This is a genomic window from Wenzhouxiangella limi (assembly GCF_010499265.1).
Classification (GTDB): domain Bacteria; phylum Pseudomonadota; class Gammaproteobacteria; order Xanthomonadales; family Wenzhouxiangellaceae; genus Wenzhouxiangella; species Wenzhouxiangella limi.
Genome location: NZ_JAAGSC010000031.1, coordinates 53,856 through 165,404, shown reverse-complemented (window position 1 = coordinate 165,404; position 111,549 = coordinate 53,856). Strand labels below are relative to the sequence as shown.

The following is a 111,549-nucleotide window of genomic DNA, read 5'->3' as shown; positions in this document are numbered from 1 at the left end:
AAGCTCGATCTCGCGAGATTCCATAACGCCGGCTCGTTCGCCATCAATATGGTCAAAGCCCTGCAAATGCAAGAGCCCATGTATCACCAGATGTGCCCAGTGGGCCTCCAGGTCCTTGTCCTGCTCGGCGGCTTCGCGTTCGATGACCGGCGCGCAAAGCACGACATCGCCGAGAACGCGAACATCGTCCGCGGCGGGCATATCGGCGGGAAAACTCAGCACATTGGTTGCCGAATCCTTGCCGCGCCATTGCCGGTTCAGGGCCCAGCCCTCCGCCAGATCGACGATTCTGACATTGACCATTGCCGCACCCTGCCCGGCCAGCACGTGTTGAACCCACCTCTCGATCCGGGCGTCCTCGGGGATCTTTGGATCCTGCAGCTGACGCTGGATTTCCAGTTCGATCACGGTTTGTCCTGTCCGCCGATGTCGGCAGCTTCATAGGCTTCGACGATACGCCGCACGATGGGATGACGAACCACGTCCCGGGCATCGAAGAAAGTCTGGCTCACGCCTTCGACTTCGCGCAGCAAGCCGACCGCCTGGCGCAGGCCCGAGGTCACTTTCGGCGGCAGGTCGATCTGGGTCAGGTCCCCGGTGATGACCGCGCGCGAGCCGAAGCCGATCCGGGTCAGAAACATCTTCATCTGCTCCGGCGTGGTGTTCTGGGCCTCGTCGAGGATCACGAAGGCGTCGTTAAGGGTGCGTCCGCGCATGTAGGCCAGCGGTGCGACTTCGATCACGTTGCGCTCGGTCAGGCGGGCGGCGCGCTCGAATCCGAGCATTTCGTAGAGCGCATCGTAGAGCGGCCGCAAGTAGGGGTCGACTTTCTGGGCCAGATCGCCGGGAAGAAAGCCCAGGCGCTCACCGGCCTCCACGGCTGGGCGGACCAGCACGATTCGCTGGACCCGGTCCTTTTCCAGGGCGTCCACGGCGCAGGCCACGGCCAGAAAGGTCTTGCCGGTACCGGCCGGGCCGACGCCGAAGTTGACGTCGTTGGCGGCAATTCTCTCCAGGTAGCGCTTCTGGTTGGGTCCGCGACCGCGAATCATGCCGCGCCGGGTCTGGATACTGACTTCGGCCGCGCTCTCGTCTTCGTCCAGGCCGGCCTGCTGCAGCTGAAGATTGACCAGCGCGGGGGTGAGGATTTCGCGTTCGGCCTGCCGATACAGCTTGCGCAAAACGCGTCGCCCGGCGCGAACGGCATCAACCTCGCCTTCCAGGCTGAACAGGTTGCCGCGCGCAGCGATGGAAATGCCAAGGCGCTTTTCGATCAGCCGCAAATGGTCATCAAGCTGCCCGCACAGGTTCGCCAGCCGCTCATTGTCGGCCGGTTCAAGTTCCAGGGTCAGTGCGGTCTCGGCCGCGGAGGCTCCAGGGGTGGTCATCAGGCAGCAACGCTGCCGGATTCGGAATCCAGTCGCCCGCGAAGGGAATTGGCCATCGCCGCGGTGATGTGCACATCGACCATACGCCCGACCAGTTCGGCCGGCCCCGGGAAGTTGACCACGCGGTTGTTTTCTGTCCGTCCCGCGAGTTCGGCGGCATTCTTGCGGCTGTGGCCTTCGACCACTACCCGCTGTCGCGTTCCCACCATTTGCTCCGCGAATTGCCGGGCCTGGACATTGAGCTGGTCCTGCAAACGCTGCAGGCGCTGTTTTTTCTCCTCGAGACCCACGTTGTCCGGGTAGCTGGCCGCCGGGGTGCCCGGACGCGCCGAGTAGATGAAACTGAAGCTCTGATCAAACTCAAGCTCGCGCACCAGGTCCAGCGTGTGCTGGAAATCCTGCTCGGTCTCCCCGGGGAAGCCAACGATGAAGTCCGAAGATAGCGCGATATCCGGCCGGACCTCGCGCAGGCGGCGAATCTTTTGCTTGTACTCCAGCCGGGTGTGCCCGCGCTTCATCAGCCCAAGCACGCGATCCGATCCGGACTGCACCGGCAGGTGCAAGTAGTTGGCCAGCTTCGGCACGTCGGCAAAGGCCTCGATCAGGCTGTCCGAGAATTCGACCGGATGCGAGGTCGTGAAGCGGATGCGTTCGACCCCGTCGATATGGGCAACATACCGGATCAACAAGGCGAGATCGGCGCTGCCGCCGTCGTACATCGGACCGCGGTAGGCGTTGACGTTCTGGCCGAGCAGGTTGATCTCGCACACGCCTTGAGCGGCCAGTCCGGCAACTTCGGCAATCACGTCGTCCAGCGGGCGACTGACTTCTTCCCCACGCGTGTACGGCACCACGCAGAACGAGCAGTACTTGCTGCAGCCTTCCATGATCGAAACGAAAGCGCTGGCGCCCCGTGCACCGGCCGCCGGCAAATGATCAAACTTCTCGATCTCCGGGAAACTCACGTCGATGGCCGCACCACCCTGCTGACGGACCTGATCGACCATCTGCGGCAGGCGATGGATCGTCTGGGGCCCGAAGACCAGGTCCACGAACGGCGCCCGACGACGAATACCCTCGCCTTCCTGGCTGGCCACGCAGCCGCCCACGCCGATGACCACGCCGGGTCTGCGCTCCTTGAGCGGCCGCCATTTGCCGAGTTGGGAAAAGACCTTCTCCTGGGCTTTTTCACGGATCGAGCAGGTGTTGATCAGGATGACGTCGGCCTCTTCGGCCCGCTCGGTCAGTTCCAGGCCGTGGGAGGCGGCGAGCACGTCGGCCATCTTCTCCGAGTCGTACTCGTTCATCTGGCAGCCGTGGGTCTTGATATAGAGCTTTCCAGCCATCCGCGTATTCTAGCGCACCAGGCTGACGCGGGACATCGACGCCGCGCACGCAGAGCCTGACCGGAAGGGCAAGGCACGGTAGCGAACGCGTCGGGTAATGCGACAGACCAGCTCGTAGGGAATGGTGTCGGCGCCGTCGGCCACCGTTTCCACCGGCAGCCCCCGGCCCCACAGCACCACCCTGTCCCCGATCCGCGCTTCAGGGCAGGCCGCGAGGTCCAGCGTCACCATGTCCATCGAGACCCGGCCCACGACGCGACAGAGCTTGTCGCCGACCAGTACCGGCGTGCCGTCGGCCACGCTGCGCGGATAACCGTCGCCGTAGCCGATCCCGGCCACGCCGACGCGAAGATCACGCTCGGCGGTAAAGCGAGCGCCATAGCCGATCGACTCCCCGGCCGGTACGCGATTGATGGCCAGCAACTCCGCTTGCAGGCTCATCGCCGGCTGCAGGTCCAGATCCGGTCCGGTGCGATCGGGCAGGGGCGAAATACCGTATAGCAGAACACCCGCCCGCACCCAGTCGCGGTGCGCATCGGGATGTTCGAGGATGGCGGCCGAGTTGGCCAGGCAATGTTCACCATCCAGACCGACCACGGCTGCGTCGAAGCGCGCGATCTGCTCGCGCACGAGGCGATCGTCAGGATCCTCGGCGCTGGCAAAATGGCTGACCAGGTTGACCTGTTTCACGCCTGGCAAGGCCTTGAGTCGGCCGTGCAGCTCGGCCACCCGGGCCGGCTCGACACCCAGCCGATGCATGCCCGAATCCACCTTCAGCCACAGCCTGGGCGTGGGCGCATGCCCGTAACGAGCCAGCATCTCGACCTGATCGGGATGATGCAGAGTCAGCTCCAGGCCCAGGCTTTCGGCAACGGCCAGATCCGACGAATCCAGCACGCCTTCGAGCAACAGCACCGGCTGCCGGTTGCCCAGCCGGCGAATCGCCCGAGCCTCGTCAAGCGTGGCTACGGCAAGCATGTCGGCGGCCTCGAGAGCCGGCAGCACCAGGTCGATCCGATGACCGTAGGCATCGGCCTTGACCACGGCCATGACCCGACTGCGGGGGGCCTGCCGACGCACGACCGCCAGATTGTGGGCGACGGCATCCGGTTCGATTCGGGCGAGGGTATTGCGCGCCACGCGAGCCTCAGCCGTCCTGGCCGTAGTGGTCGTAGGTGAAGTCGCGAAAACGCAGGAACTCGCCCTGGAAACTCAATGGAAAGCTGCCGGTGGCGCCGTTGCGGTGCTTGCCGATGATGATCTCGGCCTTGCCCTTGTCGGGCGAGTCCTCGTTGTAGACCTCGTCGCGGTAAATGAACAGGATCAGATCGGCGTCCTGCTCGATGGCGCCCGACTCGCGCAGATCGGCCATCTTGGGGCGCTTGTCGGGCCGTTGCTCCAAGGCTCGGTTGAGCTGCGAAAGCGCCACAACCGGTACGTTCAGCTCCTTAGCAAGCGCTTTAAGACTACGCGATATCTCACTGATTTCATTTGTTCTATTCTCCGAACTCCCCGCAACCTTCATCAGCTGCAGGTAGTCGATGACGATCAGGCCGATATCGTGCTCGCGCTTCATCCTGCGCGCTCGCGCGCGAAGATCGATCGGAGAGAGCGACGGGGTCTGATCGATGAACATCTGCGCGCCCTTGAGCATGGTCATCGCCGAGCGCAGGTTGACCCAGTCGTGGTTGTCGAGCTTGCCGGTGCGCAGCTTGTCCTGGCCGATCTGGCCCAGCGAGGAGAACAGGCGCATCACCAGCTGGGTGTCGGACATTTCCATCGAGAAGATCGCCACGGGCACCTTGTAGCGGATCGAGGCGCGCTCGGCGATATTCATTGCCAGGGTGGTCTTGCCCATCGACGGGCGGGCGGCGACGATGATCAGGTCGGTGGGCTGAAGACCGGCCGTGCGCGAATCCAGTTCGGCAAAACCGGTCGGCACCCCGGTCAGCTCGCCCTCGTTTTCCTGAAGCTCGTTGAGCAGGTCCATGGCCTGGGCCATGACCGACTGCACCGTCACGTAACCCGAGGAGCGGTGGGCGCCTCGATCGGCAATCGCGTAAATGCGCTGCTCGGCCTCCTCCAGCAGTTCCTTGCTGTCGCGACTGCCACCCTGAAGAGCGTCTTCGGCGATTCCGGAACCGATATCGATGAGCTGGCGCAGGATGGACTTTTCGCGCACGATGCGCGCGTAGCCAATGATGTTGGCCGGCCCCGGCGTCTCGTTGGCCAGCATCGTGATGTAGGCACCAGCGTCGACCCGATCCAGCTTGCCGTGACGCTGAAACCACTCGGTGACGGTCACGGCATCCACCGGCTGGCCCTGCTGGAACAGCTCGGCCATGGCGCGGAAGATCAGGCGGTGGTTCTCGCGGTAGAAATCGTTTTCGTCGACCTGGTCGGCGATCTTGTCCCAGGCATTGGCCGAGAGCATCAATGCCCCGAGCAAGGACTGCTCCGCCTCGCCGGAATTGGGCGGGGCCTTGACGTTGCTCAACGAAGACAGTCGGGCTTCAGCGACCATGGCCGGGGATTGCTCGGGGAAGAATCACGGAAACGACCAGAGCAGTATAGGGATTCGGGCCCGGCATGACCAGCCGGGCCGGAAGGCCCCGCAACCCGATGGATTGCGGGGAGGGAGAGACCGCCCGAAGCGGAATCGCCTTCAGCTTGCCTCGCCGACCACGTTGATGCTGACTTCAGCCTGGACGTCGGCGTGAAGAATCAGGTTGACCGTGTATTCACCCGGCAAGCGAATCGGACCATCGGGCATGTCAACTTCCGATTTCTCCACCTCATAACCCATTTCGGTCAGCTTGGCGGCAATCTCGTGCGGATTGATCGAACCGTAAAGACGGCCTTCCGGGCTGACCGCGGCGAAGAATTCCACCGCTTCCAGACCGTCGATCGCCTCGCGCCGGGCTTCGGCCGCGGCGAGCTTTTCGTTGGCGTGACGCAGGAGTTCATCGCGACGCGCCTCGAAGTGTTCAACGTTTTCCGGAGTGGCCGGCACCGCCTTTCCGCCCGGCAGGAGAAAGTTGCGACCGTAGCCCGGACGCACCGTGACGGTATCACCGAGATCACCGAGGTTGTAGACTTTTTCAAGCAAAATCAGTTTCATGGCTGCTCCGTCCTCAGTGATTGTCGGAGTACGGCAGCAACGCCAGGTAGCGCGCACGCTTGACCGCGGTCGCCAGCTGACGCTGATATTTCGCCTTTGTGCCGGTAATCCGGCTGGGAACGATCTTGCCGGTTTCGCTGATGAAATCCTTGAGCAGATCCACATCCTTGTAGTCGACCTGCTCGATCCCTTCGGCGGTAAACCGGCAGTATTTGCGCCTTCTCATGAATCGGGCCATGCTCAATTCTCCCGCTTGGTGTTGTCAATCTCGGTGGCGTCGCCGTCTTCGGCATCGTCCCGATCGTCGTCTTCGTCATCGCTGTCGTCATCAGCACTGCTTTCTTCATCGACCGCTGCGCGACGACGATTATCCCGCTCGTCCTTGTTTTCCTTGCGCTTGAGCATGATCGAGGGCTCGGATTCGGCCTCTTCCTTGCGCACGATCAGATGCCGCAGAATGGCGTCGTTGAAGCGGAAAACGCCCTCCAGTTCTTCAAGGGTGGCGGCATCACACTCGATGTTGAGCATCAGGTAATGCGCCTTGTGGAGCTTGGCGATGGTGTAGGCCAACTGCAGACGGCCCCAGTCTTCGCTGCGGTGCACCTTGCCGCCGTTGGTCTCGACCAGCGACTGGTAGCGCTCCAGCATGCCGGGCACCTGCTCGCTCTGGTCCGGGTGGACCAGCAGCACGATCTCGTAGTGTCTCACGTTGTCATCTCCTTACGGTTTCTCGGGGCAGACGACAACATCGCCACCCCTCCAAAGCCCCCGGTCAGCGTTGTTACAAACGTCCGCCGTGGAGCAAGGCGCCCGCCCGCAGTGGGCTGGCCAGCCGGCAAGTATACCCGGAAATCGACCGTCAGGCCAGCTTGACGCGACCCAAGATCATCAGCCGACGGTAAAGCTTTCGCCGCAGCCGCACTCGCCGGTCACGTTGGGGTTGCGGAAGCGGAACTCCCGCACCAGACCTTCGTGGACGAAGTCGACTTCGGTGCCCATCACCATCGGCAACGCCTTGTCGGACACCACCACTTTCAGCCCACGAGCTTCGAAAACATGGTCCGACGCCTCGGCATCCCGCGCGATACCGACATCGTAAGCCCAGCCGGAACAGCCGGTCCGGCGCACGTCGACCCGCAGGCCGATACCGCCTTCGCGGGCCATGAAGTCGCGCACCCGCTCAGCTGCCGCGTCGGTCAGGGAAATCTGGTCATTGTTCATCAGCTGCCATCCGTTCGGGTTGCTCAATCCATTATTATCAGGGTTATCAATCCCTCATTCAACGACAGGACGCATTCATCACCATGCTCACTGCAAGCGTGCGCGACGTGCTGGCCGGCAAATTCGCCGCTGGCACCGAAGTACTGGTCCAGGGCTGGGTTCGCACCCGCCGGGACTCGAAAGCCGGGTTTTCTTTCATCCACGTCAACGACGGCTCCTGTTTTGCCAACCTGCAGCTGGTCGCCGACCAGAGCCTGCCCAATTACGACGACGGCATCCTGCGTCTGACCAGCGGCGCTTCGGTACGCTGCCGAGGCACGGTGGTCGAATCGAAAGGCCGCGGCCAGAGCCTGGAAATCCAGGCCGACGCCATCGAGATTCCCGGCCTGGTCGAAGATCCGGACCATTACCCCATCCAGCCCAAGCAGCATTCGTATGAATTCCTGCGCTCGGTTGCCCACTTGCGGCCGCGGACCAATACTTTCGGTGCGGTCACGCGCATCCGCCACGCGGCTGCACGCGCCATCCACGACTTCTTCGACCGCAGCGGTTACTTCTGGGTCAATACCCCGATCATCACAGCGTCCGATGCCGAGGGTGCCGGTCAGCTGTTCCGGGTCAGCACGCTGGACCTGATGAACCTGCCGCGAACAGACAACGGCCGGGTCGACTTCGGTGAGGATTTCTTCGGCCGCGAGACGTTCCTGACCGTATCCGGCCAGCTCAACGTCGAGGCCTTCTGCCTGGCGATGAGCAAGGTCTATACTTTCGGCCCGACCTTCCGGGCCGAAAACTCCAACACCAGCCGCCACCTGGCCGAGTTCTGGATGGTCGAGCCCGAGGTCGCCTTCGCCGACCTGGACGACCTGGCCACTCTGGCCGAAGAATTCCTTAAATTCGTGTTCGCACAGGTGCTGGAACGCTGCCCCGACGACATGGCATTCTTTGCCGAAGGCGTCGAGCCGGATGCCATCCAGCGCCTCGAGTCCCTGGTCGACAGCCGTTTTGTTCGCATGGATTATGGTGAGGCCGTCAAGATCCTGCAGGCCTCCGGGCGCTCGTTCGACTTCAAGCCCGAGTGGGGGGTCGATCTGCAGACCGAGCACGAACGCTTCCTGACCGAGCAGCACTGCAAGGCCCCGGTCGTGGTCATGAACTACCCGGACGAAATCAAGGCCTTCTACATGCGCTTAAACGACGACGGCAAGACCGTGGCGGCGATGGACGTGCTCGCCCCCGGCATCGGCGAAATCATCGGCGGGAGCCAGCGCGAAGAGCGCCTGGACGTGCTCACTCGCCGCATGGCTCACCACCAGCTAGACGAAAGCGAGTACGGCTGGTTCCTCGATTTGCGCCGCTACGGCACCGTACCGCACGCCGGGTTTGGTTTGGGCTTCGAACGCCTGCTGAACTACATCACTGGCCTAAGCAACATTCGCGACGTGATCCCGTACCCCAGAACACCCGGCAGCGCGCCGTTCTGAGCGACGTCATGACCGAAATCACGCTGCCCGACGGCCAGCGTCTGCTTGACGCGATTCTCGAGCAGGCTTTCAACTCGGTCGTCATTACCGACGCGCGCTTCGACCACGGTGGACCGTTGATCGAAAAGTGCAACCCGGCATTCTGCCGCATGACCGGCTACCCGGCGGCCGAACTGATCGGCCAGTCGCCGCGCATCCTGCAGGGCCCCGAGACCGATCCTGCCGTCATCGAGCGGCTTCGCAACTGCCTGCACGAGGGCCGGTTTTTCCAGGGCGCAACCGTCAACTATCGCAAGGACGGCACCCCCTACAACGTCGAGTGGAATATCTCGCCGATCCGCGACAGCCAGGGCGCGATCCGCCATTTCGTCTCGCTGCAGCAAAACATCACTGCCCGCGTGCAGGCCGAAAGCGAGCGCAACCTGATGGCGCGGGCACTCAACGTTGCCCGGGACCCGATCCTGATCACCGATGCCCACGCACGAATCGTGTTCGCCAACCAGGCTTTCGAACAGCTGACCGGCTACGAGAGCACCGAGATCCTCGGCAGAACCCCGAAGTTCCTGCAGTCCGGCCAGCAAGCCGATGATTTTTACAGCCTGCTCAAGGACGCGCTCGCCCGCGGGCAGGCCTTCCGGGCCACCTTCGCCAACCTTCGCAAGGGCGGCGACATCTACTACGCCGACCAGAGCATCACGCCGATCAATGATGCCGGTGGCACCGTCCGACATTTCGTCAGTATCAGCAAAGATGTCACCCACAAGGTCATGCAGGAACAACAGCTGTCGGAAGAAGCCAGCCGTGATCCGCTGACCGGCCTGTTCAACCGGCGAACAGGAGAGCGGATTCTCGCCCGAGCCCACCAGGCCGCGACCACCGACGATCGGCCCTTTGCCGTGCTGATCGCCGATATCGACCACTTCAAGCAGGTCAACGATCAGCATGGTCACGCCAGCGGTGACCGGGTCCTTCAGCAGGTTGCCAACGTCATGAAAAACCAGATTCGGGAGACCGACCGCGCCATCCGCTGGGGCGGCGAGGAATTTCTGGTGGTGCTGGACAACGCCTCGAAGAACGACGCCCTGTCCACGGCCGAGCGAATTCGGGCGGCGGTGGAAGCGATCAGCGATTTTGAGGTCGGACCCATCACGCTGTCGCTGGGCTGCGGCCAGTGGCAACCGGTCGAATCACCCGAAGCACTGGTACGCCGGGTCGATATCGCGCTGTATGCTGCCAAAAAGTCAGGCCGCAATCGAGTCCAGACGGCAGCAAACGGGTCGGCTACAGGACCCGGCGATGCCGTCAGCTAAACACCTGGCCGGCCAGCCAGAACCAGAAAGGCACCGTCAGGGCTGAACACAAAACGCCCCAGGCCACCATGGCGGGGGCCAGACGCAGCGCCAGTCCAGCCGAGGTCAGAAGGGCGGCGGCCGTGATCATGGGCGGCATGGCCGACTCCAGTACGGCGACCATGGCGACGTCGGGCTCGGCCCCGAACAGCAGGGCCATGATCATCGCCAGCCCCGGCAGAACCGCCAGCTTGCCGAGCAGGCCAATCACCAGCGGCCAGCGGTCCCTGCGCACCAGGCGCAAACGCAGACTCATCCCGATCGCCAGGGTGACCAGCGGCAGCAGCATGTCGGCGAAGCGTTCGATGATCTGCATCAACCAGGCCGGGAACCAGTGGTTGCCGAGCACGAGCGCAAACAACAGGGCAAGAAAAGGCGGAAAGCTCGCAATACGCCGCCCCATCGAGCGAAAGTCCGGGTTCGCGCCCTCTCCGTACCAGCCGACCACGAAAAGCACGTGCGTGCACACGATCAGAAACGAGCCGAACTGGTCGTAGACCACCGCGAGGCGAATGAACTCCTGGCCCAGAAGCGCCTCGATCAGCGGAAAACCCAGAAACGACGTATTGCCCAGCGGAATCAGCACCAGCAGCGCCGCCGTGGCTTCGCGCGACAGCGCCATTACGCGGGCCAGCGGCAGAATTACCAGTACAGTCGTCGCCAGCAGCAGCCACGGGATCAGAATCAGCGGCAGCAGCGACCAGGCCGGCTCCAGCGTGGGCACGTGGATGACGATCAGCGCCGGCAGGCAAAGGGTAATCACCACCCGGTTGAGCACGTCCGGCGTGGCCTCGGGCAGAAGGCGGGCGCGGGCAAAAAGCCATCCGGCCGCGATCAGCGTCAATATGATCAGGTAAGAGGTCACGAGCGGGCAGGATCAGCAGATGCTGATATCATAAGGCATCGTTCCTGGAGGGGATGGGAGACCGTGCCGAACTCGGCCTCGGACCGCTGCAATCATCTTCTGCCCGCGGCCTGGTTTGCCCAGGTCTTTGCCGTACTGCTGCTGATCTGGATAGCCCTGAACGGGTTCAGCGGTCTCCTGGTGGGGACCATGGCGGCGCTCGCCGGAGCAGCACTGGGCGCCTGGCTGGCGCCGGAAGAACCTTACCCCTGGCGTCCGCTGCGCTGGCTGGCCTTCGCCGGATTCTTCCTGTGGGAATCCTTCAAGGGCGGCTTTGACGTTGCCCTGCGTGCGCTCAAGCCCACCCTGCCCATCGAACCGGATTTTCACCAGCACGCCATTGCCCTGCCCCCGGGCAAACCGACCACCTTGCTGATCAGCTTCATCAGCCTGCTGCCGGGCACGCTCAGCGTCAGGTTGGACCAGTCCGGGACGGAACTGATCGTGCATTCTCTCGTCCCGGAGACCATGGCGTCGGTCGATCGACTCGAACACGAACTGAGCCGGGTATTCGAGCACGCAAGGAGCAACTCGTGATCGACATCGCGCTGCCCGCCATCGTCCTTTTTCTGATCATCAATCTGATCGCCGGAATGTTGCGGGTCTACCGCGGCCCAACCCTGGCCGACCGCATGCTGGCCGCGCTGCTGTTCAGCACCACCACGGTAGCCGCCTTGCTGGTGCTCGCCGAATGGATGCAATTGCCATCCCTGCGCAACGTGGCCTTACTGATCGTGATGCTGGCCAGTATCCTGTCGCTGGCCTTTGTGGGGCTCCCGGCCGGACGCGAAGAAGCGGCGGACGAGCAGTGACGATCGCCGACAGCATCGCGCTGATCCTGCTGCTTGCCGGCTGCGCCTTCTACCTGGCCGGCACGATCGGCCTGCTGAGATTTCCGGATGTCTACTGCCGCCTGCATGCCCTGGCCAAGGCAGACAACACCGGACTGTGTCTGATCTGCGTCGGCCTGGCCATCCTGAGCGCCGACTGGCAGGTCGCCGCCATACTCGCCCTGGTGTGGCTGGTCGGGCTGCTGGCGGCCACAGTTTCGGCGCACCTCATCGCCCGTCATGCCCACAGTGCCGGCAGAGTGCCTGCGCGCTCGGGGCCCAGCCGCAGATGATCGGCCTGGCCCTGGATCTGCTGATCATCGTCAGCCTGATCGGATTGGCCATCCAGTCAATCAACGCGGCCTCACTGTTTCGCGGCATCCTCCATTTCGTGGTCCTGGGACTGGCGATGTCGCTGGCCTGGGCCCGGCTGGACGCGCCCGACCTGGCCATGGCCGAAGCCGCCATCGGGGCCGGCGTGACCGGCGCATTGATGATGATCGCCTATCGACGACTGATCGAGATTCAGCCCGATCAGGAAAGCAGTTTGCGCCCCCCCCCATCCCGTCTTGCCGTGCCGATCGCGCTGGCCGCCGGCGCCCTGGTCGGGGTGATCGGTCTGGCCGCCATTCAGGCCGAGCCCATGCCCGCTCTTGCCGGCACTGCCGTGCTGGAAAACCTCGGATCGACCGGCCTGGGCAACCCGATCACGGGGGTACTGCTGCTGTTTCGCGGCTTCGACACCCTGCTGGAGATCACCGTGCTGCTGGCGGCACTGCTGTCGGCACAGGCAGTCACGCGTCAGGTCGACCTGGATCAATCGCTCACCACCCAGGATCCGGATACGCCGCTGGTCGGGGCGCTGCTGGCGATCGTCGTACCGCTGACGGTGCTGGTCTCGGTGCACCTGCTCAAAGCCGGCGGTCAGGAAACCGGCGGCGCCTTCCAGGCCGGCGCCGTACTGGCCGCGTGCGGGGTACTGCTGGTGCTGACCGGACGCCTCGGCGCGAGCCGGCAATACAGTCCGCTAGTCAATACCGGCCTGCTGGTCGGCCTGCTCAGCTTCATCCTCATCGGACTGGCCCCGCTGCTGTGGGGTCAGCCCCTGCTGGCGTTGCCGGGCTTGTGGGCGATCTACTGGATCGAAAGCGCGATGATGATCTCAATCGCCCTGACCCTGGTGCTGCTGTTTGCCGGTGCCGGCAGCCTGAAGCGTCGCGATCATGGATAGCGCCACGCTCTACGTCCTTGCCGCAGCCGTGCTTTTCGGAATCGGCGTTCACGGCCTGATCGTCAGCGCCCACCTGATGCGCAAGCTGTTTGCCATCAACATCATGGGAAGCTCGATCTTCATCCTGCTGGTGGCAACCGCGACGCCGATCTCCGGCCAGGCCGATCCCATTCCGCAGGCGCTGGTCCTGACGGGCATTGTCATCGCCGTCTCGGCAACGGCCTTCGGTCTGGCGCTAATGGTTCGGATGAGCCAGGAAACCGGCAAGGCGACCCTGGCCGTCGAGGACGAGCCGGAGAATGACGACTGAAGCCCTGGCGCTGATCGTCTTTCTGCCGCTGCTGGCCGCGGCCGGCGCGGTGGTACTGCCAACAGCCTGGCTGGGGCTGAGTATCCGCGTCGGGCTGATGCCGCTGCCGTTATTGCTGCTGATCCCGACGCTGGAGGTGCTGGAAAACGGAGCGTATCGAATAGCTCTGGCCGGCCATTCGGCCCCGCTGGGCATCGCATGGCAGCTGGACCCTCTGAGCCTGTTGATGCTTTGGCTCAACGTCGGCATGACCCTGCTGATCAGCCTGCATGCCAACTGCTCGTTCCGGCCCGGTCAACCCCACGCCCATCGCTTCTGGCCGCTCTGGCTGCTGTTGTTTGCCGGCATGAACGCGCTGCTTCTGTCGGCCGACCTGTTCAATATCTACGTGACCCTGGAGCTGGTCACCCTCACCGCGATCGGTCTGATTGCCCTGGAAGGCAAGCCGCCGGCCCTGCGCGCGGCGATGCGCTACCTGCTGCTGGCTCTGCTGGCCTCGTTGCTGTACCTGCTGGGCGTGGGCCTGATCTATGGTCAAACCGGGGTGCTCGATCTGTACCTGCTTGCCGAGCGTCTGGCACCCGGGTGGCTGTCGGTGACGGCCATTGCCCTGATGATCGTCGGTCTGCTGATCAAGGCGGCCATTTTCCCGCTGCACGCGTGGTTACCGGCGGCCCACGGCAACGCTCCCGGCCCGGTCAGCGCCATCCTGTCGGCCATGGTGGTCAAGGTCTCCATCTATCTCATCTGGCGGCTCTGGTTTTGGGGAGTGCCGGAATGGGACCTGGACAGGGCTGCCCTGCTGCTTGGTGTGCTGGGCGGCATGGCCATCGTCTACGGCTCGCTGGCCGCCCTGGTCCAGCAGCGCCTGAAACTGATCATCGCCTACTCCACCGTTGCGCAGTTGGGCTACCTGCTGCTGCTGTTCCCGCTGGCCAGCACGCTGGCGTTCCAGGCGGCCAGCTATCACCTGCTTTCCCACGGTATGGCCAAGGCCGCCATGTTTCTGGCCGCCGCCAACATTCTTCGAAGCCTGGGCACCGACCGCTTGCGCCATCTTGCCGGCATCGATCAGCGTCTGCCGCTGGATGTTTTCGCCCTGGCGCTGGGCGGCGTGAGCATCATGGGGCTGCCGCCGAGCGGCGGATTCCTGGCCAAATGGCTGTTTCTTGAAGCAGCCTGGAGCGCACGAGCCTGGAGTTGGCTGATCCTCATCGCCCTAGGCGGCCTGCTCGCTGCCGCCTACCTGTTCCGGGTGCTGGCCGTGGTCTGCCTGCATCCGCGACGTCGCGGCAACCATCGACACCTGAAGCGCACGCCCGACACAGCCAGTCTGGCAGCTATGCTGCTGGCCGTCGGCGCCATCATCGCGGGCTTTACCTCGGCACCGATTCTGGATCTGGTCGAGGCCGGTCTGCCGCCGGGGCTGCCGCGATGATGGACCAGCTGATGTTCTGGACGCCTTTGCTGACGGTCATCGTCTCGGCGCTGACCGGTATCGTGATCTTTGTTGCCGGCGAGCGTCATGCGCTGCTGCGCATCATCCTGAACCTGGCGGCCGCGATCGCGAAGTTGCTGCTGGTGGTGATGATCGGCCTGCTGGTGCGCAACGGGTTTACGCCGGAGTTCCGGGTCTCCCTGGTGCCAGGACTGGACCTGGTCCTGAGAGCGGACGCGTTGAGCATGCTGTTTGCCTCCTTGTCGGCGGTCCTGTGGCTGGTGACCACCGTTTATGCCATCGCCTACCTGGAACGCTCGCCCAACCGAGCCCGGTTTTTCGGTTTCTTCAGCCTGTGCGTCGCCGCGACCATGGGCATCAGCATGGCCGGCAACCTGCTGACCTTCTTCATCTTTTATGAACTTCTCACGCTCACCACCTGGCCGCTGGTGGTTCATAACGGGACCGCGACCGCGATTCGCGCCGGGGGCACGTATCTGCGCTACACGCTATCTGGCGGGGCGCTTTTTCTGGTTGGACTGGTCTGGCTGTACGGAATCAGCGGACCCCAGGCTTTCGTTGCCGGTGGCACGCTGGCCGACCATGCCGTAGACGCCCGGCTAAGCCTGCAGATCATCTTTGTCCTTTTGACCATCGGCATGGGGGTCAAGGCCGCCCTGTTCCCCCTGCACGGCTGGCTGCCCAAAGCCATGGTCGCGCCGGCGCCGGTCAGCGCATTGCTGCACGCGGTCGCGGTGGTCAAGGCCGGCGCTTTCGGCCTGATCCGGCTGGTCGAAGACGTCTACGGCGCCGATCTGGTCGCCGATCTCGGCCTGGACCTTCCGCTGCTGCTGATCGCAGCATTCACCATCCTGTACGGATCCGTACAGGCGCTGCGCCAGGTGGACCTGAAGAAACGGCTGGCCTTTTCCACCGTCAGCCAGGTCTCCTACATCATTCTGGGCATCGCCATCGGCGGCCCGGTCGCCACCGTCGGTGGCATCGTTCACCTGGTCCACCAGGGCCTGATGAAGATCATCCTGTTCTTCTGCGCGGGGATCTTTGCCAACCTGCTCGGCGTCAAGCGTATCGATCAGCTCGACGGCATCGGTCGGCGCATGCCCTGGACCAGCACCAGTTTCACCGTCGGTGCGCTGGGCATGATCGGTCTGCCGCCGGTCGCCGGTTTTGTCAGTAAATGGTATCTGGGCGCCGGCGCGGTCGAAGCCGGAAGAACATGGGTCGTGGCCATACTGGTGACCAGCAGCGTGCTCAACGCCGCCTACTTCCTGCCGGTGCTCAAGCGAATCTGGCTGCATCCGCCCCCTGATCAGTGGCCCCACGAGGCCCGGGTCAGCCGGCTCGAGACCGGCTCTCTGGTGGGCTCGGCCATCGTTGCCGCCGTGCTGTCGCTGGGCGTGGGCTTGCTGGCGGGTCATCCGCTCAGCCCCCTGAACTGGGTGGACAGCATTGTCGCGGGGTACTTCCCATGAGTGCGGTCCTCGCCGTGGTGCTGCCGCTGACGCTGATGCTGCTGTTTCCCGCGCCGGAGCGTTACCGGCGCCTGGCGATCGCGCTGACGCCCTGGTCGGGCGCGGCTTTGTTCTTGCCGCTGCTGACCCGGCCGGAAGTCGCCTTTTCGTGGCCGCTACTGGGGGTTTCTCTGCGCGTTGACGAAGTCAACCAGCCACTGATCCTGTTGACAGCAGTGGCCTGGAACCTGAGCGCCTGGTTTGCCTGGAACACCATCGAGCGCGACCGGCGCTGGTTCTGGAGCGGCTGGCTGGGCGCACTAAGCGGGATGAGCCTGCTGCTGCTGGCCGGCGATATCGCCTCGTTCTACATAGGCTATGCGCTGCTGACCCTGTCGGCCTATCTGCTGATCACCCACGAACACAATCCCCAGGCCTGGCGGGCGGCCCGGGTTTACCTGGTCATGGCCTTCGTGGGCGAAGCCGCGATTCTAAGTGGCATCCTGCTACTGGCTGGAACCATCGGAAACGCTGATTTCGCCAGCTTTACAGGTCATCATGAAACGCTTTCCGCCTCCCCGGCCCGCTGGCTGCTGCTGGCCGGCTTCGCGGTCAAGATGGGCATCATGCCGCTGCATCTGTGGCTACCGCTGGCCCATCCGGTGGCTCCCGTCCCCGCCAGCGCCATTCTGTCAGGCGTGATCGTCAAGGCTGGCCTGATGGGCTGGCTGCGTTTCGTCCCCGGCCTGCCCGAAGATCCGGCCTGGATCGGCTGGACCCTGATCTGGCTGGGCCTGTTCACGGCATTTGCCGGCGTAGTGATCGGGCTCACCCAGGAGCGCATCAAGACCGTGCTGGCCTATTCCACGATCAGCCAGATGGGCCTGATCCTTGCCGCATTCGGCCTGACCATCCTGCTGCCCGATCAGCGCAACGCCTTGCTGGCGCTGGTTGGCTTCATGGCGCTGCACCACGGTCTGAACAAGGCGGCCCTTTTCCTTGCCTGCGGCAGTTCACTCGCCCTCGGCCGCATCGGCACAGTCCTGTTCGCGCTGCCTGCGCTGTCGCTCTCGGCCTTCCCCTTCACCAGCGGCTACCTGGCCAAGAACGCGCTGAAGGCCGCCGTGCATCACACGCCGGCAGAGATCCTGGGCGTCGTCCTGGCCCTGACGTCAACGGCCACGGCACTGTTGCTTTGGCATGCCTGGCAGATCGCTCGCCATACCCGCACCCGAAACCCGTCACTACAACCATCCTGGGCCCTGCTGGTTCTCTCTGGACTGGTTCTCCCCTGGATCTGGGCCGCGGGGCATGACCTGATTGAACCCGTCAAGATCTACATGCTGTGGGCCGCTGTCTGGCCGCTGATCCTGACCGCTGTTATCGTCGCGGCAGCGGTGAGGCTGAACTGGCGTGCTTCCGGGCAGATTCCGGAAGGGGATCTCGTCGTCCTCGTCGAACAATTGGCCGGCCATCTGCCGCGACTCCTTGCCCAGCGCGAGCGCCGTCACCGGCCGCATTCGCATCTGCTGGACCGCCTGCACCAGCTGCAGGGATTTTTCGAGCATCACCAGCGCAGCGTCCAGGCCACCGGGCTGGCGGCGCTGTTGCTGATCGGACTGTTGTGGTTGACGTTGTGGAACTGACTTTGCCGAACCCTGGAGTTCGATCCCGCATTGGGGTGGTCAAAATAAAAATACCCGCGCTTTGGCGGGATTTCTGGATGGTGGCAGTACCGGCGCGCGGGATTACGGTGGCCGGGGATTGCTGATGCTTGCGCATCAGCGCTCTCCGGTCGCTGCGCGACCTCCGAGTCGAACCCTGGAGTTCGATCCCGCATTGGGGAGGTCAAAATAAAAAGGCCCGCGCTTTGGCGGGCCTTTTTATTTTGGCGTCCCCACGGGGATTCGAACCCCGGTCGCCGCCGTGAAAGGGCGGTGTCCTAGGCCTCTAGACGATGGGGACTAAAACCGTAAAACATCGTGCCTAGGTCGAATTCTGGTGGAGCCAGGCGGGATCGAACCGCCGACCTCTACAATGCCATTGTAGCGCTCTCCCAGCTGAGCTATGGCCCCAAGTCAAGCCGTGCATTGTAGCAATTTGGCACCGCTTGTCAACGATTCTATGAGCCGATTTCACCCACCAATAGATCGCGGAATTCTACTCTGCCGGCGCCCCGCTCCGTCAGCTTTCTGGCCGCCAGCAGCGCACCCCGGGCAAAAATCGAGCGGTCGGTCGCGCGATGGACAATTTCCAGGCGCTCGCCATCCCCGAAGAACTGAACGCTGTGCTCGCCGACGACGTCACCGCCGCGGCTGACCTGGAAGCCGATTTCAGCGCTCGACCGAGGCTCGCGCCTGACGCTGCGATCCATCACGGCCTGCTCCGACAACACTTGTTTGCGCGCTTGGGCAACCGCCTCGCCCAGCGCCAGTGCGGTGCCGGAGGGCGCGTCGAGTTTGCGGCGGTGATGGGCCTCGGCGATTTCGATATCAAAAGTCGTGGGCAAGGCCGAAGCCGCTCGCGCGGCCAGTTCCAGCATGACCGTTACCCCGACGCTGAAGTTGGCCGCCACGCACAGCGGAATGCGGGTTGCCGCTTGTTCAATCCGATCCCGGCACCGCTCGGTCAGGGCGGTGGTCCCGATGACCAGCGGAAGGCCGCGCTGCTCGGCCAGTTCCAGACAGCGCAGCGTCAGCGCCGGATGGGAAAAGTCGACCAGGACATCGCCCTGATCTCCAGAGCCGAAAAAGCCCGACCGGTCGGCCACACCGGCCAGTTCCAGCTCGGGATCGGCCTCGATCAGTCGCCGGAGTTCTTTTCCGACCGCCCCGCTGGCGCCACTGACCAAAACGCGCACGGGCCGACTACAAGCCCATGCGGTCGAAGAAACTCTTGACCCGATCGGTCCAGCTGCTTGACTGCGGATTGTTGTGCGAATTGTCCTCGAACGAGCGCTGGAACTCGCGCAGCAGATCTTTCTGCTCGCGGGTCAGATTGATCGGCGTTTCCACCGCTACCCGGCACAGCAGGTCGCCCGTGGCACGGCTGCGCACCGACTGCACGCCCTTGCCGCGCAGGCGAAAGAGCTTGCCCGGCTGGGTTTCGGCCGGAATCTTGAGCATCACCGATCCCTTCAGCGTCGGTACCTTGAGCTGTCCGCCCAGCGCTGCCGTGGTGATGGGTATGGGCACTTCGCAGAACAGATCGTCACCGTCGCGCTGGAACAGCGGATGCGGACGCACGTGAATGTCGACATACAGATCGCCGGATTGACCGCCCTGGGCCCCGGCGGCACCCTCGCCGCTCAGCCGAATCCGATCGCCTTCGTCCACCCCCGGCGGGATCTTGACCTGCAGCGTTCGGGTCTCGCGAACCTGGCCGTTGCCGTCGCATTCCGCGCAGGGATCCTTGATCGTTCGACCGCTGCCGCCGCAGGCCGGGCAAGTCTGCTGCACCGAGAAAATTCCCTGCTGCATGCGGACCTGGCCCTGGCCACCGCAGGTCGAACAGACATCCAGCCGACCGCTCTTGGAGCCGGTGCCGTCGCAGCTGGTGCATTTGCCCAGCGTCGGGATCCGGATTTCCTTTTCGCCGCCCTGCACGGCTTCCTCGAGTTCCAGCTCGAGTTCATAGCGCAGATCCTGACCCCGCCGCGACTGCTGTCGACGACGCCGGCTGCCGCCGAAGATATCGCCGAAAATGTCCCCGAAGATATCGTTGATATCGCCAAAGCCCGCGCCACCGGGCCCACCGCCGCCCGCTCCGTTCACCCCGGCGTGACCGAAACGATCATAAGCCGCCCGCTTCTTTTCGTCCTTGAGCACACCGTAGGCGCTCTGGATTTCCTTGAAACGCGCCTCGGCGTCGGGTTCCGAGCTCACGTCGGGGTGATACCGCCGGGCGAGCCGGCGGTAAGCTTTCTTCAGTTCATCGGGCGTAGCGGTCCGCGCCACGCCCAGCGTTTCGTAGTAATCAGCCGGCATGCCGCACCCCTTTCTCCGGGGCAAGGCCCGGACCAGTCAGACCCTGCATCACTTCTTATCGTCGTCAACCTCGGTGAACTCGGCATCTACGACCTCGTCGCCACCGTCACCCGATCCGCTGTCCTGCGACGCTTCTTCCGCGGAACCGCCACCGGTCTCGGCCTGGGCTTTTTCGGCGGCCTTCTGATACAGCTCGGCGCCGGCCTGCTGCAGCTCGTTGACCGCCGAATCGATCGCTGCCTTGTCGTCGCCCTTGATCGCTTCGTCGACCTTGGCCAGGGCATCCTCGATGCGCTTACGGGTTTCATCGTCAATGGCATCGGCATTTTCCTTCAGGCTGGTTCGCGTTGCATGCGCCACGCCATCGGCCGAATTGCGCGCCGTGACCAATTCCTGGAAGCGCTTGTCTTCTTCCCGGTGGGTCTCGGCATCCTGCACCATCTTGTCGATTTCGTCCTCGCTCAGGCCCGAACCGGCCTTGATCTCAATGCGCTGCTCGCGACCGGTGGCCTGATCCTTGGCCGACACATGCAAAATCCCGTTGGCATCGATATCGAAGGTGACTTCAATTTGCGGCATGCCCCGTGGAGCAGCCGGGATACCGGTCAGGTCGAAGCGGGCCAGGGACTTGTTCGCGGCTGCCATCTCGCGCTCGCCCTGGAGAACGTGCACGGTGACCGCGCTCTGGTTGTCCTCGGCGGTGGAAAAGACCTGCGAGGCCTTGGTCGGGATTGTGGTGTTCTTTTCGATCAGCTTGGTGAACACCCCACCCAGGGTCTCGATGCCGAGCGAGAGCGGGGTGACGTCCAGCAACAGCACGTCCTTGACGTCACCGGCCAAAACGCCCCCCTGGATCGCCGCCCCGACGGCCACGGCCTCGTCCGGGTTGACATCACGGCGGGCTTCCTTGCCGAAGAACTCGGCCACGGATTTCTGCACTTGCGGCATACGGGTCTGCCCACCGACAAGAATGACCTCGTCGACGTCGCCCACCTTGAGCCCGGCATCGTTGAGCGCGGTGCGGCACGGCTCGATTGAGCGCTTGATCAGATCCTCGACCAGCGACTCAAGCTTCGAACGCGTGACCTTGATATTCAGGTGCTTCGGGCCCGACGCGTCCGCGGTGATATAGGGCAGATTGACCTCGGTCTGCTCGGCAGACGACAGTTCGATCTTGGCCCGCTCGGCCGCCTCGCGCAGGCGCTGCAGGGCCAGCGGATCGTTTTGCAGATTTACGCCCTGGTCCTTCTTGAACTCCTGGGCCAGATAGTCGATCAGGCGCAGATCGAAGTCTTCGCCGCCGAGAAAGGTATCGCCGTTGGTTGCGAGCACCTCGAACTGCTTTTCACCGTCGACATCGGCAATCTCGATGATCGAGATATCGAACGTGCCGCCACCGAGATCGTAAACAGCGACCTTGCGGTCGGCACCCTTTTTGTCCAGACCATAGGCCAGCGCGGCCGCGGTGGGCTCGTTGATGATACGACGAACATTCAGACCAGCAATCTTGCCGGCATCCTTGGTCGCCTGACGCTGCGAATCGTTGAAATAGGCCGGAACGGTAATGACGGCTTCGGACACTTCTTCACCGAGGTATTCTTCCGCGGTCTTTTTCATCTTCATCAGCACGCGCGCCGAAATTTCCGGCGGCGCCATCTTCTTGCCGTCCACCTCGACCCAGGCGTCACCGTTGTCGGCCTCGATAATCTTGTAAGGCACCAGGCCCTTGTCCTTTTGAACCACGTCTTCGCTGTACTTGCGGCCGATCAGTCGCTTGACCGCGTAGAGCGTGCGCTCCGGATTGGTGACGGCCTGGCGCTTGGCCGGCTGGCCAACCAGCACCTCGCCATCTTTGGTGAACGCGACGGTTGACGGCGTCGTCCGATCGCCTTCAGCGTTTTCTATGACCCGTGTCTTGCCCCCTTCCATCAGGGCCACACAGGAGTTGGTTGTTCCCAAATCGATGCCGATAATCTTGCTCATTGCTTCCCGTCCTGTTTCTGCATTGCTTGAATTCATGACTGCAGCCTTGGTGCGGCTGCGCTCTTCGTTGCCGATGTTATGCGGCTCGCCGGCGCAGATTTCAATGCGCCGACGGCCAGACCGTTTCAGGGCGCGCGGGCGACGATGACGCGAGCCGGCCGAATCAAACGACCGTGCAGGGTGTAGCCGCGCTGCAGGACCAGCATCACCGAATCCGGTTCGTGCTGGGTGCTGGCCTGCATACTCATCGCCTCGTGCCAGTCCGGATCGAAAGGCTCGCCCTCCGGCTCGATCACTTCAAGACCATGCCGGCTCAGGCTCTGCAGCATCTGGCTGCGGATCATGCTCAAGCCCTCTCGAAGGGTGGCATCGTCGGGCGCCGCGTTCTCCAGGCCCTGATCCAGAGCATCGAGCACCGGCACCAGGTCTTTCATCAGCGATTCGTTGATATAGCGGCGCGAACGCTCAAGGTCGCGCTCGCTGCGCTTGCGCAGGTTGTCCATTTCGGCCCGCGTTCGCAGCAGCGCATCGCGCAGCCGCGCTACCTCTTCATCAGCCGCCGGAGCGGATTCCGGGGCGGACGCGTCCGGCGCTGACTCGTCGGTCAGGCCTTCGTCCAGAACGGGCTCTTGTTCATCCTCCGGCGCCGAATCCGGCCGGCCCGACTCGTCGTAGGTATGTGCCATTTCCATCCCACCGATTACTCATGCGTTCGTCGCGAACATGGGGCCCGGCAGGCACGATTGCAAGCGACCGATCGACTGGCGTCCCAAGCCTCCGACACCGTCCTGGCTGTCGGCGAGCCAACCATATTGCCGCCGGCGGGCAGGGGTGCTAGCTTGATAGTCTGCTTTCGCGGACTCAACAGGTCATGCTGCGGTTTCTGTCCATACGGGACTTCGCCATCATCGAGCACATCGAACTGGAATTCGATGCGGGTTTTAACGTCATTAGCGGCGAAACCGGTGCCGGCAAGTCCATCCTCATCGACGCGCTCGGACTGCTGCTTGGCGACCGAGCCAGCGCCGGTCAGGTCGCTTCCGGCGCCCGCCGCGCCGACTTGAGCGCAGAGTTCGACCTTGCGGCTCAGCCGGCCGCGCGCCAATGGCTGGAAGAACAGGCCCTGGACGAAGGCGACCACCTGCTGCTGCGGCGGGTCATGTCGGCCGAAGGCGGCTCCCGGGCGTGGATCAACGGCCGCACCGCCACCATCGGGCAGCTGGCCGAACTGGGAACCCGGCTGATCGAAATCCACGGCCAGCACGAGCATCAGCTGCTCGCCCGGCCCGGCGTACAGCGCGCGATCCTGGATCGCCAGGTCGACGCCCATGCGCTGAGCGCGGTTCGAGACGCGTTCCGCGAGTGGCATTGTGTACGCGCTGAACTGGACGAATTCGAGCGCGACTGCGGCGACTCTTCCCAGCTGGAACTGCTGCAGTTCCAGCACCGGGAACTGAAATCCCTGGATCTTCAGCCCGGGGAGTACCAGACTCTGGAGCAGGACCAGGAGCGACTGGCGCGCGGTGACGAAATCCGGGCCGGCCTGGAGCGGGCCAGGACCGCGCTGGGCGACGATAGCAGCCCCAACGCCCGCGAGCTGCTGCTGCAGGCCGGACAGGCCCTGGAGCAGGTCAGTGCCCTGGATTCGCGACTGGGCGAGATTCTTGCCCTGCTGCAGGAGGCCAGCATCAACGTTGATGAAGCCCTGGTTGGACTGGAGCGTTTTGATCAACCGGAACACGAGGATGCGCAGGCGCTGGAGCAGCTCAACCGCCGGCTCGAACAATGCCTGGACCTGGCGCGCAAGCACCGCGTCCGTCCCGAAGACCTGCCGGCGCTGGGCGATGAGCTGGCCACGCGCCTGGATCGACTTGCTCATCAGGATGAACGCCGCGAGGAACTTTCGTCTCGCCTGGATGCCGCTGCTTCACGCTGGCAGAAGGCGGCCGATCACCTATCCGAACAACGACGCCAGGCGGCCGCTGAACTGGGCCGGATCACCCGCGACAAGCTGGCCGAGCTCGGCATGACTCGGGCGAGCCTGACCGCGGAGATCAAGCCCCGCAGCCGACCCGAACCCGCCGAACACGGCCAGGACGAGGTCGAGTTCCGCTTCAGCGCCAATGCCGGACAAGCGCCCCAGGCCTTGCACAAGGTCGCCTCGGGCGGCGAGCTGTCCCGCATCAGCCTGGCCCTGATGATCGCAGCCAGGCCCGCATCTGAGCGGCCGGCCCGGGTGTTCGACGAAGTCGATGCCGGGATCGGGGGAGAAACCGCCCACGTCGTCGGCTCGTTCCTTCGCGAGGCGGCCGCGGGTAGTCAGGCCTTCTGTGTCACGCATCTGGCCCAGGTCGCCGCGCGCGCCGACCACCAGTTTCGGGTGATCAAATCCGAGCGAAACAAGCAAACGAAAATTGTCGTGGAACGGCTGGACCGCGCAGCGCGCGAAGAGGAACTGGCCCGTATGCTGGGCAACCGGCAGTCAGCCGGAAGCCTCGCCCACGCCAGGGAAATGCTGGACGAAAGCTAGGCGCTTTTTTTGGGTTTGACGTAGATGACCAGTGAGTGTTCGACGATATCGTAGCCATGGCGATTGGCGATTTCGCGCTGGCGCTCCTCGATTTCCTCGTCGACAAATTCAATCACATCACCGGTTTCCAGACAAACCATATGATCGTGGTGATCACCGTCATGGAGTTCATAGCAGGCCTGCATGGGTCGCCCGCTACCGTCGTCAAACATGTGCTTGCGCACCAGACAGGCCTGTTCGAACTGGCTGAGCACGCGGTAGACCGTCGCCAGGCCGATTTCTTCGCCCTGTTCATTGAGAAGACGGTAAATCTCGTCGGCAGTCAGGTGCTTGCGCTCAGGATCGGTTTGTTCCAGTAGACGCAAGATCTGCAGCCGAGGGTGCGTCACTTTCAGGCCGACTCTGCGCAGGTCCATTGTTTTTTCCGACATGACAAATTCCGGGGGCTCAATCTGCCCAGTGACTAGAAGAGCTCTATTGTATCATTGCGGCCTTATCATATTCCGAGGTTGAACACCCCATGCGGCTGATTGCAAGCGCTATCCTGCTGACGGTTCTGATTACGGTGCTGACCGGCTGCAACCTGGTCTACAAGCAGGACATCCAGCAGGGCAACGTGCTCGACGATGACAACGTCGCCCAGCTCGACACCGGCATGACAAAGCGCCAGGTTCTGGTATTGCTGGGTTCACCGTCGGTGCAAAGTCCTTTTCACGATGATCGATGGGACTACATGAACACCTTCGCCCCCCGCGGCGGCAAGCCGGTCAAGCGGGTACTCACCCTCCGCTTTGAAGACGAGCGCCTGTCCTCAGTCGAAGGCAGCTATCTGGAGCAGGACACCGTCGCCGCGAGGGCCTTGCGCGAATTGCAGGCACCCGACGAGGTCCCCATTCAGGATCTCGAGAGTATCCGTCGGGACGGCAACTGAATCCCGAAAGCGGGCGGCCTCTTTAGCCGCTCTTTTTACCGGCACGCTCGAGTTCGGCCAGCTGTCGGCGGATCTCTTTCGGATCGGCCTTGAGCGGACGGTAGAGTTCAACCCGATCGCCGTCCCTCAGAAGCCTGTCTGGCCGACACACGCGCCCGAAAATCCCGATTCGCCGATTATCAAACTCGAATTCGGGCAGCCTGGAATCCAGCCCGGCGGCATCGATGGCGTGCTGAACAGTCGCTCCCTCGGACAGGACCAGGGGCACCACGACCTGCCGATCCGGCAGTGCCGCGGCAACCTCAACGTGCAGTTGCTTTTCCATGCACGGCCTCGGCCCGGCGGCAGAAATCATCGACCATACGATCGGCCATGCGGCTGAAACCACGCCGAAACGGCCGCATCCAGAGGCTGCCGGCAAAACGGAAATTCAGGTCCAGACTGACCCGGCAGCCATGGCCCACGCCTGTAAAACGCCAGCATCCGTGAAGATCCTCGAATGGACCTTCTCGCAGCCGCATTTCGACCTCACGCGGCCGACTCAGCCGGTTATCAGTGGTAAATTGCGCCCGGATTCCGCCCAGGGTGACCGCCAGGCTCGCCGTCTGGCCGGTTTCGGATTGCTCGTGCACGGTCGCCTCGCGCACCCAGGTCAGAAACTCCGGGTAGCGCTGTACGTCACAGACCAGATCGAACATCTGCTCGGGACGAAATTCGACCAGAGCGAATCGGTGGACTTCAGCCATCGGGGCATGATACGCCAGGCCGCAGCGGCTTGCGGTATAGTGCTGGCCCCATGGCCAAGTCCCCCTCCAGCACCATCGCCGTAAACAAGCGCGCTCGCTTCGAGTATCACCTCGACGAGCGCATCGAGGCCGGGATTGCCCTGGAAGGCTGGGAAGTCAAGGCGTTGCGCGCCGGCAAGATCCAGTTCGGCGAAAGCTACGTGCTGCTCAAAAACGGCGAGGCCTTTCTGTTCGGCTGCCTGATCACGCCGCTGACCTCGGCCTCGACCCACGTCAAGGCCGACCCCATGCGCAATCGTCGCCTGCTGCTGCATCGTCGAGAAATCGATCGCCTGATCGGGTTCGTGGAGCGCAAGGGCCAAACCATCGTCCCGACCGCGATGTACTGGAAAAAGGGCAAGGTCAAAGTCGAAATCGCCATCGCCCGCGGCAAGCAGACCCACGACAAGCGCCGGGCCCAGAAGGACCGCGACTGGGCGCGTCAGAAAAGCCGGCTGCTCAAAAACAGCGCCTGAGCAGCTTTCTCCAAGTCAATCTTCGAGCGCACGATGTTCAAAAAGCGGCCGCGCTGATGTTACGATATAACCTTTCATATCACCGACATTGATCGTCTCCCATGAAAAAGTCTCTCCTGGTACTTTCGATCTCTTGCGCCCTGGCCACGAGCTGGGCAATGGCCGACGACGAGCGTGACGACGTTCTGCGCCACAGCGCCGATCTCGAGACCATCCGAGTCCAGGCCCTGCCGCTGCGCCGCACGGCTTTGGAATCGGCCCAGCCGGTGGACGTGCTGGCCGGCGAAGCGCTCGACGACCGGCGCGGCATGACCCTGGGCGAAACCCTGCAGAACCAGCCCGGCGTGCACTCATCGTATTACGGACCCGGCTCCGGCCGACCCATCATCCGCGGCCTTGGCGGCCCGCGCGTGCGCATCCTGGAGGACGGTCTTTCGACCGGTGACGCCTCCGCGCCCAGCGACGACCATGCGGTCTCGCTCGACCCGATGCTGATCGACCAGATCGAGATTCTGCGCGGACCGGCCACCCTGCTCTACGGATCGGGTGCTTCCGGCGGCGTGGTCAACGTCATCGACAACCGCATTCCCGAGCGCCTGCCCGGCGAGCCGATTGCCGGCCGCTTCGAAGTGCGCGGCGACACCGTCGCCGACGAACGCTCCGGCGTGCTGCGCCTGGACGGCGGTGGCGGTCAGTTCGCCTGGCACCTGGACGGCACCTGGCGCGATACCGACGACTATGAGATCCCCGGCGCCGCCCGTCGCGAGTTCGAAGACCACGACGAGCAGCACCTTGATCATGAGCACGATGATGATCATGATCTCGCCGATGACGGCATCCTGCCCAACAGCTTTGTCGACAATCGCTCCGGCACCCTCGGCGCGAGCTGGATCGGCGATCGCGGCTTCATCGGCGGGGCATTCCGGGTGTTCGAGTCCGAATACGGCATTCCGGCACCCCACAGCCACGGCGAGGACGAAGACCACGACGACGAACACGCCTCGTTTGATCAAGACCATGGCGACGAGGAAGACGAGTTCGCCTTCATCGACCTGGAACAGCGCAGCTGGAACCTGAAAGCCGGGCTGGACCAGCCCCTGCCGGGCGTGGCCCGGAGCACCTTCAGGCTGGGCTACAACGACTACACCCATCGCGAAATCGAAATGGAGGGCGAGTACGACGAGGATCACGATGGGGACGATGATCATGATCACGACCACGAACCCACCGTCTTCGACGTTCAGACCTGGCAGTCCCGCCTGGTGCTGGAGACCGTGCCGACGGCCGGCTGGGAGGGCGCCATCGGCGTGCAGTTCGACAGCGAGGAGTTCGTTGCCGTGGGCGAGGAGGCGTTCGTGGCCCCCAACGAGACCGATTCACTGGCCGCGTTCACCCTCCAGGAGCACCGCTTCGGTGATGTCACGCTGAGCCTGGGGGCCCGGATTGAACGCACCCGGGTCGAGGCCGAGCTGGATCTGCACGACGACGATCACGAAGACGAAGACCACGGCCACGATGATCACGACGACGGCCCGGAGGTGGATTTCGACACCGACCAGCGCGATTTCACCACCTTCTCGGCCAGCCTGGGCGGCATCTGGCAGATGAGCGAACTTTGGCACTCCTCGCTCAATGTCGCCCACGCCCAGCGCGCGCCGTCGGCCACCGAACTGTTCTCCAACGGCCCCCACCTGGCCACCTTCAGCTTCGAAATCGGCGACCCCGGGCTCGACCGCGAGCAGACCCTGTCCTGGGACCTGGGGCTGCATCGCCACGCCACCGCGTTCGACCTGGACGTCAATGTTTTCCACAAACAGATCGACGATTTCATCTACCTGGCCGACACCGGCATGGAAGTCGAGGGTTTCGCGGTCCGGCGCGCGGTGCAGCAGGACGCCACCTTCTACGGGCTCGAGGTGGCGGCCGCCTGGCAGCTTCACGGCACGACGCTGGGCGACTTCGACCTGCGCCTGGGCTACGACCTGGTTCGCGGCGAGCTCGACGCCGGTGGCGACCTGCCGCGTATCTCCCCCCAGCGCCTGTCCTCGGGGATCGCCTGGCACAGCGGGCCGTGGCGCGCCGGACTGGAGTGGCAGCGCGTCTTCCGCCAGGACCGCGTCGCCGACTTCGAGACCGAAACCCCGGGCTACAACCTGGTCAACGCCCGTTTCGGCTACGCCTTCAGCCTCGGCGAGCGTCCCTACGAGCTCTACCTGTCCGGCCGCAACCTGGGCAACAACGAGGCGCGCGTGCACACCTCGTTTTTGCGCGACTACGCCCCGCTACCGGGACGCAACTTCCGGCTCGGACTGCGCGGCACGTTCTGACCCAGACCGCGGAAACCTCCCCGGCCAGCGCGGCCGGGGAAGGCCGCGCCGTTACCCGCCGGCCGATCAAAACTTGCGGAACTTATCGCCGCCCTGCTACTCTTAACAACTGACTTTGGGGGCGTACCGGCTTCGACGTGGATCGGACGTACCCTGGGGCATGCCGAGGAGACAGCAATCCTCGTAAAACCTGCTGTACCAAAGTTAGTTGCCAACGACGACAACTACGCACTGGCTGCCTAAAAACCAGCCTGCTCCCCATCAGTTGAGCCTGCGCTTCTGAACCGGGGATCATCTAGCAGGATCGCACCATGTCGCGTCTCGGGGCATCGGTGTTAAACCAAACCGAGACTGGTTGCTGCACATGCCCTGCCGCTCGGGCGGTGCAGTAACGAGAAAAAATCGAGTGGCTAAGCATGTAGAACCAGGATCAGAAGGTTTGCGGACGCGGGTTCGACTCCCGCCGCCTCCACCACCCTGAAAGACGAAAAAGCCGGCCTCAGCGCCGGTTTTTTTCATGCCGGCGAGACAGGCACGATTGAACAGAGAAAAATAATGGCGACAACGCTGCACCAGGCCCGGCTCGATGCGGTGGTTGAAGCCCTGCTTGGCGCCGGGGTCAGACGCGTTGCCGATCTGGGCTGCGGGGACGGCGAGCTGTTGGAGCGTCTGCGAGCGCAGAGTCAGTTCGTTCGACTGCTCGGCATAGACGTCGATGAAAAGATCCTGGTCGCTGCCCGCGAGCGACTGGGGCTCGATCTGTTCAACCACGACGAGCGCCTGCAGCTGTGCTGCGGCTCGTTCGAGAACACCCACTGGGCCGGCGGCCCGATCGACGCGGCCGTTTTCCTGGAAACAATCGAACACATCGAACCAGGCCGACTCTCAAGGGTAGAACAAGCGATCTTCTGCCAGCTTCATCCGCAATTCGTCGTCATCACGACCCCCAACAAGGATTACAACCCCTTGCACGGGCTTGCCGCCCGGGAGCGTCGCCATCCCGGTCACCGCTTCGAATGGACGCGCGCGCAGTTCAAGGCCTGGTGCAACGGTGTGGCGCAGCGGCAGGCCTACCGGGTGGGCTTTCATAATATCGGCCCGCCCGACCCGGTCGCGGGCAGTTCAACCCAGATGGCCTGTTTTTCACGATCTCCAGGCTGAGCGCGGCGAGCGTCTTCGCGTCGATCAATCGCGGGCTCCTCGCCCGAGCCATGCGGCCAAGATTCACCGATACCACCACCACGCCCCGAGCGCACCGACCAGCCCGCCAAGCGGGGCGGTGATCAACAGGCCCAGCAGCGGACCCTGGTTGGCCTGCGGGGTAAAGATCAGCGGCCCGGCAAATCCGATCAGAAAGCCGATGAAAGCGCCGATCGCGCCCCAGGACAGCAGCCGGCGTGACAGGGTCCATGGCCGTTGTGCGGTTTTCGGCCAGGCAAGCCAGGCCGCTCCAGCCGCGACCAACCATGGCAGCGCGAAAACCGCGCCATTGGCCTGGTCGGCCATCAATACGGCCACGACCAGCCAGGCGAACAGGTAGGCCGCCACGAACACCGAAACCGCCACGAGCACCCTCATGTCCGGATTATGGTCGATCCAGCGGTCCATGAAAAGCCGCCAGCATGCCGCGCTGTCGCTACACTGGCGGCCAAGCAAGGAGGCAGGTATGGATCCCCGCGTATCACCCTCAACTTCGCATGGCGAGTTCGGCCCGGCCAAAGCCGCCACCTGCCCGGTGTGCCGCGAGGGCAGCGCCGCTGTCTTCATGACCCTAGCCCAACGCCGGTACTGGCGCTGCCCGCGCTGCCTGGCCACGTTTCTCGATCCGGACCAGCACCCCTGCCGCTCAACCGAGCGCGAAGAATACGACCGCCATCAAAACCGGGTCGACGACCCGCACTACCAGGCCTTTCTCAAGCCCGCGCTGGAGGCCGTTCGGCGGCGCGTGGCCGCGGGCTCGCGCGTGCTCGACTACGGCTGTGGTCCCGGCCCCGCCCTGGGCCGGATGCTGACCGATGCAGACTACGCGGTCGCACTCTACGACCCCCTGTATCGCGCCGATGCGGGTGTTCTGCAGCCCGGCTACGACGCCATCACCTGCACCGAAGTGGCCAAGCATTTCCACCACCCGGCGCGGGAGTTCCAACGCCTGACCGCCCTGCTCCGGCCCGGCGGCTGGCTGATCGTGATGACCCGCTTCCAGACCGACGACGCCAGGTTTGCCGGCTGGCACTACCGCCGCGACCCCACCCACGTGGTTTTCTACCGCCCCGAGACCTTCCGCCACCTGGGCCGCAGGCTGGGCTGGCAGGTCTGCTGCACGCCACCACATCTGGTCGAGATCCAGCGGATATGATTTGTTCATCCGCCCTGAGAAACCGAGCAAATGAACACTGAAAGCCGACGCAACGAAGCCCTGCTGACCATCACCCTGTTTGCCGCTTTCGCCGACGGCGACAAGCACGAAAGCGAGCGCGAGGAAATTCGCCGCATCGCCGCATCGCTGTCCGACCAGGGCGGTCCGGACTTGCGCGCGCTTTACCAGGATGTCTTGCTTAAGAAAACCTCGCTGGAAGACGCCGCCGCTCAACTGCAAGACGGCGGCGAAAAGCACCTGGCCTACGAGCTGGCGGTGGGGGTCTGCGATGCCGACGGCCGGACCACGCAGGCCGAACGCGCTTTCCTCGACCGCCTCAAGACCCTGCTGGCGCTGCCGGGCAGCGAGGCCGGCGAGATCGAACACGAGGCCGAGCAGGTCGTCGCCATGGCCGAAGCGGCCGCACCGGCCACGACCGCCGCTCCAGCCGCAGCACACGCGGCTGCAGCGCCCGACGAGTCCGCCCTCGATCAGCGCATCCTGCGCTATTCCATCCTCAACGGCGCGCTGGAAGTTCTGCCGCAGTCCTGGGCCTCGATGGCCATCATCCCGCTGCAGATCCGCCTGGTCTACAGCATCGGCCAGGACTATGGGGTCGCCCTGGATCGCGGGCATATCAAGGAGTTCCTCGCCACCCTGGGCGTGGGCATGACCTCGCAGTACGTCGAGCAGATGGGCCGCAAACTGATCGGCGGACTGCTGGGCAAGATGGCCGGTCGCGGCGTCGGCCGGCTGGGCCGCACCGCCACCGGCGCGGCGTTTTCTTTTGCCACCACCTATGCCCTGGGCCACGTCGCCCGCCGCTACTACGCCGGCGGACGCCAGATGAGCACCCAGCTGCTCAAGCAAACCTTCGACGAACAGTTCGGCTCAGCCAAACAACTGCAGGCCCGCTACGCGCCGCAGATCAGCGAGCGCGCCCAGACGCTGGACATGGGCGAGGTGCTGGCGCTGACCCGGGGTAGCGGCCAGCCCTGAGCTAGAGGGCCACGCGGCTAATTAGGGCCTCGGCTCAAGCGCCCCGGTGACGGTCTTTTTCATCGTCGTCGGGCGCCGGCTGATCGTCGGACTCGGCGTGTTTTGTCTCCGATGGCTCTTGTGACGATTCTTCAGGTTTTTCCGACTCCTCGAAATCTTCGGAGGGTTTTGGCTCTTCGGCAGAGGCGGACTGCTCCGAATCGTGCTCGGCGCCTTCTTTCCGGGCCTCGTCTGGCTGTTCGGCGTCGCTAGAACCGCCATCGGGCGTCTGCGCAGGCTCAGGTTCTTCATCCTGAACCGGATTCGACCCGGCCGCTGCGGCCTGATCGGTCTCGTCGACGGCTCTTGGCGAACCGATCCGCTTGAGACGAACCTCTTCATCGGTAACTTGCGGCATCCGATCGCGCACGACATCGGGCTCGACCAGCTTCTCGGCCCCTTCGCTCAAGTGGTCGAAAACGGCCTTGTAGCTGTCGGTCAACTGGTTGATCAACTCGGCGGTCTGGACGAAGTGCTCGTTGACTTCCTCCCGGAACTGGGCGTTCTCGCGCTTGAGCGAGGCCACCGATTCGCCAGCCCCGCCCCGCTTTTTCAGCCAGATCGCTACGGCCGTGCCGCCGATCAACAGTCCGATGATGACACCGGTAATTCCCGCCCACATGCGCGACTTCCTTCTCGATTCGAATCAATTCTTATCATAACAGCACGCCCTGTGACCGGCGTTAAAGCGCCGCTAATCCCCATCGGACGCACGCTCGCGCCAGCGCAGCTGGTACAGGTCAAGCCGCCGATCGGCCAGGTTGCGCACCGAGCCATGCGAGCGGATCTCGCGCAGGTTGTCCAGGTCCAGATCGGCAATCAGCATGGTTTCGGTATTGGCGGTCGCCTCGTGGGCGATGGCGTCGTGCGGAAAAGCAAAGTCCGAGGGGGTGAACACGGCGGCCTGCGAATACTGCATGTCCATGTTTTCTACCCGCGGCAGGTTGCCGACCGAGCCGGTGATGACCACGTAGCACTCGTTTTCGATCGCCCGGGCCTGGGCGCAGCGGCGCACCCGCAGGTAGGCGTTCTTGGTGTCGGTCCAGTAGGGCACAAAAAGGATGTGGATGCCCTCCTCGGCCAGGAGTCGCGGCAGCTCCGGGAACTCGACGTCGTAGCAGATCAGGATCCCGATCTTGCCGAAGTCAGTATCGAACACCGCCACCCGGTTGCCGCCGGTCAGGCCCCAGTAGCTTTTTTCGTCGGGGGTAACGTGAATTTTGTACTGGCGATCCCAGGTTCCGTCGCGCCTGAGCAGGTAGCAGACGTTGCGCAGCTCTTCGCCGTCGTACTCGGGCATTGAACCGGCGACGATGTTGATGTTGTAGGAGACGGCAAAGCGCAGCATCTGGTCGCGGATCTGCTCGGTGTAGCCGGCCAGCTGGCGTACCGCCTCGGCCGGGCCCTGATCGTTCCACGGCGCCATCATCGGGCCGTTGAAAAACTCGGGAAACAGGACCACGTCGGCCTGATAGCCGGAGACCGCGTCGACGAAATACTCGATCTGCGCATACAGGTCCTCGAGCGAGGCGGTCGGGCGCATCTGCCACTGCACCGCCCCGATGCGCACGTCCGACGGCCGCCCGCCGATGGCGCCGGGCGTGTCTTCCTCGAAGTACACGTTGACCCATTCCAGCAGCACCGCGTGGCCGGCCGAGGCCTGATCGTCGGGCAGGTAGCCGCGCACGATCTTGCGCACCTGGAAGTCGTTGGCCAGCTGGAAGGTGAGGATCGGGTCGGTCAGCTCGCGCGAGCGCACCTTGGCCACGTACTGCCGAGCACTCAGTTCGCCCTTGTGCTGGTGGTAGCCCGGAATACGTCCGCCGACAACAATGCCGCGCAGATTCAGGTTCTCGCACAGCTCCTTGCGCGCGTCGTACAAACGCCGGCCCAGGCGAAGATCGCGGTAATCCGGGTCGACGAACACGTCGACGCCGTAGAGCACGTCGCCCTTGGGGTCGTGGGTGGTCAGGTAGCCGTTGCCGACGATGTCCCAGTACTTGTGATCGTGACCCCAGCGGCTGTACTTGACGATCATGGAAATCGCGGCCGCGGCCACCCGACCGTTGTCCTCGATGCACAGCTGGCCTTCGGGAAAACGCTGGATCTGGGACTCGAACTGGGCCTGGGTCCAGGCACCTTCCAGCCCGCCCGGGTAGACCTTGTCCATGATCCGGGCAATGTCTTCGTAGTCCTCCGGCCGAGTCTGGCGCAGGATCAACCGGTGCTGGTCGGAAGAAAAATCGGCGGTTTCGGTCATCGGATCACGCTTTGGGAAGAGCAGGCCGCAGAGGATACCGCAGGCCTTGTTGACCAGCGGCCCTGGACGCGAAGATCGACCCGTATAATCGGGCCCATGCCTGCCACCGCTCCCGGCCCGGAAACCCCGGTCTATTCGCCTTCCGAGATCAACCGCGAGGTCCGTACGCACCTGGAGGCCGGGTTTCCGCGCCTGTGGCTGCGCGGCGAGATCTCCAATCTGGCTCGGCCGGCCTCCGGTCACCTGTACTTCAGCCTCAAAGACGCCAGGGCCCAGATTCGCTGCGCGCTGTTTCGCGGCAACTCCGCCGGGCTGGGGTTTCGCCCGGCCAACGGCGACGAGGTACTGGTGCGCGGCCGCCTGAGCCTGTACGAACCGCGCGGCGACTACCAGCTCATCGCCGACGGACTCCTGGCCGCCGGGGCCGGCGCCCTGCAGCAGGCGTTCGAGGCGCTGAAGAAAAAACTGGAAGGCGAAGGCCTGTTCGCCCCCGAACGCAAACAGGCCCTGCCGGCCTGGCCGCGCCGCATCGCGGTGGTGACCAGCCCGTCGGGCGCGGCCGTGCGCGATATCCTCGACGTGCTGGCGCGGCGCTGGCCGCTGGCGCGGGTGCGCGTCTACGCCAGCCCCGTGCAGGGCGATGCGGCCGCGCCGGGACTGCGGCGTGCCCTGCTGGCCGCCGATCGCGATGGCTTTGCCGACGTGGTCCTGCTGGCGCGCGGCGGCGGGTCGATCGAGGACTTGTGGGCGTTCAACGACGAGGCCCTGGCGCGCACCATCGCCGCGCTGGAGACGCCGCTCATCAGCGGCGTCGGGCACGAGACCGATTTCACCATCGCCGATTTCGTCGCCGATGTCCGCGCGCCGACGCCGACAGCGGCCGCCGTGGCGGCGACCCCGGACGGGCTGGAGCTCAAGCGGCGCGTTCAGGTGCTGTCAGGCCAGGTCGCCACAACGATGCAGCGCCGGATCGACGGTCTCGCGCAGGGTCTGGACCATCTCGACCGTCGCCTGCAGAGCCGTCACCCGCGCCGGCACATCGAGGAGCTGGCCCGCCGCCTCGACGTGGCTAGACTGCAGGTCGAGCGCGCCACCAGCCGCGTCATCAACACCCGCCTTCAGCATCTGAACGGGCTGGACAGGCGCTTGGCTGCCGCGGCACCGGCGCGCACCATCGCCCGTCTTGAGCAGCAGCGCATGAGTCTGAACGGCCGGCTCAGGCGGGCGGTGGATCAGCAGCTTGAGCGCGCTCAGGCCCGCCTGGGTACCGCCGGTCGCGCCCTGAACGCCGCCAGCCCGCTGAACATCCTGGAGCGCGGCTACGCGGTGGTCCGTGCCACAGACGGCACCGCCCTGACCCGTCCCGACCAGTTTCAGCCGGGCCGGGAAGTGGGGCTGCTGTTTCGCGATTTCGAAGTCCGGGCAAGCGTGCTGGACAAACCGGAATCACTCTGACGCGGAATCCTTCTAAAGCAACCCGATCTCGCGCAAGCGCTCGACCAGGTAGCCGTGTGCGGTGATCGACTCAGGATAGCGATTCGGATTGTCAGCGCTGATGCACTGCGGCAGGGTCTCGATGACGAAATCCGGATTGGGGTGCAAAAAGAACGGTATGGAGTAGCGGGACTGACGGACTGCCGCGCCCGGCGGGTTGACCACCTGGTGAGTCGTCGATGGATAGACGTGATTGGTCAGGCGCTGCAGCATGTCGCCGACATTGACCACGATACTCCCCGGCAAGGTCGTCACGGGCACCCACTGCCCCTCCCGGGTGAGGATTTCCAGGCCCTGTTCTTTGGAGCCGATCAGCAGCGTGATCAGGTTGATGTCCTCGTGGCGGGCGGCGCGAACGGCGCCCTCCGGCGCGTCGGCGATCGGCGGATAGTGGATTGCTCGCAGGATGGAATTACCCCGATCGATCTTGTCGGCAAACCAGTGCCGCTCCAGCCCCAGATCCAGTGCAATCGCCTCCAGCAGCTGGCCACCCAACTCGTCCAGGGCGCGATACAGGGCCAGCGCGGCCGCGCGAAATCCTGCAGGCTGCTGCGGCCACAGGTTCGGCAACAGAATGTCGGGTTGCGGATTTTCGCCCTCGATCTCACGACCGACGTGCCAGAACTCCTTGAGATCCGGGACCGAATGATCGCGGGCCTGCTCGACACCAAAGCCGGTATAGCCGCGCGCACCGCCCTTGCCGGGCAGGCGCAAGCCCCGCTTGGCCTCTTCCGGCAAGGCGAAGAAGGCACGGAAAGCCGCATAGGCCGACTCGATGACCTCCGGGTCAATGCCGTGGTCGCGCACGGCGACAAACCCGAACTCTCGCCACCCCTGACCGATGCGCTCGGTAAAGGCGCCGCATCGACCCTCGAAATCCGCCATCGAAAGCACGGGAATGCCGGATATCTCTGTCATGGCGTCACAGCACCTGCAACGACCTCGGCCAGCTCTTCGGCCAGGCTCTGGACGGCTTGCCGTTGGCGACCTTCCACGGTCACCCGAACCACCGGCTCGGTGCCGGAAGGCCGCAGTATGACCCGACCTTGACCGTCCAGTCTCTTTTCTGCCTCAGCTACGGCGGCAGACACGGTCGCATCGGTCTCGATCAGCTGGCGGGCATTGCCCTGCACCGGCACGTTGATCATGACCTGCGGGTACTTGTACATCCCGGTCACCAGCGCCGAGAGGGACTGGCGACCATCGGCGACAACCTCGACCACCTGCAGCGCGCTGACGATGCCGCACCCGGTCGAAGCGCGATCCAGGCACAGGATATGGCCGGAGGTCTCGCCGCCCAGCACCCAGCCGTTGCGGCACAGTTCGTCGTGGACGTGGCGATCGCCGACCTTGCTGCGCGCAAACGGGATACGCTGGCGGGCGAAGGCCTCTTCCAGCCCGAAGTTGCTCATGACCGTACCGACCACGCCGCCGAACAACTGACCGGCCGCGTGGCGTGCGGAGGCCAGCAGATAAAGGATCTGGTCGCCGTCGACCAGCTCACCGGCATGGTCGACCATCACCACCCGGTCACCGTCGCCGTCGAAGGCAATCCCCAGATCGGCTTTTTCGCTGACCACCCTGGCGGCAAGGCTGGATGGATCGGTTGATCCGCACGCTTCGTTGATGTTGAGCCCGTCGGGCTTGTGATGAATGCTGACCACTTCCGCGCCGAGCTCGCGGAAAACCTCCGGCGCAATCCGGTAGGTCGCGCCATTGGCACAGTCGAGCACGATCTTGAGACCGTCAAAGCGGGTGCCCCAGGTCACCGTGCCCTTGCAGTACTCGATGTAACGGCCGACGGCATCGTCAATCCGCGCCGCGCGCCCCAGTCGATGCGGCTCAACGTGAGCGATGGGCCGATCCAGCGCCGCCTCGATCTGTCCCTGGAGGCCATCGTCCAGCTTCAGTCCCTCGCCGGAAAAGAACTTGATGCCGTTGTCTTCATATGCATTGTGCGACGCCGAAATGACGATCCCCGCCACCGCGCCCATGCTGCGCGTGAGGTGGGCGATGGCCGGGGTCGGCATCGGCCCCAGCAAGAGCACATCGACCCCGGCGGCGGACAGGCCGGCCTCCAGCGCAGACTCGAACAGGTAACCGGAAATGCGCGTGTCCTTGCCGATGACCACCGCGCAACGCTCGTCGGACTGGGCAGCCAATACCGTACCGGCAGCCCAGCCGAGCTTGAGAATGAACTCCACCGTGATCGGCGATTCGCCGACCCGACCGCGAATGCCGTCGGTTCCGAAATACTTCATGTCGTGCTCCCGTTTTCGTCCTCGGCTTGCGCCAGTGCCCGCCAGACCTTGAGCGCATCGACCGTGGCGGCGACGTCGTGCACGCGCACGATGGCCGCGCCGCGCTGCGCCGCCAGCACCGCGGCCGTGACCGAGGCGGCGACGCGGTCCTCGGGCCGCTCGCGGCCGGTCAATGTGCCCAGCATGGACTTGCGCGACAGCCCCGCCAGGACCGGATAGCCCAGGCTGTTGAGCTCGCGAAAGCGCGCCAGCAGCACCAGGTTGTGGGCCAGCGTCTTGCCGAATCCGAAACCGGGGTCGAGGACCAGGTGTTCGCGAGCCACGCCGGCGTTCAGGCAGGCCTGCACCCGGGCGTCGAAAAACGCCAGCACTTCGGCGACCACGTCATCGTAATCGGGATTGTCCTGCATGGTGCGCGGCTGGCCCTGCATGTGCATGAGGCAGACCGGCACCGCCAGTTCAGCCACGGTCGCAAGCGCGTCCGGCGCGCGCAGGGCGTTGACGTCGTTGACCATGTCCGCGCCGGCCGCCACCGCGGCACGCATCACGGCCGGCTTGGCCGTGTCGATCGAAATCGGCGCCTCGGTGCGCGCGCGCAGTTTCTCGATCACCGGCACGACGCGGGCCAGTTCGTCGGCCTCGGACACCGGGTCGGCCCCGGGCCGCGTCGATTCGCCGCCGATATCGAGCAGATCGGCGCCTTGCTCGAGCAAGCCCAGCGCGTGCGCAACTGCCCGGTCGGGTCGGTCGAAGCGGCCGCCATCGGAGAAAGAATCGGGGGTGACGTTGACCACGCCCATCACCAGCGGCTGCTCGCTGCGATGGGCGCGGCCGATACGTTCTGCAAGAGATTCAACCATGGGCGCATTTTAGCCGCTTGCCCAGTGCCGCGAACGACTGACATAAAAACGCCGGCAGCGTGGCCGGCGTTTGTGCGTGCAACGGGCGCGTCGCGCGGTCAGCCGGCGGCGGGTTGCCCGGCCGGCTCGTCGCCGTCGTCGCCGCCGGGCGGGGACGGTGGCGGCGGCGTGTCGTTCCAGCCCTCCGGCGGATCCGGCTCGTGACCTTCCATGATCTGGTTGATCTGCTTGACGTCGATGGTCTCGTACCGCATCAAGGCCTCCGCCATCAGCTCGAGCTTGTGGCGATTGTCGTCCAGAATCTTCCGGGCGGTTTCGTAGGCATCGTCAATGATGCTGCGAACCTCCTTGTCGAGCTGACGGTGGGTCTCGTCGGAGATGTGCTTGTGCTGGGTCACTGATCGTCCCAGAAACACCTCGTCTTCGTTCTCACCATAGGCCAGGGGGCCCATGGAGTCCGACAGACCCCACTTGGTGACCATGTTGCGCGCGATCTGCGAGGCCCGCTCGATGTCGTTTGAGGCACCGGTGGTCACGTTGTCCTTGCCGTAGATCAACTCTTCGGCAACCCGGCCGCCGAACAGGCTGGCCAGCTGCGAGCGCAGCTGCTGACGGGTCATGGAGTACTTGTCCTCTTCGGGCAGAAACATGGTCACACCCAGGGCGCGGCCACGCGGAATGATGGTGACCTTGTAGACCGGGTCGTGCTCCGGCACGATCCGGCCGACGATGGCGTGGCCCGCCTCGTGGTAAGCGGTCAGGCGCTTGTCGTCTTCCGACATGACCATGGACTTGCGCTCGGCGCCCATCATGATCTTGTCCTTGGCCAGCTCAAAGTGCGACTGGCGCACGGTGCGCGAGTCCTGACGCGCGGCAAACAGCGCTGCCTCGTTGACCAGGTTGGCCAGGTCGGCGCCGGAAAAACCGGGCGTGCCACGCGCGATGACGCGCGGGTCGGCGTCGTCGCCGGCCGGAACCTTGCGCATGTGGACCTTGAGAATCTGCTCGCGGCCCTTGAGGTCGGGCAGCGGCACAACCACCTGGCGGTCGAAGCGACCGGGCCGCAGCAGGGCCTGGTCGAGCACGTCGGGCCGGTTGGTAGCGGCAATCAGGATGATGCCTTCATTGCCTTCGAACCCGTCCATTTCAACCAGCAGCTGGTTGAGGGTCTGCTCGCGCTCGTCATGTCCGCCGCCGAGACCTGCACCGCGCTGACGACCGACCGCGTCGATCTCATCGATGAAGATGATGCACGGCGCGTGCTTCTTGGCGGTCTCGAACATGTCGCGTACCCGGGAGGCACCGACGCCGACAAACATCTCAACGAAATCGGAACCGGAAATCGAGAAGAACGGCACTTTCGCCTCGCCGGCGATCGCCCGGGCCAGCAGCGTCTTGCCGGTCCCCGGCGGGCCCACCATCAGAATACCCTTCGGAATATGACCGCCGAGGCGCTGGAACTTGGCCGGCGAGCGCAGGAAATCCACCAGCTCCGTGACCTCGTCCTTGGCCTCTTCGCAACCGGCGACGTCCTGAAAGGTGACCTTGACCTGGTCCTCGCCCTGCAGCTTGGCGCGCGACTTGCCGAAACTCATCGCGCCGCCGCGGCCGCCCATGCCACCCTGCATCTGGCGCATGAAATACACCCACAGGCCGACCAGCACCAGCACCGGCAGCAGGCTGATCAGGATATCGACAACCAGCGAGCGTCCTTCCGGGGGCTCGGCCTCGATTTCGACCCGATTATCGAGCAGATCCTTGATCAGACCGTCATCCTGGGGGGCGAGCACCTGGAAATTGCGACCATCGCGGGTCACACCCGTGATCGTTTTGGCGCCGGCGCTTTCCTGGATCTGGACCCGGTCGACGGCGCCGCTGCGGACCTCCTCGAGGAACATCGAGTAGGTCATTTCATTGGGCTGTTCCTGTGGCTGCGAGTAGTAATTGAACACGCTCATCAGGACCATCGCGATAACGATCCACATCAGCAGGTTCTTGGCAAAATCACTCAACGGCTTTCTCCGGTTCTGAACTGTGATAGCGAACCCGTATTGTACGGCAGAGACGTGACGACTCCGGACAATCAGGCCAGCCCGGCGCCAACCAGGTAAACCTCCCGGCTTTCGGCCCGGGAAGCGGCAGGCTTGCGGACTTTGACGGTCGAAAAGGTTCGCCGGAAATCGGTGAGCAATTCGTCAAATCCAGCGCCCTGAAACACTTTGACCGCACAATGCCCGGAGGGATCCAGCCAGTCGCGCGCAAACGCCAGCGCGAGTTCCGCCAGGTCGATGCTGCGAGCCTGGTCCGCCGGTCCGATGCCCGATAAATTGGGGGCCATGTCGGAAAGCACAAGATCGACCTTGCGACCCTCGAGCCGGCTTTCCAGCTCGGCCAGCACCGCGTCCTCGCGAAAATCGCCTTCCAGGAAAGTGACCCCCGGCAAGGGTTCCATGGGCAGCAGGTCCAGCGCAATCACGCTTGCCCCATCTCCAAGCACTCGGCGCGCGACCTGTGACCAGCTGCCCGGCGCCGCGCCCAGGTCGACCACCACCCGGGCGCCGCGCAGCAGCCCGTCCTTTTCGTCGAGCTCCAGCAGCTTGTAGGCGGCCCTGGCCCGGTAGCCTTCCTCCCGGGCACGGCGCACGTAGGGATCATTCTGCTGCCGGTTCTTCCAGGCTTTGCTCACAGACGCAGCCTCCTTCAGCCGACGCGAACTGGTTACACTAATGCCCCCATTATCACCGGAATAGGCATGGCCCTGAGCAACACGCAGCGCAAGTATCTGCGCGGACTGACGCACGATCTCGACCCCGTGGTCATGGTGGCCGACAAGGGCCTGAGCGAAAACGTGCGCGCGGAGCTCGAACAGGCACTGGAGCACCACGAGCTGATCAAGGTCAAGGTTCGGGCCGATCGTGAACAGCGCAAGACCTGGATCGCGGAAATCGCCGCCATGACCGGCGCAGAACTGGTTCACCAGATCGGCCAGGTGGCCTGCTACTATCGGCGCCATCGCAAAAAACCCGGAATTGCCCTGCCCCGCTGAGGCGCTTCCGTTCCCATCATGCTGAACCTGACCGAGAACCGGCCCGGCAATCATCACTACATCCGCCAGATCGACGACGGTCTTGTCGTGGTCAATGATCGTGCCTTCTCCGCCAGCTTCCTGGTCGGGGCGCGGCTGCTCGAAGACCACTGGCCGGTGCGATCCCTGGCCGACCTCGACGAGGCCACGGTCGAACCGCTGGTGGCGCTGCAGCCAGAGCTGGTGTTGATCGGAATCGGCTCTCGTCCGCAGTTTCCGGATGCCCGCGTTCAAAACCTGTTCTTCCGCCACGGGATCGGCCTGGAGTGCATGACGCTGGTTGCCGCAGCGCGCACTTTCAACGTCTTGATGAGCGAGGATCGCCGCGCGCTGGCCGGCATGATTCTTCCCGACTGAACTTCTCAACCGCCTGTTTTCTGGAGACCCAAACATGCCCCAATGCCGTAGAACCCGATCTTCCCTGCACCTGTTTGGCCTGCTGGCCGGCCTGTGTCTGCTGGCACCCGCCATCGCCGACCAGGCCCCCGTGCGCGTGCAGCAGGGCAACCTGGTGATGGAGAACATCCCCGACATTCCGCCAGAGGTCCGCGAACGCCTGCGCCAGTACCAGAACGTGCGCTCGGCGTCGCTGTCGGATTTCGGCCCTGACGGCGGTATCTACATCACCACCCGCTTCGGCGAGACCAGCCAGATTCACCATGTAGCCCGGCCCATGGGCGCCCGGCGCCAGGTCACCTTCTACGACGAGCGCACCGGTGGAGCCAGCGTGCGGCCGGATGGCTCGGGCCAGTTCATGTTTTCCCGGGATGTCGGCGGTGACGAGTTCTACCAGGGCTTCCTGTTCGACCCCAAAACCGGCACTTCGATCCGTTTCACCGAAAGCGAGACCCGCAACCAGGGCTTTACCTGGTCACCCGACGGTGACCAGGTCGCGTGGGCATCGGCGACCTGGGAGCAGCCTGACTACACCATCTGGGTGGCCGACCCGTCGAAGCCGGACACGCGCCGCAGGCTGGTCCAGGCCGAAGGCGCGACCGCACCGCGCGAGTGGTCCCCGGATGGCCGCCAGCTGCTGCTCGGACGCTACATCTCGATCAACGAGTCGCGCCTGTTCCTGCTCGATCTGGAAAGCGGTGAGATGACCCGAATCCAGCCGGATCGCCAGGTCGCCTACGGCGCGGCGCGGTTTTCTGCCGACGGCTCCGAGCTTTTCGTGGTCAGCGATGCCGACGCCGAATTCCGCCGCATCCTGGCGATCGACCTGTCCTCCGGCGAAGAGCGGGTGGTGGTCGAGCACCCCTGGGACGTTCAGGCCATGGACATTTCGCCCGACGGCAAGCTGATGGCCTACACCATCAACGCCGGCGGCGTTTCCGAGCTGCACCTGCTCGATCTGGTCTCCGGTCAGCGCCGGAGCGGTCCGCAACTACCGGCCGGCCGGATCGGCAGCGTGCGCTTCAGCCCGGACGGTCAGCGCCTTGGCTTCAGCCACAGTTATGCCGGCTCCCCGGGCGATGCCTGGACCTTCGAACCGGCCTCCGGCGAACTGCTGCGCTGGACCGAATCCGAAGTCGGTGGACTGGACACGTCGCGCTTTCGCGCGCCCGAGCTGATCCAGTACACGAGCTTCGACGGTCTGGAAATCCCGGCCTTTGTCCACCGACCCGATGGCGACGGACCGCATCCGGTCATCGTCTCCATTCACGGCGGCCCGGAAAGCCAGGCCCGGCCGGGCTTCAGCTCGACCTACATGTACTGGGTGCATGAAATGGGGGCAGCGGTCGTGGTCCCCAATGTGCGTGGTTCGGCCGGCTACGGCAACGAGTACGTCAACCTCGACAACGTCCTGCTGCGCGAAAACTCGGTGTTCGATATCGGCGCCCTGCTCGACTGGATCGACCAGCAGCCCGACCTGGACGAGGACAGGGTCGTCGTCTACGGCGGCTCCTACGGCGGCTACATGGTGCTGGCCAGCCTGATGCATTACTCCGACCGCCTGGCAGGCGGTGTCAACATCGTCGGGATCTCGAACTTCGTGACCTTTCTCGAGAACACCGCCGGCTACCGGCGAGATTTGCGCCGCGTCGAATACGGCGACGAACGCGACCCGGAGGTCCGGGAACACCTCGAATCGATCTCGCCGTCGAACAACGCCGAGCGCATCACCGCCCCGCTGTTCATCATTCAGGGCGCCAATGATCCGCGCGTGCCCGCTTCGGAGGCCGAACAAATTCTCGAGGCCGTGCGCGGTGCTGGCGGCAACCCCTGGTACCTGCTGGCACTGGACGAAGGCCACGGCTTCGCCCGCCAGTCCAACCGCGAATTCCGCCGCGAAGCCGAAACGCTGTTCCTGACCGAGGTGCTGGGACTGGATCCGTAAAGCCGTCTGCCGTTGAAAAAGCGCGGCCGCCCCGATAGCCAGGCGGCGGCCGCGGTCACGGTCAGCCGCCCTGCTCGTCGATCCGCCGCCGCTGCCGTTCTGCGGCCTCGTCGAGGGCCTGCTCCACGCCCTCGGCCCGCTCCAGCGCCTCTCGCTGCGGAGCCAGGAGATCAGCCGGTTCGGAATCGCTACCGCCGCAGGCGGGCAGCAAGACCACAACGACCAGCACGAGGGCTATCCGTTTCACAAGCTCAGTCTAGCGCCTGCGGCATGCCGCGTCAGCCGGTTGTTAGACTGGAGCTTCTCCGCCCACCCCGGCAAACAACCGCAAAGAGCACGTCTGCATGGCAACCCATGAAGTCAACAACCAGCCCCTGCCCCTGGAAAACTACAACGCCTATGCCGGCGATCCGGCGCTTCAGGAGGCCGTCGCCCTGGAAGGCGGCAGCGAATGGGCGGCGCAGCTTCTGAACTACGGCGAGATTGCCGGACATGAGATTCTCAGCCTCGGCGATCTGGCCAACCGGCACAAACCCGTGCTCAGAACCCACGATCGCTACGGCCATCGCATCGATCAGGTCGACTTCCACCCCAGCTATCACCGACTGATGGAACTGGGCATCGGTCACGGCCTGGCGTCGCTGACCTGGACCGGTCAGCCAGGCGCGCGCATCGCCCGCTCAGCCCTGATGTACCTGCACAACCAATTCGAAGCCGGCACCATGTGCCCGATCACCATGACCCATGCGGTGGTTCCTTCGCTGCGTCTCCAACCCGAGATCGCCGAAGTCTGGGAGCCCCGCGTTCTCACCCAGGCCTACGATCCCCGGTTTTGCCAGGCCGGTGAAAAACGCGGCGCCACCTTCGGCATGGCCATGACCGAAAAACAGGGCGGATCGGACGTGCGCGCCAATACCACCCGCGCCAGGCCGCTGGGCGCGGCCGGGCCGGGACAGGCCTACGAACTCGTCGGCCACAAGTGGTTTTGCTCAGCGCCCATGTCCGACGCGTTTCTGAGCCTCGCCCAGACCAGCGACGGCCTGAGCTGCTTTCTGGTGCCGCGCTGGCGTCCCGACGGCAGCGTCAACCCGATCCATATCCAGCGCCTCAAAGACAAGCTTGGTAATCTCTCCAACGCCTCGTCGGAAATCGAATACCCGGGCACCTGGGCGCAGATGCTCGGCGAACCCGGCCGCGGCGTGGCCACCATCATCCGCATGGTCGGCGAGACCCGGCTGGACTGCGTGATCGGGTCGGCTTCGCTGATGCGCCAGGCCGTGGCCCAGGCCGTCCACCACTGCAGCCAGCGCGAGGCTTTCGGGCAGCGCCTGGCCAGCCAGCCGCTAATGATGAACGTCCTGGCCGATCTGGCGCTGGAGTCCGAGGCCGCCATGCGGCTGGCCCTGCACCTGGCCCGGCGTTTCGAGCTCGCCGCCCGGGGCGACCCGGAGTCCGAGTTGCTGGCGCGCATCGCCACGCCGGTTGCCAAGTACTGGGTCTGCAAACGCGCCGTCGGAGTGATCAACGAAGCCCAGGAATGCATGGGCGGGGCCGGCTACGTCGAAGAATTCATCCTGCCGCGCCTGTATCGCGAAGCCCCGGTCAACGCCATCTGGGAGGGTTCAGGCAACGTCCAGTGCCTGGACGTCTTGCGCGCTCTGGAGCGCGAACCGCGCTGTCTGGACGCCTTGATGAGCCTGCTCGAACCGCACGCAACCGCCAGCGACGCCCTGGCAAGGTGCCGGCAACGAATCCTGGACCGGCTTCGCCCCGGCAAGCCGCAGCAAGCGCAAGCCCGAATCGTGGTCGAGGACATTGCGCTGGCGCTGCAGGGCAGCATTCTGATGCAAGGCGGCAACAACCTGGTTGCTTCCGCGTTTGTCGCCAGCCGGCTGGAGCAACAACCCGGGCTGCTGTTCGGCCAGTTACCCGAGGGCGTGGACAGCGTCAGCCTGATTGCGCGCGCCCATCCGCTGAATGGGCCAAGCTGACCTGCAGCGCCACTTGATCGAGCCTGTTCACCAGCCGTGCACTCAGGACGGGTGAAAAGCCATGAAACAACCCGTCAGTAAAAAAATCCTGCCCTGGCGTAGAATGGAATCATGAACATACGGGCGATGCAGTACCTGGTTACCCTGGCTGACGTGCGCCATTTCAGCAAGGCGGCCGAGCGCTGTTTCGTCAGTCAGCCGACGCTGAGCACGCAGATCCGCAAGCTCGAGGAAGAGCTGGGTGTGCAGCTGGTCGAGCGGTCTCCCCGGCAGGTGATGCTGACCCGGGTCGGCGAAGAAGTGGTCGCGCGCTGCCGCGGCATTCTGGCGGAAGTGGAGGCCATGCGCGCCACCGCCCGCCGCGCGCTGGACCCGGAGAGCGGCCTGCTGAGAATCGGCATTTTCCCGACCCTGGCGCCGTACCTGCTGCCGCACGTGGTCCCGACCATCCGCCGCCGCTTCCCCCGTTTGACGCTGCGGCTGTTCGAGGAAAAAACCGAAGAAATTCTCGACATGCTGGCCCAGGGGCGCTTGGATGCCGGACTGCTGGCGCTGCCGGTGGGCAGCGACCAGCTGATGGCGCGCACGCTGTTCGAAGAGCCCTTCGTGGTGGCCATGCCCGACGGTCACCCGCTCAGCCGCAACCGGGAACTCACCATGGCCGACCTGGAAGACCAGGAGCTGCTGCTGCTTGAAGACGGGCACTGCCTGCGTGAGCACGCCCTCGAAGTCTGCCAGATGACCGGGGCGCACGAGAAACTCGATTTTCACGCCACCAGCATGGAAACCCTGCGGCAGATGGTGGCGGCCAATACCGGGATCACCCTGATGCCCGTGCTGTCGGTCAAACCGCCGGTTGCCCCGACCGAGAACCTGGTCACGCGGCCGTTCGACAGCAAGGGCCCCAAACGCAGCATCGCCATGGTCTGGCGAAAGAGTTCCGCGCTGGCTGATTTCCTCGAGCAGATCGCCAAAATATTCGCCAGCATCGAACCTGCCCTGCTCCGACCCTAGTGGGCCACTAGTGGGCCATGCGGCTAATTGGGTAACACTCAGAGCCACTGTGCTGGCGCGAATCAAGGCGCGTTCCGCAGGGAATGGCCAGCCCTTGCCAAGGAACGCAACGCCGAGTCGCGCCAGCACAGTGGCTCCCGCAGGGCCGCCGCACAAGCGCCGTGGGCTGCGTTCCACTCGCTTGAATTGGCGAAGGCCAGTCCTGCGCTCGCGCGCCTTGCCCACAACGCTTGTGCGACGGCTGAGTGTTACCCAATTAGCCGCATGGCCCACTAGTCGGCCGCCGGATCGGCCAGCAGGTCTTCCAGGCGGCGGGTCATGGTCTCGAACTTGGCGGTCGGCAGGGCAAACTGCCAGGGCGAGAGCCGGGCATCGACCGCCGCGGCGTCGGCCAACAGGCGATCCCGTTCCTGATTGCCAGTCTCCTCGCCGACCGGGACCGCTTCAGGCTCGGCCGAAACCGTGAAATGAGCCCACGCAACGTCCTCGTCGACGAACAGGTCGACAACAAAGTTCAGCCCATCGCGGGTGACGTAGAGCGCGCGAATGGCATCATCGGGCACCGCCTCATGACGGCGGACATCTTCCAGCGTGATATTGGCAAGGCCGTTGGCGACGGGCCGGATTTCCCACGCCGGACGGGCTTCACGACCCTCGGGCACGTCCAGCAGCACCCATTGATCACCTTCTTCGCTGCCTGGGCGCAGGCGCACCCGGTCGCCGTCTGGATGGACGATGGTGACCTCTGCCAGTTCGGTGCCCGGGATGTCCATGACGCTGCGCTCCAGCCAGCCGATTGCGGTCGGCGGCAACGCCAGGGGCTGGTCAGTCAGCCAACTCTGCCCCTGCCCGACCAGCCGCGCGTAGCGACCGCCGGTGGTCTCGTCACGATCACCCAGGATGACCGCGGGCAGATCTCTGCCCGGGAAGGAAACCCGCAGACCTCGGGCCGCTTCCGATTCCACGCCACTCAGTCCCAGGCGTGGGTACCACTCTTCCAGCGTCGTCCGCGGCTCGGCCCGGCTCGCCTCGGCCAGCTCGCGCAGCAGGTCATGAACGCGTCGGAAATCGGCGTCGTAACCGTCTCGATTCTCCACTCGCCAGCGCTCCTGGTCGCGGCGCAAACGGGCCACCACAGTCTCGCCGGCGGCCACGATATCGATCGCGTCGATCTCGTTGACGACCGGCCGCAACTCGGGCACAAGGCGCCCGGCGCGCTCCGCTTGCGGGTCATTGCGCTCGCCAGTCAACAGCAAAGCGGCGACGATCGCCATCAGGGTAGTGACGCCCAGCAAAACGATGCTGCGAGGGCTCATGCCGCATCCCCCGTGCGCGAGCGGCGAAAGGCTTTTCGTCGTCGCCAGGCCAGGACCAGGGCGAAGATCGTCACCAGCAGCGGCATCATGGCGATATTAATGACCTTGATACGCGTCCCCAGGGCCTCGATGTCGCGGTCCAGATCGCGTCGCACCTGGCGCAGCTGCTGCCGGATTTCCAGGCGGCGAGCCATGAAACGGTCGATTTCGGCTTCCTGCTCGGCGGTCAACACGTTCAGATCGGCATCGCCCCGGGCCTGCTGGAGCTCATTGATCCGACGCTCTGCCTCGGCCAGCTCGGACTCCAGGCGCTGCTCGGTGGCGCGCAGACTCTGCTCGGCCGAACGTCGAAGTTCCTCGACCATGGTAAAGGGCCGGCGCGAGGTGGCCCGGCTGCGGATACTGATCAGATCGGCATTGCCCAGCAGGTTGTCGATGGCGTTGATGACGAAATCGGCATTGTTGGCAAAAGGCTCGAGCAGGCTCGTCCCGAAAAAGCGCTGGCGCTGGACCCAGTAGCGGTCGGCGAGGAAATCGGCGTCAGCAACCAGGATGGCGTCGATTCGTCCGCTCGCCGGAACCGGCTCGGACGCATCGGTAATGCGCCCGGCTTCCAGCGGCCCGGACAATCTTCCCGCCAGGGTGTAGCGCTCTCCGGTCGGCCCGAACTCATCGGCCAGGGCCTCCGGATCATCGAGCATGCGCAGCCGCTCGGTCGGCAGCGGTCCGGCGTTGCGGCTGCTGCTGAGCAGCGGCTCAAGGCTTAAGGGGCTTTCCTCGGTCAGCTCGAACCAGCCAACCGAGGCCATGTTGATCACCTCAAGATCGCCGGTCACGACATCGTCCGGATTCATGTTGTCGGCCGTCACGCCGAGGATCGCGGGGTGGCGCACCGGCGGCTGGCCCTGCTGCAGATTAACCTGCAGCGCCTGTCCCAGGTCAGCGATGAACTCCTCAGTGGAAAACTCCACGCCCCAGGAGGCCAGCAACGGTTCCAGGGTGGAATGACGATCAGCGGTCAGCGCGCCGGCGGGGTCGGTCGGATCGGGTCCGGGATCGGTTTCGGCAAACGGATCGAGAAAAGCCAGCAGGCGGCCGCCGTCAAGCGTAAATGCCTCGATCTCGGCCAGCATGGCGTCGCTGAGCTCGCGCGGATGGACCAGGACCAGGACGTCGATGTCCTCCGGCAGCGCCTCGGCGGAAGCCTCGATTCGTTCGAGCTCGAACAGCTCGGCAATCTCCTCGTAAACCGCCCAGGCCTCCTGCTCGCGGCCGGTCCGGACATCCATGCCACCGGTCATGGGCAGGGAGCTCAGCCAACCGACCCGGGGGCGCTGCGGCTGACTGAGGATATAGATCATGCGCGCCAGTTCGTATTCCAGGAACGCCTCCCGCGCCGGCGAAATGAAAGGCAGCACCTCGCGCCCGTCGACCCGGTTGGTGCCAACGATCCCCAGGTAGAGCGATTCTTCCTGCCCGGCACCGACCGGTATGCCTTCCAGCCCCAGCAGTGCCGCGCGGTCCTCAGCCTCGCTGAACGGCTCAGGATCGATCCGTCGCACCTCCAGACCGCCATCGGCGTGCTGGGCCATTTCGTCGAGCAGCTCCTGGACCCGGCGCGCGAAGTTGCGCACCATCGGCAGCTCGCTGCTGGCCTCTTCGCTGAAGAAAAACTCCAGCTTGATCGGCTCGTTAATGGCCTCGAGCAGGTTGACTGTCCCGGGGCTGAGCGTGTAGAGCCGGTTTTCGGTTAGATCGAGCCGGGCGCCGGTCAGGAATGCCCCGGACAGCATGGTCACGGCCAGAAACAGCACGCCGAGCAGGATCAGCGCCGTCGTCGAATACCCGTATTTCATGTTCATCGCAGCTTTGATCACTCCGCCTTCTTTCGTTCCAGCACGATCCGGTTCGCGGCCAGCCAGAAGCCGATCACCAGGACGAAGTAGAGCACGTCGCGCAAATCCAGCACCCCGCGCGAGATGGAGGTGAAATGGACCAGGAAGCTCAGGTTGCCAATGCCGTCGATCACGGCCTGCGGAAGCCAGCCTCGAAACAGGTCGAGCACCATCGGCAGACCCGACAGCAGAAACACGAAGCAGGCGACGACCGAAAGGATGAAGGCAACCACCTGGTTGCGGGTGGCGGCCGACAGACAGGCGCTGATCGCCAGGAAACCGCCGGCCATCAGCCAGCTGCCCACATAGGCCGCCACGATCACGCCGTTGTCCGGGTGGCCCAGCACGTTGACCGTGATCCAGATCGGGAAAGTCAGCAGCAGCGCCAGACCGATGAACAGCCAGGCCGCCAGGAACTTGCCCAGTACGGCTTCGGTCGCCGTGATCGGCAGGGTCAGCAGCAGCTCCACGGTGCCGTACTTGCGCTCCTCGGCCCACAGACGCATGCCGATGGCCGGCACCAGGAACAGGTACAGCCACGGATGGAATCGGAAAAACGGCTCCAGGTCGGCGATTTCCCGTTCGTAGAACCCGCCGAGGTAGAAGGTGAACACCGCCGCCATGACCAGATAAATCACGATGAATACGTAGGCCACAGGCGTGGCGAAGTAGCTCGCCAGTTCACGCCTGAGGACAACGCCGAGGTTGTTCATCATGCCGCCTCCTCGCTTCCAGTCACCGTGCGAAAGACCTCGTCCAGGCGGCCCGACTCGAGCTGGATTTGCGAAACCTTCCAGCCGGCGGCCCGGACTTCACGGGTCACGGCCTCGAACAGGTCACCCTCGCCGCTGGGAAAAACGGTCAGCTGACCGCGCCGGATCTCGACTTCGCGCGACTCCTGCAGCGCGCCCAGGGACGAAGCAGCCGCCTGGAGGTCATCTAGAACCAGCGTGACGGCGTTGTGGTAGCGCGATCGAGCCAGCAGGCCGGTCGGCGTATCGTCAGCCAGCAGGCGGCCCCGGGCAATGATCATGGCCCGAGTGCACAAGGCGTCGACTTCCTCCAGGATGTGGGTGGAGATGATCATGATGCGTTCGCTGGCCATGTCGCGGATCAGTTGGCGCACTTCGTGCTTCTGGTTCGGATCCAGCCCGTCGGTCGGCTCATCGAGGATCAGCGCCGGCGGATCGTGGAGTATGGCCTGGGCAATCCCGACCCGGCGCTTGAAGCCCTTGGACAAGGTCTCGATGCTCTGACCCAGCACTTCGCCCAGGCTCAGGCGCTCGACGGCCGAGCCCACCCGCCGGATCAGTTCGTCGCCGCGAAAGCCGCGCGCCTCGCCGACGAAACGCAGAAAGCGCTCGACGCTGAGTTCACCGTACAGGGGAGCGCCTTCGGGCAGGTAGCCCAGCAGCCGGCGGGCGGCCAGACTGTCGCTGCGAATATCATGTCCGAAGATCTCGGCCGTGCCGCTGCTGGGCTCTAGAAAGCCGGTCAGCATCTTCATGGTGGTGGACTTGCCGGCCCCGTTGGGCCCGAGAAAACCCAGGATGGTCCCGGGTTCGACCTCGAACGATAGTCTGTCGACAGCGACGAGCGGGCCGTAATGACGACTCAGTGACTTGGCTTTGATCATCTCCGGGTCTCTGGCAGCGTGGTGTTTGTTCTCCGCCGCCTTGGACTGGGGGCTGAAAAGAGAGGATTCAAGCCTCGGCACGGACGCGATCAGGCTTTCAAGTCGCGACCAAAGGCGTTAGCTTATAGGGTTGCCCTGAACAGGATAGCGCATGAAACCGGTCATACTGGATCATTTGCCCGACGGACTGCTCGAGCAGCCGGCCACCGAGCTGCATCGGCACCTGGACGGCCCGACCCTGATCCATCTGCCCGGTCGACGGCCGCAGCCGCTGTTCGTCTCGGTGCTGCAGCACGGCAACGAGGTGTCCGGCTGGGAAGCGGTTCGGCGCCTGCTCAAAAGCCGCTACCGGCGCGATCCCCTGCCCCGCAGCCTGATCCTGCTGATCGGCAACGTCCGGGCCGCCGGCCGCGGCCGCCGCCACCTCGCCGACCAGCCCGATTTCAACCGCTGCTGGCCCGGCTCGGACACCGTCCCGACCATCTGGCACGACGTGTTCGGCGAGATCACCGATCACGTTCGTCTGCGCAAACCCATTGCCAGTATCGACATCCACAACAACACCGGGCTCAACCCCCATTATTCCGCGGTCAACCGCATCGAGCCCCTGCGCTTGCAGCTCGCGACCCTGTTCTCGCGGACCGTCATCTATTTCACCGAGCCACGGGGCGTGCAGTCCATGGCCTTCGGCGAGTTCTGTCCGTCCGTGACTTTGGAATGCGGCCTGTCCGGCGACAGCGACGGCACCGATCACGCGCTGGCGTATCTGGACACCGTGCTCAACTTGCCCGAGATTCCGACCGCAATGCCGTCTCCCGAAGACCTGGAGCTGTTTAGCATGTTTGCGACCGTGCGAGTGGCCGAGGACGCCGAGTTCAGTTTCCAGCCCGGGGCAGAGCTGCAGTTTTCGCCTGACCTCGACCGGATGAATTTTCGCGAACTGCCGCCCGGTACCCGGTTTGCAATCCACGCCGACGGCCAACGGCAACCGCTGCTGGCCTGTGGTCACGATGGCCGCGATGTGTCGGAAGAATGCTTCATGCTCAGCGGGCGGGAAATCCTGACCCGCAAGCCGCTGATGCCGGCCATGCTGACCACCGACGAGTTCATCGTCCGCAACGACTGCCTTTGTTATCTCATGGGTCGGGTCACCGTCGAGCCCCGCGAGGCGCCGGCCGTCGATCAGGGCGAGGAATCCAGCCTGCCGGAAACCCTGCCCTGAATCGAGCCATAATGAAACCCAAGCCCGCTCATGACAGGTCGTGTCCGTGAATGTCTTTTCTTTCCTCGTAACGCTGACCGCGCTTTACATGATTTACACCCTCGGCATCAAGTGGCTGGAGGCCAGGCGCCGGCGACCCGAGGAGGCCGAACGCATCGAGACCGATCTAAAAGACCTGCGCGAGCGCGTGGAAACACTGGAGCGGATCGTCACCGATCAGCGAGAAACACTCAGACAGAAATTCGATGAACTCTGAAAACCATCGTTTTGCGGCCCTGCTGCCGCTTTTCTTCAAGGGCCTGGCAACGATCATCCCGATCGCGCTGACCCTGATCATCGTGTTCTGGCTGGCCGGGCTGGCCGAAGGCGGGGTGGGCCGCCTGATTCAGATCGTGCTGCCGGAAAGCTGGTACATCCAGGGCATGGGCCTGGTGGGCGGCATCCTGCTGGTCCTGCTCATCGGACTGCTCAGCGAGGTCTACCTGTTTCGCAAGCTGATCGACTTCGGCGAGGGCATCCTCGATCGCATGCCGGTGGTCAAGTCGGTGTTTCGCGCCACCAAGGACTTCGTCGACTATTTTTCCGGCGACGACAAGGACAAGTTCAACCAGGTCGTGCGCGTACGCCACCCGTCCGGCTACTCCCTGCTTGGCTTCATCACCCGCGAAGACTTTTCCGGCCTGCCCTTCGGCGACGACGGTGAGGTCGCCGTCTACCTGCCGCTGAGCTACCAGATCGCCGGCTACACCCTGTTTGTGCCGCGCGAGTGGTGCGAGCCGGTCGACATGCCGTTCGAGGACGCGATCAGGCTGATCCTGACCGCGGCCATGAGCCGAAGAAAATGAGCGCCTCGCTCAGCGCTGGTCGATCGGCGGTACCGGGCGCGGGTCCGGGCCGGTGTAGTCGGCGCCGGGCCGGATGATGCGGTTGTTTTCACGCTGCTCCATCACATGAGCGCACCAGCCGGTGACGCGTGACATCACGAAGATCGGCGTGAACAGACCAGTGGGAATGCCCATGAAGTGATAGGCCGAGGCGTGGTAGAAATCAGCGTTGGCGAACAGCTTCTTTTCTTCCCACATGGTCTTTTCGACCACCTCGGAGACCGGGAACAGGACCGTATCACCGACGTCTTCGGCCAGCTTGCGCGACCACTCGCGAATGATGGCGTTGCGCGGGTCCTTCTCGCGATAGACGGCGTGACCGAAGCCCATGATCTTTTCCTTGGCCTCGAGCATGCGCAGCACGTCGGCGCGCGCTTCTTCGGGCGAACGGTATTTTTCGATCATGGCCATGGCCATTTCATTCGCCCCGCCGTGCAGCGGACCCCGGAGCGAACCGATCGCACCCGTCACGCACGAGTGCAGGTCCGAAAGCGTTGAGGCACAGACCCGCGCGGTGAAGGTCGAGGCGTTGAATTCGTGCTCGGCATACAGGATCAGCGAGACGTCCATGACGCGGGCGTGGAGTGCGTTGGGCTTTTCGCCGCGCAGCAGGTGCAGGAAATGCCCGCCAATGCCGTCATCGTCGGTCTCGACCTCGATGCGCACGCCATCGTGGCTGTAGCGGTACCAGTAGGTAATCATCGACGGGAAGGCGGCCAGCAGGCGATCGGCCACGTCCTGCTGTCGCGAGAAGTCGGCTTCGGTCTCCAGATTGCCCAGGAACGAACACCCTGTGCGCAGCACATCCATCGGGTGGGCCGATGCCGGAATCCGCTCCAGCACCTCCTTGAGCGCCGCGGGGAGGCCACGCAGGGCGCGCAGCCGCGCGCTGTAGGCGGCCAGTTCATCAGCGTCGGGCAGGTGGCCTTTCAGGATCAGGTGAGCGACTTCGTTGAAGCTGGCGTTTTCAGCCAGGTCATCAACCGCATAACCGCGATAGCGCAGGCTGTTGCCGGCCGCACCCACCGTGCAAATGGCCGTCTGTCCGGCCGACTGCCCTCTCAGGCCGGCCCCGGTGTTTTTTTTACTCATGCTGCGACTCCTTGCTGAACAGTTCATCGAGCTTTTGCTCGTAGTCGTGGTAACCCAGGATCTCGTAGAGTTCGGTGCGCGTTTGCATGGCCTCGACCACGCCGCGCTGGTGGCCGTCGCGGGCGATCGCCCCGTAGACCGCCAGGGTCGCCTTGCTCATGGCCCGGAAAGCGGATAGCGGGTACAGCACCATGGCGACGTTGACGCCGGCGAGTTCATCGACGTCGAACAGCGGCGTTTGACCGAACTCTGTGATATTGGCAAGCACCGGCACTGGCACCTGGCGGGTGAAGGTGGCAAATTCCTCCAGGGTGTGCAGCGCTTCGGCAAAAATCATGTCGGCGCCGGCCTCGACGTAGCGATTGGCGCGCTCGACCGCGGCCGTCATGCCCTCGGAAGCGTGGCCGTCGGTGCGGGCCATGAACACGAAGCTCGCGTCCGTGCGTGCATCGACGCCGGCGCGCACCCGGTCGACCATTTCCTCGATGCTCACCAGGGCCTTGTTGGGCCGATGGCCGCAGCGCTTGGCCTGGACCTGATCTTCCAGGTGGATGGCAGCGACGCCGGCGCGCTCCATTTCGCGCACGGTGCGGGCAATGTTGAACGCACTGCCCCAGCCGGTATCGACGTCGACCAGCAGCGGCAGGTCGCATACCGCCGTGATCCGGCGGGCATCCTCGGCCACGTCGGCCAGCTGGCTGATGCCCAGATCGGGCAGCCCCAGGGACGCGTTGGCGACACCGGCACCGGAGAGGTAGATGGCTTTGTGGCCGGCCTTTTGGGCCAGCAATGCGCTGTACGCATTGACCGTGCCGACAATCTGCACCGGGGCCTGTTCGGCCACCAGCGCGCGGAACCTCGAACCCGCCGCAGGCTGCGTCATCCCTGTTCTCTCCCGAAAACCCGTCCAATCCTGGATTCTAGCACGCAGTCCGCGGCGTTCCAGAGGCGGAAAGCATCGACTCAGACCCGATGAAACCTCGCCTGCTCGGCCGTCGCCAGGGCCCGGTTGGCGAGCTCGGCCGCCGGCCTTGAAGGCAGGAACGGCAGCCCGATCACGCCCTGGGGCAGCACCAGTTCGAGGCCAACAAGATCATGCCGCCGCAGATATGGACTGCTGGTCACCCGGGCCTGCTGCACCTGCTCCAGATCGAAGCCGTCGATGCGCTGCCCGAGCAGACCCCGGCGCACCCACAGCACGCCCTCTTCGAGGGCCCAGCCCCACTGGCGAAAGCGCAGGTGGAGAACCGGCAGGGCAACGAGCGCGCCGACAGAAAGCGCCAGCAGGCTCCAGTGATCGAACCCGAACAGCAGGCCGGCCAGAACAAGCGCCAGCAGCAGGCCCAGCAACAGGCGCGAGAAGGCAAAGCGCCGGTAGCGCGGGCTGATACGCTGGAATCGGCCCGGAAACACAGCGCCCGGCAGCAGCGCTTCGGCCAGCGCCAGGTCATCCTGGCGCAGGCCCGGCACCACGAAGGCATTCCCGCCGGCCGGGGTCTCGTGATCCGAGCTTCGGGTCTGGCGCAGCACCAGACTCCAGCAGCCCAGCACACGACCGACGGCCGACTGGCGCAGCTGCAGCCCAGTAACCTTCGCTCGGCGCAGGGTTTGCTCGCGCCGGTCGAACAGCCCGGCCAGAGCGATGACCCGATCGCCACGTTCGCGCAGGCGAAAGCGCCAGAAGCGCACCAGCGCCAGCAAGCCTGACAGGACAAACAGAATCAGCAGAAAAACCAGCAGCGCGCCCGCGCCAAGCGCCCAGGCAGAGACCGGCAGATCAATCGCCTGGCCGTTTTCCAGCGCGCGCTCGGCCACTTGCTCGACGCGCTCGCCAAAACGCTCAAGCAGGTTACCGCCCACGTAGAAAAACAGGCCAGCAATCACCCACACCTGGTTGCTGGAAAGACCGTGCAGGAACAAACGGCCCGACGAAGGCGCGAACACGGCCGGTTGTTCGAGCGGCTCCGGATCGGCCCCCTCTTCCGGTTCCGGCCGGGCTTCCGTCTCCTCGAGTTCACCGCGCGCCGCGCTGATGCGATCGCGCATGGTCTCGGCCAGCGACCGATCGATACCGGGGAGCTCGACTTCCTTGTCGGATGCCCCCGGGGTCTGGAGGCTGAAGCGGACCAGGTTGAACGGACGGAAATAGAACGGCTGCCCAAGCTGGATATTCTGAACCCGGGCAAAGCGCACCCGCAGTTCCTTGTGCTCGACCAGGCCGCGTCGGACACGCACCGCATCGGCTTCCATCCGGAAGCGGAAACGACGGTGGTAGAGCATCGCGCCCAGCACCGAAAAAAGCACGAACACCAGAGCGATCAACGCCAGTTCGCGCAAGCCCAGCCAGTCGGTAAAAGCCGCCCCGGCGCCAGCGCCGGCAAACAGGAACAGGTTTTCGCGGACCTGGCGCTGCAGCCCGCTGACGATGAGAAAGACCAGCGCCAGCGGGCTGAGCCGCTGCCAGTCGTCCGACTCGCTCACCCGCCCGCCTCTTCGTCCTCGCCCCGGGCCGCATCGTCCATGCCGTCCTCATCGCGGATCTGTTCGAGCAGGTGCTGGCGCACCTTGCGCGCCGAGGCCCGGTCCAGCCCTTCAACGCTGAGGTCAGCGCCCATGCCGCCGGCAGTGAAGCACTTGACCCGCATCAGTCCGAATAGCCGCTCCAGCGGCCCGGAGGCGGTTTCGACATGCTGGATGCGGGCGAATGGCAGGATGGCGGTTCGCTGCCAGATCAAACCGGAGCGATAAATCAGGTCATGCTCTCTGAGCGCCCAGCCGCGTCGACGACCATCGATCCAGGCCACGGCGACAAACCAGATCAGCGCAACCAGAGGCACCAGCACAAGTCCGGGCGGCAGGGTCACATCCGCAAACGGCAGCCGGGGTGCGATGAAGACCGCCGCGGCCAATCCCAGCCAAAGCAGGCCGGCGGTCAGGGCAGCGTAAGGCGCAAAGCGCAGCGACACCAGATCGAGCTTCGCGGCCTGGTAATCGGGAAGCTCCGCAAGAGGCACCTGCCGGTTGCTGAATACGGCCTGGCCCGGCCGCCGCGGAGTATTTGCCGAACCATTGTCCACGTCAGGCTCGATCAGCCTTGCCGATGATGCGCCGACAGCGCCACATCAGGTAATTGACCGCAAGCCAGAAGTGCCTGAACTGCGGATTGCGGGTCTGGCCCTTGTGGTAACGGTAATAGATCTGCTGGGCGATCACCGCCAGCCGGAACAGCCCGTAGACCTCGTAAAACGCCCAGTTTTCGGGCCGGAACCCGGTCTTGTCGCAGTAGTACTCGACCACCTCGGTGCGCGTCAGCATCCCGGGAACATGAGTGGGCTGGCGCCGGAAACCCTTGAAGTACTTCTCGTCGTCGGCCTGGACCCAGTAGGCCATGGAATTGCCCAGGTCCATCAGCGGGTCGCCCAGGGTGGCCAGCTCCCAGTCCAGCACGCCAATGATCTTGAGCGGATCATCCGGGTCCAGCACCAGGTTGTCGAAGCGGAAATCACCGTGGATGACGCGGATGGCGACCTCGTCGGGTACGCGCTCGGCCAGCCAGCGCATCACCGATCGCCCGGGCAGCACGTTCCACGTCTTTGCGCGCTTGAAGCGCTCCGACCAGCCCTCGATCTGGCGCCGGTTGTAGCCGGCGCCCTTGCCGAGTTTTTCCAGGCCGGCCGCCTGCACGTCGACCTGGTGCAGATCGATCAGGCGATCGACGGCGGCGGTGGAAAGGCGCCGGGCCTGCTCGGGGTCCAGCGCCAGTCCCTCGGGCAGGTTGGCGCGCAGGATGATGCCCTCGAGCTGTTCCATGACGTAGAAATCCGAGCCGATGACGCTTTCATCAGTGCACAGCGCCAGCATTTCCGGAACATACGGGTAGGCCGGCTTGAGCGCTTTCTGGACCTTGTACTCGCGCACCATGTTGTGGGCCGACTTGGCCTTGGTGCCCGGCGGCGGACGCCGCAGGATCAAGTCCCGGTCCGGGTAGCGCAGGCGATAGGTCAGGTTGGAGGCCCCGCGCGAGAACTGCTCGACCTCGGGCGCGCCCTCCAGCCCGTCGATCCGCGCCTTGAGCCACTCATCGACCGCATCGACATCGAAGCGGTCCTCCTGGCGCAAAGGCCGGGGACGATCCAGCAAACCGGAAGACGTTGAAGAAACGGACATAGCCCACGCGCGCCAAAAAACCAGCCTCAAGTGTAGCCGGGCAGGTGGCGTCTGTCAGTCATCAATCGCGTCAACTGAACCGCTTAATATCCGGCCAGCTCCAGGCGCGCGATCAGGCCGCGATGGACTTCGTCGGGCCCGTCGGCCAGGCGCAGCGATCGCGCCGCAGTCCAGGCCGCAGCCAGCGGGAAGTCGTTCGAAACGCCGGCCCCGCCGTGCAGCTGGATGGCCATGTCGATAACGTCTTGGGCCATGCGCGGCACGGCGACCTTGATCTGCGACACCTCGCTCATGGACTGGCCGATGCCCTTGTGGTCCAGGCACCAGGCAGCCTTGAGGACCAGCAAACGGGCCTGCTCGATGGCGATTCGCGCCTCGGCAATGCGCTCTGCGTTGCCGCCCAGCTTGGCCAGCGGCCGCCCGAAAGCCGTTCGCTGCAGGGCGCGTTGACAGGTCAGTTCCAGCGCCTGTTCGGCCAGCCCGATCAGGCGCATGCAGTGATGGATGCGGCCCGGCCCCAGCCGGCCCTGGGCGATCTCGAAGCCGCGGCCGGGACCGGCGATGATGTGATCGACCGGCAGCCGCACGTCGGTGAAGCTGGCCTCACCGTGGCCGTAAGGCGCATCGAGCATGTTCATGGCGGTGAGCATGCGCTCGATCTTGACGCCGGGCGCATCCAGCGGCACCAGCACCATGGAGTGACGACGATGGCGATCGGCCTGCGCATCGGTCAGCCCCATGAAGATGCCAACCTTGCAGTCCGGGTGGCCGAGGCCCGTCGACCACCATTTGCACCCGTTGAGCACGACCTCGCTGCCTTCGACAGTTGCCGTGGCTTGCATATTGGTCGCATCGGAAGACGCCACATCCGGCTCGGTCATGAAAAACGCCGAGCGGATCTCGCCGGCCAGCAGCGGCTCGAGCCAGCGTTTTTTCTGATCCTCGGAGCCGTAGTGGTAGAGCACCTCCATGTTGCCGGTATCCGGGGCGTTGCAGTTGCAGATCTCCGGGGCGATGAACGAACGCCCCATGGCCTCGGCCAGCGGCGCGTAGTCCAGGTTGCCCAGACCCTGCCCCCGCTCATGATCGGGCAGAAACAGGTTCCAGAGACCCGCCGCTTGTGCTTCGCGCTTGAGCGTTTCGATTTCCGGCAACACCTGCCAGGGATCGTCGAGTTGCGCCATGCGAGCGTGCCACTCGGGTTCCACGGGCAGAACCCGCTCACGCAAAAAGTCACGCAACTTGGCGGCCAGATCTTGAGCGTGTTCGGACGGGGTGAAATTCATGATGTTTTCCTTGCAGCAGCTTGAAAAGGTTGCCATCAGAGTACCCGGCCGCGCTTGAGCGCGCACGCCGGCAGACACCTCAAAAACTCGCGGTCCGGGAAAGCCGGCTTGATATCATTGCCCGGATGCAGCCGACCGACAGCACCGCGATTTCGTGTTCGATCTGCGATCGGTCCACTCCGTTCCCTGGCCTCAAGGGCTGATTTTCCGATGTCATCTTCCGCCCGCCACGGGTTGACCGCAACGCCGGATTTCGTCATTGCCGGGGCACCCAAGTGCGGCACCACGTCCTTGCATCACTGGCTGGATCAGCATCCAGGCGTCCACATGCTGCCGGGCGAACCGCACTTTTTTGCCCACGATCTGGCCTACAACCAGCCGGCCATGCCGGCCCGCCGCTACGCCACCCTGTGCCGGGCCGCACGGCCCGGGCAATGCTGCGGTGACCGGTCCACCTGGTATCTGTATTCACGGGTCGCGAGCAGCGCCATCCGCGCCGCCAATCCCGCGGCCCGCATTCTGATTCTGGTGCGCCAGCCGGCCGAAATGCTTTATTCCCTGCATGCTCATCTTTGCCGGCGCGGGCAACGCGAGACGATGACCGATCTGCGCCAGGCCATGGCGCTGGAAGGAGAACGAAAGCGAGGCCGCCGGCTACCGGCGCGTGGCGGTTTCCCGGAGAAATTCCAGTATTCCATGCTCGCGGACTATGCTGCGGGCGTGCAACGATTTGTTGATGATTTCGGCCCTGAACAGGTGCGCATCGTCCTGTTCGACGATCTTCGGGACCGACCCTTGGCAACCTTTTCCGACATCCTGGCCTTTCTCGGGCTTGATCCGGGCTTCCAGCCGCAGCTCGACGTCTACAACCGGTCTGCACCGGTACCGGATTCCCTCTTTCGACGACTGTGGCGTCGCGGTACCTGGCGCTACACCATCCGCAGACTCCGACCGGCCTGGTACCAGAAACTTCATCTGCAGCGAAAACAACGTGTTCGCGCAGACAGGGATCGAGACCAACCCTGGCCGGCGCTGGATCATGAACTGCGGCGCGAACTGACCGAGCGGTTCGAGCAACAGATCCTGACGCTGGAAGACCTGATCGGCAGAGACCTTGCTCACTGGCGCCAGGACGCCGGCCAATAAACGCTTCGGGCGCGGGCTGCCGCCTGGACCAGCGCTTGGGAATTATCGCGGCGCGGGCAGACAGGACTCATCCAGCACGTGGCGGTCACGCCCTTCCTGCTTGGCCTGGTACAAGGCACGATCCGCGCGCTCGCGCAAGGAATGGATGTCATCACCGGCTCGGTAGCAGCTCAGACCAAAGCTGACCGTGACAACCGGGTCGCCGTCGCGCCCGGCCGAGGGATCCGGCGCCCGAAAGCGCTCGATGCACGTCAACACGTCCTCCAGGGTCTTGCCGGCCACCAGCACGGCAAACTCCTCGCCCCCGATGCGCCCCACCAGCGCCTGTTCGGGGAAGACCTCGCGCAAACGTCGAGCGGTTCGGCCCAGCACCTCGTCACCAACGCGATGACCGTGAATATCGTTGACGTTTTTGAAGTGGTCAATATCGGCCGCGACCAGCACGGCGCGGCCATGGCGGGGTTCGGCCGCTGCATGGTCGAGCAGCGCTTGGGCCTGCTCGAAGAACCAGGTGTGATTGGCCAGACCACTGAGTCCATCGCTACGGGACAGGGCCTGGAACCGGCGACGGCTACGGAACACCCGCACCAGCAGACCGACCATGGCGAGGAAGACCAGAGCGACCAGCAGCACGCCGAAACCACGGATCTGCCGCTGCTGGGCGGCAGCCCGCGCTTCCAGCTGGGCCACGCGCGTTGACTCGCGCAACAGCCTGATTTGCTGACGCTGGAGCTGGCTGTCGAACTCGACTTCGAGATAGGCCAGGCGCATGGATCGCTCCCGGCCCAGAAACGACTCACGCGCCTTAATAAAACGACGCAGATGCAGCAGTGCGCCCGGGAAGTCTCCTTCTTCCTCGGCCAGCTCCGCTTTCAGGGCTTCCAGTCGGGCCTGCTGATCCCACAGCTCGCGCTCACCGAAATACGCCGCCAGCCGGATCAGTTCATCGCGCCCTGACGATGGCAATGAATCCATTGCATGCAGGGTCTCAGCCCGCACCAGTCGGGCTTCGAACTCACCCAGCGGATACACCGACGCTTCCAGCGCCGCGATGGCCGATTCAACCAGGGCCAGGGCTTCTTCGGGTCGGCCCTGGCGTCGCAGCAAATCGGCCAGACCATGCTGCAATACCCCCACGAACAGGGCATTGTCGATCTCGCTGCAGCGCTCGATGCCGGCCCGATAGGCCTGCTCGGCCTCTTCGGGGCGCTCGGCCCACTTGTAGACCGGCGCCAGGCGCTGCAGCGCAACGCAGACCTGCGCGGGGTCATCCATTTCACGGGCCAGAGACACGGCCTGCTCACCGTAGTCGATACCCCGCTCATGCTCGCCAACGCGGCCGAACATGTAGGCGGCCATGTTGAGGGTTGAAACACGGGGCGCCGGGTTTTCCGGATCGACCTCGATGGCAAGGGCTTCGCTTAGCGCGCCGAACGCGGCTTCGTAGCGACGCAGCAGCACGCCGATGTTGGCGCTGAACTGCAGCGCGCGCAGACGCTGGTCGTCGGGAAGATCCAGGGCCAGGAGCTCACGCGTCCGCGCCAGCGCTTCCTCGGACCGATCGGCCAGCACCCGGTGACGCGCCTGGAGCAGATGAAAATCGACGTATTCGCGCTGCCCGGCCCGATCGATCACCGGCGCCAGCTCATCCAGCAGCATCTGCGCCTGCTGCCAGTCCTGGTCGCTGACGCGGCGCGCTTCATCCAGGGTGCGACGAAAATCGGGCAGATCCGACGCCATCACAGTCGAAACCCAGAGGGCGGACGACATCAGCACGAATAGCCAGCATACCCCCTGAATTCCGCCTGCTCCGAATCCCCGATCCTCCCCGCTGAGCATGGTTTTGCGCTGCGTGTACAAAGGCCGATTATGCCATTGTTGAACCCGGACCGATCCGCGATCGCCCGACAGCGAATCCTGTTTCAGGCGGTTGCGCGTTCGGCGCGCTTGCGCTCGTGTTCCTTGAGCAGACGCTTGCGCAGGCGAATTGATTCAGGCGTGACTTCCAGCAGCTCGTCGTCGGCCAGGAACTCCAGCGCCTGTTCCAGGCTCATGCGGATCGACGGGGTCAGCAGCAGGGCGTCGTCCTTGCCGGAAGCGCGCACGTTGGTCAGTTTCTTGGTTTTGAGCGGATTGACGACCAGATCGTTTTCGCGCGCGTGGAGGCCGATGATCATGCCTTCATAAACATCTTCGCCCGGTCCCACGAACAGTTTGCCGCGATCCTGGAGATTGAACAGCGCATAGGCCACCGTCGTCCCCTGTTCCATGCTGATCAGGGTGCCGTTGATGCGACCGGCCAGTTTCTCGGTCGCCGGACCCCAGTGATCGAAGACGCGGAAAAACAGGCCGGTCCCGGCCGTCATGGTGCGATAGCTGGACTGAAAGCCGATCAGCCCGCGCGCCGGCGCGAGGTAATCCAGGCGAACGCGGCCGCGGCCGTCCGGGGTCATGTCCTTGAGCTGGCCCTTGCGTTCGCCCATGGCCTGCATTACCGCGCCCTGAAAGGACTCTTCCAGATCGAGAACCACCGATTCCCACGGTTCGTGAATCTCGCCATCGACTTCGCGCTTGCGCACCCGCGGTCGCGAAACGGACAGCTCGTATCCCTCGCGGCGCATGGACTCGATCAGCACCGACAGGTGAAGTTCGCCGCGCCCGGCGACGTCGAACTGGTCCGGATCGGCCGTGTCGGAGACCTGCAGGGCGACGTTGTGGGTGGCTTCCTGGTAGAGCCGGGCGCGCAGCTGGCGGCTGGTCAGGTATTTGCCCTCGCGACCGGCAAACGGGGAATCGTTGACCTGGAAGGTCATGTGGATGGTGGGCTCGTCGACCGTCAGCGGCGGTAGCGCTTCAACCGCCGCCGGGTCACAGATCGTGTCCGATATGCCGATATTCTCCAGGCCGGAAATACCAACGATATCCCCGGCTTCGGCCTCGGCGATTTCCTCGCGCTTGAGACCCTTGAAACCCAGGACCTGCAAAACCCGACCCGATCGCTTCTTGCCATCGCGGTCGATCACGCTGACCGGCTGGTTGGTCTTGACCTTGCCGCGACGGATGCGGCCGACGCCGATCAGACCGACGTAGGTTGAAAATGACAGCGTCGAGACCTGCATCTGGAACGGCCCGTCGGGATCGACCGGCGGGGCCGGCACGTGCTCGACCAGGGTCTCGAACAGCGGCACCAGGTCACCAGAGCGCACGCCCTCGTCGAGACCGGCATAGCCGTTGAGTCCCGAGGCATAGACCACCGGGAAATCCAGCTGCTCGTCGGTCGCGCCAAGCTTGTCGAACAGATCGAAGGTCTGGTTGAGCACCCAGTCGGGCCGCGCGCCGGGACGGTCGATCTTGTTGATGACGACAATCGGCTTGAAGCCCATGGCGAACGCTTTCTGGGTGACGAAACGGGTCTGCGGCATGGGCCCGTCGACCGCGTCAACCAGCAGCAACACCGAATCCACCATGGACAGCACCCGCTCGACCTCGCCACCGAAGTCGGCGTGCCCGGGCGTATCGACGATATTGATTCGCCAGTCACGCCAGGTAATGGCGGTATTTTTGGACAGGATGGTGATGCCGCGCTCGCGCTCCTGGTCTTCGGAATCCATCATTCGCTCGGTCAGGCGCTCGTGGGCGGCAAATTCTCCCGACTGGCGCAGCAGCTGGTCGACCAGCGTGGTCTTGCCGTGGTCGACGTGGGCGATGATGGCGATGTTGCGGAGTTTCATGGAGGGCGGGCTCAGACTAAGGCCGCGCATTATACCCGGCCGGCCCGATCGAAACGCTGTCGGCACCATCCAGGCGTTCGGCGCGCCGCGGCGCGACTTATGGCCCCTGGCCGATCCAGCGCTCGAACGGCCAGTCGCTGCCGGCGCGCATGGCCTCGAGCCCGGCACGCTCGCGCGCGCTGATGGTGTCGAGGAAATGATCGGCCGGGCCCATTTCGGCAAACGCGTCCAGACCGTCGCGCAGAAAGACCTGCAGCATCCCGAATCCCGCGACCACGGCCGGGCCGTGCATCAGGCGGATCAGGCGATGCACCAGCGGCCGCTGGACGGTCTCTCCCAGCAGTTCACCAAGTTCGCGGATCAGCACCAGCTGACGCTCGCGCCCGGCCCAGTCACCATGAGCGCGGTAGGCGCGCGCATAGTCGGGCTGGGTAATCGGATCGACTGCCACCAGCAGCTCGGCCAGCGCCAGATCGAACTGCAGACTGACGGCCTGCAGCTGCATGGCATCTCCCACCGCCGCCAGCAGGTGATCGGGAAGAAACCTTCGCATCACCGGAGCGGCCCGCATCAGCTGGCGGTCACGTTCGACGAAGTCTCGCCCGCCGTAGAGTTCGTGAAGAAAGAATTCGCAGGCCGGCAGGTAGCGCGGATCGTCGCGCAGGTCCTGGTAAGTGGCATCCAGGCGCTGCAGCTGCCAGTGCTGGAGACGCGCCAGCGACCGGGCATGCGGCACGTCAAGCGCCTGGATGCGCCGGCCCAGCTCCTGATTGAGAAGGATCTGCTCATGCAGATGCCGGTAGGACGCCGAAAGGGTCATCCCAGCTGCCGGATCGCCTCGATCAGCTCATCGCGTCGGCGCCGGAAAACGGCCACGCTTTCCACGTGGCGGTACCTAACGCGATGATTTTCGTCCAGGAGAAACACCCCTCTTTTCATTCCAATCAATGCCTTGCAGTCATACTTTCGAGCGACTTCTAGGTTGGTGTCGCTGAGTAGCGTGAAGGGGAGATCGTGCTTGTCGCGAAAAGCGCGGTGAGAGGCAGGATCGTCGGGACTGATTCCGATGACGTCCACCTCCAGCCCCGCAAAGGCGTCCAGGCCGTCGCGATAGTCGCATAGCTGGGCTGTGCAGACCGGCGTGTCATCGCCCGGATAGAACACCAGCAGCAGCCGCTTGCCGAGATGATCAGACAGTCGGAACAATGCGTCATCCTGGTCAGGCAGTTCGAAATCGGGCGCGCGATCGCCGGTCTGGATCGTCATGGGTTTTCTTCTCGTGCTGAAAAGATGATCAGGCCCTGCATTATAATCGAGCAACAGGAGGCAACTTCGATGCTCAAGCTCACCCCGGCCAGCCAGGATCGACAGCTCACGCGACCCCCGACCATCGGCCTGGCCATTGCCGGCGGTGGTCCGCTGGGCGCGATCTACGAACTCGGCGCCCTGCAAGCACTGGAGGAAGCCATCGACGGGGTTCGCATGCACGACCTGGACGTCTATGTGGGCGTCAGCTCGGGCTCGTTCCTGACGGCAAGCCTGGCCAACCGCATCACAACCAGCCAGATGAGCCGGATCTTCATGAGCTCGCCGGAGGCGGAGTTCCGGTTCCAGCCCGAACTGTTCCTGCGCCCGGCCGTGCGCGAGTATTTCGACCGCGCGATGAGCGTACCCGGCGTCGTGCTCGATATCCTGGTCGAGGCCATGCGCCACCCCGAGCGCATCGCCCACCTGGAAAGTATCGAGAGCCTGAGCCGACTGATACCGACCGGTATTTTCGATAATCACAGCATTGACGACTTCGTGGCTGGAATTCTGGCGCGTCCGGGTCGCAGCAACGATTTCCGGAACCTGAGCGCGCGCCTGCGCATCGTGGCCGTGGACCTGGAAACCGGCCAGGCGGTCCGCTTCGGAGAGAGTGGCCGTGACCACGTGCCGATATCAACCGCCGTCCAGGCCTCGGCCGCCCTGCCCGGCCTGTATCCACCGGTCGAAATCGACGGCCATTACTTCGTCGACGGCGCCCTGCGGCGAACCCTGCACGCATCGGTTGCCCTCAAGGAAGGCGCCGATCTGCTGATCGGCATCAACCCCCTGGTGCCTTACGATGCCGAGCTGGATCCGCAGGTACCCCCGGACGGGCGCAGTTCCAGCCGCATGATCAAGGGGGGGCTGCCGGTGGTGCTCTCGCAGACCTTCCGCTCGCTCATCCAGTCGCGCATGCAGGTCGGCATGGCGAAATACCAGACCGAGTTCCCGGGCTCTTCCATCCTGCTGGTCGAACCCAACCGCAACGATGAGCGCATGTTCTTTACCAACGTGTTCAGCTATTCATCGCGCAACGAACTGGTCGATCACGCCTACCGGACCACGCGCGCCGAACTGCTGGCCCGCGCCGACGCCATGGAATCGTTTCTCGAGCCCTACGAACTGGGCCTCAACCGCCAGATTCTCCGCAAAGAGCGCAGCTTCACCGAGGCCATGGCGGCGGAAAAACGCTACCTGGCGCCCATGGGCAACAGCCTGGCGCGCAGCCTCGACCAGCTCGATCGCCTGCTGCGCGGCTGAGCATTCCTGACCTGATCGATCCCGTCGCGACGGATCGTTACCAGTGAATACCCCGCATGAGCGAGGCGAACGCCACCTGTTCCTGGGTCGGCTGGTCGTCCGTGTCCGACTGCTGCCCTCGCGCGGCGGATGAGTCCGGGAACATCCGGAAAGCGGAGTTCATGATGATCTCCGAGCTCTTTGGCGCAATCGAGTGCAGCACCTGGGAGAAAATACCCAGCCGCGTGGCGATGCGCTGCGGCCGATAGATCACGGCCTGCTTGACCATGTCGGCCGCATCCTCCGGCGTGATCGTCGGCACCGACTCATACATCTTGGTCGGCGCGATCATCGGCGTGCGCACCAGCGGCATGTTGATGGTGGTAAACGACACGCCGGTGTCGTTGAACTCGGAGGCCGCGCAGCGGGCAAACGCATCCAGCGCCGCCTTGGAGGCAACGTAGGCCGAAAACCGCGGCGCGTTGGAGAGCACGCCGATAGACGAAATATTGATGACCTGGCCCTTGCGGCGCTTCTCCATGACCGGCAAGAAGCCCATGATCAGCTTCAGCGAACCGAAATAGTTCAACTGCATGCAGCGCTCGTAGTCGTGAAAACGGTCGTAGGACAGCGAGATCGAGCGCCGGATGGAACGCCCGGCGTTGTTGATCAGAATATCGACGTGACCATGATCGGACAGGACCTGCCCGATCAGGCGTTCGGCGTCGCTCAGATCGGCCAGGTCGCAGGTGTAGGCATGGGCCTGGCCGCCGGCAGCCTCGATTTCGGCTCTGGTTTCCAGCAACTGCTCTTCGCCACGGGCCACGATGATGGTTTTCGCACCGGCCTCCCCCATCATCAGCGCGGTGGCCTTGCCGATGCCCGAGGACGCCCCGGTGACCACCACCACCTTGTCGCGGACCTTGCCCGACAGGGAGCGATCGATGAACAGTTCCGGATCCAGGTGGCGCTCCCAGTAATCCCACAGCACCCAGGCGTAGTCATCGAGCGGGGGCACGCTGATGCCGGAACCCTTGAGCGCTCGCTCGGCTTCGCGGGTATCGAAGTGGGTCGGGTAATTGAAAAAAGTCAGCATGTCCTTCGGAATCCCCAGGTCCTTGAGCACCTGGTTGATGATCCGCCGCACCGGCGGCAGCATGCCCAGTCCCTGCTTGACCGGCGCCGGGATCAGCGAAAACAGGCGCGCGTCCAGGCGCATCGACATCAGCGGCGCGTGGGCCGCCTCGGCAAACAGGTTCATGACCGCGCCGATCCGCTTGGGGCTGGGATCGGTCAAGTGAAAACACTGCCCGTCCAGCTTTGGCTTGTGGGCAATGTGATCCATCGCCCTGGCAACGAAGTCGACCGGTACCAGGTTGACCCGTCCGCCTTCCAGGCCCAGCGTCGGCACCCAGGGCGGCAGCATGCGCCGCATTTTCTGGATCAGCTTGAAGAAATAGTAGGGGCCGTCGATCTTGTCGATCTCGCCGGTCTCCGAGTGTCCGACCACGATGCCGGGCCGATAGATTCGCCAGGGGATATTGCAGTGCTTGCGCACCAGCCCTTCGGAATCGTGCTTGGTCCGGAAGTAGGGATGGTTGAGGTCGCTGGCTTCTTCGAACATGTCCTCGCGGAAAGTGCCCCGGTAAAGACCGGCTGCAGCGATCGAGGAGGTGTGATGAAAGCACTTGGCCTGCAGTACTTCAGCACACTGGATGGCGTGCCGGGTGCCGTCGATGTTGGCGGCCTGGTTGTCTTCGGCGCTGGCCTTGAGATCGTAGACGGCAGCCAGGTGGAAGAAGTGCCGAACCTTGCCGGTCAGGGCTTCGCGATCGGCCGCGCTCAATCCCAGCGCGGGCTTGGTCAGGTCACCGCTCACGGCCACGAGCCGTTTCTTGTGATCGCTCCAGCGCTCCTCGACCAGGCGGTTGAATTTCTTTTTCGAACCCCTGCGCACCAGCACGTGCACGACGCCCTTGCGCGCCAGCAGCTGATCGATCAGGTTACGGCCGATGAACCCCGTGCCGCCGGTGACGAAATAGGTCATGAATACTTCTCCCTGCAGTCGTTTTTTCAAGAATGCCTCTCTGACCGCCTAAGATACCGCCTGACCCGGATTTGTGCCACCTGAGGCTTTCTTGAATCAATCGGTCCGGACGCTTGCTCGCGCCGGTCATTGACCGGAACGGGGGTGCATGCTAGAAAGTGGGTCTTCGTATTGCAATCGACCCGGAACCTACAATGAGCGATTTAGATACCCGCTTCGAGCAGGCACAAGCAGACGCCAAGCAACTGCCGGCAAGGCCCGACAACGACACCATGCTCAAGCTCTACAGCTACTACAAGCAGGCCGCAGAGGGGGATGTCAGCGGCGAAAAGCCGGGCTTTTTCGACTTTGTCGGCGTAGCCAAGTACGAGGCCTGGGAAAAGCGCAAGGGCATGCCAAGCGACGAGGCCAAGCAGAAATACATCGACCTGGTCGAATCGCTCAAAAGCTGAAAGGGCGCCCAGTGCATGGCTCGTAATACCCGCCAGCGCATCCTGGAAACCGCCCTGGTCCTTTTCAACGATGAAGGCGAACCCAACGTCACGACCAACCGGATTGCCGACGAGCTCGATATCAGTCCCGGCAACCTGCACTACCACTTCCGCACCAAGTCAGACCTGATCGAGACCCTGTTTGCGTCTTTCGAGCACCGCATGCTGGAGATTCTCGCCGCCCCGGAGGAGCGCGCGGCCAACATTGAAGACATCTGGTTCCTGCTGCACGTCGCCTTCGAAACCATCGGCGAATACCGTTTCATCTACCGCGACCTGATCGACCTGTGCCACCGCTATCGCGGGCTGCACCAGCGGTTCCGCGGCATATTGCGCCTGACCATGCAGTCGGCCCGCGGGTTGTGCGACGATCTGATCGCCGACGGTCAGATGCAGGCGTCGGCGCGCGAACTCGAAGCGCTGATTCGCAACATCGCGCTGGTCAGCACCTTCTGGCTGGCCTTCGATCAGGTCCAGGACGCCGACGGCGTGCGACCTGACCGAGCCGCCTGGCAGGTCATGAGCCTGATCAGCCCCTACCTGGTGGGCAGCTCGCGCGAACATCTGCAGGCGCTGGCCGACGCATATGGATAAGGCAAAAAAAACCCGGGCGAATCGCCCGGGTCAAAAGTAGCAGTCTGATACGGGCCGAGGGAAGCCCGGACTGCTTCGGGGTAGTCGTTTCGATCAGTCCGACTTGGCAGGCGTTTGCGGCTCGGCCGGCTTGGCTGCGGCTTTTTTGGCCACCTTTTTCGAGGCCGCCGGCTTCGGCGCCTGTTGCTTGCGGGCCAGTTCTGTGACGCGCTTGTTGAGCTCCGCGACCCGGTCGCTGAGCTCGCGGATTTCGTCGGAGGTCGGGACACCAAGACGACTCAGGGCGCGGGCAACGCGCTGCTCGAAGACTTTCTCGAGCTTGTCCCAGTTGGTCTGGGCTGACTTGCGAACTTCGTCGATCCGGGATTCTACGTCGCCGCGAACGCCGCCGACGGTATCCGATGCCATCTTGCGGCCCTTGTTTTCCATCTTGGAGCCTTCCTTGACCAGGCGTTCAAACAGCTTGGTCGATTCGCCAACCACCTTGCTGGTGGTGTCGTCGAACCGCTTGCTGCTTTCCTTGAACAATTTGCTGCCTTCGTCCTGTGCCATGGCAAAAGCACCCAGACCGGCCAGCCAGATTTCGTGCGCGTAATCCTGCGCCTGGTTGGCGACATTCTTGCGCGCTGCGGTTTTCTTGGTCACCTTTTTCTTGGCAACCTTTTTCTTTGCGGTTTTCTTGGCCACTGTGTGTGCCTCCTTGGAAATCGTTTCAGTCAAACGCTGTCTTTCGATCAGCTTTGATGGTTAAGATACGTCCGGGTTCTAGAGCAGTCACACTAATCATGGACACCAGCGCGTGGTCGGCCTTTCCGCACAGCAGCCCGAAGTTCCAGTTCGACGGTCAGGCGCTGGAGAAAACCTGGGCACGTCTGCACCAGGGCGATCTTGAACCTTTTCCCGATGCCGACCGAGTCCGTTCGCTCGATCCCGATCAACCCGACCCGGAGACCACGGCGGCGGCCTGGCAGCAGGCCTGGCGTGATTATCATGCCGGACGATTCGCCGCTGCCGTCGAAGGTGCCCTGGCCATCGGCCCTCTGGCCCATGCCGTGGCCAACAAGGCCAGCGGCATCTACGCCGACTACCTGGAAGAAGACGAAAAGACCCGGCTGGCCATCTACCAGGCCGGCATCAAGCGCGCCGATGCGGCCATCCAGGCCTATCCCGGCGACGCCAACGCGCACTATTTCCACGCCTTTCTGCTGGGGCGCTACAGCCAGTGCATCTCCGTGGCCAAAGCGCTGACCCAGGGCGTCGGCGGCAGAATTCGACAGTCGCTGGACCGGGCTCTGGAACTCGCACCCGATCACGCCGAGGCACGCACCGCTTCGGGGCTGTACCATGCCGAAATCATCGACAAGGTGGGCAAACTGGTGGGCGGCATGACCTATGGCGCAAAGGCCGACAAGGCCATTTCAGAGTGCCAGGCCGCCCTGGAGCTCACCCCGAAAGCGCCCATTGCCCACATCGAATACGGCAACGCGCTCTACCTCCTGTACGGCGACAAGCGCCTGGAGGAATCCAACCAGGCCTACGAGCAGGCCGTCGCCATCTCACCCATCGACGCCATGCAGAAACTCGATATCGAGTACGCCAGAAGCTACCTCGCGACCTGATCGCTGCCGCGAATCCACTCGTGCACCTCGTCGTAGGTATCCGGCGCAACGTGCCCGTCCTGCGGCCCGATCAGCAGCGTCAGGTGCAACAGGTTGTCGAATTCTTCGAGAAAGTGGGTCATGACCGTTTCAGGATCCGGCACCAGCTTGTTGTCGGTAATCAGGCCGCAAAAGACCTGCCCCCGGTAGCTGATGATGCTGATGCCCATGCCGATCGAGCCGGTCTGCGGGACCCAGAACATCATCTCGCGGATCGGCGCGCCGGCCATGTAGAGCGTCTGCTGAGGTCCGGGAACATTCGTCAAAACGGTGCTGGCCTTGCGGCTGAATAACTCCAGCGCCGGCTTCTGCAGCGCAGCCGGACCCATGCCGAGTACCGCCAGCAGCCCCAGCGACATGACCGCCTGCTTCGAGCGCTTGAGCTGACCCATGAACTCCGCGACCTGATACAGCCGCGCCAGCGGATTGGTCTCGTCAATCGGCAAATCCAGGAAGACCAGGCCGAAGTGGTTGCCCAGGTCGCGCGCGTGCTCCAGCGGCCGCAGGTTGACCGGCACGGTCGCACGCATCGTCAGATCCCGGGGATCATCGCCCGCGTCGACCAGGTAGCGGTGCAGCGCGCCGGTCATGACCGAGATCAGGACGTCGTTGACCGTGGCGCCCAGCGCATGGCCGACGGCCTTGACTTCCTCCAGGGGCAGCGGCCGCGCCCAGGAGACCCGCTTGCGCACGCTGAGCGAACCCTTGAATCGCGATGGCGGGTCGTCCTCGAGCAGCAACGCGGTGGCCAGTTCGGACACGATCTCGCCGGCGCCAAACAGATACTGGGCCGCCTTGTGGGGCTCACGAAGCAGGTCACCGGCCTCGTCGACCACCTTCTGGCTGACGTTCTGGATCAACCCGGCGCTCTGGCGGGCCGGCGCCGTAAGCCGATTGAAGATATTCGACTCGGCCGCGCGTTTCTGTTTCCAGGCCTCCTGCTCGACCAGGCGATTGGAAGCCTCGGCCGAGCGTTCGGTCAGCGACAGCATGACCTCGACCAGGGCAATGCCATCGGCGTAGCAGTGATGGATCCGGCTGATCGCGACCGGCCCGCCGACGTAGTTTTCGACGAAATGGAACTGCCACAGCGGTTTGGTCTTGTCCAGCGGGGTCGAGGCCAGCTCCGAGACCAGTTCCTCGAGCTCGGCCTTGCCGGCATCACCCGGAAGCGCGGTGCGCCGGATATGGCTGGACAATTCGAACTGGTCATCTTCTTCCCACCAGCAGCCCCGCGGATGATCCACCGCCTTTTGACGAAACCGCGGAAAGGCCAGGAAACGGTTGGCGACGATGCGCCGGAAATGCTCGAAATCCACCGACCCGGAGAACTCGATCACGCCGGTGATCATCATCAGGTTCGTCGGCTGCTCCATGCGCAGCCAGGCCGTATCGACCTTGGCGATCGGTTCCCTACGGGCGGTGCTCAAGGCGTTCTCCCTGCTTGTTGTTGTCGATGGCGAATGATTCTTTCACGCACCCGGCCGGGGGTCAATCGAGTCTTTCAGTGCAGCTGGCGTCCATCGCTCGGCGTATCCGGTGACTTGACCAGATCGTAGGGCAGCTTGACCTGGTCGAGACCGAACTGTTTGAACACCGGCTGCAGCTGGTGGTGCATCAGCGGGTAAAGCTGCCGCGTCAGGCTGGCATGAGCACCGGAAAACTCCTCGAAGCTCACCGCATCGCCCTGGAACTGGCGGTAGACCGTCTGCACCACCAACTCGACTTCAAACAGCGCGTGTTCTGGATCATCCGCCTCGCGGCTGCCGCGACAGGTCATGCGCGCGGTGACCTGGTACTGGTTGACGCCCTGGTCGGGCGGCATCGCGCGCGGGGTGAGCTTGAGCTCGACCTGGGCGCGGAAAGCCTGGTCCGGGGCCACGATCTCCTTGAGGTCGGCGTTCAGACGGGTGACCTGGGTGTGGGCCAGGGAAAATCGATCCAACAGGTTCAGCATCGCTTGGCGTCTTTGGGAGTAGAGAGGAGAAATGGCAGCCATCGGTCCGGCTTTCAAGCACAAAGCGCCCGCTCGAGGCGGGCGCTTTGCTGTTGTGGACCTGCCGCTGCCGGCAGGTCGCGGGTCCAAACGCTTACCGCGGCGAGAACGTCGTGACCTCGGCCGCACCGAGTCCGGCCTGGTCCTCACCGATGGTCAGCGGCAGGTAATCGTTGACCAGCCACAGGCGCAGCTGGTTGGTGTAGAACGGGCTCAAGAACAGCCCGCTGCGTCCACCGGGAACGATTTCCTCAGCCTCCGGACCCTCAGGCGTCACCACCGCGACGTTGCGGCGGGCCGGGCCGGAGCCGAACGTGAACGCGTTCTCCGAGCGCGCCCGGGCACTGTGGCTGGACGCATCCACGGCTTCGAAACCGCCGGATCGGGCCACGCCGGGGAGGTTTTCGCCCACGTCGCTGAAACCGCCCGCACCCGGCACGTTGAACGGCGCGCTGTCGAGCGGGTGATCGAACACCACGCGGTGGAGCTTGCCCCAGCGGTAGTCGTTTTGATCCTCCGACATCTCGAACGCGTTGGCAAAGGGCTCGCCGGCCAGCCGATCCAGCGCGCCCTGCAGCGAAGCCAGCAGCACCGCGTCGCGGGCATCGGCCGGCGTTGGTGCTTCGGGCACGTTGAAGTAGCTCAGGCCGGAAGGCGCCTCGCCCTGGGTCAGCGGAAAGGCGCGCAGCTGGTTGACCAGCGCCCGCCAGGCCAGCGTGCTCGACGGCAGGGAATCACCCAGGCCGACTGCGCTGAGCGTGGCATCGATGGTGTTGGCGATGACCTCGCCACGCCAGACGCTGTAGATCGTCGTGGCGACGCTGTTGGCGATTTCATCGGGGCTGGGCGTGCTGTTGCCGCCAGGATCGCCGCCCGGATCGAAACCACCGGCCAGGCCGGTCGGGCTGGAGAAATCCCAGTCCGCCAGGCGGCCCATCGCTTCCTGGATCCGCTCATCGGCCGCGAGCTCGGTCAGGCCCGGCCAGGCCTCATCGGCGGTGGCATTTTCGAACGCCTGCAGCAGGAACGGCAGCAGCAGCTCGGCGTCGAGTAGCTCGTTGTTGGCCTGCAGCGCTTTCATGTCGTCGATACTGACGTTGCCGCGCGCGACCAGGTCCTGCAGCTCGCGGTCGATCCGGCCCATGCGCAAATCGGCGTAGCTGGTATTGAGGTAGTAAATGCCGTTGCCGCCGGGGCGCAGCTGGTTGAGCGGGTTGCCGTCCAGGCTGGTACCGACCGGGTCGTTGTTGGCGTTGGCGATATAACCCCAGGGCGGATTGACTACCCGCGGCATCTCCTCTCTGGGGATCAGCGCGTAGGGGGTGGTCTGACCGGGCTGGGGATCCGGATCGATCAGCCACTCATGGTTGAGGGCGCCGCTGCCGTCGCGGATGAACCAGGGCGGGCGGCCGCCGTCGGCGGTCAGATCGTTTTGCAGATCGGCGCGCAGCGGCATCTCGCCGCCGACGTAGTAGGCGATGTTGCCTTCAACATCGGCGTAGAGAAAGTTCTGCGAACCGAAGGCAAAATCGCGCAGGCCGAGCTCGAAGTCTTCCTGGCTCCGGGCCCGAGCCCAGGTGCGAAACGCCGACAGCTCGAAGGTCGGACCCCAGCCGGTGTACTGCACAGTCAATGCGCTGTCGCCCATCAGCTCCAGGATCGGGCCGTTGTTGCGCCGCGGCACGATGAAGGTAATGCCGCCGGCGTCGAAACCGACGTTGACGCGATTGACGTCGTCGACTTCGCCGTTGCCCGGCGTGTTGGCAAAAAACGACTGGAACACGTAGAGGATGCGTTCGGGCACGCCCTTGTGGATGGTGTGGGTGGGCAGGCCGAAGTTGTTGACCAGAATCGGGTCCTGGAAGACGTCGGTAACATCAAGCCGGTTGACGGTCGAACCCCAGCACAAAAACGGGGTGCAGCCCTGCGCGTTGACCGGCGCGCCCGGAAAGACCACGCCGCTGACGGCCATGTCTTCATCGCGGATGACCAGATTTTCGTTCATGAAAATCGGCGGCATCGTCAGGCCCAGATGGGGATCGTTGGCAAACAGCGGGTAGCCGGTCGCGGTGTGCTCGCCGGCCACCGCCCACCAGTTGCTGCCCAGATCCAGGTTCTGACCCAGAAACGGCAGCCCTTCCACCCGCTCCAGGTAGCGCTGGCCCAGCTCGACCAGCTTGGGATCGACGCGATCCATGGACGCGGACTCGGCGGCCTGCTGCAGGCCGGCGCCCGCGCCCTTGCTGGCTTCGCCCTGCCCTGCGTCGGGCACGATGATGCCGATGCGCTCGAAGAAATCGGGAATCGAGACCCGGTCGTCGACCGGGATGGTCGGGTTGAGATCCTGCAGGAACAGCGCCGTGCCGTCGAAACCGACCGCCTCGCCGACGGCCTGGTAAGTCCCGATGCGCACCGTGTTGCCGATCGCCGACAGGCTCTGGTCGAACGACAACTGGAACGCCAGCAGCTTGCCGATAACCAGCGAATCCACCGCGCTCCAGGGCTCGGCGGCGCTCAGCTCCAGGCCACCGTATTCCGGCGGCAGGGGATTGGTCGCCAGCCAGTGATTGACGCCGTCGGCATAGGCTTTCAGCCAGGCCGACTCGGCTGTATCCAGCGCGGAAAAGCTGGCCCAGGCCGCCCGCCGCAGGCCCAGCGTGCGAAGCTGGATATCGCTATCCAGAGCCGGGGTGCCGACCAGCTCGGCCAGGCTGCCCGAGGCCACTCGGCGCAGGAAATCCATCTGGAAAAAGCGATCCCTGGCGTGCAGATAGCCCTGGACAAAGGTCACATCGGCCTCGGTTTCGCCGACGATGGTGGGAATGCCGTTGGCGTCGGTGAATACGTTCACATCGGCCTGAAGCCGCGGCACCTCGACGTTCTGGGCCGAGACCACGGAAGCCGCCAGCAAGCCGGCGGCCAGAATCGAAAATCGCCTCATTTGTATTACCCCGATTGATCTTGTTGTGAGCGTCCGATTATTGCACAAACGGCGTTCTTTTCCGGACGGCGCGCCTGACCGACTCAGAGCCGGGTGCGCACGTCCATGAGCTCCGGAAAGAAGGTCAGCTCCAACGCCTGCTTGAGAAAACCCACCCCGCTGGAGCCGCCGGTGCCGGACTTGAAGCCGATAATGCGCTCGACGGTCTTCAAATGCCGGAAGCGCCACAGCTGAAAGGACTCCTCGACGTCGACCAAGCGCTCGCACAGTGCGTATTCAGTCCAGAAGCGCTGCGGTTGGCGGTAGATCTCCAGCAGCACCGGCACCAGCCCGGGGTCGCGACGATGCGCCCGCGACCAGTCCCGATCCACCAGTCGCGCTGGAACCGGATGTCCGCCCCGGGACAGAAACCGAAGAAACTCGTCGTAGAGCGAGGGCCTGTCCAGCGCCTCGGCCAGCAGCGTTCGGGCCTGCTCGTCATGATCGAACAGCGCAATGACCGAGCCGTTCTTGTTGCCCAAAAGAAACTCCACCAGCCGGTACTGGAAGGACTGAAAGCCCGAGGCCTCGCCAAGCACGTTGCGGAACTGGACGTATTCGCTTGGGGTCAGGGTCTCGAGCACCGCCCACTGCGAAAAAAGCTGCTGCTGGACCTGCTTGACCCGAGCCAGGATCTTCAGGCACGGATCCGGGTCATCTGCGGCCAGGTGACGCATGGCCGCGCGCAGCTCGTGAATGATGAGCTTGAACCACAACTCCGAGGTCTGGTGCTGGATGATGAACAGCAACTCATCGTGGTGTGGCGGATCGCTGAGCGTGTTCTGGGCACTCAGGATCCGGTCCAGGCCAAGGTAGGCACGGTAGTCCAGACGCCCCCGAAGATCAGTCCGGATCGAGGTTTCCAGGCGCCGCTCGTTGTTGTCGGTGGTCATGATGCCGGCCGAGTGCGGTCTTGTGGTAGCGGCCTGCAAGTGTAACGAGTCAGCACCGCGCAGGTATAATTTCGGTCTTGCGGTCGACCTTCGGGGTGTCGGCCCCGATCCGAATATCACGATAATCACGAGGTGACCCATGGCGCGTACCGTCGCCGCTTTCAAGGTAGACCACTTCCAGTTCCTGGACCCGGACGGCAAGCTGATCGAAGATCAGCAGGTGCCGGCGCTGGCAAAGGACTTCGATCGCCTGACCCGGCTTTACCGGCAAATGGTGCTGACCCGGGTGTTCGACAAAAAGGCCATTGCCCTGCAGCGCACCGGCAAGCTGGGCACTTATGCCTCCTGCCTGGGCCACGAGGCCGCGCACGTGGCCATCGGCTCGGCCATGCGCCCGGAAGACTGCTTTGCGCCGATGTATCGCGAGTACGGCGTCCAGTTCTGTCGTGGTGTGCGCATGACCGACGTCCTGCTCTACTGGGGCGGCGACGAGCGCGGCAGCGACTACGCCGGGGCCCCGCACGACTTCGCCTGGAGCGTGCCGATCGCCACCCAGTGCCTGCACGCCGCCGGTGCCGCGATGGCCTACAAGCTGCGCGACGAGAAGCGGGTGGCCGTCTCCGTGGTCGGCGACGGCGGCTCGTCCAAGGGCGATTTTCTCGAGGCCATCAACGCCGGCAGCGCCTGGAAGCTGCCGCTGGTGCTGGTCATCGTCAACAACCAGTGGGCGATCTCGGTCCCGCGCTCGCGCCAGAACACGGCCGCCACCCTGGCCCAGAAAGGCGTCGCCGGCGGGTTGCCCAGCATCCAGGTCGACGGCAACGACCTGATCGCCTGCCTGTGGGCCATGGAGAAGGCGCTTGCGGCCGCCCGCGACGGCCACGGCAGCTTCGTGATCGAAATGCTCACCTACCGCATCAGCGACCACACCACGGCCGACGACGCCCGCCGCTATCGACCCAATGAAGAGGTTGAGGATGCCTGGCGCAAGGAGCCGATCGCTCGCTTGCGAAACTACCTGATCGAGCAGGGCGCCTGGGACGACGAACGCGAACAGGCCTTGCAGGATGAAAGCACGGAGGAGGTCCAGCAGGCCGCCGACGAGTATCTGGCGAAAGTCGCCGACGATCCGCAACCGGTCACCGCCATGTTCGACTACATGTTTGCCGAACTGCCGCACGATCTGGCTGAGCAGCGCGCCTGCGCCGAGCAGTATCCGGACGACGGAGGGCAGCACTGATGGCCGCAATGACCCTGATCGAAGGCGTGACGATGGCGCTGGCCCGAGCCATGGAAGAAGACCCGGCGGTCGTCGTCCTGGGCGAGGACGTCGGCGTCAACGGCGGCGTGTTCCGCGCCACCGCCGGGCTGCAGCAGCGCTTTGGCGAACAGCGTGTCCTCGACACACCGCTGGCCGAGGTCATGATCGCCGGCATGAGCGTCGGCATGGCGGCCCAGGGCATGAAGCCGGTCGCAGAGGCCCAGTTCTGCGGTTTTACGATGCCGATGGTCGATCATCTGATGTGCCACGCCGGGCGCATGCGCAACCGCACCCGTGGGCGCCTGAGCTGCCCGATGGTGCTGCGCTTTCCCAGCGGCGGCGGCATCCACGCCCCGGAGCACCACTCCGAAAGCCCCGAAGCGCTGTTTGCCCACATGCCCGGTATCCGGGTGGTCATGCCGTCTTCGCCCTCCCGAGCCTACGGCCTGCTGCTCGCGGCCATCCGCGACCCGGATCCGGTCATCTTCATGGAGCCCAAGCGCATCTATCGCTGGCAGAAAGAAGAGGTCGTCGACGATGGCGAGGAACTGCCGCTGGACGTGTGCTTTACCCTGCGCGACGGCAGCGACATCACCCTGGTCACCTGGGGCGCGATGATCAAGGAAACCCTGGCCGCGGCCGACCAGCTCGAAGCCGCGGGCGTGAGCGCCGAGGTCATCGACGTGGCCACGATCAGCCCGCTGGACATGGACACGATTGTCGAGTCGGTCTCGCGCACCGGTCGCTGCGTCGTCGTCCAGGAAGCCCCGCGCCACTGCGGCGTGGCCAGTGAAATCGCGGCGGGGCTCGCCGATGCCGGCATCTGGAGCCTGCTGGCGCCGGTCAAGCGGGTTTGCGGCTACGATACGGTCATGCCGCTGTACCGCAACGAGCTCAAATACATGCCCAGCGTCCAGCGCATTCTGGACGCGGCTCATCAGGTTCTGGAGGTTTCATGACGGTTTTCAAACTGCCCGATCTGGGCGAAGGTCTGCCGGACGCCGAAATCGTCCAGTGGCTCGTTGCCGAGGGCGACGAGGTCAAGCTCGATCAACCGCTGGTGTCGATGGAAACGGCCAAGGCGGTGGTGGAAGTGCCCAGCCCCGTCAGCGGCCGCGTGCTCCGTTTCCATGGCCAGGCCGGAGACGTGATCAGGACTGGCGCTCCGCTGGCGGAGTTCGAAATCGAGGGGGCTGAGGAAGCGGCCGCCGTGGAAGATCCCGAGTCGGCCCTGGTCGAAGACGATCTGACCGAAGCGTCCGCGGCCACCGCCGAACAAACACAGGAAACGGACACCGTACCGGCAGGCACCGAAGCGGCAGCGGCCGACGAATCCGAACGCGACGACAGCGGCACCGTGGTCGGCAACGTGCCCGCCGGCAATGAAGTGCTGCAGGAACGCACCAGCGATTTCGGCGGTGTGCGCGTCACCCCGGCCGTGCGCGCCCTGGCCAGAAAGCTCAAGGTCGACATTCGCCGGGTTCAGCCTTCAGGCGCCGATGGCGTGGTGACGGCCAAAGACGTGCGCGAAGCGGCCGAAAGCGGCAGCGCGCCCCTGGGTGCCGCCGCGCCCGCGGCCGCTGGGATCGAACCCGGTCCGGCTTCCCCTCCGCCCACCCGGGCTCCTGAACCCCCGGCCCCGCCGCCCAGCGGCGACTGGGAACCGGTGCGGGGCACCCGCCGAACCATGGCCCGGGTGATGAGCGAATCCCATCGCAGTATCGTGCCGACCACCTTGATGGACGATGCCGATATCCATGCCTGGCGCGTCGGCGAGGACATCACGGCTCGCCTGATTCGCGCCCTGTGGGCCGGCGCCACCGCCGAGCCGGGGCTGAACGCCTGGTTCGACGGCGAGAACGGCGTTCGCATGGTCCACAAGAACATGCACGTCGGCATGGCCGTCGACACCGCCGACGGCCTGTTCGTCGCCGCCTTGCGCAACGTCAACCAGTTGGAGCGGCCCCAGCTTCGATCCGAGATCAACCGTCTGCGCGAAAACGCCGCCAACCGATCCATCCCGCCGCAAGACCTCAAGGACTACACCATCATCCTGTCCAACTTCGGCAAGTTTGCCGGACGCTACGCCACCCCGGTGATTACGCCACCGTGCGTCTCCATCGTTGCTGCCGGGACGTTGCGGCATGAAGTCGTACCGGTGCTCGGGGGCATGGAGGTCCACCGCATGATCCCGCTGTCGCTGACCTTCGACCACCGGGCCTGCACCGGCGGCGAGGCCGCGCGCTTCCTCAAGGCCATGCTCGACGATCTCGCCCGCAGCGAATGAAGCCGTTGGCCTCAACGGCGAGCACCGGGCGATGATCGGGCAGATCGCCCCGAGCATGATCATCGGCGCCTGTGAGTGGGTGGCGCTGCCTGAGCTCGGCATCGACCGGCTGCGCGCCAGGGTCGACACCGGCGCCAAGTCCTGTGCCCTGCACGCCAGCGACATCGAGCCGATTCGCCGTGACGGCGTGGATCGGATCCGTTTTCGGGTCCATCTGGGCCACCCGCGGCCTCGCGACGACCGCGACTGCGAGTGCCTGCTCAAGGCGGTAAGACGCGTTCGATCCACCTCCGGAGAATCCGAGCCCCGGTACACGATTCAGACGCCGATCATCATCGGCCACTCGCGCTGGATGGTCGACATCACGCTGACCGATCGTGGCCGAATGCGCTACCGTATGCTGCTGGGCCGCAAGGCCATGGAGAACCATGCCCTGGTGTACCCGGCGCGGACCTTTCTTCAGGGAAAGCCGCGTCTGGACGCCGGTTTCTGACCACCTCATTGCCGGAGAGTCGACAGCATGCGAATCGTCATTCTTTCACGCAGCCGCAAAATCTACTCGACCCAGCGTCTGGTGGAAGCGGGCCAGGAGCGCGGCCACGAAGTCCAGGTGGTCGACACTCTGGGCTGCTACATGAACATCGCCTCGCACCGGCCGACGATTCACTATCGCGGCAAGCAACTCGAATCGTTCGACGCCGTCATTCCCCGCATCGGCGCCTCGATCACCTTCTACGGCACGGCCGTACTGCGCCAGTTCGAAATGATGGGGACTTTCCCGCTTAACGAATCGGTTGCCGTGACCCGGTCGCGCGACAAGCTCCGCTCCCTGCAATTGCTCTCACGCCGCGGCATCGGCCTACCGGTCACCGGTTTCGCGCGCCAGTCCAGCGATATCGGCGATCTGATCGAAATGGTCGGTGGCGCGCCGCTGGTGGTCAAGCTGCTCGAGGGCACCCAGGGCATCGGCGTGGTCCTGTGCGAAACGCGCAAGGCCGCCGAGAGCGTGCTCGAAGCCTTCATGGGGCTGAACGTGTCGATCATGGTGCAGGAATACATCAAGGAAGCCGGCGGCGCCGATATCCGCTGCTTCGTGGTCGGGGACAAGGTGGTGGCCGCCATCAAGCGCCAGGCCAAGCCGGGCGAGTTCCGTTCCAATCTGCACCGCGGCGGCACCGCCACGCTCGTCAAGATCACGCCCCAGGAGCGATCGGTGGCGGTGCGCGCGGCCAAGATCATGGGCCTCAACGTCGCCGGCGTCGACATTCTGCGCGCCAATCATGGTCCGGTCATCATGGAGGTCAACTCCTCGCCCGGGCTGGAAGGCATCGAAACCTCCACCGGCAAGGACGTGGCCGGCATGATCATCGGCTTTCTCGAAAAGAACGCGCGCAAGGACAAGACCCGCACGCGCGGCACGGGCTGAGCCGGCCGCGCCACTGAATCATCGCTCCCCGAGAACCGGCGCGAGCAGCCTCAAAATTCCAGCCGGTCAAATTCGCGAATGTTGACCAGCATCTCGTGGATCGCCTTCTCAAGACCCCGTCGGTCGCGCGCTTCGGCCAGACGACGGATGCTGTCGACGATGGCGATCCACCAGTTCATGTGGGTAGCCGAAAGCTGGGCCGCGACCGCCACCAGATCGCGCGTCATGGACAGCGACTCCTCCCCCTCCCGCTTGAGCGCCACGAGGCTGTCCAGATCGGGGTGCTTGCGCTCAAGCTCTTCGAGCAGGCGAGGGATCACCCCGGGATCGCGCTCCAGTTCCTTCGACGAAGTAGGCTCGGTGTTGGGCTCGAGAAAGGCGATATCGAGCAGCGACAGCAAATCGCGAAAGGAGCCGCGCAGGCTGAGCCACATCTGCCGCCGGCGCTGATGCTCCAGGTAGCGCTGAATCAGCCCGAGCAGACCGACCAGGAAAAAGGCCTCGATACAAAAGACCACCAGCTCCGGGACCAGCTCCTCACGAAACGAGCCGCCGCCGCTGCCGAGGATGAAGTACAGCCACAGGCCCAGCCCTGCCAGGCAGAAAATCACCATCAGAACGATGATGAACAGCCGGCTCACGACGGACAATCCAGCCCGTCATCGTCGCAGGCGAAGGCTCGCACCACCCGGGCTATGCGTTCGGCCTCTTGGGGCGTCAGGTCCAGCGGCAAATTCGCAACGTAGACCGTGGCATCGCCACGCAACGCGATGGGAATGATGTTGGACGGATTTTCGGTCGACTCCAGCGTGATGCGTTCGGCCACTTCGCGCTCGGGCGTCAACGACCCCCGCGGCATCGTTCGGTTGCGCTCCCCGCCGACGCTCCGGAAGCCGACCGGATTCTCGGCCCAGGCCAGGAAATCCACCTGCGCCATTCGCACCCGTTCGGCATACAGCGACAGGGTCTCGCTCCGGATGCTCGAGCCCTCCAGCTTGTGAAAGCGCGAGGCCAGTCGATCGACGTCGATCGTGCGAACGTCGGCGAGTTCGGCGTCGCTCATCTGGCCTCTTAGCTGCTCGACTGCCTTGCGCCGCGCGCGCGCCACGGCCGGGTTGATCAGGCCCTCCATGCCGGCGTGCTTGTGGAAGTCCAGCAGGGCATCGACCGAGTATGAATCGTCGGACATCATGTCGAACTTCTCCTATTAACGGCGCGATTGTCCACGACCCGAGGCGTCAGCCAGCGACCAGGGTGAAATCCAGCTCTGGCAGGCCCTCGATCCGGGCGCGGACCCGCTGCCCGGGCTCGAGCGCAGCAACGCCGGCCGGGGTGCCGGTAAACACGGCATCGCCGGGGCCCAGCGTAACCGTGCGCGACAGCGCGGCAAGCAGTTCGGGCACCGGCCAGAGCATCTCTCCGAGCCGGCCCGACTGGCGTTGCTCACCGTCAACGAGCAGCCCGATCCGGGCCTGCGCATCGGGCTTCCAGTCTTTTTCGGAAACGAGGAGCCCGACCGGGCCAGACTGGTCAAAGCCCTTGCTCATTTCCCAGGGCTGACCGGTTGCCTTGGCGCGCGCCTGCACGTCGCGTCGGGTCAGGTCGACGCCCACCGCATAACCGAAAACAGACGCCTTCGCCTGGGCGGGCGAGAGGTTGCGGCCGCCGGCCCGCAAAAAAACAGCCAGCTCGACCTCATGGTGCAGATCCGCCGTATCGGGTGGATAGTCGATGCGGTCCGCCATGACCAGCGCCTGGGCCGGCTTGGAAAAGAAAACCGGCGCCGAACGTTCCGGATCGACGCCCATCTCCCGGGCATGCTCGGCATAGTTTCGTCCCACGCACCACACCGAACGCACGGGAAAGACCCCGCCTCCGGCGACCGGCAAAAGCGGCGCCTGCCAGTCGACCACCCGTTCCATCGACCGCCCCTCAGCCCAGCGCGCGAATGCCGACCGCCGCGCGCAACCGGTCCATCAGCGGCCGGCTGATTGCACGCGCCTTCTTCGCCCCGCGCCGGAGTTCATCCTCGACCCGGGCGGGATCGGCCATCAGCGCCTCGTAACGTTCCCGAGGGGCGGCCAGCTGGGCATTGACCAGCTCGAACAACTGCTGCTTGACCTCACCCCAGGCGATCCCATCGGCGAACGCCGCGCGCATGGCCTGGCGCTGCTCCGGGCCGGCGAAAGCGGCATAGATGGCATAGACCGAAGCGGTGTCCGGATCCTTGGGCTCGCCCGGCTCGAGCGAGTTGGTCTTGATCTTCATGATCGCTTTGCGCAGTTTTTTCTCGGGCAGCCACAGCGGAATGATGTTGTCGTAGCTTTTCGACATCTTGCGCCCGTCGGTGCCCGGCAGGGTCGCCACGTGCTCATCGATGATCGCTTCGGGTGCGACGAAATGCTCGCCGTAGCGATGATTGAAGCGCTGGGCAATATCGCGTGCCATTTCCAGGTGCTGGATCTGATCCTTGCCGACCGGCACGCGATGGGCGTTGAACATCAGAATGTCGGCGGCCATCAGCACAGGGTAGGAAAACAGGCCCATGGTGATGCCCTGATCGGGCTCCTCGCCGGCATCGCGATTGTCGTCGACGGCCGCCTTGTAGGCATGGGCACGGTTCATCAGCCCCTTGGCGGTCACGCAGGACAGCAGCCAGGTCAACTCGGGGATTTCGGGGACGTCGGACTGGCGGTAGAACACCGCGCGCCCGGTGTCCAGGCCCAGCGCCAGCCAGGTCGCGGCAATTTCCAGGGTCGAGCGCTGAACCCGTTCCGGATCCTCGCACTTGACCAGCGCATGGTAGTCGGCCAGGAAATAGAACGACTCGGTAGCCTCATCGCGGCTGGCGGCAATCGCCGGCTCAATCGCACCGACATAGTTGCCCAGATGAGGCGTGCCGGTGGTCGTGATGCCGGTGAGAACGCGCTGTCTGGTGGTCATCATCGTGGCGGATCCGATCGGGTCACGGAAAGACGTTATTGTAGACCTTCACGACGCATTGGAGACCCCGGCTTGGAGCTGATCAGAGCCGTCTACCAGGCCACTTCACCGGAACGGAATCCGGAAACACTGGCCGAGAACATCGCCCGCGAGCAAAGCCTGGAGCTGACCCGGGCGCTGATTCCCGAAGCCATCGCCGAGCGCCTGCTCGGCCGGGTGCTGGACGTGACTCCGCTCGCCGAAAATCGCTGGGCTCTGGAGATCGGCTATCCCGTCGAGCTGGCCAGCGGCCAGGCCGGGCAGCTGCTGCACCTGCTCTACGGCAACGTCTCGTTCTACCCGCGCATCCGCCTGACCGGGCTGAAGCTGCCCGAGAGCCTGCTCGCCCGCTTCCCCGGCCCCATCGGCGGTCTGCCGGATATCCGCTGTTGGACCGGGGTGCCCGACCGCGCCCTGCTGATGACCGTGCTCAAGCCGCGCGGCAGCGCGCCGTCGGTGCTGGCCGATCTGGCGCTGGCGTTCGCGCGCGGTGGCGGCGACCTGATCAAGGACGACCAGAACCTGGTCGAAGACGAGCTCCCGGCTTTCCGGCAGCGGGTCGGCGCGTGTGCTGCAGCCGTCGAAAAGGCCGCCGAAGAGACCGGACGCCGCTGCCTGTACCTGCCGCACGTGGCCGGCAGCGGCAGCCACCTCGAACGGCAGCTCGACTTCGTCAGGGACTCAGGTCTGGGCGGCGTGGTGCTGTGTACCTGGGTCATGGGGCTGGAGACGGCCGCGGCCGCCGCGCGGGAACGCGAACTGATGTGGCTTTCCCACCCGGCCATGGCCGGTGCCTTCACCGAACCCGAGGCCACCGGCATCGCCAGCGCGGTGCTGCTGGGCACGCTGCTGCGGGTTGCCGGTGCCGATATCAGCATCTTTCCCGGCCGCGGGGGCCGCATTCGTTCCGGTCACGCCGATGACGAAACCGCCACCTGCCGGGCGCTGGCCGGACCGCTGGGGTCGCTCAAGGCCACCCTGCCCTGCACCGGCGGCGGCAAAACGCTGGAACAGGCCGTCGCCACCGCGCGAGCACAGGGACCGGACTGCGCCATCCTCGTCGGCGGCGACCTGATCGCGCGCCACGACCGGATTCAGGCCGATGTCGCGGCTACGGTGGCGGCCCTGCAGGCTTGCTGAAAAGCGTGCCGGAAGGCCCGGCCAGGACGCCCGAAAAAAGGCGGCATGTTACCCTGAGTGTTCGACTCAAATCTGGAAGCAACATGGAAATCAAACCGAACACCGTCGTCAGCATCGACTACACCCTCACCGGTGCCGACGGGCAGATCATCGACACGTCCGAAGGACGCGAGCCGCTGGTCTACCTGCACGGGCATGGCAACATCATTCCGGGCCTGGAAAAGGCCATCGAAGGCAAGACCGAGGGCGATGAACTGGCCGTCAGCGTGGAGCCCGAGGAAGCCTACGGCCCCTACCGCGAGGAACTGGTTCAGGATGTGCCCAAGTCGGCCTTCGACGGCATGGACAAGGTCGAACCTGGCATGAGCTTCCGGGCCGAGTCGTCGGCCGGCCCGATGACGGTGACGGTTCGGGAAGTGGGCGAAGACACCGTCAAGGTCGACGGCAACCACATGCTGGCCGGCCAGGTCCTGAACTTCAAGGTCGCCGTCAAGGACGTCCGGGAGGCGAGCGAGGACGAAAAGTCCGAGGGCGCGGTCGCCGAGTAAGCCGGCGCGTGTCAGCCTGAATCAGCTGTACCGGGCCCCGCGTGTCGGCGGTCCGGTCTGCTATCCTTGGCGGCTTGCGATCCCTGCGATGACCGCCCGTTCATGACCTATTGTCTCGGCCTGAGACTGACCTCCGGCCTGGTGCTGGCTTCGGATTCCCGAACAAGCGCCAGCGTCGACGACATCAGCGTCTACTCCAAGATGCACACGTTCCGGACCCGGCCCGACCGGGTGGTGGTACTGCTCTCGTCCGGCAACCTCGCGACCTCCCAGGCCGTGCGCAGCCAGATCAACCGGGACCTGCAAAACCCGCAGGCCGAACGCAACCTCGATACCTTCGAACACCTCGACGAAATCGCTGGCTACATCGGAGAGATCAACCGCCAGGTGCAAAACAGCATCGCCCCGGAGCCTGATCAGGCCAGCAGCTTCAACCCGGAAGCCAGCTTCCTGCTGGGCGGCCAGGTTGGTGACGGGGCCCACGACATCTTCCTGATCTATCCCCAGGGCAACCACATCATGGCCTCGCGCCAGAAGCCTTTCCTGCAGATCGGCGAAACCAAGTACGGCAAGCCCATCCTCTCGCGCCTGGCCGACGGAGAACTCTCGCTCGAGCTGGGCGCGCGCCTGGCGCTGGTGTCGATGGATGCCGCCATGCGCTCCAACCTCTCGGTCGGCCCGCCGATCGAAGTGGCAATTTGTCCCGACGGCGCCCATCAGATCACCCACCGACTCAAGCTCGGCGAGCAGGATCCGTACCTGCAGATTCTGGCCGAGCGCTGGAACGACCAGCTGCGCGAGGCCTTCCTCGAACTGCCGGATCCGCAGGGATGGCAGTCCGGCTGACAGCGCGGTCCCGGCCCTGCGCCGAGCAAGCTCAGGCGTTACCGGATACCGGTGCAGCGGTCGGCGCGGTCCGAAACCAGGTCACGGTGATTCGATCCCCGATGCCGATCAGCTCGAGCTGAAGGCGATCGACGAAGGCGCTCAGACCGCCGTCGACCAGTCTCTCCAGATCAGCCTGGTCGATCATGCGTTGCGCCCGACCCACGGCGACCAGGGCCGCTTCGTGATCGGGTAATCCGTGAAGGCGCTCGGCCACCGCTTCCAGGCAGAAAGAGACCGAGCGCGGAAACATCGGATTGCCGAGCAGAAAGCGCAACACGTCCGGACCGTTGACCCGCAGCCGCACGTGCCGACGATACATCTGGTAGGCGGTCAGCGATTTCAGCACGCTCATCCACTGGAGCTGGTCGAAGGGCTGGATGTCTTCGACCCCGCGCAGCAGATGGGCGGAACGTACATCCAGAATGCGCGTGGTCATATCAGCCCGCTCGTGGTAACGACCGAGCAGGATAAAGTCCCAGGCATGGTCATGGCTCATGGTGTCGGCCAGCATGCCGATCAGCTGCTGGCACCGACGGATCACGGAAACAATGAATTCATGGCGCGCGCGCTTGCCGAGCGGACCCGCCAGTCGCTCGCGTGCGGCCAGGTACAGATCGTTGGTCTGTTCCCAGACTTCCCTGGGCACCAGATCGCGAGCGGCCTGAAGGTTTTCGCGCGCCTGGCCCAGGCAGGAAAGCACGGAGCCGCCGTGTCGGGGCTCGGCAAGCAAAAAGCGCACCACCTGGCGTTCTTCGGCCACGTCATGGAGCTCGTCGAACAAGGCCTGGCTGCCGGTGATTCGAACCAGCGGCGCCCAGCCCGGCGCCAGGCGCCCGGGCAGGTCCAGCATCAGGTGGGCGTTGACGTTGACCATCCGGCCCAGGTCCTCGGCCCGTTCCAGATAGCGCCCGTACCAGTAAAGGTTTTCAGCCACGCGCGAAAGCATCAGCCGGCCTCCCCGTTGGTATCGACAATCCAGGTGTCCTTGCTGCCGCCCCCCTGGGAGGAATTGACCACCAGCGATCCGGCCCGCATGGCGACCCGGGTCAGGCCGCCGGTGGTGACGTACTGCTGGTCGCCGGACAGGATGAACGGCCGCAGGTCGACGTGGCGCGGGGCGACCTGCGCGCCGACCAGGGTGGGACAGGTGGAAATGGCCAGGGTGGGCTGGGCGATGTAATTGCGCGGATCGGCCTTGATCAGCTTCTTGAACCGGTCTCGTTCTTTCCGGGTGGCGTGCGGGCCGATCAGCATGCCGTAGCCGCCGGACTCGTTGGCCGGCTTGACCACCAGCTGATCGATATTGGCGAGTACGTGATCGAGCTCGCTGCGGATGCTGCAGCGCCAGGTCGGCACGTTGGGTACCAGCGGATCCTGGTCCAGGTAATAGCGAATGATGTCGGGGACGTAGGAATAGACCACCTTGTCGTCGGCCACGCCCGCCCCCGGCGCATTGGCCAGGCCGACCCTGCCGGCTCGCCAGGCCCGCATCAGGCCTTTTACACCGAGCAGAGAATCCTCGCGAAAGGCATCCGGATCGAGGAAGGCATCATCGATGCGGCGATAGATGACGTCGACCTGTTCGAACCCGTGGATGGTCCGCATGAACACGCAGTCGTGATCATCGACGATCAGGTCGCGCCCCTCGACCAGTTCCACGCCCATCTGCTGGGCCAGCCAGGCGTGCTCGAAATAGGCCGAATTGAACATCCCCGGCGTGAGCACGACGACGACCGGGTAATCGGCCGGACGCGGAGACAGGCTGGCCAGGGTGTCGAACAGGCGAGCCGGGTAATCGTCGACCGGCAGGATGTCGATGTCTTCGAACAGCTCGGGAAAGACTTTTTTCATCACCTGGCGGTTTTCGAGCATGTAGGACACCCCGGACGGCACGCGCAGGTTGTCTTCGAGCACGTATAAAGTCCCGTCGGCATCGCGCACCAGGTCGCTGCCGCAGATGTGCGCCCACACGCCGTAGCGCGGTCGCACACCGCGACACTGCTCGCGGAAATTGACCGAACCGGCCAGGACGTCGGCAGGAAAGACGCCGTCGGCTACGATTTTCTGATCACCATAAAGATCATCGATGAACAGATTGAGCGCCGTCACCCGCTGCTCCAGACCCGCCCGGGTGCGCTCCCACTCGCGTAGCGAAATGATCCGCGGTATGAGATCAAAGGGCATGGCCCGGTCGGCGCTGCCTTCGTCGTGGTAGACGCGGAACGTGATGCCGGCGACCAGCGCGGCGATTTCGCAGGCCTCCCGGCGCTCCACCAGTTCGTGCCGATCCAGGCTCCGCAGATATTTCCAGACCCTTCTTGCAGCAACCCGCGGGCCGCCACGCGGGCCAATCAGCTCGTCGCAGAAATCACTGCGGTAGCACCAGTCCAGCGCATCACTTGGGTCGTTTTTCAAACCGCCTCGCGGCCCGGATTCGGGATCGGTCAGACCGGAAAAGCATACCCCATCGGCCGCCACGACTATAAGCGGGCACCGCGATCGTGCCGGTTTCCGCTACCATCGAGCCTTCATCATCGCCTGAGTTCGCCCAAGCATGTCGCTGATTTCCCTGAAAGGTGTCGAGTTCAGCATCGGCGGCCCGCTGCTGCTCGACGGGGTCAATCTGGACATCGAGCGCGGCGAGCGTATCGCCCTGGTCGGCCGCAACGGCGCAGGAAAATCAACCTTGCTACGCCTGATCACCGGTGCCCTGCAGCCTGACGGGGGCCGCATCGAGTTTGCGCCCGGCCTGCGCATGGCGCGCCTGCAGCAGGAAGTCCCCTCCGGTGCCCGGGGTTCGGTGTTCGAGCAGGTCGCCGCCGGACTGGGCGAGCTCGGTGCCCTGATCGCCGATTTTCACCAGGCCAGCCAGGCCGAGTACGACCCGGAAAAGATGGCTGATCTGCAGTCAAGAATCGAAGCCGGCGGCGGCTGGGACCTGGATGCCCGGGTCGAGCGCGTACTCGGCCAGCTCGACCTGGACGGCGATCAGCCTTTTGATCAGCTCTCCGGCGGCATGAAGCGCCGCGTCCTACTCGGCCAGGCGCTGGTCGTCGAGCCCGATTTGCTGCTGCTCGATGAGCCGACCAACCACCTCGACATCGAAGCCATCGAATGGCTGGAGAACCTGCTGCTGCAGCTCGACGCGGCGCTTGTGTTCGTGACCCACGACCGGCGCTTTCTGAAAAACCTGGCCACCCGCATCATCGAACTCGATCGCGGCCAGCTGACGTCCTGGCCGGGTGACTGGAACAATTACCTGCGCCGCTTGGCCGAACGGGCCCACGCCGAAGAACTCGAGCAGCAGCAGTTCGATCGCCGCTTGTCGGAGGAGGAAACCTGGATTCGTCAGGGCATCAAGGCCCGGCGCACCCGCAACGAGGGACGCGTTCGGGCGCTGGAGCGGATGCGCGCAGAACGCGCGGCGCGGCGCGAACGAACGGGCACGGTCAGCCTGGAGACCGGCCTGGCCGCACCCTCGGGCAAGAAAGTCATCCGGGTCGAAGATCTTCATTTCGCCTGGGATGATCAGGTCATCGCCCGCGACTTCTCCACGACCATCCTGCGCGGTGACCGGGTCGGCCTGATCGGTCCCAACGGCAGCGGCAAGTCCACCCTGATTGGCCTGCTGCTGGGCCGGATTCCGCCGGACAAGGGTACGGTCACCCTCGGCACCGGTCTGGAAATTGCCTACTTCGACCAGCAAAGAGCGGTGCTTCGCGACGATTGGAGCGCGGCCGACAACGTGGCCGAAGGACGCGATTTCGTCGAGATCAACGGCAAGGCCCGCCACATCATCGGCTATCTGCAGGACTTCCTGTTTACGCCTGAACGGGCGCGAGCGCCGATTTCGCGCCTGTCCGGCGGTGAGCGCAATCGCCTGCTGCTGGCGCGGCTGTTTGCCCGGCCTTCCAATCTGCTGGTCATGGACGAGCCCACCAACGATCTCGATACCGAAACGCTGGAGCTGCTTGAAGAACGCCTGGCTACCTATCCGGGCACGCTGTTGCTGGTCAGCCACGACCGCGACTTTCTCGACCGGGTAATTACCAGCACCCTCGTCCTGGAAGGCGACGGGCGCATCGGCGAGTACGTCGGCGGCTACAGCGACTGGCTGCGACAGCGCCCCGCCACCCTGGCTCGCGCTCAAGACACCTCCCGCCCGGAAGGTTCGCCGGCCAGGCGCAAGACCAAGCCCGCCGGCGGCAAGCTCAGCTACAAGCTTGCCCGGGAACTGGCCGAACTGCCGGAACGCGTCGACCGCCTGGAGACCGACCTGGCCAGCCTGGCCGAACAGATGAATGATCCGGGCCTGCACGCCAACGATCCGGAGCGGATGGTTCGTACCGCCGAAGAGATGAACCGACTCCAGGATAAGCTGGACGCCGCCTTCGCTCGCTGGGAAGAACTGGAAAAAATCAAGGCCGAATCAGCGCTTTAAACACCCTTACCGGCAAGGCCCGGGAGCGCCTTTCTGACCAGGTTCGGCAAAGCCGCGGATGCCGGGCACCAGCAGGGCCGGCACGACGATGGCGTAGGCAAAAAAGCCGGCGCCGAGGACCAGCAGCGAGACCTCCACGGCCAGCAATGCTCCCAAAAGCACGGGACCGACCGCCGTACTGACGACCATCAGCGCGGCATAGACGCCGCGGATCATACCGAGCTGGGCAGTCCCGAACAGCTCCACCCAGACCGCGCCGCTGATCACCCCGTTAAGGCCGGCAGTCATGCCCAGACCGGCAAACAGCAGCCACAGTGCCACTTGCGACGGCAGCAGGCCCAGACCCAGCATGGCAACACCGGCCGGCAGCAAGGCGAAGCGCAGCAAAGCCCGAGCGCTGAAGCGGTCGATCAGGCGACCACCGACAAAAGCCAGCAGGCCCTGCATGGCGGCAAACAGCACGAACCCCCGGGCCACCTCCGCCAGCCGCCAGCCCTGGATCTCGCCCAGCGTGCCCTGGTGCAAAAACACCGCCGTCACCAGCACCGGCGGCACCAGCACGACGCCGAGCACGCGCAGGAATCCGCCGTGAATGAACAACTCCCGGCGCGCCAGAATCTTGCCCGAACCCGAATCGGAATCATGATCCTCCGCAACCGGCGATTGCAGCCTAGCGGCCAGCAGATACAGGCCCGGCATGGTGATCGCCACGACCAGCAGCGCCGCGAGCAGCCAGACCTGGTGCCAGGCCAGAACGCCCAGCACTGAAGCCACCAACAGCGGGAAAACCGCCTCGCCGAGAATGAAGCCGTAGGAAGCCATCGCCACCGCGCGGCCGCGTCGCCGACGCGCGTATCGCGCCGCGGCCACCACGGCCAGGTGGCCGGTCAGGCCCTGCCCGCCCAGGCGAACCAGGAACAATCCCACCGCGAGGTGCCAGAGTTCTTCGGCCAGGGCGATGCCCAGCGCCCCGCCGGCCAGCAGCCCGGTGCTCAGGATCGCCGCCCGCGCCAGCCGCCAGTGATCGGCGATGGCGCCCAGCCAGAACATCAGCAGTCCGCTGACCAGCGTGGCCGCCCCGTAGAGCAGGCCCAGTCCGGCTTCGCCAAGCCCGAACTCAGCCCGGAAATCGGCCCCGAAAAGCCCGATGAAAAAGGTCTGCCCGAAGCTCGAAACCAGCGCCGCCGCCAGCGCAAAGCGCCCCGCCGCCGGAAGCCCCGCCGCCGGATTCGAAGACGTCACGGACGCGCGCCGGGGTCAGTCGCCACGGTGGATGCGGCGCAACGCACGGCGCGAATGCTTGTCCGGGCGTTTGCCGGGATCGCCGGAACGGGTGTGCTCGGCGGCTCGTTGCGCCTGAACGGCTTCCCGCCGCTGGCGGCTGTCCTCGGTTTCCTGATACATCTGGCGGGCCAGCGGCGCCGAAACCCGCTTTTCGCCGACCTCGATCACGTCGACCTCGATCAGCCACTCGCCCTTGCTGATGCGCAGACGGTCCTGCGCCCGTACCAGCCGGGACGCCTTGGGCTTGTCGCCGTTGAGTTCGATCTTGCCGCCGCGAATGGCCTGCTGGGCCAGGCTTCGGGTCTTGAAAAACCGCGCCGCCCACAACCACTTGTCGAGCCTGACTGGGTCGGTCATTGGAAACCGCAGATGAACGCAGATGACCGCAGATTCTTTATCACCGCCGCGATTGCTCCAGGCGCTCCAGCCGCTCGTCGATCTTGCGCAGTTCATTGAGCAGGTCCTGGTGCTGTTGGGCTTCTTCGTCGTGGTGAATCGACTGGGTGGCGGTGACGATGATGGCGATAAACAGGTTGAGGACCATGAAGCTCGAGATCAGGATGAAGGGTACGAAGTAAACCCAGATCAGCGGGTAGACCTCCATCATCGGCCGGGCGACCCCACTGGACCAGGATTCCAGCGTCATGATCTGGAACAGCGAGAACAGGCTCAAGCCCAGGTTGCCCCAGTATTCCGGGAACTCCTCGGCAAACAGCATGGTGCCCATGACCGCGAAGATGTAGAACACCAGCACCAGCAGCAGCGCGGTCCAGCCCATGCCCGGCAGCGCCCGCATCAGCGATTCGATGATCGCGCGGAGCTTCGGGATCTGCGACAGCAAGCGGAGTACGCGCAGAATGCGCAGCGCGCGCAGGATCTCCAGCGGCCCGGCTGCCGGCACCAGCGCGATAGCGACGATGAAAAAGTCGAACACGTTCCAGCCGGAACGGAAAAAGCGCGGGCCGAAGGCCAGCAGCTTCAGCGCGATTTCGATAACGAAGATGCCCAGGATCAGGTTGTTTGCCAGGATCAGCGCCGGGCCCACCGCCTCCATCACCCGCGACGAGGTCTCCAGCCCCAGGATCACCGCGTTGAACACGATCAGGCCGATGATGAACCGGGTAAAACCGGTTCCCTCGACCCACTCGCCCAGGCGGCCGCGCCAGCCGCCGGGCGAGTCGTCCCTCATCATCGCCGCCCCGGCTCGAAAGGCAACGGATCCGGCCCGCTCATGAAGCGGCTTTGACCGAATCGGCGCTGTCGCTACCGCCCAGGGCCTCGACCAGCAACTGGTTGACGCGCCGCACGTAAGCGGCCGGGTCGGCCAGCTCGCCGCCCTCGGCCAGCAGGGCCTGGTCCAGCAGCAGGCTCGCCAGCTCGTCGAAACGGTTTTCATCGTGCTGGTCGGCCATCAGCGAAAGCAGCGGATGGTGCGGGTTGATCTCCAGGTTGGGCGTAACCTCGGGCACTTCCTGGCCGGCCTGGCGCATCATCCGCGCCATTACCGGCGACAGGCCGTGCTCGTCGGCCACCACGCAGGCCGGAGATTCAGTCAGCCGCTCGCTGGGCTGGACGTTGCCGATGCGCTCGCCCAGCGCCTTCTTGATCCGGCCGGCCAGCTTCCTGGCCTCCTCATCGGGTTCGGTTTTTTCGCCCAGTTCGAGCTTGCCGCGCGCAGCCGACTTCAGCGATTTGCCCTTGTATTCGTGCAGATGGCTGACCAGCCATTCATCGATCCGGTCGGTCAGCAGCAATACCTCCACGTTGTGCTTGCGGAAGGCCTCCAGATGCGGACTGTTGCGCGCAACCTTCAGCGAGTCGGCGGTCAGATACCAGATGTGTTCCTGGTCTTCGTTCATGCGACCGATATAGTCGTCCAGCCCGGCCAGATCCTGATCACCTTCCGTAGCCGTGGTGGGAAAACGCAGCAGGCCGGCAATGCGCTCGCGCTGCTCGAAATCCTCGATCACGCCTTCCTTGAGGACCGAGCCGAAAGCGGCCAGGAACTTCTGCCAGGGCTCGCCGCCCTGCTCGGCCAGTTTTTCGATCAGGTTCAGACTGCGCTTGACCACGGTCGCTCGGATCTTTTTGAGCAGCGGCGAGTCCTGCAGCATTTCGCGCGAGATATTGAGCGGCAGGTCGGCCGAATCGATCACGCCGCGCATGAAGCGCAGGTAGCGCGGCACCACTTGCTCGGCGGCATCCATGATGAAAACGCGCTGGATGTAGAGCTTGATGCCCTCGCGCTCGTCGCGGTTGATCAGCATGTCGAACGGCGCCGAAGACGGCAGGTACAGCAGCAGGCTGTAGCGCTGGCTGCCCTCGACGTGGTGATGGGCCCAGCTCAGCGGCGTCTCGGGGTCGCCGGTCAGGCTGGTGTAAAACTCGGTGTAGTCGGTCTCGGAGAGCTCGCTTTTCTGGCGGGTCCACAGCGCCTGGCTGGCGTTGACCAGTTCGGTCTCGGCGCTGTCCTTGTCGGCTTTTGCCTCCTCGCCGTCTTTTTCTTCGGCCGGCTTGTGCAGGCGAATGGGAAAGGCGATGTGGTTGGAGTAGTGCTTGATGATGCGCCTGAGTTGCCATTCCGTCAGCAGATCGCGGTGCTCTTCGCGCAGCTGCAGGGTGATGGTGGTGCCCTGCTCGGGCCGATCGATGGTCTCGATCTGGTACTCGCCGTCGCCGGACGAAGTCCAGCGCACCCCGGCATCGGCCGGCTCGTCGGCGCGACGGGTTTCCACGGTGACCTTCTCGGCGACGATGAAAGCGGCGTAGAAACCGACCCCGAACTGGCCGATCAGGCGTGCATCCTTCTGCTGGTCACCCGAAAGGCTTTCCAGGAACCGGCGAGTCCCCGAGCGCGCAATGGTGCCGAGGTTCTCGATAACCTCGTCCCGGTTCATGCCGATCCCCCGGTCGCGCAGGGTCAGCACCCCGGCCTCGGCATCGAATGCGATGTCGATGGCCAGGTCATGGTCGAGACCTTTCAGTGCATCGTTGGTCAGGGCCTCGAAACGCAGCTTGTCGCTGGCGTCCGATGCGTTGGAAATCAGCTCGCGCAGAAAAATCTCGCGATTGGAATAGAGCGCGTTGATCATCAGCTTAAGCAGCTGATGGACCTCGGTATCAAAGGTCCGGGTTTCGATGGCTGGCGCGTCTGTCATGGCAGATCTCCTCGTTGATCGCAAACCGGGATTAAGGTGTCGGTGGTCTGGATTTGGGCGCTTGCAGACCGATTTCAAGTCTGGTCCCGGGCTCAGGACGGTTTGCATCCGCTCGCCGGGCCGACCATAATTGTCGGCTCACCAGCCCAGAAGGATCTGCGGCCGGTTGCTGTCGCTCCTGGATAGCCCGGCCAACCCAGCATGAGAAATCACTACCAGATCACCATCACCGACTATCGCGGCGCCCGGCATTTCACCCTCAACCAGCTGATGCGGCACGGCCTGCTGACCGCGCTGGCGGTGCTGGCCCTGATTCTGGTGGCCGGCTCGGCGATCATTCATGAGCTCACCGGGCGGGTTGGCAACCTCAACGACGAGCTTGCCGAACTGGAAGCCGAGCGCACGCGCGTCGAGGCCGAACGCCAGACGCTCGCCGCCGAACGCGACCAGCTGGAGTCGGAAGTCAGCGACAAGACCATGGCCCTGCTCGCACTGGGCGACGAGCTGGAAAACATCGAGATCATGATCGGCCTGCGCGCCGAACCCGAACGCCCGCTGGCCCAGCGCGTCGACACCGCCAGTCAGACCGCCTTCGAAAAGCGTCTGATGCTCAACAGTATCCCGTCGGGGTTGCCGTTGCAGTCAGAACGGGTCACCAGCGAGTTCGGCATGCGTCGCCATCCCATCGAAGGCCACATGGCCCTGCACGGCGGGATCGACTTCAGCGCACCGCGTGGTACCCCCATTTATGCCACCGCCGACGGTGTGATCGAGTGGGCCGGTCATCATGAAAGCAGCGGCATGGGCAAGATGATCCGGCTGATGCACAACTACGGCTTCTCGACCGTATACGGTCATCTTGACCAGATCGAGGTCAAACCGGGCAATTACGTTCGGCGCGGGGATCTGATCGGGTACTCCGGAAACACCGGCGCATCCACCGGTCCGCACCTGCATTACGAAGTCCGCCACCTCAACCGGCGGCTGGATCCGGCCACTTTCCTGCGCTGGTCCATCTCCGAGTACGACATTCTGTTTGCCAACGAGGATCGGATCGAATGGGAATCATTGGTCGAAATCATTCGAAGCAAGGCAAGAGCAACGGAACGACCGTCATTGCTGCCGGTACAGAGCTGGTCGGCAACCTTGCCCTAGAGGACAATCTCCACATTGACGGCCGCATCAGTGGCGACGTTGAATCCAAGGCCGAGGTCGTCATCGGCCAAGCCGGGCACATGGAAGGCCGGGTGCAGGCAAAACGCGTGCTGGTCAGCGGCAGCTTCGACGGCACCATCGAGGCCGAGCGTCTCGAGATCGTCGCCTCCGGGAAGGTCACCGGCGAGGTGACGGTCGGTCAGCTGGTGGTGGAGTCGGGCGCCCACTTCAACGGCACCAGCCGGATTCGGGGCGACGAACCGCCGCGCCAGCTCACCCACGCCAGCGAGCCGGCATCAGATCAACCAGAACAACCATCCGCCGGGGAAAGCAAAGCCCCAGGCAAAAAAGCATCAAGAAAAGAAAGCGCAGACGAAACAGCCTGATCGTAAGCCGGAGCGGGCCTCGTTCAGGCGGCCCGCTCGAGCTTGCGCCTGATGTAGATGGTTCGCTCCACGCGCGCGACCACCGCGTCTTCCCGGTCCCGGATTTCGACCGGGTGCTTTACCAGAAACGCGCGCTGGCGCAAGGCCTCGGTTCGGGCGTGCTCGAAATCGCTTTCCTCGAGACGAAACTCGGCCGCAACCGTACCGCGACCGGGACGAACGAAGTCGATCGCCGCCGACTTGTCCCAGACCAGGTAATCCGGACCGAGATTTTTGATGTACATCAGCATGTAGAACGGATCGGTCATCGCGAACAGCGACCCGCCAAAATGGACGTGGACGTAGTTGCGATTGAGCAGCCCCAGACGCAGTTCAACCCGCGCATGGCGGAAGTCATCACTGATGCGGCGCACGCGAATGCCGGCCGCCAGATACGGCGGCCAGACATTCATCAGCCAGCGGAGATGGCGCGCTTTCAAAACGCGGCCGGGCCGTCCGGGACCGCGACCCCTGGGACCGAATCAGGCGCTCTTGCGGCTGAGCTTTTCCTTGATGCGCGCGGCCTTGCCTTCCAGATTGCGCAGGTAGAACAGTTTGGCCCGGCGCACCCGCCCGCGACGCTTGACCTTGATTGACTCGATCAGCGGGCTGTAGGTCTGGAAAACGCGCTCCACGCCGGTGCCGTGGGAAATCTTGCGCACGGTAAACGCCGAGTTCAGCCCGCGGTTGCGGCGGGCGATGACCACGCCTTCAAAGGCCTGCAGGCGCTGGCGGTCGCCCTCGCGAACCCAGATGTTGACCACGATCGTGTCCCCAGGAGAGAAATCCGGGATTTCGCGCTGGGTCTGTTCCTGGTTGATTTCGTCGATGATGGTGCTCATGTCGTTATCCTGATCGCTGTTGGGCCCGATCGCGCGGGCAGGCAAGCCCATTATTTTAACCCGCTTTCGCTCGGTTTTGCACCCTTTTCCGATCCAAGTTTCTTTGCCGCAGCGCGTTCGACCTCGCTGACCGGATACCGGGCGAGCAGGTCCGGGCGTTGTTGCCGGGTCCGGTGCAGTGCCTCGGCCAGCCGCCAGCGCTCGATTCGGGCGTGGTCTCCGCTGAGCAGAACCTCAGGCACATCCCGCGATCGCCAGGACGCCGGCCGAGTGTAGTGGGGGCAGTCCAGGCGTCCGCCGACGAACGAATCCCGAAGCGCGGACTCTTCGTGGCCCAGCACGCCCGGTTGCTGCCGGATCACGGCGTCCATGACCACCGCAGCCGCCGGTTCCCCGCCGGAAAGCACGTAGTCACCGATTGACCATTCCTCGTCAACCAGCGTCTGCAAAACGCGTTCATCGACGCCCTCGTAGCGCCCGCAAAGCAAGATCAGGCGCGCGCGCCCAGCCAGCTCGCTGACCCCGTCATGATCGAGCACCCTGCCCTGCGGACCGAGGAAGCTGACCGGCGCGGCGATATCCTCGGCCAGCACCGCCTCGATACAGCGCGCCAGCGGTTCGGGGCGCATGACCATCCCGGGCCCGCCACCGTAGGGGCGATCATCGACGCTGCGATGGACGTCTTCGGTAAAATCCCGGGGATTCCAGCAGTGCAGACTGATGGTGCCCTGCGCCATGGCACGTCCGGTCACACCGAGCCCCTTGAGGCTCTCGACCCATTCCGGAAACAGGGTAATGACGTCGATTCTGCGCAGCCCCGCCACCTTCAATCCTCCCACTCCCGCGGCCAGTCGACCCGGACCTGGCCTGCAGCGAGATCGACCTCACGAATAAACCGATCGGGCACAAAGGGAATCAGGATGGTCTTTTTGTCCTCCCCGACAACCTGGAGGACATCGTGCGCCCCGGTCGGCAGAAGGCGGGTAATGCGGCCCCAGCGATGACCCTGGAGATTGAAAACCTCCAGATCGATGAGATCGTGCCAGTAGTATTGTCCGGGTCTGGGATCGGGGAGCTGCGAACGGCCGACGAGAATCGAGGCGTCGGCCAGGGCGGCCGCTTTTTCCGGGCAATCAACGTCGGGCAGCCGGGCGACAAGACGTTGGCCGGAGCGTTTCCAGTCAAGCAGGGCGACGGCCCGGTCAGGTCCGCCGAGATACCAGGGCTGATACGTGAACAGCGCTTCGGGCGGATCGGTCCAGGAGTAGACCTGGATCCATCCCTGAACGCCCCAGGCGCCGAGAATGCGGCCGACGACGACCGTATCCCCGGCGGACCCGGCGTTCATCAGGCTGCTGCGGACTGCTGCGCCTTGCGGGCCTCGATGACCAGGTGACTGACACGCTCACTCATCTGCGCACCCTCGCCGACCCAGTGATCCACCCGATCGGTGTCCAGCCGAAGGCGCTCTTCCTGACCGCGGGCTACGGGATTGAAGAAGCCGAGCCGCTCGATATTGCGGCCGTCCCGGCCGCTGCGGCTGTCGGTCACCACGATTTGATAAAACGGCTGCTTTTTGGCACCGCCACGGCTTAAACGAATCTTGACCATCAAAAACTCCTGCGAAAAACTGGTTGTTGTAACGGCAAACTCGCCATTCTATCGCGCGGACGCTGCAAAAGGAAGCCTGATCGCCCCGCTCAGAAGGGCATGCCGCCGCCGGGCATACCGCCGCCCCCGGGAAGTCGCTTCATCATCTTCGACATCGCGCCCTTGTTGCCGACCTTTTTCATCATTTTCTGCATCTGCTTGTGCTGCTTGAGCAGGCGATTGACGTCCTGGATCTGAAGGCCGGAACCCAGGGCAATGCGGCGCTTGCGAGAACCCTTGATCAGGTCCGGATAGCGCCGCTCCTTCGGGGTCATGGAATTGATCACGGCGATCATGCGTCGGGTCTGGCGATCATCCATCTGGGCACGTGCCGCCTCCGGCAGGCGGTTCATCCCCGGCAGCTTGTCGAGCATCGAGCCGACGCCACCGAGCTTTTCCATCTGCTGCAGCTGTTCTTTGAGGTCGTCCATGCCAAAGCGTCGCGAGGCCTTGCCGACCTTGCCGGCCAGGGCGCGCGCTTTTTTCTGGTCAACCTTGCGCTCGACCTCCTCGACCAGGCTGAGGACGTCGCCCATGCCCAGAATCCGCGACGCCAGACGATCGGGATGAAAGGGCTCAAGCCCGTCAATCTTCTCGCCCGTACCCAGGTACTTGATCGGCGCGCCGGTGATCTGGCGCACCGACAGGGCAGCCCCGCCGCGGGCATCGCCGTCGGTCTTGGTCAGGATCACGCCGGTCAGGGGCAGCGCCTGGTGGAAGGCCAGCGCCGTATTGGCGGCGTCCTGGCCGGTCATGCTGTCGACCACGAACAGCACTTCGGCGGGATCGATCGCGGAGTGAATCCGGCGAATTTCATCCATCATCGCCTCGTCGACCGCCAGCCGACCGGCGGTATCGACGATCACGACCTCGGCAAAGCGGCGCCGGGCTTCGGCCACCGCATCGGCGGCGATCCGGACCGCGTCAGCGGTCTCGGCAGAGCGAAAGAAATCCGCTTCCACCTGGCCGGCCAGGGTTTCGAGCTGATCGATGGCCGCCGGTCGATACACGTCGCAGCTTGCCAGCAGTACGCGTTTGGCGTGGCGTTCCTTGAGCTGGTGGGCCAGCTTGCCGGCGGTCGTCGTCTTGCCCGCGCCCTGCAGGCCGGCCAGCAGGATCACCACCGGCGGCTGGCGATCGAGGTTCAGCCCGACCTGCTCTTCGCCAAGCAGACGCTTGAGCTCTTCGTGCACCACCTTGACCAGCGCCTGCCCCGGCTTCAGACTGGCCGTCACTTCGCGGCCGATTGCCCGTTCGCTGACCTGGGCGATGAAGTCCCTGACCACCGGTAGCGCCACGTCGGCTTCCAGCAGGGCAACGCGCACCTCGCGCAACGCCTCGCGGATATTGTCCTCGGTCAGCCGACCGCGCCCGCGCAGACGCTCGAGAGACCCGGTCAGGCGTTGACTCAACTGATCGAACATGGCAGCAGCTTACCCTTGGGAAAGAACACAACGAATCATTATACTGGTCGTCCGATGCTCATTCGAAAACGAGGTTGCCCGATTTGTCCGCCAGCGCATTGATTGCCCTTCTTGCCGGCCTGCTTTACCTGGGCGCGGGCTTCGGCCTGGCCAGAGGCCATTATCTCGATACCAGCCGCTGGCGGCGGGCGGCGATCCTGCTGGCATTACTGGCGATCGTCGGCCATGCGGTATTCGTGTGGTTACGCCTGGCCACACCCATGGGCCTGGACGTCAATTTTGTCAATATCCTCTCGCTGGCGACCATGATGATCGCGCTGGTGCTCGTGCTGACCGGCGTGGGCACCCGGTCCATGGAGGCCGGCATCCTGGTGTTTCCAGGGGCGGCACTGGTGCTCTGGCTGCAGTGGCTGGGGCATCCCGGGGCAATGTACCTTGGCCATCTGCCGGCAATGCTCAAGCTGCATATCCTGACCGCGCTGATGGCGTTCAGCCTGCTGACCATCGCCGCCCTCAACGCCATCCTGCTGTGGATCCAGGATTATCTTCTTCGGCATCCACGGCCGATCCGCCAGCTGGAAATGCTGCCGCCACTGGTGGTGCTGGAGCAGCTGATGTTCCGCCTGATCCTGGCCGGCTGGCTGTTGCTGACCGTGGCCCTGGCGGCCGGACTGACCTTCGTCGACGACCTGCTGGCCCAGCACCTTCTGCACAAGACCGTGCTGTCGGTGATTTCCTGGATTCTGTTCGGTCTGCTCCTCGGCGCGCGCTGGTGGCAGGGCTGGCGCGGGCGCCGGGCGGTCAACTGGACCCTGGTGGCCATGGTGACGCTGGTGCTGGCGTACTTCGGCAGCAAGTTCATCCTCGAGCAGCTGCTGGATCGCTCATGGACTCGAACCGCCCTGGCCCTCACCGGGCTGGGCTGATCCGCGCTCGATCATGCCAGCCAGCTGATCCATCAGCTGCGGCCAGTCGACCAGGCGCCGATGGCCGACGATGTCCAGGTGCGGCAAGCCGCGTCCCTCGACGATCAAAAAGCCGCCGGACTCGTGCGGCGCGACGCCGTCGATGTGGCAGATATTGTTGGCCAACCGACACGCCAGTCCCGCCCGGCGGTACGGAAAATCCTCGAACAGCCGCAGAATCGTGCCAGAGATCACGGCGCTTCCGCCACCGCCCAGGCTCGACAGGTTGTCGACCGCCCGCTGGCTGATGCGCCGCCGGGGCACATCTTCATGCGTATACAGTCGCGCATCCATGGCGGCCGGACGCCAGTTGAGCAGCCGCAGGTCGTGCGCCCAGCCGGAAACCTGGCCTTCCATCCGGCCGAAGCCGAAAGCACCGGTGAGTTCAAGCAGGTTCAGACGTTCCAGTTCGATTTGGGCTGAGAGCGCCGGCGCGCTGCCGAGCAGCCGCTCGATGACCAGCTGCTCCACGCCGATCCGTCCGGAGAAAGCGTCGATCTCGATCCCGCCGGTAAAGGCCAGTCGCTGGTCGCGATAGGTCACACCGGGAAACCGGCCCGCGAGCCGGCCGCCGAGCTCGGGCAGGTCCAGGGCGCGCGTGAGCCGGGCCAGATCGACCGGCTCGATACGCGCATCCAGCACCAGCTGCGACTCCAGGTCCGGCGCCACCAGCAAAGCCAGCCCGTCGATCACCAGAGCCCCGTCGAACAGGGCGACGCGCACCGGCTCGAGCAGGCGCAGGCCGACTTCGTCGTAATGCAGCCGCGCCTGCGCCCCGCCCAGGTCAAGCCCCAGAAGCGCCAGCGCCTCCCAGCCGAAAGCGATCCGCAGTGCCTCGTCGGTTCCGCTGAGTTCGCCACTGAGCCCCTGAACACCGGCGCGACCGCGCGAATCGCGCAAGCTCACGCCCTCGGCCCGAAGATCAATCCGCCCGGCGCCCGCGCGCGCCCAGTCCAGGGTGCCCTGAATACGCCCCCGAGCGGCCAGGTCCGGAAACCCGACCGCGGCTGCGGGCCCGTCCAGCCAGCGGGGCCAGAGGGTTGCCAGGTCCACGTCCAGCGCATCAACGCTCAGCCGCTCGGGCTGCCAGCCAGAATCGCTGTCGGCCAGCGTCGCGCTGCCCGACAGCGTCAGACCGCCCGGGTCGCTGAGCCGGAGGCGGGAAACCTGAATCTTTCCCGGCTCGGCGAGCCCAAGGTCGGCCTCCAGTGCCAGGGGTTGTTCGGGCGGCGGCAGGTAGACCGGACCCAGCAACAGTTCGCCGGCGGTTTGCCGGAGCGAGACCCTGAATTCCGCCTCGCTGGCCGCGCTGGCCACCTCCAGCTCCAGTTCGATCCCGTCACCCGCCGCAAGCCCGTCAGGTGTGTCGAAAAACGCGCCGTCCACCGCCAGCTCGCCGCGAATGCCGTCTTCGTCAACGCGCACCGTGCCGGTCGCAGCACCGCCCAGCGCGCTCAGCGCCAGCAGCGGGTCGATCATCGGAGCAATGACATCGAGATCCAGACGGTCCAGACGAAGCACCGCCCCCGCTTCCTGCGACCAGTCCAGCTCGGCCAGCAACTGGGGATGCTCCAGCCGAATCCGATACCCTCCAGCCGGACCGAGCGCAATCGTCAGATCCAGCTCTCCGTCCAGCGCCAGCCACTCCTCTGGGACAGCCAGCTGCCCGCCGCTGCAGCCGGCGCCGCCTCTTGCCCAGGCCCAGCGTCGACAGGTCAGCGCCAGGTCCCCGGACGGCAAACCATCACCCAGGCCCAGGCCGGTGAGCTCGACCTGCAGTCCGGGCGAGCGCTCCTGCCCCGGCAAACGGCGAAGTTCCAGCGCCTCCCAGGACAACGGGCCGAGCCGGCCGGGACCGGACTGCAGATCGAGCACGGACGCGGCCCCGACCGCGCAGGCCCCCAGGCACAGGCCCGCAACCAGCCTCTTGCATTGACGTGGGATCCGGCTATATTGACCCGATGAGTTCATCTGCCGACAAGATCCTGGGCCGGTTGAGCGTGCTGGTCGTGGACGATCACGACATCAACCGCGAGTTTCTGCACGCCGGCTTGTCCGGCGTGGTCGGCGAGGTCGCCGCGGCCGAGGACGGACGGGCCGCCGTGGCGCTGTGCCAGCGCCGGCGCTTCGACGTGGTGCTGATGGATCTTCATATGCCGCACATGGACGGTCTGATCGCGTGTCAAAGCATACGCCAGTCCGAAAGCCCCTCGCAGAATGCCACCATACTGATGCTTACCGCCGACGCCAGACCCGAAGAGCGCGCCCGTCTGCTTGACCAGGGCGTCGACGGCTATCTCAACAAGCCGATCACGATCCCGCAACTACTGGCCGCCATCCTGGAGCAGGTCGCACCCGGCGTCGAAGCCCATGCGCTGCCTCAAACCCGGCTTGAAGAAACCCGCCTGATTGCCCCGGAGCAGGCCCTGGATGCTGCCAACGGCGATCCTGCGCTGGTGGCCCGCATGAGCCGCCTGTTTGCCGCCGAACTGAGCGAAAAACTGCCCGAGCTGGATGCCATGATCGGCAGCGGCGAGCATGCCCGGGCCGCCGAATTGCTGCACCAGTGGCGCGGTGCCTGCGGGTTTGCCGGCGCGGCGCGGCTGCATCAGGTCTGCGGCGACCTGCGCCAGTGCCTGCTGCAGCCAAACGAACCCTCAGCGGGCAGCGCTTACGTGGAATTCCTGCGCACCGCACAGGCCACCGGTCAGGCGCTCAGCGTTCAGGAAACCTCGCCGGCCTGAGCGACACCGGTCTGCATCGCCCGCTTCATCTCGCGCACGGCCGCATCCAGACCGATGAACAGCGCGCGCGCGATCAGCGCATGTCCGATATTGAGTTCGCGCACACCCGCCAGCCCCGCGACGGCGCCCACATTGTCGGCATGCAGGCCGTGACCCGCGTTGACCTGCAGGCCGGCCGCCAGACCCGCGGCGACAGCACGGCGCAGACGGTCCAGTTCGCGCTCGGTCTGCTCTCCCCGGCTTTCCGCGTAGCAGCCCGTGTGCAGTTCGACCACGCTCGCACCGGTCGCCTGTGCAGCGGCAACCTGTTCGGGCTCGGGGTCGATGAACAGCGACACCCGAATCCCGGCAGCTGACAGGCGACGGCACGCTTCCTCGATCCGCGACGGCTGCCCAAGCACGTCGAGTCCGCCCTCGGTGGTCAGCTCCGCCCGGCGCTCCGGCACCAGGCAGACATCGGCCGGACGGATTCTTTCGGCGATCGCCAGCATCTCGTCGGTCACGGCCATCTCCAGATTCATGCGGGTCTTGAGCCGGTCGATGAGGGTCACGACATCGGCATCCTGGATATGGCGACGATCCTCGCGCAGATGGATGGTAATGGCATCGGCACCGGCCGCCTCGGCCACGGCGGCAGCCTCGATAACCGAGGGATAGGACGTGCCCCGCGCCTGGCGCAGGGTGGCCACGTGGTCGATATTGACGCCAAGCAAAGGCGAAGTCATTGCGTGCTCCTGAACAGTTCTCGGGTTTTCAGTATCCGTCCGTCCAGCTGGTGATCCAGCAGAACACGGGTGATGTCGCGGGCCTGGCGCCGATGCTCGAGGCTCGCATCCCCGCCTTGGGAAAGGGCCAGTATGGCGGCTCCGGCGTAAACGTTGCGGGCCAATGGATCGACCGCGGTGAATCCCGCTTCCGGCTCCAGCCGATAGTGGCCGTCGGGCTGGATCGGCCGGTCGGAATGCGCCTCGCGCTCGAAATCCGGCGCCACGCCCAGGGCGTTGAGCAAGTCCAGTTCGAACGCGCGCAGCGACCCCCCCAGCCCGGCATCCGACCCCAGCGCATGCAGCAGGCCGGCGTAGGCCGCAAACAGCTCCGGCAGCGGCTCATCGCGCCCGATCAGCGTCAGCAGCAGTTCGTTGGCGTAGAGCGCGCACCACAGCGCTCTGCCGTTGAGCGCCGGACGGGGGCCGGTCTGTTCCAGCCGGACCAGCGTGCCCAGCTCGCCGCGCCGCAGCCACTCCGACTCCAGCGGCACGAAAGGCTCGCCGAGACCCCGCCAGGCCGAGCGTGCCGACCGCGCGCCGCGCGCCACCAGGCCCACCCGGCCATGCTCCTGGCTGAACAGTTCGATCAGCAGGCTGGTTTCGCGCCAGGACCGTCGGTGCAAAATCCAGCAGTGCTGTGAGACCAGCCGACTCAAGACGGCTCAGTCGGCGAAGCCCAGCTCGTCGAGCGCGCGCTCGTCGTCGACCCAGCCGGCGCGGGTGCGAACATGCAACTCCAGGTGTACCGGCTGGCCGAGCAACTCGGCCATCTCGCGACGAGCGCGCGAACCCACCCGCTTGAGAACCTGGCCCTGGCGGCCGATGACCATGCCCTTGTGACGATCTTCAGCGACCACGATCAGGGCGCTGATCCACAGTCGGCGGGCCTGTTGCTCGTAGCGCTCGACCTGCACGGTCAGGCCGTAGGGAATTTCCTGGTGCAGCTGCAGCATCAGCTGCTCGCGCACCAGCTCTGCGGCCAGGAAGCGCGCCGGCCGATCGGTGAATTCGTCGGCCGGATAGAACGGTTCACCCGGCGGCAGACAGGCAAACAGTTCATCGACAAGATCGCCCAGGCCATCGCCTTTGCTGGCGGTCGTGTACAGCACGGCAGTCGGGGTCAATCGGGACGACAGGCGGGCGGTCATTTCGAGCAGACTGGAACGATCGTCGAGCAGATCGATCTTGTTGATTACCAGCACACGCGGTCCAGGGAAGCGTGCCACCCGATCGGCCACCAGGTCGTCCTCGGCGGTCCAGTGCGCGGCATCGATCACCATCACCACCACATCCACACTGTCCAGGGCCGCGACCGCGGTGCGATTCAGGCGCCGGTTGAGGCCATGCGGGCGGCGCTGATGCAGCCCTGGCGTGTCGACCAGGGCAATCTGGCCGCGCGCCTCGGTCAGCACGCCGACAAGCCGGTGGCGCGTGGTCTGCGGCTTGTGGGTAACAATGGCCAGATGCTCACCGACCAGGGCATTGAGCAGCGTCGACTTGCCCACGTTGGGCCGTCCGACGAGGGCGACATGGCCGCAGCGGCGCTCAGTCATCGGGACCACCAAGGCTCCGATCCAGGATGGCCTGGTAAGCCAGGCGTGCCGCCGCCTGCTCGGCCTTGCGCCGGCTGGCGGCCTCGGCCCGGACCGGTGCAACCAGGTCTCCGACCGTGCACTCGACCAGAAAGCGCTTGGCGTGATCGGCGCCGCTTTCGGCCAGCACGGTGTAAACGGGAAGTCCATGACCGCGCGACTGCAGCAGTTCCTGCAGCCGGGTCTTGGGATCTTTCAGCTGGTCCGCATCGGGCAGTCCGGCCAGGCGTTCACCGATCAGCTCGGCCACGACCCGGCGCGCGGCCTCGAAGCCGCCGTCCAGGTAGACCGCACCGATCAGCGCCTCGACCACGTCGGCGAGGATGGATTCGCGGAGAAAGCCGCCGCTGCGCAGTTCCCCCTGGCCCAGACGCAGGTAGCGACTCAAGTCCAGTTCGCGGGCGATTTCGGCCAGGGTGATATCGCGCACCAGGCGCGAGCGCAGGCGACTGAGATCACCTTCGGTGGCGTGCACCCGGCGATGGTAGAGCAGATCGGCCGCCACCAGGTTGAGCAGGCTGTCGCCGAGAAACTCCAGGCGCTCGTAGTGGCCGGCGCCGAAACTGCGGTGCGTCAGCGCCCGCGTCAGCAGCGACGGATCGCGGAACCGGTAGGCGATGCCCGGAAGCTGATCGATCTCGCTAATTGCTGAGCGGCTCGACGCGGTGGAAGCGGATAATGGCATCGATATTGCCGATCAAGTGCTCTTCGACTTCATAACTGACCACCAGGTTGACGCCGTCGCCGCGCACGACGCGCACATCCTCAGGCCGAACATGCTTGACGTAGCTGACGTCCATGCGGGTCATGAGATTGCGCCGTACGGTCTGGGGCGGCATGTTGGCGGTACCGGGTTCCGATGCAACCGCCTTCATTTCGCTGACCACCGAGAAATGGTTGAGATAGATCGGGACCAGCTTGATGCCCATGTAGGCGGCAAACAACACCAGGGCCAGGACCAGGAGGAACCCGATCAGCGTCATGCCCCGTGTGCGATTGATCTGCTTCATTGTCCCGATCCCCATTCAGACTGGCAATCATTGAATCTTATCACCAATCCGTTCCCAGACCACGCAGCCGCGCCCGCAGTCCCAGTGCATCCAGATCCACGTTGCACGACCGACAAGGTTCTCTTCGGGCACGAAATTCCAGGCCCGGCTGTCGAGCGACTGATCGC

At 64.6% G+C, this 111,549-nt stretch carries 113 protein-coding genes, 2 tRNA genes and 1 other RNA gene (2 of these 116 running past the window's edge); 45 read left to right on the top strand and 71 right to left on the bottom strand.

What is annotated here, in order from left to right:
- From ybeY to G3I74_RS02360, 9 genes are all read right to left on the bottom strand, one after another.
- Positions 1-408: the 5' portion of an rRNA maturation RNase YbeY gene (gene ybeY, locus G3I74_RS02400; RefSeq protein ID WP_164209932.1), read on the bottom strand. It extends 51 nt beyond the left edge of the window; 408 of the gene's 459 nt are visible here — the first part of the coding sequence; its start codon is at positions 406-408; its stop codon lies off the left edge, out of view.
- Positions 405-1,388 (bottom strand): PhoH family protein, encoded by a 984-nt coding sequence (locus G3I74_RS02395; RefSeq protein ID WP_164209930.1) that lies wholly within the window; start codon positions 1,386-1,388, stop codon positions 405-407. Before G3I74_RS02395 ends, ybeY begins: the two co-directional genes overlap by 4 nt.
- Entirely contained in the window at positions 1,388-2,734 is a 1,347-nt protein-coding gene (gene miaB / locus G3I74_RS02390; protein WP_164209928.1) for a tRNA (N6-isopentenyl adenosine(37)-C2)-methylthiotransferase MiaB, read from the bottom strand. The genes G3I74_RS02395 and miaB overlap by 1 nt, the downstream gene beginning before the upstream one ends.
- A gap of 9 nt (positions 2,735-2,743) precedes the next feature.
- The gene (gene alr, locus G3I74_RS02385) at positions 2,744-3,874 is read right to left on the bottom strand and encodes an alanine racemase (protein ID WP_164209926.1); all 1,131 of its coding nucleotides are present in this window, start codon (positions 3,872-3,874) and stop codon (positions 2,744-2,746) included.
- 7 nt (positions 3,875-3,881) lie between these two features.
- Positions 3,882-5,258: a replicative DNA helicase gene (dnaB, locus tag G3I74_RS02380; protein WP_164209924.1), complete on the bottom strand. Its 1,377-nt coding sequence runs from the start codon at positions 5,256-5,258 to the stop codon at positions 3,882-3,884.
- A gap of 141 nt (positions 5,259-5,399) precedes the next feature.
- The gene (gene rplI, locus G3I74_RS02375; protein WP_164209922.1) at positions 5,400-5,855 is read right to left on the bottom strand and encodes a 50S ribosomal protein L9; all 456 of its coding nucleotides are present in this window, start codon (positions 5,853-5,855) and stop codon (positions 5,400-5,402) included.
- A gap of 13 nt (positions 5,856-5,868) precedes the next feature.
- Positions 5,869-6,093 (bottom strand): 30S ribosomal protein S18, encoded by a 225-nt coding sequence (gene rpsR / locus G3I74_RS02370; RefSeq protein WP_164209920.1) that lies wholly within the window; start codon positions 6,091-6,093, stop codon positions 5,869-5,871.
- 2 nt (positions 6,094-6,095) lie between these two features.
- Positions 6,096-6,563 (bottom strand): 30S ribosomal protein S6, encoded by a 468-nt coding sequence (gene rpsF, locus G3I74_RS02365; RefSeq protein WP_164209918.1) that lies wholly within the window; start codon positions 6,561-6,563, stop codon positions 6,096-6,098.
- A 180-nt stretch (positions 6,564-6,743) separates the two neighbouring features.
- A complete protein-coding gene (locus G3I74_RS02360; protein ID WP_164209916.1) occupies positions 6,744-7,076 on the bottom strand; it encodes a HesB/IscA family protein in 333 nt (110 codons plus the stop codon).
- A gap of 83 nt (positions 7,077-7,159) precedes the next feature.
- Between G3I74_RS02360 and asnS the strand changes: the two genes are divergently transcribed.
- Both asnS and G3I74_RS02350 read left to right on the top strand, forming a co-directional pair.
- Positions 7,160-8,560, top strand: a complete 1,401-nt coding sequence (gene asnS / locus G3I74_RS02355; protein ID WP_164209914.1) for an asparagine--tRNA ligase — start codon at positions 7,160-7,162, stop codon at positions 8,558-8,560.
- Between the two features lie 8 nt (positions 8,561-8,568).
- Positions 8,569-9,870, top strand: coding sequence for a sensor domain-containing diguanylate cyclase (locus tag G3I74_RS02350; protein WP_164209912.1), 1,302 nt, complete (start codon positions 8,569-8,571; stop codon positions 9,868-9,870).
- Here the strand turns inward: G3I74_RS02350 and G3I74_RS02345 are convergent.
- Positions 9,863-10,774: an AEC family transporter gene (locus G3I74_RS02345; protein ID WP_338063042.1), complete on the bottom strand. Its 912-nt coding sequence runs from the start codon at positions 10,772-10,774 to the stop codon at positions 9,863-9,865. The two genes, G3I74_RS02350 and G3I74_RS02345, sit on opposite strands and share 8 nt — an antisense overlap.
- Before the next feature lie 63 nt (positions 10,775-10,837).
- Here G3I74_RS02345 and G3I74_RS02340 point away from each other — a divergent pair, with 63 nt between their 5' ends.
- The 8 genes from G3I74_RS02340 to G3I74_RS02305 are packed head-to-tail and all read left to right on the top strand — an operon-like array spanning position 10,838 to position 17,740.
- Positions 10,838-11,350: a Na+/H+ antiporter subunit E gene (locus G3I74_RS02340; RefSeq protein WP_338063041.1), complete on the top strand. Its 513-nt coding sequence runs from the start codon at positions 10,838-10,840 to the stop codon at positions 11,348-11,350.
- Positions 11,347-11,625: an MrpF/PhaF family protein gene (locus G3I74_RS02335; RefSeq protein WP_338063040.1), complete on the top strand. Its 279-nt coding sequence runs from the start codon at positions 11,347-11,349 to the stop codon at positions 11,623-11,625. The genes G3I74_RS02340 and G3I74_RS02335 overlap by 4 nt, the downstream gene beginning before the upstream one ends.
- Positions 11,622-11,936, top strand: a complete 315-nt coding sequence (mnhG, locus tag G3I74_RS02330; RefSeq protein WP_203594525.1) for a monovalent cation/H(+) antiporter subunit G — start codon at positions 11,622-11,624, stop codon at positions 11,934-11,936. The genes G3I74_RS02335 and mnhG overlap by 4 nt, the downstream gene beginning before the upstream one ends.
- On the top strand, positions 11,933-12,874 hold the full coding sequence (locus G3I74_RS02325) for a hydrogenase subunit MbhD domain-containing protein (protein WP_164209905.1): 942 nt from the start codon (positions 11,933-11,935) through the stop codon (positions 12,872-12,874). Before mnhG ends, G3I74_RS02325 begins: the two co-directional genes overlap by 4 nt.
- Positions 12,867-13,184 (top strand): sodium:proton antiporter, encoded by a 318-nt coding sequence (locus G3I74_RS02320; protein WP_164209902.1) that lies wholly within the window; start codon positions 12,867-12,869, stop codon positions 13,182-13,184. The genes G3I74_RS02325 and G3I74_RS02320 overlap by 8 nt, the downstream gene beginning before the upstream one ends.
- Positions 13,174-14,622, top strand: a complete 1,449-nt coding sequence (locus G3I74_RS02315) for a complex I subunit 5 family protein (RefSeq protein WP_164209900.1) — start codon at positions 13,174-13,176, stop codon at positions 14,620-14,622. Before G3I74_RS02320 ends, G3I74_RS02315 begins: the two co-directional genes overlap by 11 nt.
- Positions 14,622-16,115: a complex I subunit 5 family protein gene (locus G3I74_RS02310; RefSeq protein WP_239056522.1), complete on the top strand. Its 1,494-nt coding sequence runs from the start codon at positions 14,622-14,624 to the stop codon at positions 16,113-16,115. The genes G3I74_RS02315 and G3I74_RS02310 overlap by 1 nt, the downstream gene beginning before the upstream one ends.
- Complete coding sequence (locus G3I74_RS02305; RefSeq protein WP_164209898.1) at positions 16,112-17,740, top strand: complex I subunit 5 family protein; 1,629 nt, start codon at positions 16,112-16,114, stop codon at positions 17,738-17,740. Before G3I74_RS02310 ends, G3I74_RS02305 begins: the two co-directional genes overlap by 4 nt.
- Positions 17,741-17,983: 243 nt before the next feature.
- On the opposite strand, the gene G3I74_RS02300 is transcribed toward G3I74_RS02305, so the two are convergent.
- The 6 genes from G3I74_RS02300 to grpE form a co-directional block, all read right to left on the bottom strand.
- A tRNA-Glu gene (locus G3I74_RS02300) sits at positions 17,984-18,059 on the bottom strand.
- A 34-nt stretch (positions 18,060-18,093) separates the two neighbouring features.
- Positions 18,094-18,169: transfer RNA gene (locus G3I74_RS02295), tRNA-Ala, on the bottom strand.
- 47 nt (positions 18,170-18,216) lie between these two features.
- Positions 18,217-18,954, bottom strand: a complete 738-nt coding sequence (dapB, locus tag G3I74_RS02290) for a 4-hydroxy-tetrahydrodipicolinate reductase (protein ID WP_203594465.1) — start codon at positions 18,952-18,954, stop codon at positions 18,217-18,219.
- A gap of 7 nt (positions 18,955-18,961) precedes the next feature.
- On the bottom strand, positions 18,962-20,080 hold the full coding sequence (gene dnaJ / locus G3I74_RS02285; protein WP_164209896.1) for a molecular chaperone DnaJ: 1,119 nt from the start codon (positions 20,078-20,080) through the stop codon (positions 18,962-18,964).
- A gap of 48 nt (positions 20,081-20,128) precedes the next feature.
- Entirely contained in the window at positions 20,129-22,063 is a 1,935-nt protein-coding gene (gene dnaK / locus G3I74_RS02280; protein WP_164209894.1) for a molecular chaperone DnaK, read from the bottom strand.
- A 125-nt stretch (positions 22,064-22,188) separates the two neighbouring features.
- Positions 22,189-22,755: a nucleotide exchange factor GrpE gene (grpE, locus tag G3I74_RS02275; protein WP_164209892.1), complete on the bottom strand. Its 567-nt coding sequence runs from the start codon at positions 22,753-22,755 to the stop codon at positions 22,189-22,191.
- Between the two features lie 179 nt (positions 22,756-22,934).
- On the opposite strand from grpE, the gene recN reads away from it, so the two are divergent.
- Positions 22,935-24,593 carry a DNA repair protein RecN gene (gene recN / locus G3I74_RS02270; RefSeq protein WP_164209890.1) on the top strand — a complete coding sequence of 553 codons (1,659 nt, stop codon included), beginning with the start codon at positions 22,935-22,937 and terminating at the stop codon, positions 24,591-24,593.
- Here the strand turns inward: recN and fur are convergent.
- Positions 24,590-25,024 carry a ferric iron uptake transcriptional regulator gene (fur, locus tag G3I74_RS02265; RefSeq protein ID WP_164209888.1) on the bottom strand — a complete coding sequence of 145 codons (435 nt, stop codon included), beginning with the start codon at positions 25,022-25,024 and terminating at the stop codon, positions 24,590-24,592. The genes recN and fur overlap by 4 nt on opposite strands.
- A gap of 89 nt (positions 25,025-25,113) precedes the next feature.
- Between fur and G3I74_RS02260 the strand changes: the two genes are divergently transcribed.
- Positions 25,114-25,524 carry an outer membrane protein assembly factor BamE gene (locus tag G3I74_RS02260; RefSeq protein ID WP_164209886.1) on the top strand — a complete coding sequence of 137 codons (411 nt, stop codon included), beginning with the start codon at positions 25,114-25,116 and terminating at the stop codon, positions 25,522-25,524.
- A 22-nt stretch (positions 25,525-25,546) separates the two neighbouring features.
- Here the strand turns inward: G3I74_RS02260 and G3I74_RS02255 are convergent, their stop codons facing one another.
- Together G3I74_RS02255 and G3I74_RS02250 are read right to left on the bottom strand one after the other, a co-directional pair.
- Complete coding sequence (locus G3I74_RS02255; protein WP_164209884.1) at positions 25,547-25,849, bottom strand: RnfH family protein; 303 nt, start codon at positions 25,847-25,849, stop codon at positions 25,547-25,549.
- A complete protein-coding gene (locus G3I74_RS02250) occupies positions 25,827-26,270 on the bottom strand; it encodes a type II toxin-antitoxin system RatA family toxin (protein ID WP_164209882.1) in 444 nt (147 codons plus the stop codon). Before G3I74_RS02250 ends, G3I74_RS02255 begins: the two co-directional genes overlap by 23 nt.
- Positions 26,271-26,320: 50 nt before the next feature.
- Between G3I74_RS02250 and smpB the strand changes: the two genes are divergently transcribed.
- From smpB to G3I74_RS02230, 4 genes are all read left to right on the top strand, one after another.
- Entirely contained in the window at positions 26,321-26,785 is a 465-nt protein-coding gene (gene smpB / locus G3I74_RS02245) for an SsrA-binding protein SmpB (RefSeq protein WP_164209880.1), read from the top strand.
- Positions 26,786-26,886: 101 nt separating this feature from the next.
- Positions 26,887-29,112, top strand: coding sequence for a TonB-dependent receptor (locus G3I74_RS02240; RefSeq protein ID WP_164209878.1), 2,226 nt, complete (start codon positions 26,887-26,889; stop codon positions 29,110-29,112).
- 117 nt (positions 29,113-29,229) lie between these two features.
- Positions 29,230-29,587, top strand: a transfer-messenger RNA (tmRNA) gene (gene ssrA / locus G3I74_RS02235).
- 80 nt (positions 29,588-29,667) lie between these two features.
- On the top strand, positions 29,668-30,273 hold the full coding sequence (locus tag G3I74_RS02230) for a methyltransferase domain-containing protein (protein WP_164209876.1): 606 nt from the start codon (positions 29,668-29,670) through the stop codon (positions 30,271-30,273).
- A gap of 63 nt (positions 30,274-30,336) precedes the next feature.
- Here G3I74_RS02230 and G3I74_RS02225 read toward each other — a convergent pair whose 3' ends face one another.
- Positions 30,337-30,720, bottom strand: a complete 384-nt coding sequence (locus G3I74_RS02225) for a hypothetical protein (RefSeq protein ID WP_164209874.1) — start codon at positions 30,718-30,720, stop codon at positions 30,337-30,339.
- Positions 30,721-30,778: 58 nt separating this feature from the next.
- On the opposite strand from G3I74_RS02225, the gene G3I74_RS02220 reads away from it, so the two are divergent.
- Positions 30,779-31,468 carry a class I SAM-dependent methyltransferase gene (locus G3I74_RS02220; protein ID WP_203594464.1) on the top strand — a complete coding sequence of 230 codons (690 nt, stop codon included), beginning with the start codon at positions 30,779-30,781 and terminating at the stop codon, positions 31,466-31,468.
- Positions 31,469-31,498: 30 nt separating this feature from the next.
- Positions 31,499-32,467, top strand: a complete 969-nt coding sequence (locus G3I74_RS02215; protein WP_164209872.1) for a YcjF family protein — start codon at positions 31,499-31,501, stop codon at positions 32,465-32,467.
- Positions 32,468-32,501: 34 nt separating this feature from the next.
- Here the strand turns inward: G3I74_RS02215 and G3I74_RS02210 are convergent, their stop codons facing one another.
- Together G3I74_RS02210 and G3I74_RS02205 are read right to left on the bottom strand one after the other, a co-directional pair.
- The gene (locus G3I74_RS02210; protein WP_164209870.1) at positions 32,502-33,128 is read right to left on the bottom strand and encodes a Z-ring associated ZapG family protein; all 627 of its coding nucleotides are present in this window, start codon (positions 33,126-33,128) and stop codon (positions 32,502-32,504) included.
- Positions 33,129-33,200: 72 nt separating this feature from the next.
- Positions 33,201-34,766 (bottom strand): bifunctional GNAT family N-acetyltransferase/carbon-nitrogen hydrolase family protein, encoded by a 1,566-nt coding sequence (locus G3I74_RS02205; RefSeq protein ID WP_164209868.1) that lies wholly within the window; start codon positions 34,764-34,766, stop codon positions 33,201-33,203.
- Positions 34,767-34,862: 96 nt separating this feature from the next.
- Here G3I74_RS02205 and xseA point away from each other — a divergent pair, with 96 nt between their 5' ends.
- Positions 34,863-36,221 carry an exodeoxyribonuclease VII large subunit gene (xseA, locus tag G3I74_RS02200; RefSeq protein ID WP_164209866.1) on the top strand — a complete coding sequence of 453 codons (1,359 nt, stop codon included), beginning with the start codon at positions 34,863-34,865 and terminating at the stop codon, positions 36,219-36,221.
- A gap of 12 nt (positions 36,222-36,233) precedes the next feature.
- Here the strand turns inward: xseA and G3I74_RS02195 are convergent, their stop codons facing one another.
- The 5 genes from G3I74_RS02195 to G3I74_RS02175 form a co-directional block, all read right to left on the bottom strand.
- A complete protein-coding gene (locus G3I74_RS02195) occupies positions 36,234-37,178 on the bottom strand; it encodes an isopenicillin N synthase family dioxygenase (RefSeq protein WP_164209863.1) in 945 nt (314 codons plus the stop codon).
- Positions 37,175-38,521 (bottom strand): phosphoglucosamine mutase, encoded by a 1,347-nt coding sequence (gene glmM / locus G3I74_RS02190; RefSeq protein ID WP_164209861.1) that lies wholly within the window; start codon positions 38,519-38,521, stop codon positions 37,175-37,177. The genes G3I74_RS02195 and glmM overlap by 4 nt, the downstream gene beginning before the upstream one ends.
- A complete protein-coding gene (gene folP / locus G3I74_RS02185; protein ID WP_164209859.1) occupies positions 38,518-39,381 on the bottom strand; it encodes a dihydropteroate synthase in 864 nt (287 codons plus the stop codon). The genes glmM and folP overlap by 4 nt, the downstream gene beginning before the upstream one ends.
- Positions 39,382-39,479: 98 nt before the next feature.
- Positions 39,480-41,393 carry an ATP-dependent zinc metalloprotease FtsH gene (gene ftsH, locus G3I74_RS02180; RefSeq protein WP_164209857.1) on the bottom strand — a complete coding sequence of 638 codons (1,914 nt, stop codon included), beginning with the start codon at positions 41,391-41,393 and terminating at the stop codon, positions 39,480-39,482.
- A gap of 71 nt (positions 41,394-41,464) precedes the next feature.
- Positions 41,465-42,085: an RlmE family RNA methyltransferase gene (locus G3I74_RS02175; RefSeq protein ID WP_164210263.1), complete on the bottom strand. Its 621-nt coding sequence runs from the start codon at positions 42,083-42,085 to the stop codon at positions 41,465-41,467.
- A gap of 48 nt (positions 42,086-42,133) precedes the next feature.
- Here G3I74_RS02175 and yhbY point away from each other — a divergent pair, with 48 nt between their 5' ends.
- From yhbY to G3I74_RS02160, 3 genes are read left to right on the top strand one after another with little or no spacing between them, the layout of a single operon-like run.
- Positions 42,134-42,427, top strand: coding sequence for a ribosome assembly RNA-binding protein YhbY (gene yhbY / locus G3I74_RS02170; RefSeq protein ID WP_164209855.1), 294 nt, complete (start codon positions 42,134-42,136; stop codon positions 42,425-42,427).
- Between the two features lie 18 nt (positions 42,428-42,445).
- A complete protein-coding gene (locus G3I74_RS02165; protein ID WP_164209853.1) occupies positions 42,446-42,823 on the top strand; it encodes an Mth938-like domain-containing protein in 378 nt (125 codons plus the stop codon).
- A 34-nt stretch (positions 42,824-42,857) separates the two neighbouring features.
- Complete coding sequence (locus G3I74_RS02160; protein WP_164209851.1) at positions 42,858-44,807, top strand: S9 family peptidase; 1,950 nt, start codon at positions 42,858-42,860, stop codon at positions 44,805-44,807.
- Between the two features lie 61 nt (positions 44,808-44,868).
- Here the strand turns inward: G3I74_RS02160 and G3I74_RS02155 are convergent, their stop codons facing one another.
- Positions 44,869-45,054 (bottom strand): hypothetical protein, encoded by a 186-nt coding sequence (locus G3I74_RS02155; protein ID WP_164209849.1) that lies wholly within the window; start codon positions 45,052-45,054, stop codon positions 44,869-44,871.
- A 97-nt stretch (positions 45,055-45,151) separates the two neighbouring features.
- Between G3I74_RS02155 and G3I74_RS02150 the strand changes: the two genes are divergently transcribed.
- The gene (locus G3I74_RS02150; protein WP_164209847.1) at positions 45,152-46,798 is read left to right on the top strand and encodes an acyl-CoA dehydrogenase family protein; all 1,647 of its coding nucleotides are present in this window, start codon (positions 45,152-45,154) and stop codon (positions 46,796-46,798) included.
- 111 nt (positions 46,799-46,909) lie between these two features.
- Positions 46,910-47,812 carry a LysR substrate-binding domain-containing protein gene (locus G3I74_RS02145; RefSeq protein WP_164209845.1) on the top strand — a complete coding sequence of 301 codons (903 nt, stop codon included), beginning with the start codon at positions 46,910-46,912 and terminating at the stop codon, positions 47,810-47,812.
- A 272-nt stretch (positions 47,813-48,084) separates the two neighbouring features.
- Here the strand turns inward: G3I74_RS02145 and G3I74_RS02140 are convergent, their stop codons facing one another.
- The 4 genes from G3I74_RS02140 to G3I74_RS02125 are packed head-to-tail and all read right to left on the bottom strand — an operon-like array spanning position 48,085 to position 52,659.
- A complete protein-coding gene (locus G3I74_RS02140; RefSeq protein ID WP_164209843.1) occupies positions 48,085-49,128 on the bottom strand; it encodes a DUF4340 domain-containing protein in 1,044 nt (347 codons plus the stop codon).
- Positions 49,125-51,005, bottom strand: a complete 1,881-nt coding sequence (locus tag G3I74_RS02135; RefSeq protein ID WP_164209841.1) for a Gldg family protein — start codon at positions 51,003-51,005, stop codon at positions 49,125-49,127. The genes G3I74_RS02140 and G3I74_RS02135 overlap by 4 nt, the downstream gene beginning before the upstream one ends.
- Positions 51,002-51,736, bottom strand: a complete 735-nt coding sequence (locus G3I74_RS02130; protein ID WP_164209839.1) for an ABC transporter permease subunit — start codon at positions 51,734-51,736, stop codon at positions 51,002-51,004. Before G3I74_RS02130 ends, G3I74_RS02135 begins: the two co-directional genes overlap by 4 nt.
- On the bottom strand, positions 51,736-52,659 hold the full coding sequence (locus G3I74_RS02125) for an ABC transporter ATP-binding protein (RefSeq protein WP_164209837.1): 924 nt from the start codon (positions 52,657-52,659) through the stop codon (positions 51,736-51,738). Before G3I74_RS02125 ends, G3I74_RS02130 begins: the two co-directional genes overlap by 1 nt.
- A 151-nt stretch (positions 52,660-52,810) precedes the next feature.
- Here G3I74_RS02125 and G3I74_RS02120 point away from each other — a divergent pair, with 151 nt between their 5' ends.
- Genes G3I74_RS02120 through G3I74_RS02110 form a run of 3 tightly spaced genes read left to right on the top strand, consistent with a single transcriptional unit; the run spans position 52,811 to position 54,726 of the window.
- Positions 52,811-53,881 carry a M14 family metallopeptidase gene (locus tag G3I74_RS02120; protein WP_164209835.1) on the top strand — a complete coding sequence of 357 codons (1,071 nt, stop codon included), beginning with the start codon at positions 52,811-52,813 and terminating at the stop codon, positions 53,879-53,881.
- A 40-nt stretch (positions 53,882-53,921) separates the two neighbouring features.
- Entirely contained in the window at positions 53,922-54,137 is a 216-nt protein-coding gene (locus tag G3I74_RS02115) for a hypothetical protein (protein WP_164209833.1), read from the top strand.
- Positions 54,127-54,726, top strand: a complete 600-nt coding sequence (locus tag G3I74_RS02110) for a DUF502 domain-containing protein (RefSeq protein ID WP_164209831.1) — start codon at positions 54,127-54,129, stop codon at positions 54,724-54,726. The genes G3I74_RS02115 and G3I74_RS02110 overlap by 11 nt, the downstream gene beginning before the upstream one ends.
- 9 nt (positions 54,727-54,735) lie before the next feature.
- Here the strand turns inward: G3I74_RS02110 and prpC are convergent, their stop codons facing one another.
- The 6 genes from prpC to G3I74_RS02080 form a co-directional block, all read right to left on the bottom strand.
- Positions 54,736-55,857, bottom strand: a complete 1,122-nt coding sequence (prpC, locus tag G3I74_RS02105; RefSeq protein WP_164209829.1) for a bifunctional 2-methylcitrate synthase/citrate synthase — start codon at positions 55,855-55,857, stop codon at positions 54,736-54,738.
- Positions 55,850-56,740, bottom strand: coding sequence for a methylisocitrate lyase (gene prpB, locus G3I74_RS02100; protein WP_164209827.1), 891 nt, complete (start codon positions 56,738-56,740; stop codon positions 55,850-55,852). The genes prpC and prpB overlap by 8 nt, the downstream gene beginning before the upstream one ends.
- A gap of 80 nt (positions 56,741-56,820) precedes the next feature.
- Positions 56,821-58,338 carry a PH domain-containing protein gene (locus tag G3I74_RS02095; RefSeq protein WP_164209825.1) on the bottom strand — a complete coding sequence of 506 codons (1,518 nt, stop codon included), beginning with the start codon at positions 58,336-58,338 and terminating at the stop codon, positions 56,821-56,823.
- Entirely contained in the window at positions 58,335-58,871 is a 537-nt protein-coding gene (locus G3I74_RS02090) for a PH domain-containing protein (protein WP_164209823.1), read from the bottom strand. Before G3I74_RS02090 ends, G3I74_RS02095 begins: the two co-directional genes overlap by 4 nt.
- Before the next feature lie 64 nt (positions 58,872-58,935).
- A complete protein-coding gene (locus G3I74_RS02085) occupies positions 58,936-60,024 on the bottom strand; it encodes a phosphotransferase family protein (protein ID WP_164209821.1) in 1,089 nt (362 codons plus the stop codon).
- An 83-nt stretch (positions 60,025-60,107) separates the two neighbouring features.
- On the bottom strand, positions 60,108-61,310 hold the full coding sequence (locus tag G3I74_RS02080) for an acyl-CoA dehydrogenase family protein (protein ID WP_164209819.1): 1,203 nt from the start codon (positions 61,308-61,310) through the stop codon (positions 60,108-60,110).
- A gap of 210 nt (positions 61,311-61,520) precedes the next feature.
- On the opposite strand from G3I74_RS02080, the gene G3I74_RS02075 reads away from it, so the two are divergent.
- Entirely contained in the window at positions 61,521-62,456 is a 936-nt protein-coding gene (locus G3I74_RS02075; RefSeq protein ID WP_164209818.1) for a sulfotransferase family protein, read from the top strand.
- A 42-nt stretch (positions 62,457-62,498) separates the two neighbouring features.
- Here G3I74_RS02075 and G3I74_RS02070 read toward each other — a convergent pair whose 3' ends face one another.
- The 4 genes from G3I74_RS02070 to G3I74_RS02055 all read right to left on the bottom strand — a co-directional run bounded on the left by G3I74_RS02070 (position 62,499) and on the right by G3I74_RS02055 (position 67,453).
- Entirely contained in the window at positions 62,499-64,226 is a 1,728-nt protein-coding gene (locus G3I74_RS02070) for a diguanylate cyclase (RefSeq protein WP_164209816.1), read from the bottom strand.
- 152 nt (positions 64,227-64,378) lie between these two features.
- Positions 64,379-66,187, bottom strand: coding sequence for a translational GTPase TypA (typA, locus tag G3I74_RS02065; protein WP_164209814.1), 1,809 nt, complete (start codon positions 66,185-66,187; stop codon positions 64,379-64,381).
- 97 nt (positions 66,188-66,284) lie between these two features.
- Positions 66,285-67,007 carry a DUF8198 family protein gene (locus G3I74_RS02060; protein ID WP_164209813.1) on the bottom strand — a complete coding sequence of 241 codons (723 nt, stop codon included), beginning with the start codon at positions 67,005-67,007 and terminating at the stop codon, positions 66,285-66,287.
- Complete coding sequence (locus G3I74_RS02055) at positions 67,004-67,453, bottom strand: peroxiredoxin (RefSeq protein ID WP_164209811.1); 450 nt, start codon at positions 67,451-67,453, stop codon at positions 67,004-67,006. The genes G3I74_RS02060 and G3I74_RS02055 overlap by 4 nt, the downstream gene beginning before the upstream one ends.
- A 69-nt stretch (positions 67,454-67,522) precedes the next feature.
- Between G3I74_RS02055 and G3I74_RS02050 the strand changes: the two genes are divergently transcribed.
- Complete coding sequence (locus G3I74_RS02050; protein ID WP_164209809.1) at positions 67,523-68,755, top strand: patatin-like phospholipase family protein; 1,233 nt, start codon at positions 67,523-67,525, stop codon at positions 68,753-68,755.
- A 37-nt stretch (positions 68,756-68,792) separates the two neighbouring features.
- Here the strand turns inward: G3I74_RS02050 and G3I74_RS02045 are convergent, their stop codons facing one another.
- A complete protein-coding gene (locus tag G3I74_RS02045) occupies positions 68,793-70,781 on the bottom strand; it encodes an SDR family oxidoreductase (protein WP_164209807.1) in 1,989 nt (662 codons plus the stop codon).
- Positions 70,782-70,975: 194 nt separating this feature from the next.
- Between G3I74_RS02045 and G3I74_RS02040 the strand changes: the two genes are divergently transcribed.
- Entirely contained in the window at positions 70,976-71,233 is a 258-nt protein-coding gene (locus tag G3I74_RS02040; RefSeq protein WP_164209805.1) for an acyl-CoA-binding protein, read from the top strand.
- A gap of 15 nt (positions 71,234-71,248) precedes the next feature.
- Entirely contained in the window at positions 71,249-71,866 is a 618-nt protein-coding gene (locus G3I74_RS02035) for a TetR/AcrR family transcriptional regulator (protein WP_164209804.1), read from the top strand.
- A gap of 93 nt (positions 71,867-71,959) precedes the next feature.
- Here the strand turns inward: G3I74_RS02035 and G3I74_RS02030 are convergent, their stop codons facing one another.
- Positions 71,960-72,553 (bottom strand): phasin family protein, encoded by a 594-nt coding sequence (locus G3I74_RS02030; protein WP_164209803.1) that lies wholly within the window; start codon positions 72,551-72,553, stop codon positions 71,960-71,962.
- Between the two features lie 98 nt (positions 72,554-72,651).
- Here G3I74_RS02030 and G3I74_RS02025 point away from each other — a divergent pair, with 98 nt between their 5' ends.
- Positions 72,652-73,485: a tetratricopeptide repeat protein gene (locus G3I74_RS02025; protein ID WP_164209802.1), complete on the top strand. Its 834-nt coding sequence runs from the start codon at positions 72,652-72,654 to the stop codon at positions 73,483-73,485.
- On the opposite strand, the gene G3I74_RS02020 is transcribed toward G3I74_RS02025, so the two are convergent.
- From G3I74_RS02020 to G3I74_RS02005, 4 genes are all read right to left on the bottom strand, one after another.
- A complete protein-coding gene (locus tag G3I74_RS02020; RefSeq protein ID WP_203594462.1) occupies positions 73,470-74,954 on the bottom strand; it encodes a WS/DGAT/MGAT family O-acyltransferase in 1,485 nt (494 codons plus the stop codon). The two genes, G3I74_RS02025 and G3I74_RS02020, sit on opposite strands and share 16 nt — an antisense overlap.
- 74 nt (positions 74,955-75,028) lie before the next feature.
- Positions 75,029-75,481 carry a hypothetical protein gene (locus tag G3I74_RS02015; protein WP_164209801.1) on the bottom strand — a complete coding sequence of 151 codons (453 nt, stop codon included), beginning with the start codon at positions 75,479-75,481 and terminating at the stop codon, positions 75,029-75,031.
- Positions 75,482-75,614: 133 nt separating this feature from the next.
- The gene (locus G3I74_RS02010; RefSeq protein ID WP_164209800.1) at positions 75,615-78,461 is read right to left on the bottom strand and encodes a penicillin acylase family protein; all 2,847 of its coding nucleotides are present in this window, start codon (positions 78,459-78,461) and stop codon (positions 75,615-75,617) included.
- Between the two features lie 83 nt (positions 78,462-78,544).
- Positions 78,545-79,393, bottom strand: coding sequence for a tryptophan 2,3-dioxygenase (locus G3I74_RS02005; protein WP_164209799.1), 849 nt, complete (start codon positions 79,391-79,393; stop codon positions 78,545-78,547).
- A 139-nt stretch (positions 79,394-79,532) separates the two neighbouring features.
- Between G3I74_RS02005 and pdhA the strand changes: the two genes are divergently transcribed.
- The 5 genes from pdhA to rimK are packed head-to-tail and all read left to right on the top strand — an operon-like array spanning position 79,533 to position 84,367.
- The gene (gene pdhA / locus G3I74_RS02000; RefSeq protein WP_164209796.1) at positions 79,533-80,633 is read left to right on the top strand and encodes a pyruvate dehydrogenase (acetyl-transferring) E1 component subunit alpha; all 1,101 of its coding nucleotides are present in this window, start codon (positions 79,533-79,535) and stop codon (positions 80,631-80,633) included.
- Positions 80,633-81,613, top strand: a complete 981-nt coding sequence (locus G3I74_RS01995) for an alpha-ketoacid dehydrogenase subunit beta (RefSeq protein ID WP_164209793.1) — start codon at positions 80,633-80,635, stop codon at positions 81,611-81,613. Before pdhA ends, G3I74_RS01995 begins: the two co-directional genes overlap by 1 nt.
- Positions 81,610-82,941, top strand: coding sequence for a dihydrolipoamide acetyltransferase family protein (locus tag G3I74_RS01990; protein ID WP_164209790.1), 1,332 nt, complete (start codon positions 81,610-81,612; stop codon positions 82,939-82,941). The genes G3I74_RS01995 and G3I74_RS01990 overlap by 4 nt, the downstream gene beginning before the upstream one ends.
- A 31-nt stretch (positions 82,942-82,972) precedes the next feature.
- Positions 82,973-83,434 carry an ATP-dependent zinc protease family protein gene (locus tag G3I74_RS01985; RefSeq protein WP_203594461.1) on the top strand — a complete coding sequence of 154 codons (462 nt, stop codon included), beginning with the start codon at positions 82,973-82,975 and terminating at the stop codon, positions 83,432-83,434.
- 27 nt (positions 83,435-83,461) lie between these two features.
- Positions 83,462-84,367 (top strand): 30S ribosomal protein S6--L-glutamate ligase, encoded by a 906-nt coding sequence (rimK, locus tag G3I74_RS01980; protein ID WP_164209787.1) that lies wholly within the window; start codon positions 83,462-83,464, stop codon positions 84,365-84,367.
- A 50-nt stretch (positions 84,368-84,417) separates the two neighbouring features.
- Here rimK and G3I74_RS01975 read toward each other — a convergent pair whose 3' ends face one another.
- The 4 genes from G3I74_RS01975 to G3I74_RS01960 are packed head-to-tail and all read right to left on the bottom strand — an operon-like array spanning position 84,418 to position 87,310.
- Positions 84,418-85,008: a hypothetical protein gene (locus tag G3I74_RS01975; protein ID WP_164209785.1), complete on the bottom strand. Its 591-nt coding sequence runs from the start codon at positions 85,006-85,008 to the stop codon at positions 84,418-84,420.
- A complete protein-coding gene (locus G3I74_RS01970) occupies positions 85,005-85,556 on the bottom strand; it encodes a hypothetical protein (protein WP_164209782.1) in 552 nt (183 codons plus the stop codon). Before G3I74_RS01970 ends, G3I74_RS01975 begins: the two co-directional genes overlap by 4 nt.
- A 49-nt stretch (positions 85,557-85,605) precedes the next feature.
- On the bottom strand, positions 85,606-86,289 hold the full coding sequence (locus tag G3I74_RS01965) for a fumarylacetoacetate hydrolase family protein (RefSeq protein WP_164209779.1): 684 nt from the start codon (positions 86,287-86,289) through the stop codon (positions 85,606-85,608).
- A 10-nt stretch (positions 86,290-86,299) separates the two neighbouring features.
- Positions 86,300-87,310, bottom strand: a complete 1,011-nt coding sequence (locus tag G3I74_RS01960; protein WP_164209776.1) for a tryptophan--tRNA ligase — start codon at positions 87,308-87,310, stop codon at positions 86,300-86,302.
- A gap of 72 nt (positions 87,311-87,382) precedes the next feature.
- Between G3I74_RS01960 and G3I74_RS01955 the strand changes: the two genes are divergently transcribed.
- From G3I74_RS01955 to G3I74_RS01945, 3 genes are all read left to right on the top strand, one after another.
- Entirely contained in the window at positions 87,383-88,489 is a 1,107-nt protein-coding gene (locus G3I74_RS01955) for a RuBisCO large subunit C-terminal-like domain-containing protein (RefSeq protein WP_164209773.1), read from the top strand.
- An 83-nt stretch (positions 88,490-88,572) separates the two neighbouring features.
- Complete coding sequence (locus G3I74_RS01950) at positions 88,573-89,037, top strand: FKBP-type peptidyl-prolyl cis-trans isomerase (protein WP_164209770.1); 465 nt, start codon at positions 88,573-88,575, stop codon at positions 89,035-89,037.
- Between the two features lie 102 nt (positions 89,038-89,139).
- Positions 89,140-89,883, top strand: coding sequence for a proteasome-type protease (locus G3I74_RS01945; RefSeq protein ID WP_164209767.1), 744 nt, complete (start codon positions 89,140-89,142; stop codon positions 89,881-89,883).
- Positions 89,884-89,914: 31 nt separating this feature from the next.
- Here G3I74_RS01945 and G3I74_RS01940 read toward each other — a convergent pair whose 3' ends face one another.
- Together G3I74_RS01940 and G3I74_RS01935 are read right to left on the bottom strand one after the other, a co-directional pair.
- The gene (locus tag G3I74_RS01940) at positions 89,915-90,871 is read right to left on the bottom strand and encodes an alpha-E domain-containing protein (protein ID WP_164209765.1); all 957 of its coding nucleotides are present in this window, start codon (positions 90,869-90,871) and stop codon (positions 89,915-89,917) included.
- A complete protein-coding gene (locus G3I74_RS01935) occupies positions 90,871-92,340 on the bottom strand; it encodes a circularly permuted type 2 ATP-grasp protein (protein WP_203594460.1) in 1,470 nt (489 codons plus the stop codon). Before G3I74_RS01935 ends, G3I74_RS01940 begins: the two co-directional genes overlap by 1 nt.
- 139 nt (positions 92,341-92,479) lie before the next feature.
- Between G3I74_RS01935 and G3I74_RS01930 the strand changes: the two genes are divergently transcribed.
- Positions 92,480-94,366 (top strand): ATP-binding cassette domain-containing protein, encoded by a 1,887-nt coding sequence (locus G3I74_RS01930; protein ID WP_164209762.1) that lies wholly within the window; start codon positions 92,480-92,482, stop codon positions 94,364-94,366.
- Positions 94,367-94,372: 6 nt separating this feature from the next.
- On the opposite strand, the gene G3I74_RS01925 is transcribed toward G3I74_RS01930, so the two are convergent.
- Genes G3I74_RS01925 through htpG form a run of 4 tightly spaced genes read right to left on the bottom strand, consistent with a single transcriptional unit; the run spans position 94,373 to position 98,808 of the window.
- The gene (locus G3I74_RS01925) at positions 94,373-95,608 is read right to left on the bottom strand and encodes an MFS transporter (protein WP_164209759.1); all 1,236 of its coding nucleotides are present in this window, start codon (positions 95,606-95,608) and stop codon (positions 94,373-94,375) included.
- A 15-nt stretch (positions 95,609-95,623) separates the two neighbouring features.
- Positions 95,624-96,007 (bottom strand): RNA-binding S4 domain-containing protein, encoded by a 384-nt coding sequence (locus G3I74_RS01920; RefSeq protein ID WP_164209755.1) that lies wholly within the window; start codon positions 96,005-96,007, stop codon positions 95,624-95,626.
- A 40-nt stretch (positions 96,008-96,047) separates the two neighbouring features.
- Positions 96,048-96,839, bottom strand: a complete 792-nt coding sequence (locus G3I74_RS01915; protein WP_203594459.1) for an ion transporter — start codon at positions 96,837-96,839, stop codon at positions 96,048-96,050.
- 40 nt (positions 96,840-96,879) lie between these two features.
- Entirely contained in the window at positions 96,880-98,808 is a 1,929-nt protein-coding gene (gene htpG / locus G3I74_RS01910) for a molecular chaperone HtpG (RefSeq protein ID WP_164209749.1), read from the bottom strand.
- A gap of 201 nt (positions 98,809-99,009) precedes the next feature.
- Between htpG and G3I74_RS01905 the strand changes: the two genes are divergently transcribed.
- Positions 99,010-99,963: a M23 family metallopeptidase gene (locus G3I74_RS01905; protein WP_164209746.1), complete on the top strand. Its 954-nt coding sequence runs from the start codon at positions 99,010-99,012 to the stop codon at positions 99,961-99,963.
- Positions 99,867-100,349, top strand: coding sequence for a bactofilin family protein (locus G3I74_RS01900; RefSeq protein ID WP_164209743.1), 483 nt, complete (start codon positions 99,867-99,869; stop codon positions 100,347-100,349). Before G3I74_RS01905 ends, G3I74_RS01900 begins: the two co-directional genes overlap by 97 nt.
- Before the next feature lie 23 nt (positions 100,350-100,372).
- Here G3I74_RS01900 and G3I74_RS01895 read toward each other — a convergent pair whose 3' ends face one another.
- The 6 genes from G3I74_RS01895 to ffh form a co-directional block, all read right to left on the bottom strand.
- Positions 100,373-100,801, bottom strand: a complete 429-nt coding sequence (locus G3I74_RS01895; protein WP_164209739.1) for a DUF4442 domain-containing protein — start codon at positions 100,799-100,801, stop codon at positions 100,373-100,375.
- Between the two features lie 69 nt (positions 100,802-100,870).
- The gene (gene rplS, locus G3I74_RS01890) at positions 100,871-101,230 is read right to left on the bottom strand and encodes a 50S ribosomal protein L19 (RefSeq protein ID WP_164209736.1); all 360 of its coding nucleotides are present in this window, start codon (positions 101,228-101,230) and stop codon (positions 100,871-100,873) included.
- 50 nt (positions 101,231-101,280) lie between these two features.
- Positions 101,281-102,045 (bottom strand): tRNA (guanosine(37)-N1)-methyltransferase TrmD, encoded by a 765-nt coding sequence (gene trmD, locus G3I74_RS01885; protein WP_164210259.1) that lies wholly within the window; start codon positions 102,043-102,045, stop codon positions 101,281-101,283.
- 11 nt (positions 102,046-102,056) lie between these two features.
- Positions 102,057-102,578, bottom strand: a complete 522-nt coding sequence (gene rimM / locus G3I74_RS01880; RefSeq protein ID WP_164209733.1) for a ribosome maturation factor RimM — start codon at positions 102,576-102,578, stop codon at positions 102,057-102,059.
- Positions 102,578-102,841 carry a 30S ribosomal protein S16 gene (gene rpsP, locus G3I74_RS01875; protein WP_164209730.1) on the bottom strand — a complete coding sequence of 88 codons (264 nt, stop codon included), beginning with the start codon at positions 102,839-102,841 and terminating at the stop codon, positions 102,578-102,580. Before rpsP ends, rimM begins: the two co-directional genes overlap by 1 nt.
- Positions 102,842-102,930: 89 nt before the next feature.
- The gene (gene ffh, locus G3I74_RS01870; protein ID WP_164209727.1) at positions 102,931-104,304 is read right to left on the bottom strand and encodes a signal recognition particle protein; all 1,374 of its coding nucleotides are present in this window, start codon (positions 104,302-104,304) and stop codon (positions 102,931-102,933) included.
- A 74-nt stretch (positions 104,305-104,378) separates the two neighbouring features.
- On the opposite strand from ffh, the gene G3I74_RS01865 reads away from it, so the two are divergent.
- Positions 104,379-105,230, top strand: a complete 852-nt coding sequence (locus G3I74_RS01865; RefSeq protein WP_164209707.1) for a cytochrome C assembly family protein — start codon at positions 104,379-104,381, stop codon at positions 105,228-105,230.
- Here G3I74_RS01865 and G3I74_RS01860 read toward each other — a convergent pair.
- Complete coding sequence (locus G3I74_RS01860; protein ID WP_164209704.1) at positions 105,189-107,144, bottom strand: hypothetical protein; 1,956 nt, start codon at positions 107,142-107,144, stop codon at positions 105,189-105,191. The genes G3I74_RS01865 and G3I74_RS01860 overlap by 42 nt on opposite strands.
- 86 nt (positions 107,145-107,230) lie before the next feature.
- Between G3I74_RS01860 and G3I74_RS01855 the strand changes: the two genes are divergently transcribed.
- The gene (locus G3I74_RS01855; RefSeq protein ID WP_164209702.1) at positions 107,231-108,013 is read left to right on the top strand and encodes a response regulator; all 783 of its coding nucleotides are present in this window, start codon (positions 107,231-107,233) and stop codon (positions 108,011-108,013) included.
- Here the strand turns inward: G3I74_RS01855 and pdxJ are convergent.
- The 6 genes in view from pdxJ to lepB are tightly spaced (at most 27 nt apart) and all read right to left on the bottom strand, a layout consistent with a single transcriptional unit that may run on beyond the window.
- Positions 107,992-108,738, bottom strand: coding sequence for a pyridoxine 5'-phosphate synthase (gene pdxJ, locus G3I74_RS01850; RefSeq protein ID WP_164209699.1), 747 nt, complete (start codon positions 108,736-108,738; stop codon positions 107,992-107,994). The two genes, G3I74_RS01855 and pdxJ, sit on opposite strands and share 22 nt — an antisense overlap.
- Entirely contained in the window at positions 108,735-109,436 is a 702-nt protein-coding gene (gene recO, locus G3I74_RS01845) for a DNA repair protein RecO (RefSeq protein WP_164209696.1), read from the bottom strand. Before recO ends, pdxJ begins: the two co-directional genes overlap by 4 nt.
- Before the next feature lie 6 nt (positions 109,437-109,442).
- Positions 109,443-110,333, bottom strand: a complete 891-nt coding sequence (era, locus tag G3I74_RS01840) for a GTPase Era (RefSeq protein WP_164209693.1) — start codon at positions 110,331-110,333, stop codon at positions 109,443-109,445.
- The gene (gene rnc / locus G3I74_RS01835; protein WP_164209690.1) at positions 110,326-111,057 is read right to left on the bottom strand and encodes a ribonuclease III; all 732 of its coding nucleotides are present in this window, start codon (positions 111,055-111,057) and stop codon (positions 110,326-110,328) included. The genes era and rnc overlap by 8 nt, the downstream gene beginning before the upstream one ends.
- Positions 111,014-111,382 (bottom strand): DUF4845 domain-containing protein, encoded by a 369-nt coding sequence (locus G3I74_RS01830; RefSeq protein WP_164209687.1) that lies wholly within the window; start codon positions 111,380-111,382, stop codon positions 111,014-111,016. The genes rnc and G3I74_RS01830 overlap by 44 nt, the downstream gene beginning before the upstream one ends.
- Before the next feature lie 27 nt (positions 111,383-111,409).
- A protein-coding gene (gene lepB, locus G3I74_RS01825) for a signal peptidase I (protein WP_164209682.1) crosses the window boundary here: on the bottom strand, positions 111,410-111,549 show its 3' portion. The gene runs 637 nt beyond the window's last position; only the last 140 of its 777 coding nucleotides appear in the window; its start codon lies off the right edge, out of view — the gene reads right to left on this strand; it ends in the stop codon at positions 111,410-111,412.

Excerpts from the sequence above, each read along its gene's own strand:
- G3I74_RS02035 (WP_164209804.1), top strand. The coding sequence starts at position 71,249 with ATGGCTCGTAATACCCGCCAGCGCATCCTGGAAACCGCCCTGGTCCTT.
- prpB (WP_164209827.1), bottom strand. The coding sequence starts at position 56,740 with ATGACGCAGCCTGCGGCGGGTTCGAGGTTCCGCGCGCTGGTGGCCGAA.
- G3I74_RS02240 (WP_164209878.1), top strand. The coding sequence starts at position 26,887 with ATGAAAAAGTCTCTCCTGGTACTTTCGATCTCTTGCGCCCTGGCCACG.
- G3I74_RS02160 (WP_164209851.1), top strand. The coding sequence starts at position 42,858 with ATGCCCCAATGCCGTAGAACCCGATCTTCCCTGCACCTGTTTGGCCTG.
- G3I74_RS02260 (WP_164209886.1), top strand. The coding sequence starts at position 25,114 with ATGCGGCTGATTGCAAGCGCTATCCTGCTGACGGTTCTGATTACGGTG.
- pdhA (WP_164209796.1), top strand. The coding sequence starts at position 79,533 with ATGGCGCGTACCGTCGCCGCTTTCAAGGTAGACCACTTCCAGTTCCTG.
- G3I74_RS02025 (WP_164209802.1), top strand. The coding sequence starts at position 72,652 with ATGGACACCAGCGCGTGGTCGGCCTTTCCGCACAGCAGCCCGAAGTTC.
- G3I74_RS01905 (WP_164209746.1), top strand. The coding sequence starts at position 99,010 with ATGAGAAATCACTACCAGATCACCATCACCGACTATCGCGGCGCCCGG.
- smpB (WP_164209880.1), top strand. The coding sequence starts at position 26,321 with ATGGCCAAGTCCCCCTCCAGCACCATCGCCGTAAACAAGCGCGCTCGC.
- G3I74_RS02320 (WP_164209902.1), top strand. The coding sequence starts at position 12,867 with ATGGATAGCGCCACGCTCTACGTCCTTGCCGCAGCCGTGCTTTTCGGA.
- rplI (WP_164209922.1), bottom strand. The coding sequence starts at position 5,855 with ATGAAACTGATTTTGCTTGAAAAAGTCTACAACCTCGGTGATCTCGGT.
- G3I74_RS02255 (WP_164209884.1), bottom strand. The coding sequence starts at position 25,849 with ATGGAAAAGCAACTGCACGTTGAGGTTGCCGCGGCACTGCCGGATCGG.
- era (WP_164209693.1), bottom strand. The coding sequence starts at position 110,333 with ATGACTGAGCGCCGCTGCGGCCATGTCGCCCTCGTCGGACGGCCCAAC.
- G3I74_RS01960 (WP_164209776.1), bottom strand. The coding sequence starts at position 87,310 with ATGACCACCAGACAGCGCGTTCTCACCGGCATCACGACCACCGGCACG.
- G3I74_RS02080 (WP_164209819.1), bottom strand. The coding sequence starts at position 61,310 with ATGAATTTCACCCCGTCCGAACACGCTCAAGATCTGGCCGCCAAGTTG.
- G3I74_RS01855 (WP_164209702.1), top strand. The coding sequence starts at position 107,231 with ATGAGTTCATCTGCCGACAAGATCCTGGGCCGGTTGAGCGTGCTGGTC.
- dnaB (WP_164209924.1), bottom strand. The coding sequence starts at position 5,258 with ATGGTCGCTGAAGCCCGACTGTCTTCGTTGAGCAACGTCAAGGCCCCG.
- typA (WP_164209814.1), bottom strand. The coding sequence starts at position 66,187 with ATGAAACTCCGCAACATCGCCATCATCGCCCACGTCGACCACGGCAAG.
- G3I74_RS02210 (WP_164209870.1), bottom strand. The coding sequence starts at position 33,128 with ATGTGGGCGGGAATTACCGGTGTCATCATCGGACTGTTGATCGGCGGC.
- G3I74_RS01830 (WP_164209687.1), bottom strand. The coding sequence starts at position 111,382 with ATGAAGCAGATCAATCGCACACGGGGCATGACGCTGATCGGGTTCCTC.
- G3I74_RS02130 (WP_164209839.1), bottom strand. The coding sequence starts at position 51,736 with ATGAACAACCTCGGCGTTGTCCTCAGGCGTGAACTGGCGAGCTACTTC.
- G3I74_RS01995 (WP_164209793.1), top strand. The coding sequence starts at position 80,633 with ATGGCCGCAATGACCCTGATCGAAGGCGTGACGATGGCGCTGGCCCGA.
- G3I74_RS02195 (WP_164209863.1), bottom strand. The coding sequence starts at position 37,178 with ATGACAGAGATATCCGGCATTCCCGTGCTTTCGATGGCGGATTTCGAG.
- G3I74_RS02085 (WP_164209821.1), bottom strand. The coding sequence starts at position 60,024 with ATGTCCGTTTCTTCAACGTCTTCCGGTTTGCTGGATCGTCCCCGGCCT.
- G3I74_RS02050 (WP_164209809.1), top strand. The coding sequence starts at position 67,523 with ATGCTCAAGCTCACCCCGGCCAGCCAGGATCGACAGCTCACGCGACCC.
- G3I74_RS01950 (WP_164209770.1), top strand. The coding sequence starts at position 88,573 with ATGGAAATCAAACCGAACACCGTCGTCAGCATCGACTACACCCTCACC.
- G3I74_RS01940 (WP_164209765.1), bottom strand. The coding sequence starts at position 90,871 with ATGCTTTCGCGCGTGGCTGAAAACCTTTACTGGTACGGGCGCTATCTG.
- G3I74_RS02145 (WP_164209845.1), top strand. The coding sequence starts at position 46,910 with ATGAACATACGGGCGATGCAGTACCTGGTTACCCTGGCTGACGTGCGC.
- G3I74_RS02070 (WP_164209816.1), bottom strand. The coding sequence starts at position 64,226 with ATGTCGTCCGCCCTCTGGGTTTCGACTGTGATGGCGTCGGATCTGCCC.
- grpE (WP_164209892.1), bottom strand. The coding sequence starts at position 22,755 with ATGGAAATGGCACATACCTACGACGAGTCGGGCCGGCCGGATTCGGCG.
- rimK (WP_164209787.1), top strand. The coding sequence starts at position 83,462 with ATGCGAATCGTCATTCTTTCACGCAGCCGCAAAATCTACTCGACCCAG.
- htpG (WP_164209749.1), bottom strand. The coding sequence starts at position 98,808 with ATGACAGACGCGCCAGCCATCGAAACCCGGACCTTTGATACCGAGGTC.
- yhbY (WP_164209855.1), top strand. The coding sequence starts at position 42,134 with ATGGCCCTGAGCAACACGCAGCGCAAGTATCTGCGCGGACTGACGCAC.
- miaB (WP_164209928.1), bottom strand. The coding sequence starts at position 2,734 with ATGGCTGGAAAGCTCTATATCAAGACCCACGGCTGCCAGATGAACGAG.
- prpC (WP_164209829.1), bottom strand. The coding sequence starts at position 55,857 with ATGAGTAAAAAAAACACCGGGGCCGGCCTGAGAGGGCAGTCGGCCGGA.
- G3I74_RS02315 (WP_164209900.1), top strand. The coding sequence starts at position 13,174 with ATGACGACTGAAGCCCTGGCGCTGATCGTCTTTCTGCCGCTGCTGGCC.
- G3I74_RS02150 (WP_164209847.1), top strand. The coding sequence starts at position 45,152 with ATGGCAACCCATGAAGTCAACAACCAGCCCCTGCCCCTGGAAAACTAC.
- glmM (WP_164209861.1), bottom strand. The coding sequence starts at position 38,521 with ATGAAGTATTTCGGAACCGACGGCATTCGCGGTCGGGTCGGCGAATCG.
- rpsR (WP_164209920.1), bottom strand. The coding sequence starts at position 6,093 with ATGGCCCGATTCATGAGAAGGCGCAAATACTGCCGGTTTACCGCCGAA.
- G3I74_RS02325 (WP_164209905.1), top strand. The coding sequence starts at position 11,933 with ATGATCGGCCTGGCCCTGGATCTGCTGATCATCGTCAGCCTGATCGGA.
- G3I74_RS02360 (WP_164209916.1), bottom strand. The coding sequence starts at position 7,076 with ATGAACAATGACCAGATTTCCCTGACCGACGCGGCAGCTGAGCGGGTG.
- G3I74_RS02075 (WP_164209818.1), top strand. The coding sequence starts at position 61,521 with ATGTCATCTTCCGCCCGCCACGGGTTGACCGCAACGCCGGATTTCGTC.
- G3I74_RS02045 (WP_164209807.1), bottom strand. The coding sequence starts at position 70,781 with ATGACCTATTTCGTCACCGGCGGCACGGGGTTCATCGGCCGTAACCTG.
- G3I74_RS02005 (WP_164209799.1), bottom strand. The coding sequence starts at position 79,393 with ATGACCACCGACAACAACGAGCGGCGCCTGGAAACCTCGATCCGGACT.
- ffh (WP_164209727.1), bottom strand. The coding sequence starts at position 104,304 with ATGTTCGATCAGTTGAGTCAACGCCTGACCGGGTCTCTCGAGCGTCTG.
- dnaJ (WP_164209896.1), bottom strand. The coding sequence starts at position 20,080 with ATGCCGGCTGATTACTACGAAACGCTGGGCGTGGCGCGGACCGCTACG.
- rimM (WP_164209733.1), bottom strand. The coding sequence starts at position 102,578 with ATGAACGCCGGGTCCGCCGGGGATACGGTCGTCGTCGGCCGCATTCTC.
- G3I74_RS02040 (WP_164209805.1), top strand. The coding sequence starts at position 70,976 with ATGAGCGATTTAGATACCCGCTTCGAGCAGGCACAAGCAGACGCCAAG.
- G3I74_RS02395 (WP_164209930.1), bottom strand. The coding sequence starts at position 1,388 with ATGACCACCCCTGGAGCCTCCGCGGCCGAGACCGCACTGACCCTGGAA.
- G3I74_RS02220 (WP_203594464.1), top strand. The coding sequence starts at position 30,779 with ATGGATCCCCGCGTATCACCCTCAACTTCGCATGGCGAGTTCGGCCCG.
- fur (WP_164209888.1), bottom strand. The coding sequence starts at position 25,024 with ATGTCGGAAAAAACAATGGACCTGCGCAGAGTCGGCCTGAAAGTGACG.
- G3I74_RS01985 (WP_203594461.1), top strand. The coding sequence starts at position 82,973 with ATGATCGGGCAGATCGCCCCGAGCATGATCATCGGCGCCTGTGAGTGG.
- G3I74_RS01915 (WP_203594459.1), bottom strand. The coding sequence starts at position 96,839 with ATGAGGGACGACTCGCCCGGCGGCTGGCGCGGCCGCCTGGGCGAGTGG.
- G3I74_RS02205 (WP_164209868.1), bottom strand. The coding sequence starts at position 34,766 with ATGACCGAAACCGCCGATTTTTCTTCCGACCAGCACCGGTTGATCCTG.
- G3I74_RS02165 (WP_164209853.1), top strand. The coding sequence starts at position 42,446 with ATGCTGAACCTGACCGAGAACCGGCCCGGCAATCATCACTACATCCGC.
- G3I74_RS02140 (WP_164209843.1), bottom strand. The coding sequence starts at position 49,128 with ATGAGCCCTCGCAGCATCGTTTTGCTGGGCGTCACTACCCTGATGGCG.
- G3I74_RS02250 (WP_164209882.1), bottom strand. The coding sequence starts at position 26,270 with ATGGCTGAAGTCCACCGATTCGCTCTGGTCGAATTTCGTCCCGAGCAG.
- G3I74_RS02215 (WP_164209872.1), top strand. The coding sequence starts at position 31,499 with ATGAACACTGAAAGCCGACGCAACGAAGCCCTGCTGACCATCACCCTG.
- G3I74_RS02225 (WP_164209874.1), bottom strand. The coding sequence starts at position 30,720 with ATGGACCGCTGGATCGACCATAATCCGGACATGAGGGTGCTCGTGGCG.
- G3I74_RS02120 (WP_164209835.1), top strand. The coding sequence starts at position 52,811 with ATGAAACCGGTCATACTGGATCATTTGCCCGACGGACTGCTCGAGCAG.
- G3I74_RS02010 (WP_164209800.1), bottom strand. The coding sequence starts at position 78,461 with ATGAGGCGATTTTCGATTCTGGCCGCCGGCTTGCTGGCGGCTTCCGTG.
- G3I74_RS02060 (WP_164209813.1), bottom strand. The coding sequence starts at position 67,007 with ATGACCCTTTCGGCGTCCTACCGGCATCTGCATGAGCAGATCCTTCTC.
- G3I74_RS01900 (WP_164209743.1), top strand. The coding sequence starts at position 99,867 with ATGGGAATCATTGGTCGAAATCATTCGAAGCAAGGCAAGAGCAACGGA.
- xseA (WP_164209866.1), top strand. The coding sequence starts at position 34,863 with ATGCCTGCCACCGCTCCCGGCCCGGAAACCCCGGTCTATTCGCCTTCC.
- recN (WP_164209890.1), top strand. The coding sequence starts at position 22,935 with ATGCTGCGGTTTCTGTCCATACGGGACTTCGCCATCATCGAGCACATC.
- G3I74_RS01930 (WP_164209762.1), top strand. The coding sequence starts at position 92,480 with ATGTCGCTGATTTCCCTGAAAGGTGTCGAGTTCAGCATCGGCGGCCCG.
- G3I74_RS01990 (WP_164209790.1), top strand. The coding sequence starts at position 81,610 with ATGACGGTTTTCAAACTGCCCGATCTGGGCGAAGGTCTGCCGGACGCC.
- rnc (WP_164209690.1), bottom strand. The coding sequence starts at position 111,057 with ATGCCATTATCCGCTTCCACCGCGTCGAGCCGCTCAGCAATTAGCGAG.
- G3I74_RS02125 (WP_164209837.1), bottom strand. The coding sequence starts at position 52,659 with ATGATCAAAGCCAAGTCACTGAGTCGTCATTACGGCCCGCTCGTCGCT.
- folP (WP_164209859.1), bottom strand. The coding sequence starts at position 39,381 with ATGGTTGAATCTCTTGCAGAACGTATCGGCCGCGCCCATCGCAGCGAG.
- G3I74_RS02055 (WP_164209811.1), bottom strand. The coding sequence starts at position 67,453 with ATGACGATCCAGACCGGCGATCGCGCGCCCGATTTCGAACTGCCTGAC.
- G3I74_RS02305 (WP_164209898.1), top strand. The coding sequence starts at position 16,112 with ATGAGTGCGGTCCTCGCCGTGGTGCTGCCGCTGACGCTGATGCTGCTG.
- G3I74_RS01965 (WP_164209779.1), bottom strand. The coding sequence starts at position 86,289 with ATGGAACGGGTGGTCGACTGGCAGGCGCCGCTTTTGCCGGTCGCCGGA.
- G3I74_RS01920 (WP_164209755.1), bottom strand. The coding sequence starts at position 96,007 with ATGACCGACCCAGTCAGGCTCGACAAGTGGTTGTGGGCGGCGCGGTTT.
- G3I74_RS01945 (WP_164209767.1), top strand. The coding sequence starts at position 89,140 with ATGACCTATTGTCTCGGCCTGAGACTGACCTCCGGCCTGGTGCTGGCT.
- G3I74_RS02015 (WP_164209801.1), bottom strand. The coding sequence starts at position 75,481 with ATGCTGAACCTGTTGGATCGATTTTCCCTGGCCCACACCCAGGTCACC.
- pdxJ (WP_164209699.1), bottom strand. The coding sequence starts at position 108,738 with ATGACTTCGCCTTTGCTTGGCGTCAATATCGACCACGTGGCCACCCTG.
- asnS (WP_164209914.1), top strand. The coding sequence starts at position 7,160 with ATGCTCACTGCAAGCGTGCGCGACGTGCTGGCCGGCAAATTCGCCGCT.
- G3I74_RS01895 (WP_164209739.1), bottom strand. The coding sequence starts at position 100,801 with ATGAATGTCTGGCCGCCGTATCTGGCGGCCGGCATTCGCGTGCGCCGC.
- G3I74_RS02110 (WP_164209831.1), top strand. The coding sequence starts at position 54,127 with ATGAACTCTGAAAACCATCGTTTTGCGGCCCTGCTGCCGCTTTTCTTC.
- G3I74_RS01970 (WP_164209782.1), bottom strand. The coding sequence starts at position 85,556 with ATGTCCGACGATTCATACTCGGTCGATGCCCTGCTGGACTTCCACAAG.
- rpsP (WP_164209730.1), bottom strand. The coding sequence starts at position 102,841 with ATGGTCAAGATTCGTTTAAGCCGTGGCGGTGCCAAAAAGCAGCCGTTT.
- G3I74_RS02350 (WP_164209912.1), top strand. The coding sequence starts at position 8,569 with ATGACCGAAATCACGCTGCCCGACGGCCAGCGTCTGCTTGACGCGATT.
- G3I74_RS02230 (WP_164209876.1), top strand. The coding sequence starts at position 29,668 with ATGGCGACAACGCTGCACCAGGCCCGGCTCGATGCGGTGGTTGAAGCC.
- G3I74_RS02310 (WP_239056522.1), top strand. The coding sequence starts at position 14,622 with ATGGACCAGCTGATGTTCTGGACGCCTTTGCTGACGGTCATCGTCTCG.
- dnaK (WP_164209894.1), bottom strand. The coding sequence starts at position 22,063 with ATGAGCAAGATTATCGGCATCGATTTGGGAACAACCAACTCCTGTGTG.
- rplS (WP_164209736.1), bottom strand. The coding sequence starts at position 101,230 with ATGAGCACCATCATCGACGAAATCAACCAGGAACAGACCCAGCGCGAA.